This is a genomic window from Rothia sp. HMSC065D02, assembly GCF_001815285.1.
GTDB lineage: Bacteria > Actinomycetota > Actinomycetes > Actinomycetales > Micrococcaceae > Rothia > Rothia dentocariosa.
On the sequence record NZ_KV820082.1, the window covers coordinates 1 to 115,343 of the forward strand.

At 53.3% G+C, this 115,343-nt stretch carries 100 protein-coding genes, 2 tRNA genes and 1 riboswitch (1 of these 103 running past the window's edge); of the genes, 87 read left to right on the forward strand and 15 right to left on the reverse strand.

Annotated features, from left to right (window positions below; translation table 11 throughout):
* A partial coding sequence (locus HMPREF3016_RS03515) for a S9 family peptidase (protein ID WP_070740281.1) occupies positions 1 to 2,171 on the reverse strand: 2,171 nt, incomplete at its 3' end.
* Between the two features lie 279 nt (positions 2,172 to 2,450).
* Between HMPREF3016_RS03515 and HMPREF3016_RS10715 the strand changes: the two genes are divergently transcribed.
* Both HMPREF3016_RS10715 and HMPREF3016_RS03525 read left to right on the forward strand, forming a co-directional pair.
* On the forward strand, positions 2,451 to 3,347 hold the full coding sequence (locus tag HMPREF3016_RS10715) for an Abi family protein (RefSeq protein ID WP_246828447.1): 897 nt from the start codon (positions 2,451 to 2,453) through the stop codon (positions 3,345 to 3,347).
* Positions 3,348 to 3,701: 354 nt separating this feature from the next.
* The gene (locus tag HMPREF3016_RS03525; RefSeq protein ID WP_070740286.1) at positions 3,702 to 4,448 is read left to right on the forward strand and encodes an SDR family NAD(P)-dependent oxidoreductase; all 747 of its coding nucleotides are present in this window, start codon (positions 3,702 to 3,704) and stop codon (positions 4,446 to 4,448) included.
* Positions 4,449 to 4,553: 105 nt separating this feature from the next.
* On the opposite strand, the gene rsgA is transcribed toward HMPREF3016_RS03525, so the two are convergent.
* From rsgA to HMPREF3016_RS03545, 4 genes are all read right to left on the reverse strand, one after another.
* Positions 4,554 to 5,702, reverse strand: coding sequence for a ribosome small subunit-dependent GTPase A (rsgA, locus tag HMPREF3016_RS03530; RefSeq protein WP_231375383.1), 1,149 nt, complete (start codon positions 5,700 to 5,702; stop codon positions 4,554 to 4,556).
* A gap of 117 nt (positions 5,703 to 5,819) precedes the next feature.
* On the reverse strand, positions 5,820 to 6,614 hold the full coding sequence (locus HMPREF3016_RS03535) for an ABC transporter (RefSeq protein WP_070740289.1): 795 nt from the start codon (positions 6,612 to 6,614) through the stop codon (positions 5,820 to 5,822).
* 9 nt (positions 6,615 to 6,623) lie between these two features.
* A complete protein-coding gene (locus tag HMPREF3016_RS03540) occupies positions 6,624 to 7,394 on the reverse strand; it encodes a hypothetical protein (RefSeq protein ID WP_070740292.1) in 771 nt (256 codons plus the stop codon).
* Positions 7,391 to 8,392: an ABC transporter ATP-binding protein gene (locus HMPREF3016_RS03545; RefSeq protein ID WP_070740295.1), complete on the reverse strand. Its 1,002-nt coding sequence runs from the start codon at positions 8,390 to 8,392 to the stop codon at positions 7,391 to 7,393. Before HMPREF3016_RS03545 ends, HMPREF3016_RS03540 begins: the two co-directional genes overlap by 4 nt.
* A gap of 581 nt (positions 8,393 to 8,973) precedes the next feature.
* A riboswitch (SAM riboswitch) is annotated at positions 8,974 to 9,087 on the forward strand.
* A 109-nt stretch (positions 9,088 to 9,196) separates the two neighbouring features.
* Here HMPREF3016_RS03545 and HMPREF3016_RS03555 point away from each other — a divergent pair.
* Both HMPREF3016_RS03555 and HMPREF3016_RS03560 read left to right on the forward strand, forming a co-directional pair.
* Positions 9,197 to 10,543, forward strand: a complete 1,347-nt coding sequence (locus HMPREF3016_RS03555; RefSeq protein WP_070534879.1) for a bifunctional o-acetylhomoserine/o-acetylserine sulfhydrylase — start codon at positions 9,197 to 9,199, stop codon at positions 10,541 to 10,543.
* Between the two features lie 97 nt (positions 10,544 to 10,640).
* Complete coding sequence (locus HMPREF3016_RS03560; RefSeq protein WP_070740301.1) at positions 10,641 to 11,924, forward strand: homoserine O-acetyltransferase MetX; 1,284 nt, start codon at positions 10,641 to 10,643, stop codon at positions 11,922 to 11,924.
* Between the two features lie 124 nt (positions 11,925 to 12,048).
* Here the strand turns inward: HMPREF3016_RS03560 and HMPREF3016_RS03565 are convergent, their stop codons facing one another.
* Complete coding sequence (locus HMPREF3016_RS03565; RefSeq protein ID WP_070740304.1) at positions 12,049 to 12,864, reverse strand: MerR family transcriptional regulator; 816 nt, start codon at positions 12,862 to 12,864, stop codon at positions 12,049 to 12,051.
* 95 nt (positions 12,865 to 12,959) lie between these two features.
* Between HMPREF3016_RS03565 and HMPREF3016_RS03570 the strand changes: the two genes are divergently transcribed.
* Positions 12,960 to 13,724 (forward strand): alpha/beta hydrolase, encoded by a 765-nt coding sequence (locus HMPREF3016_RS03570; protein WP_070740306.1) that lies wholly within the window; start codon positions 12,960 to 12,962, stop codon positions 13,722 to 13,724.
* Between the two features lie 96 nt (positions 13,725 to 13,820).
* On the opposite strand, the gene HMPREF3016_RS03575 is transcribed toward HMPREF3016_RS03570, so the two are convergent.
* Complete coding sequence (locus tag HMPREF3016_RS03575; RefSeq protein ID WP_070740391.1) at positions 13,821 to 14,033, reverse strand: RNA-binding S4 domain-containing protein; 213 nt, start codon at positions 14,031 to 14,033, stop codon at positions 13,821 to 13,823.
* 243 nt (positions 14,034 to 14,276) lie between these two features.
* On the opposite strand from HMPREF3016_RS03575, the gene HMPREF3016_RS03580 reads away from it, so the two are divergent.
* From HMPREF3016_RS03580 to HMPREF3016_RS03635, 12 genes are all read left to right on the forward strand, one after another.
* A complete protein-coding gene (locus tag HMPREF3016_RS03580) occupies positions 14,277 to 15,656 on the forward strand; it encodes a glycine--tRNA ligase (protein ID WP_070740309.1) in 1,380 nt (459 codons plus the stop codon).
* 202 nt (positions 15,657 to 15,858) lie between these two features.
* On the forward strand, positions 15,859 to 16,839 hold the full coding sequence (locus tag HMPREF3016_RS03585) for a GNAT family N-acetyltransferase (protein ID WP_070740313.1): 981 nt from the start codon (positions 15,859 to 15,861) through the stop codon (positions 16,837 to 16,839).
* Between the two features lie 139 nt (positions 16,840 to 16,978).
* Positions 16,979 to 18,145 carry a tRNA dihydrouridine synthase DusB gene (gene dusB, locus HMPREF3016_RS03590; protein ID WP_048755108.1) on the forward strand — a complete coding sequence of 389 codons (1,167 nt, stop codon included), beginning with the start codon at positions 16,979 to 16,981 and terminating at the stop codon, positions 18,143 to 18,145.
* 110 nt (positions 18,146 to 18,255) lie between these two features.
* Positions 18,256 to 19,617, forward strand: a complete 1,362-nt coding sequence (locus HMPREF3016_RS03595; protein ID WP_070740316.1) for a deoxyguanosinetriphosphate triphosphohydrolase — start codon at positions 18,256 to 18,258, stop codon at positions 19,615 to 19,617.
* Positions 19,618 to 19,722: 105 nt separating this feature from the next.
* On the forward strand, positions 19,723 to 21,753 hold the full coding sequence (dnaG, locus tag HMPREF3016_RS03600; protein ID WP_070740318.1) for a DNA primase: 2,031 nt from the start codon (positions 19,723 to 19,725) through the stop codon (positions 21,751 to 21,753).
* An 89-nt stretch (positions 21,754 to 21,842) separates the two neighbouring features.
* Positions 21,843 to 21,915: transfer RNA gene (locus tag HMPREF3016_RS03605), tRNA-Asn, on the forward strand.
* Between the two features lie 545 nt (positions 21,916 to 22,460).
* Entirely contained in the window at positions 22,461 to 23,324 is an 864-nt protein-coding gene (locus HMPREF3016_RS03610) for a phage holin family protein (protein ID WP_070740321.1), read from the forward strand.
* 192 nt (positions 23,325 to 23,516) lie between these two features.
* Positions 23,517 to 24,728, forward strand: a complete 1,212-nt coding sequence (locus tag HMPREF3016_RS03615) for a glycosyltransferase (RefSeq protein WP_048753046.1) — start codon at positions 23,517 to 23,519, stop codon at positions 24,726 to 24,728.
* 72 nt (positions 24,729 to 24,800) lie between these two features.
* Positions 24,801 to 24,874 (forward strand) — tRNA-Ile (locus HMPREF3016_RS03620).
* Positions 24,875 to 25,092: 218 nt separating this feature from the next.
* Positions 25,093 to 26,448 (forward strand): hypothetical protein, encoded by a 1,356-nt coding sequence (locus HMPREF3016_RS03625; RefSeq protein ID WP_048755105.1) that lies wholly within the window; start codon positions 25,093 to 25,095, stop codon positions 26,446 to 26,448.
* Positions 26,449 to 26,695: 247 nt separating this feature from the next.
* Positions 26,696 to 27,694, forward strand: a complete 999-nt coding sequence (locus HMPREF3016_RS03630; protein WP_246825543.1) for a Yip1 family protein — start codon at positions 26,696 to 26,698, stop codon at positions 27,692 to 27,694.
* A 12-nt stretch (positions 27,695 to 27,706) separates the two neighbouring features.
* Positions 27,707 to 29,779: a hypothetical protein gene (locus HMPREF3016_RS03635; protein WP_070740325.1), complete on the forward strand. Its 2,073-nt coding sequence runs from the start codon at positions 27,707 to 27,709 to the stop codon at positions 29,777 to 29,779.
* A 101-nt stretch (positions 29,780 to 29,880) separates the two neighbouring features.
* Here the strand turns inward: HMPREF3016_RS03635 and HMPREF3016_RS03640 are convergent, their stop codons facing one another.
* Positions 29,881 to 30,357, reverse strand: coding sequence for a murein hydrolase activator EnvC family protein (locus HMPREF3016_RS03640; RefSeq protein ID WP_239661874.1), 477 nt, complete (start codon positions 30,355 to 30,357; stop codon positions 29,881 to 29,883).
* Between the two features lie 814 nt (positions 30,358 to 31,171).
* On the opposite strand from HMPREF3016_RS03640, the gene rpsB reads away from it, so the two are divergent.
* The 30 genes from rpsB to HMPREF3016_RS10920 all read left to right on the forward strand — a co-directional run bounded on the left by rpsB (position 31,172) and on the right by HMPREF3016_RS10920 (position 64,327).
* Positions 31,172 to 31,966, forward strand: a complete 795-nt coding sequence (rpsB, locus tag HMPREF3016_RS03645; protein WP_004006225.1) for a 30S ribosomal protein S2 — start codon at positions 31,172 to 31,174, stop codon at positions 31,964 to 31,966.
* A 131-nt stretch (positions 31,967 to 32,097) separates the two neighbouring features.
* On the forward strand, positions 32,098 to 32,928 hold the full coding sequence (gene tsf / locus HMPREF3016_RS03650) for a translation elongation factor Ts (RefSeq protein WP_004006226.1): 831 nt from the start codon (positions 32,098 to 32,100) through the stop codon (positions 32,926 to 32,928).
* Between the two features lie 377 nt (positions 32,929 to 33,305).
* A complete protein-coding gene (pyrH, locus tag HMPREF3016_RS03655; RefSeq protein ID WP_004006227.1) occupies positions 33,306 to 34,049 on the forward strand; it encodes a UMP kinase in 744 nt (247 codons plus the stop codon).
* A gap of 201 nt (positions 34,050 to 34,250) precedes the next feature.
* Positions 34,251 to 34,808, forward strand: coding sequence for a ribosome recycling factor (gene frr, locus HMPREF3016_RS03660; protein ID WP_070740328.1), 558 nt, complete (start codon positions 34,251 to 34,253; stop codon positions 34,806 to 34,808).
* 9 nt (positions 34,809 to 34,817) lie between these two features.
* A complete protein-coding gene (locus tag HMPREF3016_RS03665) occupies positions 34,818 to 35,696 on the forward strand; it encodes a phosphatidate cytidylyltransferase (RefSeq protein WP_048753052.1) in 879 nt (292 codons plus the stop codon).
* Between the two features lie 90 nt (positions 35,697 to 35,786).
* Positions 35,787 to 36,380 (forward strand): DivIVA domain-containing protein, encoded by a 594-nt coding sequence (locus tag HMPREF3016_RS03670; protein ID WP_004006230.1) that lies wholly within the window; start codon positions 35,787 to 35,789, stop codon positions 36,378 to 36,380.
* 62 nt (positions 36,381 to 36,442) lie between these two features.
* The gene (dxr, locus tag HMPREF3016_RS03675) at positions 36,443 to 37,771 is read left to right on the forward strand and encodes a 1-deoxy-D-xylulose-5-phosphate reductoisomerase (RefSeq protein WP_070740331.1); all 1,329 of its coding nucleotides are present in this window, start codon (positions 36,443 to 36,445) and stop codon (positions 37,769 to 37,771) included.
* A 136-nt stretch (positions 37,772 to 37,907) separates the two neighbouring features.
* Positions 37,908 to 39,341: a M50 family metallopeptidase gene (locus tag HMPREF3016_RS03680; RefSeq protein WP_070534896.1), complete on the forward strand. Its 1,434-nt coding sequence runs from the start codon at positions 37,908 to 37,910 to the stop codon at positions 39,339 to 39,341.
* A gap of 226 nt (positions 39,342 to 39,567) precedes the next feature.
* Positions 39,568 to 40,710 carry a flavodoxin-dependent (E)-4-hydroxy-3-methylbut-2-enyl-diphosphate synthase gene (ispG, locus tag HMPREF3016_RS03685; RefSeq protein ID WP_080972543.1) on the forward strand — a complete coding sequence of 381 codons (1,143 nt, stop codon included), beginning with the start codon at positions 39,568 to 39,570 and terminating at the stop codon, positions 40,708 to 40,710.
* Between the two features lie 143 nt (positions 40,711 to 40,853).
* Positions 40,854 to 41,840 carry a GNAT family N-acetyltransferase gene (locus HMPREF3016_RS03690; RefSeq protein ID WP_070740334.1) on the forward strand — a complete coding sequence of 329 codons (987 nt, stop codon included), beginning with the start codon at positions 40,854 to 40,856 and terminating at the stop codon, positions 41,838 to 41,840.
* Between the two features lie 163 nt (positions 41,841 to 42,003).
* Entirely contained in the window at positions 42,004 to 43,821 is a 1,818-nt protein-coding gene (locus HMPREF3016_RS03695; protein ID WP_070740337.1) for a proline--tRNA ligase, read from the forward strand.
* A gap of 65 nt (positions 43,822 to 43,886) precedes the next feature.
* Positions 43,887 to 44,552: a ribosome maturation factor RimP gene (gene rimP / locus HMPREF3016_RS03700; protein WP_048755098.1), complete on the forward strand. Its 666-nt coding sequence runs from the start codon at positions 43,887 to 43,889 to the stop codon at positions 44,550 to 44,552.
* A gap of 130 nt (positions 44,553 to 44,682) precedes the next feature.
* Complete coding sequence (gene nusA / locus HMPREF3016_RS03705; RefSeq protein ID WP_004006237.1) at positions 44,683 to 45,720, forward strand: transcription termination factor NusA; 1,038 nt, start codon at positions 44,683 to 44,685, stop codon at positions 45,718 to 45,720.
* A gap of 177 nt (positions 45,721 to 45,897) precedes the next feature.
* Positions 45,898 to 46,191: a YlxR family protein gene (locus HMPREF3016_RS03710; protein ID WP_080513871.1), complete on the forward strand. Its 294-nt coding sequence runs from the start codon at positions 45,898 to 45,900 to the stop codon at positions 46,189 to 46,191.
* A 230-nt stretch (positions 46,192 to 46,421) separates the two neighbouring features.
* Complete coding sequence (gene infB, locus HMPREF3016_RS03715; RefSeq protein WP_048755097.1) at positions 46,422 to 49,220, forward strand: translation initiation factor IF-2; 2,799 nt, start codon at positions 46,422 to 46,424, stop codon at positions 49,218 to 49,220.
* A 116-nt stretch (positions 49,221 to 49,336) separates the two neighbouring features.
* Positions 49,337 to 49,777 carry a 30S ribosome-binding factor RbfA gene (gene rbfA, locus HMPREF3016_RS03720; RefSeq protein ID WP_179291499.1) on the forward strand — a complete coding sequence of 147 codons (441 nt, stop codon included), beginning with the start codon at positions 49,337 to 49,339 and terminating at the stop codon, positions 49,775 to 49,777.
* Between the two features lie 4 nt (positions 49,778 to 49,781).
* On the forward strand, positions 49,782 to 50,864 hold the full coding sequence (gene truB, locus HMPREF3016_RS03725) for a tRNA pseudouridine(55) synthase TruB (protein ID WP_070740343.1): 1,083 nt from the start codon (positions 49,782 to 49,784) through the stop codon (positions 50,862 to 50,864).
* On the forward strand, positions 50,861 to 51,232 hold the full coding sequence (locus HMPREF3016_RS03730; RefSeq protein WP_070617137.1) for a hypothetical protein: 372 nt from the start codon (positions 50,861 to 50,863) through the stop codon (positions 51,230 to 51,232). The genes truB and HMPREF3016_RS03730 overlap by 4 nt, the downstream gene beginning before the upstream one ends.
* Positions 51,233 to 51,338: 106 nt before the next feature.
* Positions 51,339 to 51,824, forward strand: a complete 486-nt coding sequence (locus HMPREF3016_RS03735) for a hypothetical protein (protein WP_095343012.1) — start codon at positions 51,339 to 51,341, stop codon at positions 51,822 to 51,824.
* Between the two features lie 28 nt (positions 51,825 to 51,852).
* Entirely contained in the window at positions 51,853 to 52,548 is a 696-nt protein-coding gene (locus HMPREF3016_RS03740; protein WP_048778693.1) for a DUF4345 domain-containing protein, read from the forward strand.
* A gap of 105 nt (positions 52,549 to 52,653) precedes the next feature.
* On the forward strand, positions 52,654 to 53,619 hold the full coding sequence (locus HMPREF3016_RS03745; protein ID WP_070553659.1) for a bifunctional riboflavin kinase/FAD synthetase: 966 nt from the start codon (positions 52,654 to 52,656) through the stop codon (positions 53,617 to 53,619).
* 386 nt (positions 53,620 to 54,005) lie between these two features.
* Positions 54,006 to 54,947: a hypothetical protein gene (locus tag HMPREF3016_RS03750; RefSeq protein ID WP_246828448.1), complete on the forward strand. Its 942-nt coding sequence runs from the start codon at positions 54,006 to 54,008 to the stop codon at positions 54,945 to 54,947.
* Positions 54,948 to 55,185: 238 nt separating this feature from the next.
* The gene (locus HMPREF3016_RS03755; RefSeq protein ID WP_004006247.1) at positions 55,186 to 55,647 is read left to right on the forward strand and encodes an S-ribosylhomocysteine lyase; all 462 of its coding nucleotides are present in this window, start codon (positions 55,186 to 55,188) and stop codon (positions 55,645 to 55,647) included.
* Entirely contained in the window at positions 55,644 to 56,561 is a 918-nt protein-coding gene (gene mtnN / locus HMPREF3016_RS03760) for a 5'-methylthioadenosine/S-adenosylhomocysteine nucleosidase (protein ID WP_210399781.1), read from the forward strand. The genes HMPREF3016_RS03755 and mtnN overlap by 4 nt, the downstream gene beginning before the upstream one ends.
* Before the next feature lie 164 nt (positions 56,562 to 56,725).
* Complete coding sequence (locus tag HMPREF3016_RS03765) at positions 56,726 to 57,031, forward strand: hypothetical protein (protein ID WP_070740346.1); 306 nt, start codon at positions 56,726 to 56,728, stop codon at positions 57,029 to 57,031.
* A 228-nt stretch (positions 57,032 to 57,259) separates the two neighbouring features.
* Positions 57,260 to 58,702: an amino acid permease gene (locus HMPREF3016_RS03770; protein ID WP_070740350.1), complete on the forward strand. Its 1,443-nt coding sequence runs from the start codon at positions 57,260 to 57,262 to the stop codon at positions 58,700 to 58,702.
* 203 nt (positions 58,703 to 58,905) lie between these two features.
* A complete protein-coding gene (gene rpsO, locus HMPREF3016_RS03775) occupies positions 58,906 to 59,175 on the forward strand; it encodes a 30S ribosomal protein S15 (protein ID WP_004006251.1) in 270 nt (89 codons plus the stop codon).
* 280 nt (positions 59,176 to 59,455) lie between these two features.
* Positions 59,456 to 61,675, forward strand: coding sequence for a polyribonucleotide nucleotidyltransferase (locus tag HMPREF3016_RS03780; RefSeq protein ID WP_070523159.1), 2,220 nt, complete (start codon positions 59,456 to 59,458; stop codon positions 61,673 to 61,675).
* A 174-nt stretch (positions 61,676 to 61,849) separates the two neighbouring features.
* Positions 61,850 to 63,181, forward strand: a complete 1,332-nt coding sequence (locus tag HMPREF3016_RS03785) for a M16 family metallopeptidase (RefSeq protein ID WP_070740352.1) — start codon at positions 61,850 to 61,852, stop codon at positions 63,179 to 63,181.
* Positions 63,182 to 63,343: 162 nt separating this feature from the next.
* Entirely contained in the window at positions 63,344 to 64,327 is a 984-nt protein-coding gene (locus tag HMPREF3016_RS10920) for a hypothetical protein (RefSeq protein WP_141757698.1), read from the forward strand.
* A gap of 861 nt (positions 64,328 to 65,188) precedes the next feature.
* On the opposite strand, the gene HMPREF3016_RS03795 is transcribed toward HMPREF3016_RS10920, so the two are convergent.
* On the reverse strand, positions 65,189 to 67,132 hold the full coding sequence (locus tag HMPREF3016_RS03795; RefSeq protein WP_048753077.1) for an acyltransferase family protein: 1,944 nt from the start codon (positions 67,130 to 67,132) through the stop codon (positions 65,189 to 65,191).
* A gap of 284 nt (positions 67,133 to 67,416) precedes the next feature.
* Between HMPREF3016_RS03795 and dapB the strand changes: the two genes are divergently transcribed.
* From dapB to HMPREF3016_RS03855, 12 genes are all read left to right on the forward strand, one after another.
* Positions 67,417 to 68,184, forward strand: coding sequence for a 4-hydroxy-tetrahydrodipicolinate reductase (gene dapB / locus HMPREF3016_RS03800; RefSeq protein ID WP_048753079.1), 768 nt, complete (start codon positions 67,417 to 67,419; stop codon positions 68,182 to 68,184).
* Positions 68,185 to 68,205: 21 nt separating this feature from the next.
* Entirely contained in the window at positions 68,206 to 68,856 is a 651-nt protein-coding gene (locus tag HMPREF3016_RS03805) for a hypothetical protein (RefSeq protein WP_048753081.1), read from the forward strand.
* Positions 68,857 to 69,012: 156 nt separating this feature from the next.
* The gene (gene dapA, locus HMPREF3016_RS03810; RefSeq protein ID WP_080972546.1) at positions 69,013 to 69,948 is read left to right on the forward strand and encodes a 4-hydroxy-tetrahydrodipicolinate synthase; all 936 of its coding nucleotides are present in this window, start codon (positions 69,013 to 69,015) and stop codon (positions 69,946 to 69,948) included.
* 278 nt (positions 69,949 to 70,226) lie between these two features.
* Complete coding sequence (locus HMPREF3016_RS03815; protein ID WP_013398755.1) at positions 70,227 to 71,951, forward strand: ribonuclease J; 1,725 nt, start codon at positions 70,227 to 70,229, stop codon at positions 71,949 to 71,951.
* 231 nt (positions 71,952 to 72,182) lie between these two features.
* Positions 72,183 to 75,296, forward strand: a complete 3,114-nt coding sequence (locus HMPREF3016_RS03820; protein ID WP_048753083.1) for a DNA translocase FtsK — start codon at positions 72,183 to 72,185, stop codon at positions 75,294 to 75,296.
* A 246-nt stretch (positions 75,297 to 75,542) separates the two neighbouring features.
* Positions 75,543 to 76,169 (forward strand): CDP-diacylglycerol--glycerol-3-phosphate 3-phosphatidyltransferase, encoded by a 627-nt coding sequence (gene pgsA / locus HMPREF3016_RS03825; RefSeq protein WP_048753085.1) that lies wholly within the window; start codon positions 75,543 to 75,545, stop codon positions 76,167 to 76,169.
* Between the two features lie 76 nt (positions 76,170 to 76,245).
* Entirely contained in the window at positions 76,246 to 76,761 is a 516-nt protein-coding gene (locus HMPREF3016_RS03830; protein ID WP_048753086.1) for a CinA family protein, read from the forward strand.
* A gap of 234 nt (positions 76,762 to 76,995) precedes the next feature.
* Positions 76,996 to 77,403 (forward strand): helix-turn-helix domain-containing protein, encoded by a 408-nt coding sequence (locus tag HMPREF3016_RS03835; RefSeq protein WP_048753088.1) that lies wholly within the window; start codon positions 76,996 to 76,998, stop codon positions 77,401 to 77,403.
* A 161-nt stretch (positions 77,404 to 77,564) separates the two neighbouring features.
* Entirely contained in the window at positions 77,565 to 77,786 is a 222-nt protein-coding gene (locus HMPREF3016_RS03840; protein WP_004006267.1) for a DUF3046 domain-containing protein, read from the forward strand.
* 324 nt (positions 77,787 to 78,110) lie between these two features.
* The gene (gene recA / locus HMPREF3016_RS03845; RefSeq protein WP_048753090.1) at positions 78,111 to 79,223 is read left to right on the forward strand and encodes a recombinase RecA; all 1,113 of its coding nucleotides are present in this window, start codon (positions 78,111 to 78,113) and stop codon (positions 79,221 to 79,223) included.
* Positions 79,224 to 79,369: 146 nt separating this feature from the next.
* Positions 79,370 to 80,455: a regulatory protein RecX gene (locus HMPREF3016_RS11270; protein WP_246828449.1), complete on the forward strand. Its 1,086-nt coding sequence runs from the start codon at positions 79,370 to 79,372 to the stop codon at positions 80,453 to 80,455.
* Between the two features lie 55 nt (positions 80,456 to 80,510).
* The gene (locus HMPREF3016_RS03855; RefSeq protein ID WP_048755078.1) at positions 80,511 to 81,518 is read left to right on the forward strand and encodes a DNA glycosylase AlkZ-like family protein; all 1,008 of its coding nucleotides are present in this window, start codon (positions 80,511 to 80,513) and stop codon (positions 81,516 to 81,518) included.
* Between the two features lies 1 nt (position 81,519).
* Here the strand turns inward: HMPREF3016_RS03855 and HMPREF3016_RS03860 are convergent, their stop codons facing one another.
* Positions 81,520 to 82,842 (reverse strand): hypothetical protein, encoded by a 1,323-nt coding sequence (locus tag HMPREF3016_RS03860; RefSeq protein ID WP_246828450.1) that lies wholly within the window; start codon positions 82,840 to 82,842, stop codon positions 81,520 to 81,522.
* Between the two features lie 40 nt (positions 82,843 to 82,882).
* Between HMPREF3016_RS03860 and miaB the strand changes: the two genes are divergently transcribed.
* The 3 genes from miaB to dapF all read left to right on the forward strand — a co-directional run bounded on the left by miaB (position 82,883) and on the right by dapF (position 86,449).
* Entirely contained in the window at positions 82,883 to 84,400 is a 1,518-nt protein-coding gene (miaB, locus tag HMPREF3016_RS03865; protein WP_048755076.1) for a tRNA (N6-isopentenyl adenosine(37)-C2)-methylthiotransferase MiaB, read from the forward strand.
* A 60-nt stretch (positions 84,401 to 84,460) separates the two neighbouring features.
* Positions 84,461 to 85,435 carry a tRNA (adenosine(37)-N6)-dimethylallyltransferase MiaA gene (gene miaA / locus HMPREF3016_RS03870; RefSeq protein ID WP_070534931.1) on the forward strand — a complete coding sequence of 325 codons (975 nt, stop codon included), beginning with the start codon at positions 84,461 to 84,463 and terminating at the stop codon, positions 85,433 to 85,435.
* Between the two features lie 75 nt (positions 85,436 to 85,510).
* Positions 85,511 to 86,449, forward strand: a complete 939-nt coding sequence (gene dapF, locus HMPREF3016_RS03875) for a diaminopimelate epimerase (protein WP_070534933.1) — start codon at positions 85,511 to 85,513, stop codon at positions 86,447 to 86,449.
* A gap of 90 nt (positions 86,450 to 86,539) precedes the next feature.
* On the opposite strand, the gene HMPREF3016_RS03880 is transcribed toward dapF, so the two are convergent.
* Complete coding sequence (locus tag HMPREF3016_RS03880) at positions 86,540 to 87,169, reverse strand: class I SAM-dependent methyltransferase (protein ID WP_048753143.1); 630 nt, start codon at positions 87,167 to 87,169, stop codon at positions 86,540 to 86,542.
* A gap of 117 nt (positions 87,170 to 87,286) precedes the next feature.
* Between HMPREF3016_RS03880 and hflX the strand changes: the two genes are divergently transcribed.
* Together hflX and HMPREF3016_RS03890 are read left to right on the forward strand one after the other, a co-directional pair.
* On the forward strand, positions 87,287 to 88,936 hold the full coding sequence (gene hflX, locus HMPREF3016_RS03885; RefSeq protein ID WP_070740361.1) for a GTPase HflX: 1,650 nt from the start codon (positions 87,287 to 87,289) through the stop codon (positions 88,934 to 88,936).
* An 18-nt stretch (positions 88,937 to 88,954) separates the two neighbouring features.
* Entirely contained in the window at positions 88,955 to 90,970 is a 2,016-nt protein-coding gene (locus HMPREF3016_RS03890; protein ID WP_070740365.1) for an ATP-dependent DNA helicase, read from the forward strand.
* 162 nt (positions 90,971 to 91,132) lie between these two features.
* On the opposite strand, the gene HMPREF3016_RS03895 is transcribed toward HMPREF3016_RS03890, so the two are convergent.
* The 3 genes from HMPREF3016_RS03895 to HMPREF3016_RS11415 form a co-directional block, all read right to left on the reverse strand.
* Positions 91,133 to 91,501 (reverse strand): VOC family protein, encoded by a 369-nt coding sequence (locus HMPREF3016_RS03895; protein ID WP_070740368.1) that lies wholly within the window; start codon positions 91,499 to 91,501, stop codon positions 91,133 to 91,135.
* Between the two features lie 102 nt (positions 91,502 to 91,603).
* Positions 91,604 to 92,272, reverse strand: a complete 669-nt coding sequence (lexA, locus tag HMPREF3016_RS03900) for a transcriptional repressor LexA (RefSeq protein ID WP_048753103.1) — start codon at positions 92,270 to 92,272, stop codon at positions 91,604 to 91,606.
* A 505-nt stretch (positions 92,273 to 92,777) separates the two neighbouring features.
* Positions 92,778 to 92,906: a hypothetical protein gene (locus HMPREF3016_RS11415; RefSeq protein ID WP_256370652.1), complete on the reverse strand. Its 129-nt coding sequence runs from the start codon at positions 92,904 to 92,906 to the stop codon at positions 92,778 to 92,780.
* Between the two features lie 20 nt (positions 92,907 to 92,926).
* Here HMPREF3016_RS11415 and HMPREF3016_RS03905 point away from each other — a divergent pair, with 20 nt between their 5' ends.
* The 20 genes from HMPREF3016_RS03905 to HMPREF3016_RS04000 all read left to right on the forward strand — a co-directional run bounded on the left by HMPREF3016_RS03905 (position 92,927) and on the right by HMPREF3016_RS04000 (position 111,791).
* Positions 92,927 to 93,367 carry a LysM peptidoglycan-binding domain-containing protein gene (locus tag HMPREF3016_RS03905; protein WP_246828451.1) on the forward strand — a complete coding sequence of 147 codons (441 nt, stop codon included), beginning with the start codon at positions 92,927 to 92,929 and terminating at the stop codon, positions 93,365 to 93,367.
* Between the two features lie 292 nt (positions 93,368 to 93,659).
* Positions 93,660 to 94,322 carry an imidazole glycerol phosphate synthase subunit HisH gene (locus HMPREF3016_RS03910; RefSeq protein WP_048753107.1) on the forward strand — a complete coding sequence of 221 codons (663 nt, stop codon included), beginning with the start codon at positions 93,660 to 93,662 and terminating at the stop codon, positions 94,320 to 94,322.
* Between the two features lie 38 nt (positions 94,323 to 94,360).
* Entirely contained in the window at positions 94,361 to 94,540 is a 180-nt protein-coding gene (locus HMPREF3016_RS03915) for a hypothetical protein (RefSeq protein WP_048753109.1), read from the forward strand.
* 4 nt (positions 94,541 to 94,544) lie between these two features.
* Positions 94,545 to 95,297, forward strand: a complete 753-nt coding sequence (locus HMPREF3016_RS03920; protein ID WP_070697435.1) for a HisA/HisF-related TIM barrel protein — start codon at positions 94,545 to 94,547, stop codon at positions 95,295 to 95,297.
* A 187-nt stretch (positions 95,298 to 95,484) separates the two neighbouring features.
* A complete protein-coding gene (locus HMPREF3016_RS03925; RefSeq protein WP_239664774.1) occupies positions 95,485 to 96,195 on the forward strand; it encodes an SseB family protein in 711 nt (236 codons plus the stop codon).
* 71 nt (positions 96,196 to 96,266) lie between these two features.
* Positions 96,267 to 96,686 carry a DUF1844 domain-containing protein gene (locus HMPREF3016_RS03930; RefSeq protein WP_013398776.1) on the forward strand — a complete coding sequence of 140 codons (420 nt, stop codon included), beginning with the start codon at positions 96,267 to 96,269 and terminating at the stop codon, positions 96,684 to 96,686.
* 368 nt (positions 96,687 to 97,054) lie between these two features.
* Positions 97,055 to 97,756, forward strand: a complete 702-nt coding sequence (gene infC / locus HMPREF3016_RS03935; protein ID WP_013398777.1) for a translation initiation factor IF-3 — start codon at positions 97,055 to 97,057, stop codon at positions 97,754 to 97,756.
* A 168-nt stretch (positions 97,757 to 97,924) separates the two neighbouring features.
* Positions 97,925 to 98,119, forward strand: a complete 195-nt coding sequence (gene rpmI / locus HMPREF3016_RS03940; protein ID WP_004006287.1) for a 50S ribosomal protein L35 — start codon at positions 97,925 to 97,927, stop codon at positions 98,117 to 98,119.
* Between the two features lie 113 nt (positions 98,120 to 98,232).
* Complete coding sequence (gene rplT / locus HMPREF3016_RS03945; protein WP_004006288.1) at positions 98,233 to 98,613, forward strand: 50S ribosomal protein L20; 381 nt, start codon at positions 98,233 to 98,235, stop codon at positions 98,611 to 98,613.
* Between the two features lie 170 nt (positions 98,614 to 98,783).
* Positions 98,784 to 99,728 (forward strand): TrmH family RNA methyltransferase, encoded by a 945-nt coding sequence (locus HMPREF3016_RS03950; RefSeq protein ID WP_246828452.1) that lies wholly within the window; start codon positions 98,784 to 98,786, stop codon positions 99,726 to 99,728.
* Positions 99,729 to 99,792: 64 nt separating this feature from the next.
* Complete coding sequence (locus HMPREF3016_RS03955; protein WP_048753117.1) at positions 99,793 to 100,743, forward strand: cation diffusion facilitator family transporter; 951 nt, start codon at positions 99,793 to 99,795, stop codon at positions 100,741 to 100,743.
* Between the two features lie 66 nt (positions 100,744 to 100,809).
* The gene (locus HMPREF3016_RS03960) at positions 100,810 to 101,250 is read left to right on the forward strand and encodes a (deoxy)nucleoside triphosphate pyrophosphohydrolase (RefSeq protein WP_048753118.1); all 441 of its coding nucleotides are present in this window, start codon (positions 100,810 to 100,812) and stop codon (positions 101,248 to 101,250) included.
* 277 nt (positions 101,251 to 101,527) lie between these two features.
* Entirely contained in the window at positions 101,528 to 102,514 is a 987-nt protein-coding gene (efeU, locus tag HMPREF3016_RS03965) for an iron uptake transporter permease EfeU (RefSeq protein WP_004006292.1), read from the forward strand.
* 43 nt (positions 102,515 to 102,557) lie between these two features.
* The gene (gene efeO, locus HMPREF3016_RS03970) at positions 102,558 to 103,898 is read left to right on the forward strand and encodes an iron uptake system protein EfeO (protein WP_048755064.1); all 1,341 of its coding nucleotides are present in this window, start codon (positions 102,558 to 102,560) and stop codon (positions 103,896 to 103,898) included.
* Positions 103,899 to 104,105: 207 nt separating this feature from the next.
* The gene (gene efeB, locus HMPREF3016_RS03975) at positions 104,106 to 105,440 is read left to right on the forward strand and encodes an iron uptake transporter deferrochelatase/peroxidase subunit (RefSeq protein WP_048753121.1); all 1,335 of its coding nucleotides are present in this window, start codon (positions 104,106 to 104,108) and stop codon (positions 105,438 to 105,440) included.
* 151 nt (positions 105,441 to 105,591) lie between these two features.
* The gene (locus HMPREF3016_RS03980; RefSeq protein WP_239664773.1) at positions 105,592 to 106,113 is read left to right on the forward strand and encodes an ABC transporter ATPase; all 522 of its coding nucleotides are present in this window, start codon (positions 105,592 to 105,594) and stop codon (positions 106,111 to 106,113) included.
* Positions 106,114 to 106,391: 278 nt separating this feature from the next.
* Entirely contained in the window at positions 106,392 to 107,519 is a 1,128-nt protein-coding gene (gene pheS / locus HMPREF3016_RS03985; RefSeq protein WP_004006296.1) for a phenylalanine--tRNA ligase subunit alpha, read from the forward strand.
* A gap of 5 nt (positions 107,520 to 107,524) precedes the next feature.
* Positions 107,525 to 110,077, forward strand: coding sequence for a phenylalanine--tRNA ligase subunit beta (pheT, locus tag HMPREF3016_RS03990; RefSeq protein WP_070740381.1), 2,553 nt, complete (start codon positions 107,525 to 107,527; stop codon positions 110,075 to 110,077).
* Positions 110,078 to 110,288: 211 nt separating this feature from the next.
* Positions 110,289 to 111,050, forward strand: coding sequence for a hypothetical protein (locus tag HMPREF3016_RS03995; RefSeq protein ID WP_004006298.1), 762 nt, complete (start codon positions 110,289 to 110,291; stop codon positions 111,048 to 111,050).
* 258 nt (positions 111,051 to 111,308) lie between these two features.
* A complete protein-coding gene (locus HMPREF3016_RS04000) occupies positions 111,309 to 111,791 on the forward strand; it encodes an arginine repressor (RefSeq protein ID WP_048751575.1) in 483 nt (160 codons plus the stop codon).
* A gap of 112 nt (positions 111,792 to 111,903) precedes the next feature.
* Here the strand turns inward: HMPREF3016_RS04000 and HMPREF3016_RS04005 are convergent, their stop codons facing one another.
* Positions 111,904 to 112,341, reverse strand: a complete 438-nt coding sequence (locus HMPREF3016_RS04005) for an ankyrin repeat domain-containing protein (protein WP_048751576.1) — start codon at positions 112,339 to 112,341, stop codon at positions 111,904 to 111,906.
* Between the two features lie 256 nt (positions 112,342 to 112,597).
* Here HMPREF3016_RS04005 and HMPREF3016_RS04010 point away from each other — a divergent pair, with 256 nt between their 5' ends.
* From HMPREF3016_RS04010 to HMPREF3016_RS04020, 3 genes are all read left to right on the forward strand, one after another.
* Entirely contained in the window at positions 112,598 to 114,202 is a 1,605-nt protein-coding gene (locus tag HMPREF3016_RS04010) for an AMP-binding protein (RefSeq protein WP_070740383.1), read from the forward strand.
* Positions 114,203 to 114,299: 97 nt separating this feature from the next.
* The gene (locus HMPREF3016_RS04015; protein ID WP_004006302.1) at positions 114,300 to 114,845 is read left to right on the forward strand and encodes an adenine phosphoribosyltransferase; all 546 of its coding nucleotides are present in this window, start codon (positions 114,300 to 114,302) and stop codon (positions 114,843 to 114,845) included.
* Positions 114,846 to 114,971: 126 nt separating this feature from the next.
* Positions 114,972 to 115,343 carry the 5' portion of a HelD family protein gene (locus HMPREF3016_RS04020; RefSeq protein WP_070740386.1) on the forward strand. It continues 1,947 nt past the right edge of the window, so only the first 372 of its 2,319 coding nucleotides appear in the window; the start codon lies at positions 114,972 to 114,974; its stop codon lies off the right edge, out of view.

Consider the following 115,343-nt stretch of genomic DNA (forward strand, 5'->3'; position numbering starts at 1 on the left):
AAGGCGTAGTCCCACGCGATCTCACGCCAGCGGGTATACCGCCCGGAGCCGCCTCCATGTCCGCCGGTCATATCGATCTTCAGCAGCGGGGTGGGGGATGACGGGTCGATGGTTTCGCGCAGTTTTGCAATCCATTTGGCGGGTTCCACATAGAACACGCGCGTATCGTGCAGGCTGGTCACCGCCGCGATAGCGGGGTAGCGCTCGGTGCGGATGTTCTCGTAGGGGGTGTAGGACTTCATGTACTCGTACACTTCCTTATCTTCAATGGGGTTGCCCCATTCTTCCCATTCCAAAGCAGAAAGCGGCAGGTCAGGGTCAAGGATGGTGGTGAGCGCATCCACGAAGGGGACCTGGGCAATTGAGACTGCATATTTCTCAGGAGCCAGGTTCAGCACGGCACCCATGAGCAGTCCGCCCGCGGAACCACCGTAGCAGGCGATACGCGCGGGATCCGCCCACGGCTTGGTCGCCAGGTAATCGGTGACATCCACAAAATCAGTGAATGAGTTCTTCTTGTGAAGCTTCTTGCCGTTGAGGTACCAGGTACGCCCCATCTCGCCGCCACCGCGAATATGCGCAATCACGTACACCACTCCGCGGTCCAAAATTGACAGCGTGGGGATGGAGAACATGGGGTCCATCGAAATTTCGTAGGATCCGTAAGCGTACTGAAGCACCGGATGCGGCTGCGTCAGGTCAAGATCGGCACGGTGAATCACCGAGATAGGGATGAGGGTTCCATCGGCGGCGGGTGCCCAGTCACGGTAGGCACGATAATCCTCACGCTGATAACCGCCAAGCACCGGGGTCTCGCGGCGCAGAAGCAGGGTCTGCGACATGGGGAAGTAATCGTATACGCGGCGCGGAGTTAGGAATGAGGTGTAGGCGATACGGATAACCGGGGAATAGTTCTCGGCACGCAGCACACCAGCGGTGTACAGCTCTTCATCGAACCCGGCAGGCTCCATGAACGTGATGCCTGCGGGCTTCTTGCGGCGCCACTGCACGGGCAGCTGCTCCCGCGGGGCAAGGAACAGGCGTGTGGTCGTATCCGCGCGGGCGGTCACCACCAGGTGGGTCGCAGAGAGCGTGAACCCTTCGAGGCGAACATTTTCGCTGTGGCGAATCACCGGAACCCAACGCTTCGAATATTCCTCTAAAGATTCGCCTTCCTGCGGCATATCGGCGAGCACCAGCTCCGAGTTCAGCGCCTTATAGTCGTGCTGAATCAGCAGATGGGTTTCACCGGCAATCGTGATCGGCTCCGCCTGGTACTCAATGCGCGCATCCCGCGGAATAATCACGCGCGGCGTGCTCTTCGGCTCGGCAATAGGCACCAGGCTAACCTCGGTAAACTCGGAGTTGCCGCTGGAGAGTACGATGGATGAACGGTCGGCGCTCATTGCAGAGCCCAGCCACATGGTGGGGTCAGTTTCCTCATAGATTAGGTGGTCTTCGGTGCCCGCCCCAATATCGTGCACATACACGCGGTAGGGCCGCCACGAATCGTCCGGCACAGTGTACACGAGCTGCTGCGCGTGGTTAATGAAGAACGACCCGCCGCTAATATTCGGGATGGTATCGGGCAGGAACTCACCGGTTTCCAGGTTAAGGAAGCGCTGTTCGTAACGTTCGTCGCCCTTCTCGTCCACAGAAATGCTCAGGAGCTTACCGTTACGTGAAGGCTGGAACACGCCGAGTGCGAAGAACTCCATGTCTTTGGCGTACTCATTGCAGTCAAGCACCACCGATTCGCCCTCTAGCGGCTCGCCGGGCTTAATAACCGGGGGAGTGTAGCGCACCACCTCGTCGCCCTCATGCAGGGCAGGGTAACGGTAGAAAATCGGGTACTGCCCGCCGGGAACCATGCGGCTGTAATACCACCAATCGCCGATGCGGTTCGGAACCGTCAAATCTGTGAGCAGGGTACGGGACTTGATCTCCTCAAAGATGCGCTCGCGTAGCGGCTGCTGATCCGCTGTGACGGCGGCGGTGTAGTCTGCCTCCGCGTTCAGGTAGTCGAGGACTTCCTGATTTTCTTTATCGCGCATCCACTCGTAATGGTCGATAAAAGTGTCGCCGTGATACTCACGAATATGCTCAACTTTTTTAGGGATGGGAACGAGGGGCATTTCTTCTGTCTGCGTGGTGTTCGATGCGTCGCTCATGGGGCTCCTTGACTCGGGCTCGACTAGTTGGCGAATGCTTTGTTAGCTTGTTCTCTAGTGTAGCGACTTGAGAGGTAAATTACTGCCCTAGCACGGTTTTTGGGGTGATATTGGGATCAAGAACGTGTAGAATGGAGGCAATCGTTCAGCCCGCCTCGATTTACGTTGAGAGTGGGCTGGATCTCTTTTTATATATCAAAGGCGGATACATTGGGAACAATACCTCTAAAGCCACCAACAACGCTTGAGCAGCAGATTGAGCGGTTACGTAAGCGGGGGATGAGCATCGAAGATGATATAGCTCAGCAGTGGCTAAGTAATATCTCTTATTATCGCTTGTCAGCGTATTGGTATCCGAACCGAATTATAACTAAAAATTCTGATGGACAAATATGTAGAGGTGACCTGTTTATACCCAGAACCTCGTTTGAAGATGTTATAGCTCTTTATGAGGCTGATCGTAAGCTTCGTACGTTTATTCATGATGGTATCGAACGTATTGAAGTAGCTTTACGAGCTCGTATTGGTGAGTTGTTAGTTTCTGAAGGATCTCTAAGTTATCGTAATAAGATTATATTTCGGCCTAATTTTAAACATGAAGAATGGCTAGAAACTGCTGATAAACGCGTTTCTCGTGCTATGCGACGTAATGAATCTATTAAGCATTATGCAGATCAATATGGTGGTCAATACCCTTTTTGGGTTCTTGCTGATGTCCTTGATTTTTCTGATATTTCAAAGCTTTACGAAGGGTTGAAAACAACTGATCAATATAAATTGGCGGAAGATTTAGGCGTGAATATTGACCTAAATCTGCTGCCCGCAAATCTGCGGAGGAAAACACTTCGCAGTCATCCACTTGTACGCTGGTTTGAGCAACTATCCATTGTGAGGAATACATGTGCTCATCATGGAAGACTCTGGAATAAGTCTTTTACCCCTGCCTCTACCAATGCTTTGCGCACGGTAGATGGGCTTTCTACTTTACCTGACGGGCAAAGTGGACGGATCTATGGCACTCTTGTCCTTATGGCATTTTTGTTGCGAACTATATCCCCTAATTCATCGTGGCAAGGAAAAATTGTTAATCTTCTTGAGGATAAATTTATACCGAATCCAATAGTATCCATGAAAAGCATGGGTTTGCCGGATAGTTGGTCCGGATCCCTTTTATAGGCCTAATAAGAATTGTTATTCTTTTTAATAACTTGCCCTTCAGAGTTATTTGCAGTGCTAAAACTGTGCTATCAACTAGTTTGAGACAGATATATCCCGCAATAACGATGGTAAACCAGAAGGTTTTTACCGGGGGGGGGGTAAGTACATCGTCAAAGAATGCCGGATCCAGCAGGCGAGCCCCACGGAGCCAACGCCTGCGCTGGACATAGAAATCTGCAGCGGCGTATCTGTCGATGCCATATCTAGCTATAGGTGCAGTGCCCCTTGATAGACAGCTCAACTTCCATTTCACTATGCTGAAAGGTGATGCTGAACTTTCAGCGTCTTTCACAGCTCATACAAGGAGGAAAAATGGCACAGATTGCTCTCGTCACCGGCGCCAGCCGCGGTATTGGTAAGGCGACCGCAGTTCGGCTGGCGCAGCTGGGGTATCATGTGATTGCGCAGCACCGCGCGGGAAACCCGGACTTTAGCGAGGTAGAGGCTGCCGCATCCGAACACGGAGTAAAAGTAACACCTGTACAGGCTGATTTCTCAGACCCGCAGTCCGTTTCTGACTTCCTGACTCACGTGAAGGATACGCTAGGTGGGGATACCCTCGACGTTGCGGTGCTCAACGCAGGCGTTGGCACGCAGGGAACCTTCCAGGAGCTCAATGGAGAGGCTCTGCGTAATCTGCTGCAGATCAATACGGTTGCCCCCTACGAACTTGCCGCCGGGCTGGTGCCGCTCATGAGCGCACCGGGCGGGCGTTATATTTTCACCGGGTCGGTGCTGACTCGCTACGCATTCCCTGCCATGACGGGCTACGGCATGAGCAAGATTGCACTGGAGTACCTGGTGCGGAATATGGCGGTTGAGCTTGGACCTCAGGGGATTACTGTAAATCTTGTGGCGCCCGGCGTGGTCGATACCGATATTAACGCCGCCTGGCTGCGCGATAATGCGGAAGCGGCCGAATTCGTGAAATCTAGCAACGCGATGAAGAAGGTTACCCAGCCCGAGGATGTCGCAGAAGTAATTGGTTTGTTGACTCAGAACGCATCGCAAACAATTACCGGGCAGATTATTGACGTCTCGATGGGCGATAAGCTCTAAATCCTAACGTCCGCGAGCAGGTAGGATTTGGCCGACCAGGCCGAAAAATCCTACCTGCTCGGGACAAAAGACACCTGCTTGTGGATAGAGAGTAGGAAGAATCCTCTACCTGCTGCGTCCTTTGACACGCATGAGGGTGCGGCGGCCGCTCTTGTTTGCTTTGGTAAATCGACGGTTTTGCTCGCGGTACGCACGCTCATCTGCACGCAGGCGCTGATTTTCAGATTCGCGGCGCATCCGCTGGTAACGGTCGAAGCGCTCGGCATCCAAAAGTCCGGAACCGAGAGCCTCACGCACCGCGCATCCAGGTTCGCTGCGATGCGCACAATCCGTATAGCGGCATTTAGCGGCAAGAACCGAAATATCCGTAAAAGTCTCGTCGATGGCGTGAGGATCAGTTGTCGCTGCCAGTGCACGAACACCTGGCGTATCAATGACCACAGCATGTTTACCCACGAGCATGTGGCGAGAAGTTGTGGTGTGCCTGCCCTTGCCGTCGGAGGCACGAACGCCTGAGACAACCTGCGGGATCGTCCCAGGCGCACCGCTAAAATACGTGTCTCCGAGCATCGTATTCACAAGTGTAGATTTTCCTGCACCGCTACGCCCCAGTAAAACTGCCGTTTTGCCGGTTAGGGATGCGTAGAAATCCGCAATACTCGCCGGCGAATCCACACTGACCGCGTGAACTGCATCTACATCGCGGCCTAAGGAGCTGCGGTAGTCCTCAAATGCATCTGCGGAACATAAATCGGTTTTTGTTAGCACTAGAACCGCTTCACACATGCTGGAGCGTGCCAGTGCCACGTACCGTTCGATGCGTCCCACCGAAGGCTCGGGGAATACTGGCTCCACAATGCATAGCGCATCAACATTCGCTGCTACCGGCTGCGCAGTTGAGATGCGCGTAGCACTCGGGCGGTCCAGGTAAGTGCGGCGCGGCAGAATAGCGAGCAGGACGGTGTGGTCTGGGTGCGCGTCAAGCAAAACCCAGTCACCAACGACTGGAAGACTCTCGGTCTCGTCATCATGCGGGGCAGTGGAGAGTGTCACCGAAAACGTACGCAAAGGTACGGCAGAGTCCGGGGCATCCGGGAAAGGAGCACCTATGGCCTCGAACCGGGTGCGGTGGATCGTGCTGACTCGGGCGATCGCGAGTTCGTGAAGATCGAGATTATCAGCGTAGGCGGCGGCTACAGCTTGCCCGTGCCAGAGGGCATCGTAGCCCAAAGACATAAGAGTAAAAGTAGACATTAAAATCCTCAAAATCTTGAGTAGTTACTGCCTCGCGAACAGATAGGATCTGACTGAGCAGGTAGAAAAACCCTACCTGCTCGGGACAAAAACCACCTGCTCGCGAGAAGGGAAAGGTTATAGCAGATTCGTGCGTGCACCCGAGCGGATGCGTCGCGCAGCGGCATGTACTAGGACAAGCCCCGCGAGTGCCCAAAGTACACAGACTAACACCTCAGTCACGACTGTTGAATCCACCAACCCAGAGGAGCCACTCACCAAAGCAATCGTTCGTCCGCCGGGAACCAACGTACACAATGCCGCCAGCCACACAGGGTATGCATCTATCGGCACAATCACGCCCGCGCTGATAGGCAGAAGCGCTCCCAAGATAGTTCCTCCCAGGTATGGGTCCGAGAGATACAGCCCCAGCCCAGCGGCGAAAACACCCAGACATACGCCTGCCATGAGAGCCAGGGGTAAGAGCGTCACAGAACGCACAAGCATGGACAGGCTGCCTTCAAGGGAACCACCGAAACCGGCATAGGCAGCTGCAACACCCAGGTTCGTGATGCCAGTGATCAGAGCCAAAAGCACGGGCATTGCAGAGACTCCCAGCCAATAAGCCGCATCAAACCGTCGAACGGTGCACACCTGCTCGAACACTCCCAGCCAGCGGTCGGTCGCCGCGCGTGCCACAACACCGGCCGCCACACCGAGTACCACGCTTGCCAGGGCAGAGGCGCATGCGATCCGCACAGGATCAGGTGCGGAAAGATCGCGTCCTAGTAGAACGCTGAACAGCACGCTCAGCCCCGGTACGATCACGAGGGTGCTGAGTGCCGTACCAACTGTGGCGAAGGTGATAGATGAAGACCATCCAACTTTGGCGGTACTGTTCAGACGATAGAGAAAGTTCGTTCGTTTAAACATCGCAGCCTCCTAGATTGCGCCCAAAGTGCCATGCACCGTTGCCGCGCGCAGTGCTCGCCTACCCAACAGATATGCCGCGAGCATCCAGAAGGCTGTGACCGCACAGGTTTGCACTACCACGCCCAGAAAGTCACCGAATGAGTTCATAGGCATCTGCCCAAGCAGAACCTTCACGGGTGTCTGAATCGGAATCAACGTGCCGAGCGCATCAAGCCATGCAGGCGCGGAACTCTCGGTAAAAAGCACCCCTGAAGCCACGAAAACCGGCACGAGCAGCAGCTCCTCATAGGCGATAGCGTTCGGGGTCGCCACAAAGAACCCTGCAATCACAAAGGTCACCGCCAGACACGAGACCCACAGCAGCGGAAGACCCACCAGATAGCGTGCACCCACCTGAGTAAAATCCGTGAAATCCACCGAGAAGGTGCACAGCGCCCAGAAAACCCAGGCCAATGGCAGGGCAGCAAGCCCAAAAATGGAGGCAGTTGAGACCACCGCTGCGAGCGCACGCAGCGGGTTCACGGCACCATTGAGCAGATACACGAACGTTCCCCGGTAGCGCTCAAAGTTGAGGATCCCGGCGGCAACAATGCACATGTTCCAGGTACCGATAATGCCTGCGCGAGTCCAGGCGAGGGTCGCATCTACTGGCCAGGCACCGGCGGCGAGCGCCTGTAGGGACGTTGCTCCAAAGGTACTCAGCAGTAGCAGCTGCAGGAAGTAGGGAACCGTGAGAAATTGGCGCAGGGAAAAGGATACCAGATGAAGCTGCCGGTTCATCGTTTCAGTCCTTCCGCCATGGCCAGATATGCCTCTTCGAGGGTGGCTGGGCGAGTATACAGCGGTGTGAGCATCTGAACCTCACACTCAGCGAGAATACGGGTCAGCAGAGCCTCGGCGTGTTCGGTACTGAAGGGGTGCGGCTTTTCCGAAACAGAACGTTCATTCCAGTAAACGGTGATCTCCCACTCGCTGCCGCGCGGGGTCAGCAACAGTGTTCCTGCATCGCCCAAAGACCGGGCAAGTTCTTGAAGCACCGGCCCGGCATTCGCACCCACACGCCCCACGGTGGTAGCGGAGATCCCGGCATGCGCAGTAATATCCGCCACCGTGCCCGAAACCGCTACACGACCGGCCCCGATGACCGTGACCCGATGCGCTAACTCCTCAATCTCGCCCAGCAGATGGCTCGTGAGTAAAATAGCGGTGCCGTCATCAGCGAGGGAGCGAATCAACTGGCGTATTGTCAGTGAAATATCTGGGTCAAGCCCGTTCGTCGGCTCATCCAAAAGCAGCAGTTTTGGCTCGCCCAGCAGTGCCCGCGCGATGTGCAGACGTTGTTTCATACCGCGGGAAAACTCTTGTACCTTCTTCGCGGCGACATCTGCAAGATCGACCCGTTCCAAAGCGCTCGCCACCTGGGTACGGCGTTTGCGCGCGCTAACTCCGGCAAGGTCGGCAAAGAAGAGAAGATTATCGCGGGCGGATGCTCGCGGATAGAACCCGGTATCCCCGCCGAGTACAAGCCCTAGGGATGCGCGCGCACGCTGGGGGTGCGCAAGCGCATCCACCCCGTCGATGCGCACAGTTCCGCTCGTGGGAGTCAGCAGTGTTGCGCACATCTGCACAACCGTTGTTTTCCCCGCTCCATTGGGACCGAGCAGAGCATTAATTTCGCCGGAACTTATGCTGAGTGAAACATTATCGACAGCGGTGAAAGCGCGTTCACCCTTGCCAAAGGTGCGGCATAGCTGTGCCGCGTCAAGAATTGTAGACATTGTGATAAAACCTTGCGGTGCTTAGTCACCCGAAGCCTCTTGAGCATGGTGTTCGCACGCCTGCAATACGTGGGACGGGTGAGATGAATAGTCGTGAGAGAGGCACTTCTTAGTGCCTGAATAATCCCAAGCCACCGACTGCAGATGCGGAAGGTATAACAATAAAACCCTCAGAACTTTGGTGTCCCAAGCGCTCACTATGCGCTTCTGAAATGTATCGAACCAAAGCAGGGTTATTTCTAAAATTTTTAGAGCCCACCATCTGGGCGGGCATTCCGCGAGCCGGTGCGACTTTAGCGGGAGGTCATACCTCATCACTCCTAGATTCAAGGTTTCAATCAGTGTAGCATGGCTCACGATTGCCTACACTGATGGTAATTTAGCGACGGCTAACGGCAGATCACATGGCTTTAGCGGTTCGGGTACAACATAGGCACGGTCACAAGCGCATAAGTATTGGTGTTTCTCCCAAAACAATAGGCTGTCGTGAAAACAGTTCATAAAACGTCATCTTTGCAACAATGCGCCGAAAATACGCATCCCGCTTGACCATGTGCGCTTCCTATGAAACTCTAGATGCAGGTCATGAGAGCCAGTGATAAGCCCCAGCTAGCTGGCCGGCAACCCTCCTCCGCGGTGGGGTGCCCTGGGTGAGGACCAGGCGTTGAACACAAAGTACAACGCAAGCGCGGGACCGATGTGCCCGATTCTGGTACATCGTTTTTTCGTTTGCAGAGAAGAAAGCCTAAGAGCTCTGTACCGAAATCGGCATGCGGCCCCCTGAACTATTACAAGGAGCTTCGCATGAGCAACACTACAGTCCCGACTCCCGCCAACCCCGCCGGTTGGAAATTTGAAACCCGCCAGATTCACGCGGGGCAGGCACCGGATGCTGCAACGGGAGCTCGGGCGTTACCTATCTACCAGACCACCTCGTTCGTTTTCGAGAACGCAGAACAGGCCGCTAACCGTTTTGCTCTCACAGAGCTTGGGCCTATCTATACCCGTCTGAACAACCCCACCCAAGAGGTTATCGAAAACCGCATCGCATCCCTTGAAGGGGGAGTGGGCGCGCTTTTGCTGGCCTCAGGCCAAGCGGCTATTACCTATGCGATTCTCAACATTGCGGGCGCGGGCGACCATATCGTGGCTTCCCCATCGATTTATGGGGGAACCTACAACCTACTTAAATACACGCTTGCCGACCTCGGCGTTGAAACTACGTTTGTTGAAAACCCGGACGACCTGCAGCAATGGCGCGATGCGGTTCGCCCCAACACGAAACTCTTCTACGGAGAAACCGTACCTAACCCCCGGAATGATGTGCTCGACATCGAGCCTATCGCCCAGATCGCCCACGACAATGGCGTTCCCCTAATCGTTGATAACACTGTTCCCACCCCATATCTGGTGCGCCCCATCGAATTTGGTGCGGATGTTGTAATCCATTCCGCCACAAAATATCTGGGTGGGCACGGCACCTCAATCGGCGGCGTTATCGTGGACTCCGGGAATTTCGACTATGGAGCCAATCCCGAAAAGTTCCCCAAGTTCAACGAACCTGCCCCCGGTTACCACGGTCTAGTTTATGCCCGTGACTTGGGCAAAGACTCCGCTTTTGGTGCGAACCTTTCCTATATTCTCAAGGCGCGGGTTTCGCTTCTGCGCGACACCGGGGCGGCGATCTCTCCAACCAACGCCTTCAACATTGGTATCGGTCTGGAGACTCTTTCCCTGCGCATCGAACGCCATATCGAGAACGCGACCAAGGTCGCAAACTGGTTGGAGGAGCATCCGCTGGTCGATCAGGTGATCTGGGCCGGTCTGCCTTCCTCGCCCTGGTACGAGCGAGCCCAGAAGTACCTGCCGAAGGGGCCGGGCGCCGTCGTGGGATTCACCCTCAAAGACGCCGACCTGGAACAGACTCGCACCTTTGTGGATGCTCTGCAGCTGCATTCCAATGTGGCGAATATCGGCGATGTACGTTCGCTTGTTATTCATCCCGCATCCACCACCCACTCGCAGCTTTCCGAGGAAGAGCTAGAGGCAATTGGGGTGAGCAAAAACTTTGTGCGCCTCGCCGTAGGGATCGAGAATATTGACGATATTATCGCAGACCTAGAATTGGGTTTTGCGACTCTGAACGCCTAACCTGCACCGCCGCGACCGGGCTGCACAGTAAGTGCCCGGTCGCGGTATCGGTTTCTCGCCTGCCATTACCAAAACTACCGGTTACCCAGGAGAAAACATGACGGAAAATACCGTACACGCCACCTATCTGTCGCAGCTGCAGTATCCCAGCGCTCAGGGGTACCTGCGGCAGATGGCGATCGGTGATTTCACCCTCGAAAACGGTACCGTGCTTCCACAGGTGAACATTAGCTACGAGACGTGGGGGACTCTTAACGAAGCTGGGGACAACGCGATTCTTATTCTGCACGCCCTCACCGGCGACACCCATGTTTCGCGAGGGATTCCCACATCAGATATGCCTGCACCCAGTATCCGTGCGGTCGAAAGTGATGGTTGGTGGGAAGGTATTGTGGGGCCGGGTGCGGTGGTCGATACTACCAAGTATTTTGTGATAGCCCCCAATATCTTGGGTGGATGCTACGGCTCGACCGGTCCGGCAAGTATCGTACCCGAGGGGTACCCGGGTGCCGGGAAACCCTGGGGGTCACGCTTTCCTCACGTCACTATTCGCGACTCGGTACGAGCCGAAGCCGAACTTATCGCCCGGTTGGGGATTAAGAGTTTTCACCATGTAATCGGAGGATCGCTCGGCGGGGCACGCGCTATCGAATGGGCGGCAACCTTCCCCGAGCTGGTACGTGGATGCGCGGTCATCGCCGCCGGCCCCGCCGCCACTGCCGAACAGATTTCCTGGGCGCACACCCAGAACCTCGCCATCCGTGCTGATGCCAATTTTGCTTCCGGCGACTATTACGGGGGAGCGGCACCCACGGCCGGGCTCGCGCTGGCGAGGCGCATAGCCCACACTACCTACCGCAGCCCAGCCGAGTTGGAGCATCGCTTTGGGCGGCAGGCAAACCGCGGCGAATCCACCGACGGCGGGTCCATTGGTGAGAACCGCGGACGATATGCGGTCGAAAGCTACCTAGACCACCACGGCGATAAGCACGTTGAGCGTTTTGACGCCAATAGCTACCTTGCCGTGAATGAGGCGCTAATTTCACACGATGTTGCACGCGGGCGCGGCAGCCTCTCGCATGCGCTTGCGCTCAGCGATTGTAAGTGGACTATCGCCGCCGTAAGCACCGATCGTCTGTTTTTTCCGCACGAATCGTATCGTCTGGCGGAGGCGCTGCCGGTTTCCGTAAAGGTCGATATTATCGAGTCCGACCACGGACATGACGGTTTCTTAGTCGAATCCCGCCAGTTGGAGTCGATTCTCGCTAAGGCTCTCGGAGTCCCGGTTCCCGAGCGAGAGCGCGCTGTCGATGAAGAAAAATCTCTTCATGATATATCCGCTCTTTTTGGTTCGCACTTTGAAACACAAAAACAGAACTAGCTTTCGTTTTTATATATCCGAACACAGAAACCGTATATAAAAGCCTTGTGAAGACTATATTTCGGCGTGAAATAAGTCCCCACAAGGCTTTGTGTACGGTACCGATAATTGTGAATGGACGAGGTTAGCACCAGGTCACATTCTCGGGGTCAAGGCCGTGGACGCGGGCATTCTCGTAGATGATGTCCCGTAGCCAGACAGCCAGTCCCGCAGCGAGCTTCTCGTAGTGCTCGTTGAAACGGGCGTCCTCAACATAACCGCGTGCCAGAATTGCGTGCTTGGCGGGGGTTACCTCGAAGAAGAAAAGTGAGGCGCGGTGCCGCTCGGCAAGCGCATTCGCTTCCTCACTGCCCGGCTGCACGCCACGAGTGAAAGCCTCGACGAGGGCTTGTTCAACCGTGTCAAGCTCCTGCTTGCCCTTCACCCAGTCGGTGCGGCTCATGGCCGCAGTACGGCGTTGGTATTCAGCCCAATCGTCGGTGTGCCCGTAACGCTCCTGCGCTTCTTGCTCACGTGCGGGGCTGAACCCGTCGCCCATAATTTCTGCTTTTTCTGCAGCGGTGAGCTGTTCGTTCTTAGGTGCCATTGCATCCTCCAAAAGTTGATCTAGTGTTGTTAGCATGCGCTCATAGGCGGCCATTTTGCGCTGGAGCATATCTCGCTGGGCGAGTAGATGCTCGGTGCTGTTCGCTTCGTCCTGCAGTACGCTGCGAATGGCTTCAAGGCTCATGCCAATGGCGCGATACCCCATAATGACGGTGATGCGCTCAAGATCGGCATCGCTGTAGTAGCGGTATCCGTTGAGCTCATCGTGCGCGGGACTGATCAGACCCCGCTGTTCCCAGTGGTGAAGCGTGCGCACGGTCAGCCCGTGCAGGGATGCAGCCTCTCCTACGGTGTACTCGTGCTGCCCGCCATCTGGTGTAGTGTTCGCGTCCATGTTTTTACTGTAGATCCTGACGTTGGGTGAGGGTCAAGCCTTGAGCGGAAATCTATTTCGGTTGTTTATGGCAGGCTCCTCGGTAAGATGAAGATATGAGTGAAAATACGTACATTGTCGAATATTCCCGACCCGAGGAGGAACGCGCCGGAACCCACTTGGTGCTTCTGCTGCACGGGTACGGTTCGCATGAGAAGGACCTGCTGTCACTGGCTGAACATCTGCCGCAGGAGGGTATCACCTATGCTGGGATGCGCGCCCCGCAGCCGGTAGGCACCCAGTTTTCGGCGGACGCAACCGGTGCCCACATTCCCGCCGAGGCCATAGGTTACCAGTGGTACCCACTGGATCAACAGCTCAATGCGGATGTGCGGACCATAGAACAGGCCAGCGACTACGTGCTGGAGTGGGTCGAACAGCAAGAACCACACTACGCTTCAGTCTCGCTGGTGGGGTTCTCGCAAGGCATGGCGGTGGCAACTTCTATGGTGCGGCATCGCCCAGGAAAATTTGCCGCACTGGTGGGGCTCTCCGGATACGCGGTCGAATCGGACTCTCCTTATTTCAAGGATGACGAGCTCAAAGCCACCGGGCTGCCCGTTTTCTTCGGCAGGGACCAGGAAGACCCTATTATTCCGCAGCCCTTCGTGGATTACACCTACGAGTGGATTCGCGCATATACCGATGGCATCAAAGTTCTGTATGCGGGCGCCGGGCACGGGGTAAGCGCCCTAGAAATCCGCCATGTAGGCGAGTTCATCGACGTGAAGGTGCTGGGCAACGCGCCCCAAATCCGTGCCGAAAAAGTTGCGGATGCTGCGGGTAACGCTGGGGCGTCAGAGCAAGGGTCAGCCGACTAAAAGAACCTGAATAACGCATCTTGGGTTGTATAACGCACCATCTGGCGGTACGTTATACAACCCAAGATGCGTTTGTGGGAGGGGGGGATAGAAAACCTAGTCCTGAGCCACCTGCACACTTACCCCGTTGAAGCTCACCGTATCGCCCAGATGCAGCTGCTTGCCCCGCGCCTCCTCAATCTGCCCATTGACCTTTACCAGCCCATGCTGGATTACTTCGCGTGCCTGTGCACCGTCTTCGACCAGATTAGCCAGCTTCAAAAACTGTCCCAGACGAATCATTTCGTCACGAATATAGATTTTCTCCATGTCACCAGTGTATCGGCGGGAGGATGCCATGTGCGGCAGTCATACTAACCCGCCACGTGTTCCTCATCTACACGCTCTAACTAAACACTGTCTACCGTTGCCCAGAAACTACACGGCAAGACGGGTACGCAATGATACCCTAGTATCTTGTACTTGTGACCGTATATCCCGGCGCTTACCGCGCGCGGAAGAACACTGAACTCACGCACGCCACAGCCGGTGGCGGGGCATAAAGGAGTAAACATGGCAGAAAAGTCCACTCTCGATAACGTTATTGCGCTCGCTAAGCGCCGCGGCTTCGTCTTCCAGGCGGGTGAAATCTACGGTGGTTCGCGTTCCGCATGGGATTACGGTCCCCTGGGCGTGGAGCTCAAAGAGAATATTCGTCAGCAGTGGTGGCAGCGTTTCGTGCGTTCACGCGCGGATATGGTCGGGCTGGACTCTTCGGTAATTCTGCCTCGCCCGGTGTGGGAAGCATCCGGGCATGTGGCAACCTTTATGGACCCGCTGGTGGAATGCCTCTCGTGCCACAGGCGTCAGCGCCAAGATCACCTGATTGAGGCTTTCGAAGCTAAAAAGGGGCGCGCCCCCGAAAATATGGGTGAGGTTGTCTGCCCCCACTGTGGAACCCGTGGGGAATGGACCGAACCGCAGAACTTCTCGGGCCTGTTGAAAACCTACCTGGGTCCTGTCGATAACGAGGAAGGGCTGCACTTTCTGCGCCCCGAAACTGCGCAGGGTATCTTCGTAAACTTCAACAATGTGGTGACGGCGGCCCGTAAACGTCCGCCCTTCGGTATCGGGCAGATCGGTAAGGCGTTCCGTAACGAGATCACCCCCGGCAACTTCATCTTCCGCACCCGCGAATTCGAGCAGATGGAGATCGAATATTTCGTTCACCCCGACGAAGCAGATAAACACTTTGACGCATGGGTTGAAGACTGCTGGAACTGGTTTGTTGACTTGGGTATTAACCCCGAGAACATGCGCCGGTTCGATGTTCCTGAGGACGACCGCGCGCACTACTCGGCGGGCACCATCGATATTGAGTACCGTTTTGGTTTCCAAGGCGGCGAATGGGGCGAGCTCATGGGTGTGGCAAACCGCACCGACTACGACCTGGGCGTGCACAATGAGCACTCGAACGCGAAGCTCGAATACTTTGACCAGGCCAGCGGCGAACGTTACGTACCCTATGTCATTGAGCCTTCCTTTGGCCTGACACGCTCCATGATGGCCTTCCTGGTGGATGCCTACGTGGAGGATGAAGCCCCGAACACTAAGGGCGGCGTCGATAAGCGCGTGGTTCTTAAACTCGATCCGCGCCTGGCACCGGTCAAAGCCGCCGTGCTGCCGCTGTCGAAGAAGCCCGAGCTTTCTGAGCCCGCGCATCGACTGGCGGATGAGCTGCGCGGACTTTGGAATATTGACTACGATGAGGCCGGTGCCATTGGTCGCCGTTACCGCCGTCAGGATGAGATTGGAACCCCGTTCTGCATCACCGTAGACTTCGATACTTTGGAAGATCAGGCGGTGACCATCCGTGAACGCGACACCATGAATCAAGAGCGCGTAGCCTTGGATCAGGTGAAGCCATACCTGGCGGCACGCCTGGCGATCTAGAAAATCAGAGGCGCACACGCGCATAGTTTGTTCGGGCGGGGCTCTTCACGAGTGGAGAGCCCCGCCCGAATGCTGTGCCGCGCATCCTAGTATTTCGCCGTGGGTGTGTGTGCCTTGGTGCAGCGCCCACCCGATCCGTACAATAGTGAGAACTCTCAACCGCGTGGAAAAAACCCGTGCACCCTGTGGAAGAAAGGCACCCATGAATACCTACGAATTCCGTCCATGGCAGGAAGGCGACGACCTGGAGCTTCTGCAGGTGTGGGGAGATCCGCGCAGCGAGCAGGAGGCTCTGCAGCGCGCATCGTTCGGAGAGGCCTCGGATGCTCCTTTTAGTCGAACCCTCGTAGTCACCGATGCGGGCGTGCCAATCGCCGCCGGCGTCGTGACCGCATCGCTGCTGCACCCCCAGCGGCTGTGGGCGTATATCGAAGTGGCCGAAGGGCACCGCCGCGCCGGGTTAGGTACCGAGCTTTTAGACCGGCTGCGTGAGATCGCCGCCGAAAACGGGCAGGTTCCGAACGTCCGCGTGAAGCTTGCGCCATTTAGCACCGGCGAGGAATTTGCCCAGGCAAAGGGCATGAAAATGATTCAGCGCTCGCGCCTGATCCATATTGATGCGGGCGCGATTCCGCCAGTGCCCCTGCGTGAGGATGAGAACGGCAAACCCACCCAGGCGATTGAGGATTTGGCGACTGGCTCGGTTGAACTGACCTCAAAACTTTGGGAGTTCTACCGCGATTCGCATGATTGGGATGCTCCCGCCGAGGTCGGGTTAGGGACCGTAAACCGGTATTTCCTCTCAGATGAGGCACGCGCCTTCGGGGCGTTGGTACTGCGCGATAACATTCAGCAGGCTGAGAAAGAGGGGAAGAAAGGCGAGATCATTGCCTTTGCGGTGAGTTATCATCCTTTTGAGACTGACCCTGCCGCCGCGCTGGTCGATGAGAATACTGCGACTGAGGTTTTGCTCGGATATGACATGCAGAACGAAGGCGCGGTCGAGGCTATTATGCAGCTTCTTTCGCTGTTGACGGCGCAGTACCCGGTGATGGTTGAGGTAGACGATTCGATGACCGCTCTCGTGGAGGTAACCGATGTTCTTCTGCGTGCCGGAACCGCGAGCGTGGAAGGTAACCCAACCTATATTTACGCAAGCGATTATCCGGGTTCCGCTTCCTAAAGATTAGGGCACCGACTATGCCTCAGGAAGACCACACTATGAGAGCACGATAGTCGTATGGCACCCTGTCCGGTGCGCCTGTCGTGAACCGGGGTATGAGCATCCGTGCCGATTTGCGTGTGTATGCCACAATATAGAGGTGAATTCTGAAGCCTCCCACCTGAAATTACCGCCGCTGAAACTCGGTAAACTGACCGTTGAAACGCCTGTGGTGCTCGCCCCGATGGCGGGTGTGACGAATAAGGCGTTCCGTCGTCTGTGCCGCGAGTACGGCGGTGGATTATATGTGACCGAGATGGTGACGGCGCGTGCCCTCGTGGAACGCAAACCCGAGTCGATGCGCATTATCGAACACGACGCAGATGAGCAGATTCGCTCCATCCAGATCTACGGGGTAGACGCGGTTAACGTGGGTAAGGCTATTCGGCTGGTCGTAGAAGAAGATCGTGCGGATCATATCGACTTGAACTTTGGGTGCCCGGCGCCGAAAGTCACAAAACGCGGCGGCGGCGCGGCGCTTCCATGGAAAACCGATCTCTTTACTGCGATTGTGCATACGGCGGTCAAAGAAGCATCGCGCAACGATATTCCCCTGACCATCAAGATGCGTAAAGGCATCGATGATGACCACATCACGTTCCTTGAATCCGCTAAGATCGCCCGGGATGCGGGTGTCGCCGCCATAGCCCTGCATGGGCGCACCGCTGCCCAACACTATTCGGGAACAGCGGACTGGGACTCCATCGCGCAGCTTCGCGAGGCGATTCCAGACGTCCCCATCTTAGGCAACGGCGATATTTTTGCTGCCGAAGATGCCGTGCGCATGGTCGAACAGACCGGTGTGGACGGCGTGGTGATTGGGCGCGGCTGCCAAGGGCGCCCGTGGCTTTTTGGCGATCTGCAGAACGCTTTTGAGGGTAGTACCGAGCGTATCCGACCTACTCTGAGTGAGGTTGCCGCAATGATTTACCGACATGCCGAGCTGCTTGTTGAGACTTTTGCGGATGAGTACAAGGGTCTGCGTGAGATCCGTAAACATGTTGCCTGGTATTTCAAGGGCTACCCGGTGGGCGGCGAGCTGCGTGCCAAGATGGCGACCGTACCTGATTTAGCGACTTTCCGCGAACTGCTGGGGCAGCTTGATCACAGTATCGGGTATCCGGGGGCCGCGGTTGAAGGTTCGCGCGGCCGGGCCGGGAGCCCGAAGAAGCCGCATCTGCCGGATGGGTGGCTTAACTCCCGTATTTTAGGGGATGCTGAAAGGCTTGGACTCGTGGAGGCGGAACTCGATATCTCGGGCGGATAATCGGTCGGAGTTTATCGTAGTCTGATAAAAACATTGCGTCTAGGCGAAATAGTGCTTATATAAGTAGTAGACAAGGTGCCAGACGCACCGGGAGCAGGAACGGAGGAGCGATGACTCGCATTGCCGAAGAAGGGCAGGAACGTTGGGAATGGAACCTGCCCGCAGGGTACACCCCCGACGATTCGGAACGCTGGGTGCCCGAAATACATCCGTTCCGGGATCGCACCCCCTTTGAACGCGATCGTGCCCGTGTGCTTCACTCCTCTGCGCTGCGGCGTCTAGGCGCTAAAACCCAGGTCATGAACCCGGATACGGACGATTTCGTGCGTACCCGTCTCACTCATTCCCTTGAAGTCGCCCAGGTCGGGCGCGAAGTGGGCCGGATGCTCGGATGCGATCCAGACGTAGTTGATACTGCTTGCCTCTCTCATGACCTGGGGCATCCGCCCTTTGGACATAACGGTGAACGTGCTCTGAACAAGCTCGCCGCCCATATGGGCGGGTTCGAGGGCAACGCCCAAACCCTTAGGCTGCTCAGCCGCCTTGAACCGAAAGTGATCGCCGAACATGACGTATCTGCGGGTCTGAACCTGACACGAGCATCCCTGGACGCCACCTGCAAATACCCGTGGACGCGCACAGACGCACCACGCCGCGCAGACGGCACCCAAACCCACAAATTCGGTGTTTACGAGGATGACCTGCCGGTCTTCGAATGGTTCCGTGAGGGCGCACACGACGCCGGGGTAGAGTCCCAGCGCAAATGCCTGGAAGCGCAGGTTATGGACCTTGCCGACGATATTTCATACTCGGTGCACGACGTTGAAGATGCAGTCTTCGGCGGGCACGTGCAGTTAGAACAGCTGCGTGAGGCGAAGCACCGGCAGGCCGTCTTTAACATGACCCGCCAATGGTATCTTCCAGATGCCACCGACGAACAGCTGGACTCAGCGCTTTGCCGCCTAGAGACCCTGAACCGGTGGGTTCCGTGCATGACCGGTTCGCGCGCCTCCTTAGCACAGTTCAAGGGACTTACCAGTAAACTTATCGGTCGTTTCGCCTGGAGCGCCGTGGAAGCAACCCGCGAACGTTACGGGCGAAACGCCCCGCTAACCCGCTATAGCGCCGAACTGATCGTACCGGAAGATACCCGAGACGAAATCGCCGTCATGAAGGGGATCGCAACCGCATTCGTTATGACGGTGCGCGACGCCCAACCCCACTACGAACACCAGCACGAAATACTGGGTATCCTAGTCGAAGCACTATACGAAGATTCCCAGCGCGCAAACCCGCAGTACATCGACAGCATCTTCAGAACGGACTACGCGCAGCTGGGGACTCATGACGACGACGCACGCCTGCGCCTCGTCATTGATCAAGTGGCATCCCTAACCGACAGGTCGGCGGTTGCGCTTTACACCCGCATCAACGGAACCCCCTGGATGCTGGGGGAGAAGCCCTTGTGGTAGCGCAGCCTTCCACACGGCAAAGACAAGACAGAGACCCCGTGTATAGACGGGCATGAAATACCTTCTAAAACTGCTATTACAGCACGGTGCAGCAGAAATGAGACGATGGCTGGACTAATCCGCAAAGAAGACATTGATGAAGTACGCGCCCGTACCGATATCCGCGAAATCGTTGAGGGATACGTAACCCTCAAAGGTGCAGGTATCGGCGCGTACAAAGGGCTGTGCCCGTTCCACGACGAACGCACGCCCTCCTTCAATGTGCGCCCGCAAATGGGCACCTACCACTGCTTCGGATGCGGCGAATCCGGTGACGTCTACTCCTTCGTCATGGCGATGGAACACACCGGGTTTACCGAAACCGTTGAACGCTTAGCGGCGCGTATCGGCTACACCCTGCACTATGAAGGTGGGAACCCGCGAGACAGGTACGAAGCAAGCCTGCGCCGCCGACTTCTCGACGCCCACAAAATCGCCGCAGAATTCTTTGAACGCAGCCTCTACTCAGCGAACGCAGGGGAAGCACAACGCTTTCTTGGCGCTCGCGGGTTCGACCCAGCCGCCACCAAAACCTTCGGGGTCGGATACGCCCCCCGCGGCTGGGACAATCTACTCAAACATCTGCGTTCCCACGGATTTACCGACGAGGAACTGCGCGCTACCGGTATGTTCTCTGAGGGAAACCGCGGCCTCTACGACCGTTTTCGTGGGCGCATCATCTGGCCCATCCGCACCGTAGCGGGCGAAACCATCGGATTCGGGGCACGCCGTCTCTTTGACGACGACCAAGGACCCAAATACCTCAACACCCCCGAAACGCCGCTATACAAAAAATCGCAAGTGCTCTACGGCATCGACCTTGCCAAACGTGAGATGACCAAAACCAAACAGGTCGTCATCGTCGAAGGCTATACCGATGTTATGGCGGCACACCTAGCAGGCATCAAAACCGCCGTAGCAACCTGCGGCACCGCCTTCGGCGCGGGGCACATCAAAGTGGTACGCCGCATGATCACCGATGACGGCTCCGGCGGAGAAATTATCTTTACCTTCGATGGCGACGCCGCGGGGCAGAAAGCCGCGCTCGCAGCGTTTGAAGAGGATCAGCGTTTCGTGGCACAAACATACGTGGCGGTCGCCCAAGAAGGTATGGATCCGTGCGACCTTCGCCTGCACAGGGGCGATGCGGCGGTACGATCCCTTATCGCCTCTCGCCGTCCGCTCTTCGAATTCGTCATCGACACAACCCTCAAACGCTTCGACCTGACAACCCTAGAGGGGCGTGTGCTGGCGATGCGCGCCATCGCGCCCATTATCGCCGGAATCAGGGACCGCGACCTGCGCCCGGCCTATATGCGTAAAGTCTCCGGACAGCTCGGTATGGAACTTGAGGAAATACAGCGTGCGGTTGCCTACGCCCAGCGCCATCCGCAGCAGAAAAAGCGGTACGAACCGGTGGCTCAGCAGTCCCAAACGCCCCGGTACGAGCAGGTACCTGGATATGGTCAGCAGGATCTGCAGAACTACTCAGCTCAACCGTGGAACGCATCTGCCGGAAACCCTGCGCCTCAGACAGAAAGGCCCTCGAACCCCGGAAATACTATGCCAGACACTCACAGCGATACTAGCGTGGCAAATACCGGCGGGGGAGAGCCAATACTCGCCCCCGACCCTGCCGATCCCGTGGCGCGTTTGGAAAAGGCCGCACTTGAAATCGCCCTGCAGCATCCTCATTTGATGAGCGTATCCCAGTGGCAGGAATTCGCCCGCGTAGAATTCCGCTACCGTATGCACCGTGAAATTTCTCGAGGCATCATACACGCGGCCTCCACGGTAGCGCCTGCCGCCGGGGTTGAATGGCTCAACGTAGTGCGTTCTGGTACTATCGCCGAGGTACACCCCGCGATCGCCGAACTGAGTGTAGCGGCGCTGCCCATAGCCCACGAAGAACATCTCCCCAGGTTTATTGAGGGTACTCTCAACAGCCTCTTTATCCACCAGATCACCCGACAGAAATCCGACCTCATGATGCGTCTGGAGCAGCTCAGTTCGGCCTCTGACGGTGAAGAGTATGCGCACGTGCAACGAGAGCTTTTAGAGCTTGAAATGCGCCGCAGAACACTCACAAAAAACTAGTAAGGTACATCACTATACCCTAAGTTGCGGAGGCAACAAACAGCCGGTATAGTTATTACTCGTTGCGGATAAACGCCGTAACGGGATAATCCCCCGTAGCTCAATTGGCAGAGCATTCGACTGTTAATCGAAGGGTTACTGGTTCGAGTCCAGTCGGGGGAGCTTATTAAAGGGCCTCAGGTTACACCAGAGGTCCTTTCTCTATATGTTGACTGGAACCAGTAACCCACTTCGCCCTGCGAAAGCGCTGGGGCGCTTCCTATCGGGCTTCGTCTATTTCGAGTCCAGTCGGGGGAGCATTTAAAAGCCTCAGAGTAAAGCTCCGAGGCTTTTCTCATAGGGTGACTGGATTTTGCCAGTAACCCGCTCCATATTTTCTCAACGCTGGAGGGCTCTAAATACCTTCGCACAAGAACCCTCTCGCGCATCAAACATCTCTGTCTCGAACACTATATGAATGCATACGCATAAAAGTTTTCGAGAAATTACACAGCACACGGTAGAATGCGAAAGATACCCTACGCACCATAAAACCGTGTACTGCCGCCTTCTGAAGATTTGATGGGAGCAGAAAAACCATACGGTTTGGTTGGTGTGATCGCTGGGGCGGCTGTGTAACAACACACCTGCGGTAAGAATAGAGCTAGAATAATAACCGTGGGGTGCTAAACAGAAGCTCCACACAGAACAATCACGGAGAGGTGGGCATGACCACAAACACTAATCCCCAAGGCATACGAGCAGGCATTGCAGGGATTAAGTCAAGTATCGCGGGTCTCTTTGATGCCGCTAAGGTACTTAAAACCCTAGGTATTAACCAGGTCAAAGACGAAGTCCAGATTGCAAAGCACGAGCTTAAAACCAAAGGCGTCGCTCTTGGCAAAGGTGCAGCCTTCCTCGCCGTCGCAGCTGTTTTTGCGTGCTTCATGGTCATCGCTATTATCGGTCTGCTTATCTTCCTCCTTGGACAGCTTGTACCTTTATGGGCCTCGGCGCTGATTTGGGCAGGCGTCTTCCTCATTATTCTCGCCATTTTAGGGCTTATCGGATATAAAAAGGTTAAAGCCCAGCTGCCCTTTGCTCCCGAATCGGCAATCTTCGGCGTTCTCTTCGATCTCGGTGTGCTTCGTGAGGGCAGCGCAATGACAGCCTCCCGTTTGAAACAAGAGCAGGCTGAACGTGCAGCGCGCAAGCAGGCAGAGCGTGAGGCCGCTGCAGAGAAGGCACGCCAAGAAGCTGAGGAGCGTAAGGCACGCGGCGAAGAAGAACCCAAGCCGCTCACCATTGAGCAGATTCAGCAGCGCACTAAAGAACGTCGCGCACACCTTGCAGCTTTGCGCGATGATATGCAGAAGTACGCACAGAATGCTCAATCCTTCACCCAATCAACCGTAGACTCTGCAAAGACCAGTGTGCAGAACGCGCCCAGCAGCGCGGCTACCGTTGGGCGCAACATGGTCAGTAACGCATCCAAGCCTGAGGTTGTTAAGGCTCGGTGGAAGTCCTTCGCAGCTCTGGGCGCATCACTCTCTGCAGTCGTACTCTTCCTCCGAAAGATTGTGCGACGCTAACGCAAGTATCTGCACCACAAACTCCGTATTATTGGCCCGTCACCTTCGCGGTGGCGGGCCATTTTTTGAGGGTTTTTGGAGAGACTCTCAGAGAACTCCAAGGCCTCTCTATGCTGAGGAACGCGATAACACCCGATAAAATAATGAAGAACACCCCATACACCTGAGAAGTCAGACCAAGGAGAACAGGCGATGCAGCAGGCAAAGAAGATCCTGATCGGTGCTGAGACCTATCCCCCCGATGTGAACGGCGCGGCACAATTTGGGCACCGCCTAGCGACCTCTATGCTCAAGCGCGGGCACGAAGTACACGTGGTTGCCGCAAATCCCAGCCGTGGACCTAGCTACCGAACTGTCGTAGAGGGCGGCATCGTCGAACACCGTCTGCGTTCGCATTTGCCTCCCACTCATGAAACCAACCGCATCTGTATTCCCTGGGAAATCCACGCCGAGGTGGGTCGTATCCTTGACGAAGTTAAACCTGATGTTATTCATGTGCAGTGCCACTACATTATCGGGCGCGCATTACTGAAGCAGGCACATAAGCGTGGAATTCGAGTTATCGCCACCAACCACTTTATGCCCGCAAACTTGGACCCATTCCTGCCGTTCCCGGAACCAATCAAAAAGGTGTATGCGCACATTACTTGGGCGGATATGCGCCGTCTTTTCAAATATGCGGCGGTGGTGACAACTCCGACTCAGATCGGCGCCGATGCGATGCGAGATCTTGGAAGATTTACTCGCCCCGTTATGCCCGTTTCTAACGGCATTGAAATCAGCGACTACGAACTTGCTGAGGGCGCAGATTTGGGCAAAGCACCCGGCGAACTGCGTGTAACCTTCGTGGGTCGTCTTGCTGAAGAGAAGCACGTAGATGTGCTTATTGAGGCGCTCTCTCTTCTCCCCGAAGACCTTGACCACGTTCGCCTTGATATCGCTGGAGGCGGCGAGCTTCGTGAAACCCTCGAACAGAAGGTACGCGAATGCGGTGTTGAAAACCGAGTAACGTTCCGTGGGTTTGTTCCGGACGAAGAACTGCCGGGTGTTTACCAGAGGGCGGATATTTTCTGTCAGCCTGGGACCGCAGAGCTGCAGTCGCTTGTCTCCTTGGAGGCTATGAGCGCATCCACCCCCGTAGTCTTGGCAAACGCCCTAGCGCTTCCACATCTCGTGGAAGAAGGCGTTAACGGATACCTCTTTGAGCCTAATAATCCGCAGGATTTGGCGGATAAACTTACAGCAATTCTTCGTCTACCTGCCGCTGAACGCGAGCAGATGGGGCGTGAGAGCCGCCGTATTGTGGAATTCCATAGTGCGGAGAATACCTGGCGCATTTTTGAGGAATTATATGTATCGGATGCCCCCTATGAGCGTTTTCTTGCCCAACGTTCTGAAAAATAAGGTGTGTCTAAGATTCGCCAAAACTGTACCCCTCAGGTACTCTAGAGACGTGGCTTACGCGCTAAGCCTCTAGGGGAGTTAGCTCAGCCGGTTAGAGCAGAGGACTCATAATCCTTTGGTCGTGGGTTCAAGTCCCACACTCCCTACAGACCCCGCTCGGTATGACTCATTTATTACATGTCGCCGAGCGGGGTCTTTTCGCTTTATATCGGGGTTCGAGTTACGCGAGTTAGAACAGAGAGCATAAACACGCTACATTAGATACGAACATTTGAGAGATAAAGTGTTTGCCAGCTACTTTTTAAAAGCACCATTTTCTCTCGGAACCCCTGCTAGAGACTCCGGCTCACTCAAAAGAGGAATAATGACCACCGATAAATCCTGCATGAGAGCGCTACACGGTTTATATGAGCGCCGCTTTCTGCGTTTTGCCACCGCGTTTACCCTCGCCTCTGTTCTTGGCGTGGCGGCACCCGTTCTTGCGCCGGGGCCTACATACGATCACGGCTCGGCCTTCCTGACAGCGGCTAGCGCAGATCAGCAGGATGTTCCTTCGCCTCATGTTCGCAATCTTATTTTTGTGCTTCAGCTCAAGGAAGACGGTACCTTTGAGGGGCACTTGCTTCTCGGAGATTTTAAAGGTGAGATTGGGCAAAGCGAGCTTCAAGACCTAGATACCTATCTGGAGGCCGTCAAAGTTGATAACCAAAAGGTAGAGTCCGATATTCATTCGTATCAGCCGTATTTTGTGGGTAAAGATGCTCTTATCCCGAAAGAAGCGCAGGGTCGGCACGTAACATTTACTGCGAATAGCATCGACCAGGTTAATAGAGACCTCGAACAGCTTCTCGGAACCAAGAATAATTCCATCTCTTTCAGCGAGTCCACAGGAGAAAATCAAGAGCTTTTATCAACCGCAAATGTGCATATTGATTGTGCCGGTATTTGTGATGCGAGCATGTCATCCCCGCCATTGGGGCTTGTGGCGGCGCCCGCATCCTGGGGTAAGAGCGGCGACGAAGCTCTGTACAGCGTCAACGAGGCAGCAAAATACGATTCTGGTACATCTTCGGTTGTTAGCTATACGATGAGCCGCCGAGTGGTTCCTGAGAAATTTTCAAGCACTTTCTACATCAGCTCCGAGTCTTCTTTGAGTGCGAGCTTCCAATATACCTTTAGCCCGCTCGACGCAATGCTTTTTAGCCGGAGTATTAATGAGATCTTTGGTGCCTCCAATACAAAGACCGGTGAACATAATATGGAGCGTAATGAGCAGGGTATAGGGCGTACCTTTACTACCCGGATCAGCAATATCAAAGTTCAAGATTTCCAACGTTTGCTCAACAACTATATGCCCGGCAGCGAGGTAAGTCTTGAGAAGGGTGAGAACGATCAGCTGACGTTGCGTGCCAAGCTCGTTGCGGATGCTAAAGTCACCGATAGATTCAGTGGCGACAGTGAATATATTGTGGTGGCGCCGGACGGTATGGCAGTTGTAAATCCTCCTGCTAATACTGTTGTAGATCAGTCCGATGGGGCAATTCATGTGCGCGCCAAGGGTATTAACACCGCCACAATGGAAATTCATATGCAGAAGGCCCCCCGCAACTATAGGCCAATTATGATTGCTGGGATTGTCGTAGCATCCCTGCTCATCGTAGTGCTGATCTCTATCCCCATCGTGGTGACTCGTCGCGTGAAGAAATTAGAAGAAGAATAAATACCTTATTTTCTGAAGATATGACGAATTATCGTGAGTAAAGGCGAGATTTAAGGTAGGGTAAAAAGTAACCTCGCATGCACACGCGAGACATCGCCGATAAACACACGGAGTACTGTTGCTCCAGCGCCTTCTTCCTGGAATAAGGCTTAGCCACGAGATCTTCAGACTTATCTGGTTTCTTGAAGCAACGTCCCGAGTGTATATCGGCTTGTTGCATAGGAAAATCCGAGATAAGGATCAGATGATGAGTGAGAATATTCCGCAGTCCGGTCAAGGTCAGCCACAACATCCTCAAGGCTATGGCAATGACGGGTACCAGAATCCCAACCCCGCTCAACCGTATGGGAACCCTAATATGCACCAGTCTGTACCTCCCCAGGAGCAGGGCGGACAATACCAGCAGGATCCTAATCAGTTTGGAAACCCGGTTCCGGGTGCTCCGAACCAGCAGATTCCCCAGCCGAACGGGTTTAACCCGCAAAACCCTGCACAGCCTCAGGGAGACCCACATGCTGGTTTCGCCCAGCCAGCAGCACCGGCAGTGCCAAACCCTTTCGCTGAAGCTCTCAAGAATGTTTGGGGCAGCTTCCTTGATGTCTTTAAGAGCCAGCCGGGCGACGCACATAAAAGACTGCAGGACAGCCAACCTTGGGGATGGATTATCGCTGTAGCAGCACAGTCCTTCGCAGGCTCTTTGGTCATTACGCAGCTGGTCAGCGGTCTTCTTGGGCTTTTCTACATGTTCCGCGGATCATTCTACGGCAGCCGGGGGAGCTCCTCTCAGGGAGGAAACTTTGGGCAGACCGTCATGATTTTTCTGATTTTCTTTGTCGCAATTTTTGCGATTCACGTTCTGCGCGGCTTGCAGCTCATGCTGACCGCTCGTATCGGAAAAGTTCAGTCGAGTTTCAACGACTGCATGAGCGCGGCAGGTGTTGCGGCTCTTCCCTTGGTTGGCTCCTATCTTCTGCTCTACCTCTTTGTTCTTCTCACGATGGGTACAAATGGGAAGAACTTTGCAGAGAACCCCACCCTGACGATATATCTTCTGGTAGCAATCTTTGCGTTCTCGATTGTGATCGGTGAGTCTCTTATCTACCTGGGGCTGAATCGCCTGGGTCGTTTTGAGAAATCTCCTGTGTTAATGCACGCTCTTCTTACAACTGCATGGGTTCTTGTGGCCCTCATTGTATACAACATTGCGTTCCAGATGATGCCTAACCCCCTGGCATCAAGCCTCTAGGAGCATTGTAAGATGAGCCAGCTACTACAGCAGCGCTCGTCAAGACGGCAAGGAAGACTTGGGTTCCTTGCCGTCTTTCTGGCGGTTCTAGCGCTCATTATGTCTGCCTGTGGTGCAAAAGTTGAGACAAATCTTGGGCTTGAAAATTCAGAGAAGGGCTCCCGCACCATTACAGTGTCTTTCAGCTTGAAAGATAATAAAGATTACCTCAAGGGTGACGTTAACGCTCTTGATGCTTCGATTAAGAAACACAAACCTCAAGAACTTGATTACGAGGGCATTCGAACCGAAGGTGATAACGCTCAGGCCACCTTCAAAGTGAATTTTAATAGCGTAGATGAGTACCGCACTAAAGTCTCCGCTATTTTGAGAGCTTCGAGTTTTGACAAAGAACCTCAGATTCTGATTAGCAACAGCAAAGACGGCTTGGTTCAGGGCGTTGAAGTTTCCGAAAACTTCACCTCGCAGGACCTTATCAAGTGGCTCCCCGAAGCACTTGTAACAGACGGCTTGGTCGAAGCAAAACGCAAAGACAACGTCCTGCAGTCCAGCGGGAAAAACAGCGTTACCTTTGAAGGTCGCGAAATTAAAACAACAGAGTCCTCCAACGAGGTTCAAGCTAAAGACCTCAAAGATAATGGGTTTGATGAAGTTGTGATTGCGGTCGATAAGAAGGACGGTAAATATAACGCCAAGATTGTCTTTCTCGCAAAAGAGATCATGGTACCTGACCGGGTAAGTGCTGTAGACGCTTATCTTAACTCGGTGAAACCTGAGGGAGCTGAGCTTACTAAAGGTATTGACGAAGAAATCGCCAAAAAGTCTTACCGGAGCCTACCGTCCACGCAATCTGGTAAAGATGAAAGCGGTCGCAACCTAAAATTTACTGCCGATTCTTTCGAGGATCTCAATGCTAAACTTCAGAAAATTCTGGGTACTCAAGAGACCGCGTTAGAAAGTTCCCAAGAAGTTAAAACTGATTCTTCTGGGGCGAAGATCATTGAGCATGTAACAGGTTCAGTTGATTGCAGCCGTGTGTGTTCACCGGGAACCAACTACGGGGTGAAGTTTAGCTTCTCTGACGACGGTAAAAATTTTGACCAGGACTACGGTTCGTCGAATAGCTCAAGCTCAAGCGCATCCGCGTCGGATAGGGTAATAAAAGTCAACCTAAAGAATTCGCGCACGATTCAGCCTGAAAGCCTAAACGTGACTTCTGCGCTGGGTATGGACGGTTCTGTTGAAGCGAAGTTTGAACTTGCCTTTAAGAGTTCTGATGTCGCGCAGGCTGGGGATGCCCTTAAGTCTTTCGTTCAAGGGTCTGATGAGGCTCAAGCGACATTTGAGGAACGTACTGACGGCGATAATACGATATATTCAGCAAAGATACGAGGCAAAGATTCTGCGGAATTCAATACCCGTATTGGTGCTTACCTACCCGGTTCTGAAATGACGATTCATCATCCTGGCGGGGTTAATCTCTTCGGAGCAGACTATACGGTTTCGCCCAAGTTTAACCTGCAGGAGCGTTTTGGCCAGCTACAGCCCAAAAACTACGATTTCAAGTTTGAACTCCCCATCATGAGCTCGGTTAAAACCGATGCTCTGCAGGGAAGCAACTCTATGTTTGGTCGCCAAGATTCACATCTCTCTGGCGACGGGCGTAACGTTACGGTTAATAGCTCGGAGGGTTATGTCAATACCTCATCCCTCACCATTCCAGCGCATGGGTTTACCATGACGGACTTTGTGGTGGATGCTATTTTGCTCGGTCTGCTTCTGCTGATTCTGTTGGTGCTCTTCATCTTCCGCAAGCGCATTCGTCGCGCAAGCCAGAAGGCACGCGAACGCCGAGCTGCACAGCAAGCGGTGCAGCCGACAGCAGCCTACACAGCTTCAGACTCGGATGTTCTCAATTACGGCGACGATTCGCCGACCGTTGCGTTCTCGTCCGGAAGCTCCTATGCGGCTGAAACGGACGGTACTATTCCGCTGCCCGCCCAACAGGCTCCTATCCCGAAGCACGCTGCAAAGTCACAGCAGAAACCCGTTTCGGGTGATAGTGATCAGGACTTTTTGCAGTAGTGCCGTGCCATAACGTATAGCAAAGCAGAGACCGGTTGGTCAGGCACACAGTGAGCCCCGCATCGTACACGATGCGGGGCTCACGACATATAGGTAATATTTCAGGCTTTGAAACTCTCGTCAACGGGAAGTAGTATAGTCGGTTCTGCTGGTCCCAACAGAAGCATAGGGTTAATATATTCTGCGTTTTTGCCGCTTCCGTTCTTGTGGTCGCCGCCGCGCCGAACGCTCCAGTAAAGGCATGTGGTAGAGCACCGAGGTTTTGCGGGATGCGCATCCACCCGAGCGATAACCTGCCCCGCCTGAACGTGAGTACCGACTGGCAGAGGATCGGTGACAGGCTCGAAACTCGACCTATACCCGTTCGGATGCTCAATGACTACTACCTGTCGATCGACGACAGTTCCCGAGAAAACTATGGTTCCAGGCGCCGGAGCGCGTACTTGGTCCTGTTCTGTTGCCTCAAGATCGACTCCGCGATGCCCTGCCGACCACCGCTGACTGGGCTTGATAAAGGCATGAATGACATGAGGTTTTCCAGATATAGGTGAAATCCATGAACGCGCAGAAGTGTGCATGATCTGGAGGGGACCGTGTCGGTACTTTATACCGCTGACGTGTGGCCCGAAGCCTAAAGATAATGCCACGGTAAGGACTATGATCTGGATCGTTAAAACCCGCAAGAATATTGGAGAAGGCACCCAGACTTTTATAGGATGCCCTGAGCGCCAGCATGCTAGAAGAAACAGGGGAGTACGCCACAGTGCAGATACAAAGTGTCGTCTGGACATCGTAAAAATACGTGCCTGTGCCGCCAGACCCGCGCGGTGCATCCACGCCCCCAACCAATCACATATCATTCTTCGAGCACACCACAGTCGAAGACGCATAAAGATATGTACAAGGCTGTACTGTGGAAAACTTACCCTTTCGGGACATTTTTATTCGATATCCACAGACGGTATTTAGCGTTTTCGTGAAAAACAGGTGAGACGGTTCAGCGTTTTTCATAAACCTCCAAAATATGAAGACTCGTGATTCTACGGGGTCAAGTGAGGTGGTAGCAACAATTTTTACAAAAACCACGTTTATACGGACGAAAAGCTCATGGTACTAAAGACTTAAGACCCAAATATCAGGTACAATTTTCTATTGCAGTGTGCCTAGCCTGGTAACGGAAAGGCTCGCTGACGACGCGTGGTGTGAGCACCTGGAACCTAAGTACCAGGTGATAAAAGACCTTCGGTCCGCTTAGAACAAGCGGTCAGGGCTTGAGACACGGGGCAACCCGAATGTCTAATCGCCACTAGGATAAACCGATAACTACTATGCGCGCGTGTGGCTAGCCCGAGATGGGAGGTCAGCGCGGCACCCTGATATAAAGGAGACGACATGCCCGTCGTAACTATGCGTGAGATGCTGGATTCCGGCGTTCACTTCGGTCACCAGACCCGCCGTTGGAACCCCAAGATGAAGCGTTTCATCCTCACCGAACGCAACGGCATTTACATCATCGACCTGCAGCAGTCCCTCGAATTCATCGATAAGGCTTTTGAGGCTGTTAAATCCACCGTTGCACACGGCGGCAACATTCTGTTTGTGGGTACCAAGAAGCAGGCACAGGAAGTTATTGCTGAGCAGGCTACCCGCGTGAATATGCCTTACGTTAACCACCGCTGGCTCGGTGGTATGCTTACCAACTTCTCCACCATCGCTAAGAGCATTGAGCGTATGAAGGAACTTGAGCAGATCGACTTTGACGATGTCGCAGGTTCTCGTTACACCAAGAAGGAACTGCTCTTGATGCGCCGCGAGTTTGAGAAGCTCGAAAAGACCCTGGGCGGTATCCGTAACCTGAGCAAGGTTCCCTCCCTCGTCTGGGTTGTTGATACCAAGAAGGAGCACCTGGCGGTTAACGAGGCTCAGAAGCTGGGCATCCCCGTGGTAGCTATTCTTGACACCAACTGTGACCCTGACGAAGTCGCATTCCCCATCCCTGGTAACGACGATGCGATCCGTTCCGTCAACCTGCTCACCCGTGTGGTGGCAGACGCTGTCGCTGCAGGTCTCATTGAGCGTAATGCTAAGAAGACCGGTAAGGCAGAGGCTGCTGAAGAGCCTATGGCTGCGTGGGAGCGCGAACTGCTAGAGCAGCACGAGGCAGCTCAGGCGGCTGAAGCTAAGTAGGCTTTAGCTTTCCCACGATGGGAAAAGCAGTACGGACGGTACCTACCCTGTGGCGGGTAAGGTGCCGTCCGCTCATAGCTCATGGGCGTTATCACGCCTACATCTTAAATTAAGGAAAAAGAGGAGTTCACATGGCGAACTACACTGCAGCAGACATCAAGGCACTGCGTGAGAAGACCGGCGCAGGTATGCTCGACGTCAAGAAGGCTCTCGATGAGGCTAACGGCGACCAGCAGAAAGCAATGGAGATTATCCGTGTGAAGGGTCTGAAGGGCGTCACCAAGCGTGAAGGTCGTGCAACCGCTGAAGGTCTGGTTGCCGCTCGCGTAGAAAACGGCGTTGGCTACATGGTTGAGGTCAACTCTGAAACCGACTTCGTGGCTAAGTCCGAACCCTTCATTACCTTCGGGCGTAACGTGTTGGAGGCTGCTATCGCGGCTAACGCATCCACTCTGGAAGAGCTACAGGCTGCATCCTTCGAGGGTAAGACCGTTGAAGAGCTCACCACCGATGCTGCCGCCCTGCTGGGTGAGAAGGTCGTGGTGCGCCGCGTAGCACGCGTTGAAGGCGAGAATGTGGCAGTTTACCTGCACAAGACCTCTAAGGACCTGCCCGCACAGGTTGGTGTTCTGCTTGCTGTTTCCGGCAATAACGTTGATGAAATTGCGCACGACGTAGCAGTCCACATCGCAGCGATGAGCCCCAAGTACCTGGACTCTGAGTCTATCCCGGCTGACCAGGTTGAAGCTGAGAAGCGTGTTGCACGTGAGACCGCAATCGCTGAGGGCAAGCCCGAGAAGATTCTGGATAAGATCGTTGAGGGTCGTCTCAAGGGCTTCTTCAAAGAGAACACCCTGCTTGACCAGGACTTCGCAAAAGACACCAAGAAGTCTGTGGCACAGGCTCTCTCTGAGGCTGGCGCAACTGCTACCGGTTTCGCACGTTTCCGCGTTGGTGCCTAGTTTCTAGGAGCTTTCCTCAAGCAGACAGCCTTTATCTGAGGCTATATGCTAAAGTCGGATGCTTGCCCTGTGAAGGGTGAGCATCCGACTTTTTTGTATAAATATTGTGCAGGTTGCGCACCTAGCGCAAAGAAAGTTCCAGAACCTATTTTCTGTATAGATTATCTTGCAGATACAGTGTTGACCTGAGGTTTTATAGGGTTTTATATGCCCGGAGCATTTAGTGTCTCAATCTCTACGCCTTCTGGTATGTCGAATGAGAGAGAAAAATATCGAAGGGTGTACCACAAGACAGTGTTTCCGTAGCGTATCCTTGATAAGGACTATTGAGTGTTCACCCCGTTATCAGCATAAGTTTTATCCGTTGGAGGGTATTTATGACCGACTCGCACACGCACCCAATCCATCGAGACGACACCGGTCGTCGCCGTGTTCTACTCAAGCTCTCAGGCGAAGTTTTCGGCGGGGGAGAAGTTGGTATTTCGACCGGGGTTGTGCGTAATATTGCACAGCAGATTGCAGCAACTGTGGGTAAGGTAGAGACCTCCATCGTGATTGGCGGCGGTAACTTCTTCCGTGGCGCCGAGCTTTCACAGGCAGGTATGGATCGTTCCCGCGCAGACTATATGGGCATGCTCGGTACCGTGATGAACTCTCTGGCTCTTCAGGATTTCTTGGAGCAAGAAGGTATTGATACCCGCGTACAGTCTGCTATTACTATGCCGCAGGTTGCAGAAACCTACATTCCTCGCCGCGCTATTCGCCATATGCAGAAAGACCGTGTGGTTATTTTCGGCGCCGGTGCCGGTCTGCCCTATTTTTCGACCGATACCGTAGCTGCCCAGCGAGCCTTGGAAATTCACGCTGACGAAGTTCTGGTAGCAAAAAATGGTGTGGACGGCATCTACACTGCCGATCCGAATAAAGACCCTCAGGCTGAGCGCCTGTATAACCTCACCTATGATGAAGCTATGCAACGCAACATTCGTGTGTTGGATCAGACCGCATTCTCCCTATGTCGCGATAATAACGTGACGATGCGCGTCTTCGGCATGCAGGGCGAAGGTAACGTAACCCGCGCTATTCTGGGGGAGAAGATGGGTACTCTTGTAACCCGCTAAAGAAACGTTATGCCGTTATACTCCTTGCATTAGAAGCCGTTCAACGGCTTAGCCATAAGGAAAAAACGGTGAGAAGTCGCCCGAGATAGTCTCGGGCGACTAAACTATAACTAGGTCGCGGTTTGCACCGTTTGGTGTTTCCCGTAGCCGTAGCTACCAAAATCGGCATGAGCCGACTTCCCCTATAAAGGAGATTCCGTCGTGATCGAAGAAACCCTTGCCGAAGCCGGCGAGAAGATGGATAAGACCATTGAAGCTATCAAAACAGAATTTGCCAAGGTCCGCACCGGACGTGTGAATCCCGCGATTTTTAGCTCTATTACCGCAGACTACTACGGCGCGTCGACTCCATTGCAGCAGCTGGTGTCGTTCAACGTTGAAGATGCCCGTACGGTTAAGATTGTTCCATTTGATGTGAGCGCTTTAGCTGCTATCGAAAAAGCAGTGCGTGACTCTGACTTGGGTGTAAACCCCAGCAACGACGGTGCCGCTATCCGCGTGGTTATGCCCGAGATGACCTCTGAGCGTCGTAAAGAATACATAAAATTGGTCAACCACAAAGCCGAGGAAGCTCGCGTTTCGGTACGTAATGTGCGCCGCCATGCTAAAACCGTCATTGATAAGCTTGTGAAAGACGGCGAGACCGGTGAGGACGACGGTGCCCGTGCCGAAAAAGAGCTTGATGCCCTCACTAAGAAACATGTAGATACTATCGATGAGCTCTACAAGCACAAGGAATCTGAGCTGCTTGAGGTTTAAGGCTCAGAGATGAACACACGAGAAGATACGGGGGATAAGAAGAGCGAAACAGCCCCCGCCCCAGGGAAAACAGCATCCCGAGCGGGGCGCAACTTACCTGCCGCAATCGGCGTAGGCGTAGCATTCGGCGCGGTGCTGACTACAGGGCTTTTCTTTCCTCCGTTTCTTGTGCTTCTCTGCGCGATCTCTACCGGGCTGGGAAGCTGGGAGCTTGCCTCCGCACTCAACAAAAAACGCGACTACAATTTACCCCTGACCCTGGTGACGGTGCTGGCTCCGATCCCCACAGTCTCAGCGTATATTTGGGGATTCACTGGTTTGGGGATCTCCTGCGTTGCTGTCGCCCTAGTACTTGCTTGTGTCACCTTGGTGGTACCCAGGAAACGCACAGCCTCACGGTATAAAGTTTTGAGGGGTCTCATTCTAATTTTGGGATGGGTACCCTTGACCCTCGGAATTTCGATGGTGTACTTTAGCACCGAGCGCGGTTGGGCAGGCATCCTGATGATCCTTCTTATGGCCGTCAGCAACGATACTTTCGGGTATATTGCCGGTGTTATATGGGGTAAACATCCTATAGCACCTACCATTTCGCCAAAGAAGAGCTGGGAGGGCTTTGCCGGTTCCTATCTTGGGTCTGCCGTGGTAGCCTGTATTGCTCTAAGTATTTTGGGGCAGAAATGGTACTGGGGAATACCACTCGCTGCAGTCATGGTCATCGCCTCTACGGCGGGTGATCTTGTAGAATCTGTTTTTAAACGTCGAATAGGCATCAAGGATATGTCAAATATCCTGCCTGGGCACGGCGGCATGATGGATCGTCTGGACTCGGTACTTTTTGCGGCCGCAGTTGGGTGTTTGATTTTTACCTTTGTGCTTCCTCTCTAGAGTGGAACACAAGATAGCGAAAACTTTATGCGTAGGGTACGCACACGAGCTGCTCACGTCGTGTGCCCTGCCTGATGATAAGGAGAATCCTTGGCAACGAATACTAGTCGTACAGATAACGGCTTCGGCCGTGCGGCAGAACTCGAACCTGGTTATAAACGAACCGAGGTCGATCGTCTCTTTGCTCGACTAGCCGAGGATTACGAACAGCTAAGCGGCGCTGTACAGCAGCACGCTAATATTTACACGTCGCGGCTTATTCGCCAGGTTGTTTTTCGTACCGAGCCCGGCGGCTATGCGGTAGGGGATGTCGATCGCGCTCTAGAGCGTATAGAAGAACGTTTTGCCAAGCTGGAACGCAGCCGTTATATCGAACAGTACGGTTTAAGCAATTGGGAGCTGTCCCTCGTAGACGCGGGTGAGCTTCTGGCACAGCGACTAGAGCGGCCGGATGGTGAACGCTTCCGCCGCCCTTCTAAACGCAAGCACGCCGGGTATTTTGTGGGTGATGTTGATAAGGTATGCCATCATATCTATGCTCAACTCAATAGCGAAGAACCGCTTGATACATCCGTTATTCGTAACGCTGTCTTTAGGTCTGCGACCGGCTCGGTGAGCTATGAAGAAACCCAGGTTGATGCCTTTATGGATCGCTGTATCGAGCTTATCCAAGATCTGACCTAAGACGTTGCTGGCAGCCGCAGAGCTTTCTGAGACCGTACCGACAGCATGCGATACTAGTAAACATGAAGTTTGGTTCCTCTACCCGGGTTGGGGGCTTCCGCGAAACCCTCACCGAAGCTCTTAAACACGGACTTTGTGATGCTCGAAGGGTTACTTTACTCGGTTCCACCGGGTCTATTGGCACCCAAGCAGTACAGGTTATAGAGCATCTTGCGCGTCTTGCGGGCACCACCGTCGATGCTGAGGATGCACCGCTGAAGGTTGCAGCTCTTAGCGCCGGTTCACGCTCCCTCGAATTATTAGCACAGCAGGCGGTTCGGGTACGTGCCGAGCTTGTTGCCACCAGCGGCACGGCGCAGGATGCACAACGGTTGCAAGAATACCTTGATGCGGCCGCCCGCAGTGTGGGCATTAGCGGGTACAGCCCGCGCATCGTCTGGGGAGAACGTGCCAGCGTTGAGGCGGCGGCGCATCCGGCGGATGTGGTGCTCAATGGCATTACCGGATCTATCGGTTTAGAACCCACACTGACCGCCCTCAAAGCGGGGCACCGGGTTGCCCTTGCAAATAAAGAATCTCTGATCGCGGGTGGACCGCTTGTGCGTGCCGCCGTTGATGCCTCACCGTTAGAAACCCCGATGGTTCCCGTGGATTCGGAACATTCGGCTCTTGCCCAAGCATTAGCCAGTGGCACCGACGCCGAGATAGAGCGGCTGATTCTCACGGCCTCAGGTGGACCTTTTCGAGGATATACCCGTGACATGCTTCACGACGTTACCCCACGGCAGGCGCTGGCGCATCCTACCTGGGATATGGGGCTGGTGGTCACAACCAATTCGGCAACGATGGTGAATAAGGCCCTTGAGGTATTAGAGGCACACCATCTTTTTGGGGTTGATCTTGACCGCATTGATGTTGCGGTACACCCGCAGTCGATTGTGCATTCGATGGTTCAGTTCGTAGACGGCGCGACTATCGCCCAGGCGTCCCCGCCGACCATGCTTCTGCCCATTGCTTTGGGACTGACGTGGCCGCATCGCATTCCGCAGGTAGCGGCTCCCTGTGATTGGACTCAGGCGCAAACATGGACTTTTGAACCGCTTGATGCGACGGCTTTCCCTGCTGTGCAGATGATTAAAGAGGCGGGCAAGCGGGGCGGAACTTTTCCCACCGTTTTTAACGCCGCTAATGAGGAAGCGGTTAGTGCTTTCCACGCCGGTAAAATTCGGTTTACCGATATTGTGGATTCCGTGGCGCGTGTTTTGGAGGCGCACGCCGCCAGTAGCGAGGTTACGGCAGAAGCCGACATGAGCTTAGATGCTGTTCTGAACGCCGAAGCTTGGGCACGCGCATACGCTCGTGAGCTCTGCGCCACGAAGATGCCGTCATAACCATCACGAAGGTTTTCCCTACGCGGCGCATAACCTGAGCGCCACGTACCCTATAATTTCACAGCTTAGGGGAGTACCCTAGAAACTTCGCGGGAAACCGCTTGAGAACCCGTACCTTTTGTTGCGAAGGAGAAACGTGGAGATTCTGCTCTACGCCGCAGGCGTCATCATTATGGCGATAGCTATTGCGCTGTCTATTGCTCTGCATGAGGTGGGACACCTGGTACCTGCGAAACTCTTTAAGGTGCGTGTACCGCAATATATGATTGGTTTCGGCAAAACTATTTTTTCGTTCCGCCGCGGTGAAACTGAGTACGGGTTTAAAGCTATTCCTTTAGGCGGATATATTTCTATGATTGGCATGTATCCGCCTGCGCCCGAACACGAGGAGCGTGCGAAACGGGCAATGGAGCATCCCACAGAGGGGAACGCCGAGGGTACCACTGGCGTGGAGGAAGAACACGAACCCGAGATCGAAACTCTTCGCGCCGGAACTACCAGCCCTTTTGGGTCTTTGGCGAATGCGGCCCGTGAGGCTGACTTAGAGCGCCTGAAACCCGGAGATGAAAATCGTCTGTTTTATAAACTTCCCGTGTATAAACGCATGATTATCATGCTGGGCGGGCCTAGCATGAACTTGCTCATCGGGATCGTATGCACCGCCATTCTCATCTGCGGTTTTGGAACCCTGTCTGCAACTAATAAAGTGGCATCGGTTTCCGATTGCGTGCCAAAAGCAACGATCACCGAAGACCGTATCTCATATTCCGAATGTACTGACTCTTCGGCACCATCTCCCGCGAAAGCGGCAGGACTGCGTAAAGATGACCGTATAGTTGCTATCAACGGCAACCGCACGAGCACCTGGGAACAGGTTTCTTCTAACATTCGTCAGGCAGGGAATAATACCGTAACCGTCACCATTGAACGCGATGGTTCTGAGCAGCAGCTCACCATGACCCCGGCGCTTTTGGAGCGTCCGGTCGTGGATGAAAAGACCCGAGAATATGTGCGTAACGACGATGGGTCGTTCAAGATGATGACCGGCGGCTTTATCGGTATCTCACCAACTTCGGAGATGGTTCCAGGCTCGTTGGGCGATGTAATGCCCAATGTGGGCGACACGCTGGGACGTATTGCACATTCCATGTGGTCGCTGCCACAGCGCGTATGGGAGCTGGGGGTAAATCTCTTCTCGAATCAGGAACGCGATGAGAACTCCCCAGTATCCGTAGTGGGGGTAAGCCGGATTGCCGGTGAAGTGGCCTCGACAGACCGTATCGATCTGAAAGCAAAAACTGCGACCTTAGTCTCGCTGGTAGCCGGAATGAACCTGATGCTTTTCGCCTTTAACCTACTTCCGCTTCTTCCCCTAGACGGAGGGCATGTTTTTGGTGCCCTGTGGGAGGCAATTCGACGTGGTTTCGCCAAGCTTACCCGCCGTGCCGATCCCGGTCCGTTTGACCCGGTCAAACTTCTGCCGCTTACCTATGTTGTAGCGGGTGCTTTCATTCTGATGTCCATTGTGATTATTGCCGCCGACTTTATTAAACCCCTGCGGCTGTTCTAAATGGTGGAGCAAGCTATGCACCGCATAGCGTCTAGTGAGGATCGTGTACGCAAACGAATTGTGAGCGGGACTACCGTTTTTTCATCTCATCGTGATATTGCTCGCGGTTAGGGTATCCGTATTAGTGGTTCTGCACGCGACGGTGGCACAATAGGAAGCTGAGCGGCGCATCCCGCGCCCCAATTTTTATGACATTTGGAGGATTGCCTTGTCGGTTAGCCTTGGTATGCCGAAGCCTGCACCTGCGGTTCTTGCACCCCGCCGCAAGACCCGTCAATTCAAGGTAGGTACAGTGGGCATCGGTTCCGAATCTCCCATTTCGGTACAGTCTATGACGACCACCAAGACCCACGATATCGGTTCAACTTTGCAGCAAATTGCTGAGCTAACCGCCGCCGGGTGCGATATTGTGCGTGTGGCATGCCCGACCGATAAAGATGCTGAGGCACTACCCATCATCGCAAAGCAGTCTAATATTCCGGTGATCGCGGATATTCACTTTCAGCCCAAGTACGTGTATGCGGCTATTAAAGCCGGATGCGGCGCAGTGCGTGTGAATCCCGGTAACATTCGTAAATTCGATGACCAGGTAAAAGAGATCGCCGAGATGGCTTCCGAGCATGGTACCTCTATCCGCATCGGTGTGAATGCTGGTTCGCTCGATAAACGTCTGCTCGAAAAATATGGCCACGCTACTCCAGAGGCGCTGGTTGAGTCCGCTGTGTGGGAAGCCTCTCTCTTTGAGGAGCATGGGTTCCGCGATTTCAAGATTTCCGTTAAACACAACGACCCGGTGGTTATGGTTGAGGCATACCGGCAGCTTGCCGCCCGCGGCGATTGGCCTTTGCACTTAGGCGTGACTGAAGCAGGCCCCGCATTCCAGGGAACCATCAAGAGTTCGGTAGCATTCGGCACCCTCCTCTCTCAAGGGATTGGCGATACGATCCGTGTTTCGCTTTCGGCCCCTCCGGTGGAAGAAGTCAAGGTAGGAACCAAGATTCTGGAATCCCTTAACCTGCGCCCGCGCAAGCTCGACATTGTTTCGTGCCCCTCATGCGGTCGCGCCCAGGTGAATGTGTGGGAGCTCGCCGAAAACGTGACCAAGGGCTTGGAGCATATGAAGGTTCCGCTTCGCGTCGCCGTGATGGGATGCGTGGTGAACGGTCCCGGCGAGGCACGTGAAGCAGACTTAGGAGTGGCATCCGGTAACGGTAAGGGACAGATCTTTGTGAAAGGGGAAGTTATTAAAACCGTTCCCGAAGATCAGATCGTGGAAACCCTTCTTGAAGAGGCAACCCGTATTGCCGCCGAGATGGAAGCCTCGGGGGAGTACGTGCCCGAAGGCGCCCCCGCTGTTACCGTCAAATAGTACGGCTGTACCTCGTCCGTAGCGTTGAATATAAACGCGACGAGTCTGAAATCTCTAAGCGCCTCGCCTTCAACGGACGCGGGGCGCTTTGCTGTGACACATTCAAAACCGCGATAGCTCTCTCGTTAGATAGAATCGAAAGCGTGCTCAAAAAGTTTTTCTCCTCATCCGCCCCCCAGGCGGTGGCTCTCGATCGGCGCGATGCAGATGCCCTCGAAGAGCTTCTCTATGCGGATACGCTGGGGAACCTCTACGCTATTGAGCATTACGATATTTACGGGCTGCCGCCAGCATCGGCATCCGGAGCACGCTTGATGGGGAATAAGCTACCAGCACAGTATCGCGGATTCGTGGGGATTTACGAAGATGGCATCTTGCTGAGCGCGCTGTTACTGGGCAGCAATACCGTTCCCATCTGGTTACCCGACGACGATCGAATGCGCTCACATGCCGAGGTTCTTGCTCACCTCATTTACCATTCTCGGGGCAGCATTGAGTCTCTTTTTGGACCCAGTGAATGTGTGCTTCCAATCTGGGAGTACTTGAGGAAACGCCTCGCGAGTCCTTTCTCTGTTCGGACGGTACAGCCGCTACTGTACCTGCCCCCAGAAAAAAATCTATTCTCACTCTATTCGGCCTCTCTGCCTGAACTGCCCGGCTATCTACCCTCGTTACAGTCGGTTCCAGAGAACCCTGGAGGATATGTGCGCTGTACTGTTCTGTCAGATTACGATGATGTTCTGCCTGCCGCAGCCGCTATGTTCCATGAGGAAGTCGGTATTGAACCCATCGCACGGTACGGCAGCAACTACAGAAACCGTGTACGGTCGATGGTATCCGAAGGCAAAAACGTGATTGTCACTAACGATCTCGGCGTGGTGGTCTTCAAAGCTGATCTGGGTATATCGCATCTGGACGCTGCGCAGATACAGGGCGTTTGGGTGCACCCCGACTATCGCGGTCTGGGGCTTGCGGCTCCGTTTCTTGCTGCGGCCTGTGAGCTTTTCCGAGAGAGGCACCCGCATCTGAGCCTCTACGTTAATAACTACAACGATCGGGCACTTTCTCTCTATCAGCGCACCGGATGGGAAGATATTGGGCAATATTCGACCATTATCCTTACTCGTTAGCGTCTGAAAATATACACGTTGGTTTTTTATACCAACTATGCTTCGCCTGTGAGCGCGGAAACCTATAGACTTGTTATATTATTCATCGACGTTCGCCGCCGCTTTCGGGTTAAGGAATGTGGGATGCGGTGAAGGTCTAGCATCAAATCCAAGGAGAACACACATGGTACTTCGCTTGTCCAACCTCTTCGTGCGGACCCTGCGTGAAGATCCTGTAGACGCTGAGGTAGCAAGCCATAAGCTTTTAGTGCGCGCAGGTTATATTCGTCGTGCCGCTCCTGGCGTGTATACCTGGCTGCCCTTGGGTTTGAAAGTTCTGCGCAAGGTAGAAAATATCGTGCGTGAAGAAATGAACGCAATTGGAGCCCAAGAAGTTCTCTTCCCGGCATTGTTGCCGCGAGAACCCTATGAGGCAACTAACCGGTGGGAAGAATACGGTGATAATCTCTTCCGCCTTCAGGACCGCAAGGGCGCCGATATGCTGCTGGCGCCCACCCATGAGGAAATGTTCACCCTGTTGGTGAAAGACCTTTATTCCTCCTACAAGGATCTGCCGCTGTATATTTACCAGATCCAGAATAAGTACCGTGACGAGGCTCGACCCCGCGCTGGTTTGTTGCGTGGGCGCGAATTTGTCATGAAGGATTCCTACTCTTTTACTGTGGACGACGAAGGCTTGAATGAAGCTTACGAGGCCCACCGCGCCGCTTACCAGCGTATTTTTAACCGCTTGGGATTAGACACCGTCATAGTGACCGCGCAATCGGGTGCTATGGGTGGTTCACGCAGTGAAGAATTCCTGCATCCGACCCCTGTAGGTGAAGACACCTTTGTGCGTTCCGCCGGTGGCTACGCCGCAAATGTGGAGGCAGTCACCACCGTTGTGCCTGCAGATATTGATTTCACGGATACACCCGCAGCTATCGTGCTCGATACCCCCGAATCTCCCACGATTGAAACTCTTGTAACCCAGATGAACGACCTGCACCCGCAGGTGACCGGCGGTGAACTCACCGCTGAACAGACGCTTAAATGTTTTGTGGGCGCAGCCATTACCCCCGCCGGGGAGCGTAAACTCTTTGCCGTGGGTGTACCTGGTGATCGCGAAGTCGATCTGGGACGCGTCGAGGTTAACATTGGTGCGCTCATGGGTATCGGTGGCGAGATCGAGGTTGAGGCTGCTTCTGAGGAGGATCTAAAGAAATTCCCGCAGCTCGTCAAGGGCTATATTGGCCCGGGTCTTACTCTCGATCAGCCCATGTTGGGTGAGAATACCGAAGAGCGTCAAACTGCTACCGGTATTCCGTTTTTCGTTGATCCGCGCGTGGTTCGCGGAACCTCATGGGTGACCGGCGCTAATGAGCACGGCAAACACGTGGCAAATCTCGTTTACGGGCGGGACTTTAGCGCAGACGGTACTTTGGAAGCGTGTGAAGTACGCGAAGGCGACCCAGCACCGGATGGTTCCGGACCGCTTATTGCCGCACGCGGCATTGAGATGGGACATATCTTCCAGCTTGGTCGTAAATACGCCGAGGCACTGGGCCTGAAAGTACTCGATCAGAACGGTAAACTCCAGACCGTGACGATGGGATCTTACGGCATTGGCGTAACCCGCGCGCTTGCCGCAATTGCTGAGGGCAATCATGACGAGAAGGGTCTGATCTGGCCGCGTAACTTGGCACCCGCCGATGTGCACATCGTCATCACGAATAAAGACACTCAATCCCACGAGTACGCAGAAACCTTGAGCGCGGAGCTTGAAGGCACCGGGGTGCAGGTGCTTTTGGACGATCGTCTGAAAACCAGCCCGGGCGTTAAATTCGGCGATGCAGAGCTTCTGGGCGTACCCACCATATTAGTGATTGGCCGCGGGTTCAAAGACGGTACTTTGGAGCTCAAAGACCGGCGAAACGGAGAGGCACGCGATATTGCTGTATCGGATGCGGTGCGCGAAATCCTCGCCGAAATCCGGTCTTAGGTCCTATTCCCAGGCATAGACGCGTTCATCATCCTCGACAAGATTATCGAGAAGAGAAGGAAGATATGGCGTATAAACCTAAACGGTCCGGTAAGAAAGACGGCGCCCCCAATGCTCGCTCTCGGCGTGCCGCATCACGAACCGTCAGGGGTGTGACTCGTCCCTTCGAATCCGCAGGGGCAGAAAAATCGGCACCGGCAAAAATTGGGACACGCTCTCTACATGAGGACGAGGTAAACGAAGCTATCAAACCTGTGCTCAGCGAGTTTTCGTTAGTGCTTGAAAGGATTAAGATCAGTGGTCCGGCAGCTAACCGAACGGTAGAAATTACCGTGGACTATACGGAAGATCGGACAGATTCCCTTTCTCTGGACAGCCTTGCGGAAATCTCGGGGGCTATCTCACAGGCTCTGGATAAAGCTGATGAGCACGATGAGTTCTTCCCCTACATGTTGGAGGTTTCCTCTCCTGGAGCTACCCGAGAACTCACCGAGCGCCGTCATTGGAAACGTGCTCGCACCCGACTTGTGGCGGTGACACAGACAGACGGCACGGAATACGTGGCTCGTCTTGACGAGATTACGGACGAGGGTCCTGTGCTTCGGCGTAAGAAACAGACTAAGAAAGGGCAGAAGCAGACGTACCATGACGCTGTGATTGTGCCCTGGGAAAATATTGGGCACGCTAATGTTGAAATTGATTTCAATTCTACTCAAGAGACTGTAGAATAGGTACAAAATAGGCTTTCTGTTTGTTTTTTCACACTCAACAAACATAAAGCAAACCGTTCGGGAGCCGGGGCGCAGAAAAAGCGTCCCGGCGCCGTGCTACAGGGAAAGGCTGAAGAGCGTGGACAACAATATGACGATCGACTTAGGCGTTCTGCATGCACTTGCAAAGCAACGAGGTCTCGTTTTGGAGGAACTGTTCTCGCTGGTTGAAAATGCTCTGGTGCTTGCCTATATGAAGCAGCCCGGCGCCATTAAAGGCTCCCGAGCCGTCATCGACCGAACTACCGGCGACTTCGCTATTCTTGCGCCGGAACTTGACGATGACAACCAGAAAATCGATGAGTTCGATGATACGCCCAATAACTTTGGGCGCATTGCTGCGGCAACGGTGCGTCAGGTTTTATCGCAGCGTCTGCGCGATGCCGAAGATGCATCCGTGCTTGGTGAATTTAAAGACCGAGAAGGAACCTTAGCATCCGGCGTTATTCAGCAGGGGAATAACCCCCGTATGGTTCAAGTCGATTTGGGAACTATTGAGGCCGTACTCCCCGCGAACGAGCAGGTTCCCGGAGAACAATATCCCCACGGAACCCGTATTCGTGCATATCTCTTAGAGGCGCGCCGCGGGCAGAAAGGGCCCTCGATTGTGCTCTCGCGGTCGCATCCGAACTTGGTGCTTCGCCTATTTGAGCATGAGGTTCCAGAGATCGCCGACGGATCGGTCAAGATTAACTCCATTGCTCGCGAGGCAGGACATCGCTCGAAGATAGCGGTAAGCGCAACGAACCCCAGTATCAACGCTAAGGGGGCCTGCATCGGTGATATGGGCGCTCGCGTACGTGCTGTTGCCGCTGAACTTAACGACGAGAAGATCGACATTGTTGATTACTCGACGGATCCTGCGGAGTTTATTACGGCTGCGCTCTCGCCCGCTAAGGTGACCGAAGTTATTATTGCGGACCCCCGCGAATATTCTGCTCGTGCGATTGTCCCCGATGAGCAGCTTTCGCTGGCAATCGGGCGGGAAGGCCAGAACGCGCGCCTTGCAGCGAAACTAACCGGCTGGCGTATTGATATTTTGGCGGAATCAAAATATGCTCAGATTCGTGCCGAAGAAGAGGTGGCTGAGCGAGTAGCCCGCAGCCTTGATTTAGACGAAAACGAGTAGTAACCGGTATTCTAGTAGGAGTACCCTGTAGCCCCTAGAGGGTCTTTCTGCATTCACGAAACCGAATACGGACGTGACCCAGATGAGGGGCTACACTTAAGATGTGCGTTTGGTGCGTGCACCCCAGCGGCGTGCCTAAACGGCTGTGACAGTTTTGATGGGGAAGAGGGGAGAGCAATGAGTGAACCTCTCCGTACCTGTATTGGCTGTCGCCTCCGCGATAATCCGCGGAATATGCTCCGTATCGTCCGTTTCGGCGGCGACGGAGAACGGATGCGCATCCTTCCGGATGTGCACCGCACCTTGCCCGGTCGCGGTGCGTGGCTGCATATGCGTGAATCCTGCCAGCAACAGGCTTTTCGTAAAAATGCTTTCGCCCGCGCCTTTAAAGTTTCAATTGCTCGCGCAGACCTTATGGTTTTGACCGAATACTTCGCTCAGCGCAAGCCCGAAACTACGGGCTATGAGTGAAACTCACATCCCTATAAGTCAACGAGTTTGACGACTTCTTGCAGATTACGAAAGCGAGTCAGAAAACTGATGGATATCTAATGAGTGCCGCGACATGAGTACCCATCTGTGCTCACACCCCGGCAAATTTATGCCCACGCGTGTGTTAGGCGTAACCGAGAGCCTAGTGCGCGCATACACACATCACTAGTGTTCGCACCGTCCTGGTGCGAGCCAGGACAGGAGAAAATTTGGCTAAGCCTCGCGTACACGAGATTGCTAAAGAACTTGGTGTAACGTCAAAAGAAGTTATTGCAAAACTAGCCGAACAAGGCGAATTCGTAAAGGGCGCATCCTCGACCCTTAACCCGCTCGTGGTTAAGAAACTGCGTGAAGCGTTCCCCGCCCCCGCTCAGGCACCTGAAAAAGCTGAAAAACCAACTAAAGCGTCAGGGAAGTCTGCAGCTTCCACAGCTAAAACTGCTAGTGCTAAGCCCGCCGCTCCAAAGAAGCCGGCGGACGCGAAATCTGCTGCTAAACCTGCGGCACCGAAACCTGCCCCTAAACCGGGTGCAAAACCTGCAGCTAAATCTGCGGCTCCTAAGCCCGGTGCCAAGGGCGCCGCTAAATCTTCTTCGGGTCCTCGTCCTGGCAACAACCCCTTCTCCTCACAGCAGGGAATGGCTCGTCCAGAGGCTCCGAAGCCTGCTGCTCCAAAGCCCGCACCGAAACCTGGTGCATCGGCTCCAAAACCGGGCCCGAAGCCTGGTCCTCGTCCGGGTAACAACCCCTTCTCCTCGCAGCAGGGAATGAAACGACCCGAACGCGGCGAACAACGTTCTGGCGGTCCTCGTCCACCCCGCGGTCAACGTTCAGGCAATAATGCCCCTCGTCCCGGCGGTGGGGGCAACGGTCCCCGTTCCGCATCGGGGTCGCGCTCGCACGCGCCTCGTTCCGGCGGCGGCAACCGTCCTAGCCCGTCCATTATGCCGTCCAAGGTTTCGAACGTCGGTTCCGGCCCCGGTGCACCCAGTGGCGGTGGCGGAGGCGGTAACCGTCGTGGCGGAGGCGGCTATAACCGCGGTCCTTCGCGTCCGGGTCCCGGTGGCCGTGGAAATGCACAGGGTGCTTTCGGCCGTGGCGGTTCCAAGCGTAAGAACCGTAAGTCGAAGGCAGCCCGCCGCAATGAAGTCGAGCAGATGAACGCGCCCGCACCCGGTGGTGTGGTAGTACCTCGCGGAGACGGCTCGACTGAGGTCCGCCTGCGTCGCGGCGCATCCATTATGGATTTTGCCGAAAAGATTGGCGCTAACCCGGCTTCGCTAATTACCGTTCTCTTCCACTTGGGCGAAATGGCCACTCAGACCCAGTCGCTCGATGAAGAAACCTTCGAGCTATTGGGTGCCGAGTTGGGGTACGTCGTAAAGATTGTGTCTCCCGAGGACGAAGAACGCGAGCTCTTGGAATCCTTTGACATCGACCTTGAAGCCGAAGCAGAGGCGGAAGGCGATGACGTTCTTGAAGTGCGTCCTCCGGTTGTGACTGTGATGGGTCACGTTGACCATGGTAAAACTCGACTGCTGGACGCTATTCGGAATACCAACGTCATTGAGGGTGAAGCTGGCGGCATTACCCAGCACATCGGTGCGTATCAGGTACACACCACCGTCGAAGGTGAAGACCGTGCGATTACCTTTATCGATACCCCCGGTCACGAGGCGTTTACCGCTATGCGTGCCCGCGGCGCGAAGGTTACCGACGTTGCCATTCTGGTGGTCGCTGCGGATGACGGCGTGATGCCGCAGACCGTTGAGGCCCTGAACCACGCTCAGGCGGCTGATGTGCCGATCGTCGTGGCTATCAACAAGATCGATAAGGAAGGCGCATCGCCCGATAAGGTCAAGGGCCAGCTGACCGAGTACGGTCTGGTACCTGAAGATTACGGTGGAGACACCATGTTCGTGAACGTTTCGGCTCGGAATGGCACGAACATTACCGAACTGCTTGAAGCCGTAACCTTGACTGCCGACGTTCTGGAACTGCGCGCTAACCCGAATAAGGAAGCTCGCGGCGTTGCCATTGAAGCGAACCTAGATAAGGGTCGCGGTGCGGTCTCCACCGTCTTGGTGCAGTCCGGTACTCTGCATGTGGGCGATGCGATTGTCGCCGGTGTGGCCCACGGTCGCGTGCGCGCAATGTTCGACGAGAACGGTCATGCAGTGAAAGAAGCCGGTCCGTCCCGTCCCGTTCAGGTTCTGGGTCTTTCGACCGTGCCCCGTGCGGGAGATACCTTCCTCTCGACCGAAGAAGAACGCACCGCACGCCAGATTGCTGAGAAGCGTGAGGCCGCAGACCGTAACGCACAGCTCGCGAAGCGTCGTAAGCGCGTAACCCTTGAATCCTTCGATGCCGCTGTGGCTGAGGGCAAGATGGATACCCTCAACCTGATTATTAAGGGTGACGTCTCCGGTGCTGTTGAAGCTCTGGAAGAGTCGCTCATGAAGATTGATGTGGGCGGCGACGAAGTTCAGCTGCGCGTAATCCACCGCGGTGTAGGTGCTATTACTCAGAACGATGTAAACCTGGCAACCGTGGACAACGCGGTGATCATTGGCTTCAACGTTCGTCCTGCAGAGCGTGTCTCTGAGCTTGCAGACCGCGAGGGCGTCGAGATGAAGTTCTACTCGGTCATCTACCGCGCGATTGAGGAAATTGAGCAGGCTGTCAAGGGCATGCTCAAACCCGAATACGAAGAGGTCGAACTCGGCTCGGCGGAGATCCGCGAAGTGTTCCGTTCCTCCAAGTGGGGTAACATCGCAGGTTCGATGGTCAAGAACGGCATTATCAAGCGTAATTCCAAGGCACGCCTGGTACGTGACGGTGTTGTGGTGTCAGAAGACCTCACCATCGAGTCGTTGCGTCGTTTCAAGGACGATGCTACCGAAGTACGCGAAGGCTTCGAGTGCGGTATTGGACTCGGTTCCTTCAACGACATCAAGGAAGGCGACGTCATCGAAACCTGGGAGATGCGCGAGAAGCCGCGCGTCTAAGACCCGCAGAAACGCGCCCGCTCCCCGTATCTCGCTTCGTTCCGGTTTTGTACCGGAAGATGCGGGATGCCGGGCGGGCGCTTCCACTATCTGTACTTGACCACAAGGAGAAAACTATGGCTGATGCAGCACGTGCAGCCCGTCTCGCCGACCGTATTAAGGTGATTGTGGCGCAGGCGCTTGAACGCCGAGTCAAAGACCCCCGCCTCGGTTTTGTGACGATTACCGATGCCCGGGTCACGAATGACCTGCAGCACGCAACCTTGTACTACACCGTATACGGTTCTGAAGAAGAACAAGAAAACACAAAAAAGGCGTTGGAATCCGCTAAAGGCATTTTGCGCTCTGAGGTGGGAAAAAATATTACCGCACGTCTAACGCCAACCCTCACCTTCGTACCAGACGAAGTACCGGTTAACGCTTACCACCTCGAAGACCTCTTAAAGAAAACCCGTGAACGCGATGCTGAACTTGCTGCCGCATCCGCAGGGGCCCAGTACGCGGGCGAGGCAGACCCGTACAAGAAACCTGAACAGACCGAAGCAGCGGAAGACTAACACAGTGGCGAAAGCTCGGGGGCGCGGACCGTCAGGTCTACTGGTGGTGGATAAACCCGCTGGCATGACGAGCCATGATGTAGTCTCGAAGATCCGCTGGATTGCCGGTACGCGGCGTGTTGGTCATGCAGGTACTCTTGATCCGGCGGCGACAGGTGTGTTGGTCTTGGGCTTGAACAAAGCGACAAAGCTTTTGACGTATTTAGTTGGTCAGGATAAAACTTATGAGGCTCGCCTGGTGTTAGGGGCCACAACTCTGACAGAGGACGCTGAGGGAGAGCTCACCGGGATTGCTCGCGCGGAGGCTGTGAGGGCTCTGACTCGGGAGAAGATTGAAAACGCCGTACGATCTTTGACGGGCGATATTATGCAGGTTCCCTCCGCCGTTTCGGCGATTAAGGTTAAGGGCGTGCGTTCTTATGCTCGGGTTCGTGACGGCGAGGATATTGAACTTCCCGCCCGAAAGGTCACGATTCATGAGGTCGCTATTCATGAGGTGCGCGATAGCGAACTTGATACTCGACTATATACTGTTGCCGAGGGGCTTGATGCTCCCGCGTGTGTACCAGTTGTTGAGGTAGATATTACGGTTTCCTGCTCTTCTGGAACCTATATTCGTGCTTTTGCTCGTGATGTGGGTAAAGCCCTGGGCGTTGGGGGCCATCTGAGTGCTTTGAACCGTATACGTGTAGGGAATGTGTATCAGCGTGAGGCGTTTGATTTAGCTGAACTCATGAAGGAACACGAGAACGCTGATGGGCCGCTAGACTTACCTGTACTTTCTCTTGAGGAGGCGGCACGTCGTCTGTTCAACGTTCGGCAGCTTACGACGCAAGAGGCGACCGATATTTCATTTGGTCGGCGCATTACAGTCAGTGAGGAAGGCTCAGATGCTCTTGTCTTAGGCACACAAAGCCCGGAATCTCAGCATGCCAATACCGAGGGGATAACTGCCGCATTTGCGCCGGACGGAACACTAGTGGCTCTTATAGAGAATGTGAAGTTTCGGGGAACCCGATGCGCGGCACCCGTGCTCGTATTTGAAGCAGGAATTGACTTCTCGCGGGAAGCGGGGGAGCGGCTATGATCGCTGGTTTGGACTGGTGGTTCTGGATTACTGTGGTACTCGGTACGTTATCGTGTCTGGCTTCTTTGGTACAGTATTTCCGTGGTTATGAACCCGATGACTATTCACAAGGTCCGATGCTTGTTCTTGAAGCGTTTTTAGTGGTGTACCTGGTAGGGTCGATCATCATGCAGGCTGTGGGACCGGGACCTCGTGGTGACTGGCTGGAGTATTACGGGTACCTCGTGACTGCCATGCTTATTCCCGCCGGCGCGTTCTTCTATTCTCTCAGCGAGCGTACGCGATGGGCGACTCTGCTACTGGCGGTTCCAGGGCCCGTGCTTATCGTGATGGTTTACCGAATGAATATGCTGTGGTATTACTATTAGACACAGGTTTTACTCCACATAGCTGGGGCACAGAGCCTGAATTATAGAGCAAGTACGCAAGCATCTAGAGACACCTTCTGCGCACACACCTTGGGAAGGACACGATGTGCATAATACTTTGAACCCTTGGGGTTCCCGCACCACAAAAGGCAATTCTAAATCCGATGCTGTTTCCTCAGCTGGCCATGCCTCCGGTCCGGGTAAAGTTATCGCTGTGGTGTACGGGATTTTTACATTGTCGGCGGGCGCTCGCGCGTGTTATCAGCTGATTCGTAAATTTGATGAGGCGCCTTTGGCGATTCTGCTTTCGCTTCTTTCCGCAATTATTTATGCTATTGCTGCTGTTTCTTTAGCAAAGCGTGGAGAACGTGCTAGGCAGCTTGCGGTTATCACCATCGTAGTGGAGCTTCTTGGCGTCCTTGGCATAGGAGTTTTCTCGTATGCCGCTCCGCAGTTTTTCCCTTTAGCATCCGTGTGGTCGCATTTCGGGCAGGGATATGGGTATATCCCCTTGGTACTGCCGGTGGTGGGGTTGTGGTGGCTGTACCGGGCAGCGCATCGCACTACGAACAGGTCGCAGAATTCTCGGTGAGGATAGCGAAAACTAAAAGGAGAGAACTATGACTCGTGATAAGAACTCGCAGAAGGCCGAGAAAAAACCACTTTCAACCTCTGAACCGGTAACTCAGCCGCAGCCGGTGATTTCAGCGCAGTCGGAGTATCCGCAGAAAGCGCGCACTGCGTCGGCTCAACAGCCTGCACAGAAAATCGGATCTGAATCCAGTGCTCAGAAATCTGCTCGCGGATCAAAAAATACTGCCCCTGCAGCATCGCAGAAAACGACGGCCGTGCGTACGGTGGAGGACGTCGCCAAGCCTCAGAACCAAGGGGTTTTTCGCGCTGTGACCGCACTTTATGGTGCTTTGGTTATGCTCTATGCGGGGTGGCAGATCTTCTCTGGCGCCCGTGCTGTGCCAGAGAATGATGCTCTGGCGGCAAATGCTTCTCTGGAATCAAATTATGCGTTTTTCGCCGCAATATACTTCGGTTTGGGGCTCTCATTCCTCGTTATCGCAGTGAAGTTCAAGTGGGTCAATATGCTGGTGATATCCTGTTTGGTGGTTTTCTTAGGCGGCGTGGGACGTATTATATCGTGGGCTACCCACGGTACCCCGCATTGGTCGCTGATCGTGCTGATGGTAACTGAGTTAGTCATTCCTCCATGCCTGTTGATTTGGTACGCCTGGATTAATAAGTCCAATAAGATTCGGCAGGATATGCTTCAGGCTTCGCAACAGGGTAAATCCTCTCGTTAACGTCGGATCTCGAAAATCCTTCAGGTTTATCGGGGTGGTAATTCTACATACGTCTTCAGACTGGTTTAGGATGTATAGGTACATTATTTCTTACCAGGAGAGCCCGTGACCCTCTATACCGAGTTGAGCGATATTCCGGCGGATTTCGGTCCGTCCGTAGTGACTATCGGCAATTTTGATGGCGTGCATATTGGTCACGCTCGCGTTATTTCACGTGTTGTCGAGGTAGCGAATGAGCACGGGCTTGTTTCGGTTGCTGTTTCGTTTGATCCGCACCCTATGCAGGTGCATCATCCTGAACTGAAGCATCAGGAAATTATGGGTCAGGGGTCAAGACGTTATTTCATGTGCCAGCTTGGCCTGCAGAACTACCTACTGCTGCATTACGACCTAGAGTTTGCGAAGCAGAGCCCCGAGGAATTTGTGAAGTCCGTCTTTGTTGATGCCCTGCGTGCACGTTATGTTGTGATCGGCGATGATGTGCGTTTTGGGCACAAGAATTCGGGCGATTTAAACACAATGCGCGAACTGGGGAAGAAATACGGGTTTGAGGTCATCGTGGTTGATGATTTGATGGCCGATGAAAAAACCCGATGCTCTTCAACCCGCATTCGCGAATATTTGAACGCGGGGGACATGGAAGGTGCGGCTCGGCTGCTTGGTCGTCCGCACCTGATGTACGGGGAAGTCGTGCACGGCTTGGCGCGTGGGCGTGAATTGGGGTTCCCTACAGCAAATTTGGAGCTGGAGGCGCGCGGCTTTATCCCGGTTGATGGTGTGTATGCCGGATGGTTGACCGATGAGTCTGGTGAAAAGCATCCGGCGGCTATATCCGTGGGTACAAACCCAACCTTCGACGGCATTGAAAACCGTCAGGTTGAGGCGCATGTTATTAACCGTCCTCAAGAACGTGTTGAGGACTTTGACCTTTATGGGCAGCATGTGGTTGTGGAATTTGTGAAGCACCTGCGCCCTATGGTTGCGTACCATGGCATTGATGCTTTGATCGAACAGATTAATCAGGATGTTGCGCAGGCGCGCGATGTGCTTGCCGAAGGGTCTTACGCTTAGGTAATAAGACTCTGGCGTTTTCTGTCGTCTGTAATCTTATGAAGACCAAAATAAAACATAACTGATTCTGCAACTTTCATGTTTATCGTGAAGGTTTAAAATATTTTTTATATTAATTGTATAAATGTATAGATAAACCGCACCTTGAGAATTTAATTGTAATATTTTTGTTTACTTCGAGAAAAATATGTAATTTTCTCTCTTATTGATGTGTGCATGAGATACACTAAAAATTGCAAATTCCCGATAGCTTATTGATGCATGCAATATATCTTGGGTCTTTGGTGACATAAGATATATTAGAGAGTAATCTACCTGGAGAATATATCCCTGACTTATTGCGTAAATCAGGGATGACAATCACCTACTCAACACAAAGGAATATTGTGAATACCTCGAAAACACTGTCCCGGCGTACCTTGGCAAAAGGCACCGCCTGGGCTGCCCCTGTTGTATTAGCCTCCTCCGCTATACCCGCATATGCGTCCAGCGTGCCGGATTGTTCATGGCTTGCGACTCAGAATGTTGTGGAGACGAGCGTTTCTAACGAATTCTCGGACAATGGTAATCCGAATATTACCGTCGCGGACTGGGGGAACCAAGGGGGTGCTGGTGTATCTTATAAGTTTGCCGATACATATGACAATGGTCGTAACCCTTATGCTGTTAATACACCCATTGAGAGAAACCCTTACCATGATTTCACCTTTACCTACCGCATCACAGAAGATTTGCGGAGCTTTAAGGCGAATCCTTGGGTTAATCAGGCAACTCCAGTGGGTGAACAAAATGCAAAAAATAATGCTGTACTCGATACCCAATTTAACGGTGTTGGGTATAAAGTTACTGGTGCCCAACCTATCAAGCAGGGAACCTTTGGGTGGGGGAGCTTCAACTACAGAAATATTGATGGTATGCCCTCAAAAACTACGGGGTCTTACGGTTGTTATGAGGACCGCAAGTTCTATCCGTTCTCCCGTTCTCAGGCGCGTTCTGTAGTTGAGGGCAGCCGCTGGCGCGGACAGCTCTATCTTGACTTCGGACCGGTAAGTGCAGGAACGATTATTAAAGTAACTATTCGTGTTTACTCGCTTCAAGAAATGTCCGCCTCGTACATTAATCAGCGCTACTACAACAACAACTGCAATCCAACCTATAATGGTGGTCCCAAACGTTGGGCTGGAGATAACGACCAGGTTGGTGTGGTGGGCGAGTACTCTTACGCACTCAAAGATCCCCGTGTTGCAGAGTGCAGCAGTTCTGCCAATAAGCATGCGGTACCGGTCAGCGGATACTGGGCTTTCGGCGGTAACTGGACCCGAGAGTAATATCCTCCAGCAAAGCTATGCACCATCAAGCTGTTTGGCACTTATATAAAGAGGGCTAGTGCAGCAGTGCATGCTGTACATGGAATACGGCGGTATTGCAATAACGCGATGCCGCCGTATTCTTGCGTCATGAGATCGAGCTCAGCGGCATTTATGCAATGAGAATGCAGGAACTCTCTTAGGGAGAGTATCTTATGAAGGGTTCCGACGAAGCGGGTGCTTAAGAGAGAATATAAGCATGAAAAAAATGAACGTCGAGTCTTTCAACCTTGATCATCGTGCCGTTGTGGCCCCCTATGTGCGGATTGCAGACCGCAAGGAATTGCCCGGTGGAGATACCCTTATCAAATACGATGTCCGCTTCACTCAGCCTAACAAGGGCCATCTTGAAATGCCCGTCGTACATTCGATCGAGCATATGAGCGCCGAGCACATGCGCAACCACACAGATAAGCTCATCGATTTTTCACCAATGGGATGCCAAACTGGGTTTTACGCCCTCACCCTGGGGCTAGAGCTGCAGGAGTTCTTGCCCATCCTGGAAGCGACTCTACGAGATATTCTCACGGCTACCGAGGTGCCCGCCGCGAATGAAATACAGTGCGGTTGGGGCGCTAACCACACCCTTGAAGGGGCGCAGAATGCTGCACGTGAATTCCTCGCCGCACGTGCTGACTGGGAGCAGGTGATGGCGGCGTGAGCGAACAGCATCACTCTGGCGAACAGGGGCACTCCGAAGAAGCTGCGCAGATGTTCCCCACAGACTTTACCTCGGCGGATATTTTTAACGAAATGTATGCCGACTTGGAGAACCTGAACGACCTCATGATGAGCTTCTCAAACGCGATCGTCATTCAGGTTGCGATGGATGAAGAGCTAGCCCCGTTCCTCGCAGCGACCGAGCAAGCACAGCCCTCCTTCACTGAAGGCGTAGCAAAATTCTACCCACGTTATCTTATGCTTGAAGAAGATCAGGTTCCCCTTCTGCTGGTTCGCTCCAAAATTGGGTTAGTCAATGCCGCATCCGCCGTCACGGAAGCTATCAACTACGCGACTAACTGTTTGGGGGTTATCAGTGCAGGAACCGCCGGTGGTCTTGCGCAGCACATCAACGTTGGAGATATAGTACTGGGGTCAAATTACCTGTACACTGATGCCGACGCAACCATTTTTGGATACGAACGCGGGCAGATTCCTGGGATGCCCGTATCCTATGGCGATCGTGACTCGGACTGGGAAGAGGCGATTGAAGCGGCGCTTTCAGCTCTTAAATCGGCACAGGAGGAAAGTTCCTGGGCGGTGCACCAAGGGCGGATGCTTGCGGGTAACTCATTCGTGACTGAGTACAACGTGAAGGACACCCGAGAGGCCTTCGATACGGCACTCAGCACCGATATGGAGACCACAGCGATCGCGCAGATCTGCAGTAACTATGATGTGTCTTTTATGGCGGTACGCTGCATCTCTGATTTATGCGGCCCAGCAGCAGATCAGGAATTTCATCTTTCGATCGATGTGGTGGCTCCCCGCTCGGCACGATATGCGCTGCAGATTGCCGCTGAGCTCTGGACACAGCAGGAATTACCCGCTCTTGAGTTGAACCTTGAAGACTAAGTGGACGGATCTGCTTAAGAAGACCATGATGCTTCAGGCCCCAAGTGCTCAGACGGTTGCACAGAAACACTCATTACAAGAAAAATTCCGAGAGAATTCACATTTAAGCCGTCATAGCGTATGGTTAACACAGCAATAACGTACTCGTGACTCAGGAGAGCACCATGAAAATCTGCCCGACCTTAGCCTCTGCGGCTGGTCTTCTTGGCGGTTACAAGGTCGCATCTACAACCGGCAAACGGCCTCTTGGTGGTGCCGTGCTGGGTCTTGCGGGTTTTATTGCTTTCAAGAACTGGAAGCGTAAAGCTGGAGTTGGGCGTGCTACGTTCCTCACCGGCGTTTACCTTTCTGCCTTCGGTTACTCCCATCCACTCGCCAAGAAAATTGGCGCGTGGCCGGCAGTCTATACCGTGACTGGCGTAACCGCTCTGTTGTCGCTCATCGTAGGACGTAAGCGTAAACAGAAATAGTCTTCAACAAGACGGCGGGTTGGCTATCGTTGCCAAACCCGCCGTCTTTTTGCGTTACGGTTCACTGCAACTAAGAAATCGCAAGGATGCACGGGGAGTACGCTGGGCGCATCCCACAACCTCGATGGGGGAGGTGCACGGCATACGGCAACAAAAGCCACACCGCAGAATCAACCAGAACACAAGATTTTCAAGAGGTTACACCGCTAACCCGCGAGGTGAGGAAAAATGAAGAATAACGCTAACTCTGCGGCAACTACCGCAAATGGCGCTATCTCCACCGAGGATGCGCCCCAGCTATCGCGCGGACTCTCCCTGCGTCACATCATGTTCATTGCGCTTGGCTCGGCAATCGGCACCGGACTCTTTTACGGCTCCGCCTCCGCTATTCAACTGGCGGGCCCCGCTGTACTACTCGCCTATGTGATTGGCGGAGCTGCCGTTTTCATGGTGATGCGCGCTATGGGGGAGCTTGCACTGGCACACCCCGTATCTGGCGCATTCTCGGAATACGCAACCCGGTATCTGGGATCTTGGGCTGGGTTCGTCACCGGCTGGAGCTATGCTCTGGAAATGGCGCTCGTTGCCATCGCGGATGTGACAGCATTTGCAGTATATATGAAATTCTGGTTCCCCCAGTCGCCCTCGTGGATCTGGATCGTATCGGTGCTGCTCATTTTGCTCGCCATTAACCTTGCCAAGGTGAAAGCCTTTGGCGAGACAGAATTTTGGTTCACTATTGTCAAGGTAAGCGCTATTATCGCCATGATTGTGGGCGGAATTATTCTGCTTTTCGTTGGTGTGCAGGCACACACCTCGGTGAAGCCGTCCGTCACAAACTTGTGGGCGCTTGATGGTGGTTTTATGCCCGAAGGGTTTACTGGTTTCCTGGCATGTTTTACCGTGGTGATGTTTGCCTTTGGCGGTATTGAGAATATCGGTATTGCGGCGGGGGAGGCGGAAAACCCACGCACGTCGATTCCTAAGGCTATTCGTACTGTGCCGTTCCGCATTCTGATCTTCTATGTGCTGACTCTCTCCGTCATTATGTCGCTCTACCCTTGGTACTCTGTCACTAAAGAGAACTCGCCTTTTGTGCAGATCTTCGAGAACCTGGGAATTCCGGCGGCAGGATCAATCCTCAACGTGGTTATTATTACCGCTGCCGTGTCTGCGATGAATGCCGATGTTTACGGTGCTGGGCGTATGATGTACGGGCTGGCAAAGCAGGGGCTGGCCCCGAAATCATTCGGCAAGGTTGCAAAAAACGGTGCGCCCTGGATGACGACTCTTCTGATGATCGTGGTTATGGCGGTGGGCGTGATCGTGAATATCGCGTTCGAGAATGCTTTTGAAGTAGTCGCTTCGCTGGCAACATTCGCGACCGTTTTCGTGTGGGTTATGATTCTGCTGGCGCACATCGCCTATAAACGTGGGGGATACGAAGACGAAGTGCAGCCCGTGCGGCTTCCTCTTGTCGTCAGCTATATAACGCTTGCGTTTATGGCGTTCATCGTCGTGCTCTTCGGATTCTTCGATGACACTCGTTTGGCTCTTGTTGTTGGCGCTATATGGTGTGTTTTCCTTCTCGCGTACTATCGCCTAGCGGTAGCGCCACGGTTGGCAAAGAACGCAAAACTGGCGATCGCATCTGATGTTCAGGATGGATAAATGCGGTATTGCAGGTGGAAATGCTAGGCCTAAATACGGAATGTGCTGCGGCGGTAATCTTTCAAAATCCGTAAAAGTAGCGTAGAATGTGTTAAACGCGTGTCTGCGGTCCGCGGCAGAAGACGTGAGGGGCATACGCCCAAAACCCCGGCGACATACGGTCGTGCGGGCAGCTACGCGGCACTAACTCTAGGAGTTATACAGTGGCATTGGATCCCGCTATCAAGCAGGAAATCATCAAGGAATACGCAACTCACGAGGGTGACACTGGTTCTCCCGAGGTGCAGATTGCAGTTCTGTCTCGTCGAATCTCCGACCTGACTGAGCACTTGAAGTTCCACAAGCACGATCACCACTCCCGTCGTGGTCTGATGATCCTCGTGGGTCGTCGTCGCAATATGCTAGGCTACCTCAAGGATATTGATATTGAACGCTACCGTTCGCTCATTGAGCGTCTTGGTCTGCGTCGCTAAGGTTTTCGTACCTTGCAGGTAACGCTAAGCGGGCGCATCCTCCGTCGCACGGCGGGGGATGCGCCCGCGTTATCATGTACGGAAACCCGTCCATTTTTCAGATAAACAGTTTATAAAAAGTGCTCGTTCCAGGCACGCCCCGGTGCGGTCCTCGGTAGCGAATTACGGAATACTCCTGTGTACAACAGAGGTTCAGGGTACGACGTCCGTGGTTTCCTATCGAAGGCCGATAGATTGGGTGGAAATGGCGACGGGCATACGAACACAGAAAGAAGGAATCGTGGAAGGTCCCGAAATCCAATTCTCTGAAGTAGAAATTGACAATGGTATTCATGGCAAACGCCATGTACGTTTTGAAACTGGCCGTCTCGCCAAGCAAGCGGCAGGATCCGTACTCGTCACGATTGATGACGAAACAACGCTGCTTTCAGCAACCGCAATTGGTAAATCTCCCCGCGAGGGCTTTGACTTCTTCCCGCTGACCGTAGACGTTGAAGAGCGCATGTACGCCGCCGGTAAAATTCCCGGTTCGTTCTTCCGCCGCGAGGGGCGACCCCCGACCGAGGCGATTCTTGCGGCACGTCTAATCGACCGTCCGCTGCGCCCCGCTTTTACCAAGGGTATTCGTAACGAAGTGCAGGTTGTCGTCACCGTTCTGACCATCGAGCCAGACGAAATTTACAATACCTTTGCGATTAACGCAGCATCCGCATCAACCGCGTTATCAGGTGCGCCCTTTAGCGGGCCTATCGGTGGTGTGCGTATGGCCCTTATTGATGGGCAGTGGGTGTGCTTCCCCAAATACTCTCAGCTGGAAAACGCCGTATTCGATATGGCTGTGGCCGGTCGCATCGTGACTAAGGCCGATGGCAGCGAAGACGTTGCGATCATGATGGTAGAGGCAGAGGCAACCGATAATTCTTGGAAGCTTATTAAGGAAGACGGACACGCTGCCCCCACCGAAGAGATCGTAGCCGAAGGTTTGGAGGCTGCGAAGCCCTTTATTGCTGCTCTGTGCAAGGCGCAGGCTGATCTTGTTGAGCGTGCCGGTAAACCCGATCTGGAGCTTCCCTACTTCGGCGGGCATGGTGAAGACGTTGACGCCGCCGTGAAGGACTTCGCGGGCGAGCGCCTCGTGGAAGTTTACTCCATCGCGGGTAAACAGGACCGTGAAGCCGCTGCCGCAGAGCTTGAAGCCGAGCTGATGGAAGCCCTCACCGGGGAAGGTAAAGAGTTTGAGGAGCGCGCTAATGAAGTTTCAGTGGCGTTTGCGGCTCTTACCAAGCACACCGTGCGCCAGCGCATCCTCACCGAACAGGTGCGCATTGATGGTCGCGGACTCACCGATATTCGCCAGCTGACCGCCGAGGTTGAAGTACTGCCGCGCGTGCACGGTTCGGCAATTTTTGAGCGTGGCGAAACCCAGATTATGGGCGTGACCACCTTGAATATGCTCAAGCTGGAACAGCAGCTCGATTCGCTGTACCCGGTCACGTCCAAGCGTTACATTCACCACTACAACTTCCCGCCGTACTCTACCGGCGAGACCGGCCGTGTTGGCTCGCCCAAGCGCCGCGAAATCGGCCACGGTGCACTTGCGGAACGTGCGCTTACCCCAGTGCTGCCCTCACGCGAGGAATTCCCCTACGCGATCCGCCAGGTCTCTGAGGCTCTGGGCTCGAACGGCTCCACGTCGATGGGGTCGGTCTGCGCTTCGACCCTGTCGCTGCTCAATGCCGGTGTGCCTCTGCGCGCGCCCGTTGCAGGTATCGCAATGGGTCTTGTCTCTGATGAGGTTGATGGCGAAACTCGTTACGCCGCACTGACCGATATTCTAGGCGCCGAAGATGCCCTAGGCGATATGGACTTCAAGGTTGCCGGTACCAGCGAGTTCGTGACTGCTATTCAGCTGGACACCAAGCTCGACGGCATTCCTGCATCTGTGCTGGCAGGCGCACTGACCCAGGCACGTGAGGCTCGTCTGCACATTCTGGATGTGATCACCGCAGCTATTGATGCCCCCGATGAGATGAGCGAATTTGCGCCGCGCATCATCTCGGTGAAGGTTCCGGTCGCTAAGATTGGCGAGGTTATCGGCCCGAAGGGCAAGATGATTAACCAGATTCAGGAAGATACCGGTGCCGATATTTCGATTGAAGACGATGGTACTGTCTTTATCGGTGCAACCGACGGTCCTTCGGCTGAGGCTGCACGCACCGCTATCAACGCGATCGCGAACCCGCAGGTTCCCGAGGTCGGCGAGCGCTACCTGGGTACCGTTGTGAAGGTGACCGATTTCGGTGCGTTCATTTCGCTTACCCCCGGTAAGGACGGTCTGCTTCATATTTCTGAGATGCGCAAGCTCAACGGTGGTAAGCGTGTGGTGGATGCCGAAGACGTCGTTTCGGTGGGGCAGAAGGTGCAGGTTGAGATCACTAAGATTGACGATCGCGGCAAGCTTTCGCTCTCCCCGGTGATTGATGCTGAGGATGCCGAGTAGAAACTCTCCCCGATATAAACCGCACCTTGACTAAGGAACTTGCTGGTTTTTCTGTCGGATAAGCAGCGCCAGCTCGTCCTGAGACTCCTGAAGGTTGTTCTCATGATGGGCTGGCGTTTACTCTGACTTATACGGCTCGCTATATATATTTGGTTTGCTAAGGACTATTCACTAATGCCTATTTCTCTTCCCGTTGCGCGCGATGAGATTACCGCTGAGCTCGACTATGAACGCGGTCGCCTGGTTTACGAGGGCGTAAATGGTAATGAAGTTCGCCGATCGATTTTGCCCGGTGGTGTTCGGGTGATAACGGAGCGGATGCCTGGCACCCGCGGCGTTTCCCTCGGATCCTGGGTGGGGGTCGGCTCCCGGGATGAAGCACCCGGTATGTTGGGGTCTACCCACTTTTTGGAGCATCTGCTCTTTAAAGGAACTCCGTCTCGAACTGCTTTTGATATTGCCCAGGCATTCGATGCGGTGGGAGGCGAATCAAACGCCCTCACCGCGAAGGAACATACCTGCTATTATGCGCGTGTACTTGACGATGATGCCCCGATGGCGGTTGATGTCCTGGCTGATATGGTGAGTAACGCTTTGCTCGATCCAGAGCATCTGGAGCAGGAGCGCGGGGTAATTCTGGAAGAGATTGCCATGGACCAGGATGATCCTACGGACGTTGCCTTCGAGAATTTTGTAGAACAGCTTATGGGCCAGAACCCGCTGGGTCGCCCGATCGGTGGTACTCCGCAGGAGATTATGCAGGTCCCGCGGGATGCTGTGTGGGAACATTACAAGCAGTATTACACGCCGGATCGCCTCGTCATCTCGGCGGCTGGATCGCTGGAGCACTCGCACATCGTAAACCTTGTGTTGGATGCGCTCACCCGCTACGGCTGGAACCTTCTTGAGGGTGTGGCTCCGGTACCGCGCCGTGTGCGCACGGAGAGCAGTATTGTCCCGTTTTCCGAGCTGCACGAGGTGCAGAAGGGCTTTGAACAGACCAATATTGTGATGGGGTGCCCGAGTATTATTGCTGGGGATGAGCGCCGCTACGCGATGAGTGTGCTGTCGAGTGCTTTTGGGTCGGGCATGTCTTCGCGGCTTTTCCAGGAGATTCGCGAAAAACGCGGGCTGGCGTACAGTACGTTTGCGTTCTCGGGTGCCTACTCCGATGCGGGATATTTCGGCATGTACGCAGGGTGCTTGCCTGCTAAAACCGAGCAGGTGTGTGAACTCTTGCAGTATGAGTTTGATAAGTTGGTGTCCGCAGGAATTACTGAGGAAGAACTCAGTAAAGTACGCGGGCAGCTGGCCGGTTCAACTGTTTTGGGCAGTGAGGACTCGGGTTCTCGGATGTCCCGACTGGGGCGTGCCGAGCTGGACTCAGGGAAATTCACGAGCACCGATGAGCTATTGGAAAAAATTCGTGCGGTTACCCTTGACGATGTACACGACCTTGCCAGGTATCTGGGGCAACAGCAGATGATCACTACGATTGTGCGCTAACGTCCTTTATTATTCTCGCAAACCCCGCAGTGCGTAGATGTTCTCGTGTCTGATGACGAAAACGTCTATGTCCCTGCGGGATTTGTTCTATGAGTCCCTACATGTGGAAATATGTTATCGTAGAGTTAATAATCTATATTTTAAGGAGCTTGAGATTCTATTATGATTGAATATGATCCTACGCGTGAAGAGTACTTTGGTTTACGTAAAATTAAAAATATTATAGACGCTCGAGGTGGTAAACAGCTGATAAGGAAGAATTTTAAAAATTCAGATAGCACAAATTCTAAGATAGGTAGGTCTTCTAAATTAGGTTTTAGTGGTAAAACTCCCGACGTTCCCTTTTTACCACGTGGTGAATTTAGTTATGAAAGAAGTTTCTCTTGGAATGAAGCATTAAAATCAACTCCCAATCTTGGAGATGTTAAAATTAGAGGTATGGATGAATTACAAAAACTTATTGATGAGGCGAATAACAATTTTAACCCACGAAATAACATTAGTGAGCATAATACTTATGGTATATCAGGAAATATGATGCATTCCTTTAAAAAACATGATGATTTTAGGCATGTTCCACTATCTGAAGCTCCGACTATTGTGGTGTGGGTATACCAGTTTGAGCATGCGCCACAGGAGCATACATGGGTTGTTTTATCAGGTACACCTCAAGAGCAACATCGTGATTTTCGGGAAGATAAGAAGACGGTTGTGGTTCGTTCTGGATCTGGAACAGAAAATATATTTGAAGAATTTTATGCTACAGCACTTTCAACATATCTAACTGGGCCTGAGGAAACCTTGGAAAATAATTTTGATATGCATAAAAATATTATTGGTTATCAGATTAAAGATAAAGATAAAATTACGCCAGGACAAGCTGGTTCAGTATTTAGGCCCAGACATCGTGAAGCAGTATTTCAGGTTTTGCGTGTTGAAGATAAACCAGAATCAGATACTAAGCCATATAAATCCTTGATGGAGAATCCTGATAATTGTGAAGACTCTCGGGTTACGCGCATTATATATGGCACTCCATATCTTGTTCAGTATTCTGCCGAAGGTATAAAAGGGGGAAATCAGGAAGGTACAGTTAGCTCCGATAGTCAAAAGAGAGGTCTTGTTAAACGATTTTTTGGGGTCTGAACGATATCAGTAATCCTCCACGCGAATATGCGGAACGGTTTTTCAATGTTGTCAGGTTTACACATCCTGAGCGCGGCGGGCACTTTGCGGCTCTGGAGGAGCCGGAGCTTTTCGTTCAAGACCTCCTGGAATTTCTGGCAGCCTAACCATCAAGGAGTTCTATTTTGAGTGGGAGGGGCTGCAGATTTTCGGAGCGATTGATATCACGGATGTCCCGAAAGAGCTGGAAATACGGTTCACGTCACCGCATCCGGCTGGAGAGGTAGCTTTACGATTAAATGCCTATGGCTGTAAGTTTACCCATCCAGACGGAAAGCTATCGGAGAGAATCAGGTTGGTTCATGGTGATGTGAACCCGACACAGGGCGACGAGAATTACGCCCGAATACCTATTCACGGTGCCACTCAAGAATCATCAATCCTTGTGTACAACGAGTATTTAGCTGGTCCTCGGGGACTTACGGATGTAAAGCAACTAGAGTCTTTCACCGGTGATAGCGGAATGCTAGTTGAGCGCTGTGAAAACAGCATTTTGTTTCGCTGCAATTCGTGGAAACCTGCCGATAGGAAGGCTTTTGCTGATATGCAGGGGAGTATTACTTTGTTGTACTAATGTACTAAGCAAGCAAAGCTGGATCCCAAAGACGTCTTGACGATGTGGAATAGATTTAGCAGGTCATGCAGACGTACACATGATGCTACTCCAGGTACGTGAAGTTCTTGAAAGGTTCAATTACTTTCAAAACTCCTTCCTCCAACCTGCCAGTATCAAAACGGTTTGATTCTCTTGACCTGTGGTTTGGGGCATGTGGATTCAAAAGGTTTAAAAACGAACCAATACACTATACATACGATTCCCTCCTAACTTTGTGCCCGAGCAACCGCCTCCGTCAGAATACGGGCGTAGAGCATCTGCCCCTTAACCTCCGGATGCACGCCGTCCGAAGTCATCAGACCAGGATCGCTCCGCACCGCCTGCGTTATTGCACCGTTCCAGTCTGCAATATAGACGCGGGAAGAATTTTTCTGCGCAAACTCACGAATCAGATTATTTGAAGAATCAATCCAGGTGAGGGTTCGCGGACCGTACCCCGTTGCGAGCACCAACTTCGTGTCTGCCGGAAGCGCCCGCAAAACCTCTTCAAGCTGACCGGGCATCAGCGTCGAGTTAGCGGTTACCGAGAGTACTAAAACTTTCCCAATTTTTCCCTGCGATGACCAGGATTTGACCATGGGCAACGCCTGAACAATGGTGCGTCCCTCTGCCGCGTCGATCGTGGCGTCCGGCATCGCATCATAAATATCGGGCTCTGCAGAAAGCACTACAGAATCGCCGATCACGGTTACATCAGCAGAATTCACCTGCGGATATTCATCCGGCACCGCCGGGGCTGCAGAGCTAGGGGTCGCTGCTGCCGCACTTGCTGTTGGCGAGGCGCTCGCATGTGCTCGTTGTTCCTCACGCGCTTTTAAACGTTCCTGGGCGCGCTTTTTGCCTTCTTCAACGGCGCGTTGTGCACTAGTTTGATCAGGAGCAGTTCGTACCGCGACGGCAGTCGCTGAGCCTGCGCCCATCACAAGGACTAAAGCAATAACGGGTAGAGCACGATACCTGCCGTAACGAATGCTTCCAAAAAATTGTGCGAACGAGCTACGGAAACCATATCGCCGTACTGGAGTTTCAAGGTAACGATAAGAAAGCTCAGCAATAATGACGGTAACCAGCAGAACGACAACGTTCCACAGCGGTGAACGATCCACACCCAGAAGATAATGCGCCATAACGGCAAGCGGCCAGTGCCAGAGGTAAAGTCCGTAGGATCTCTGCCCAATCCAGGTGAGGGGACCGAAAGATAACACCGAACGTAATAGAGACGATGCCCCGGCGAGCATATCCGGCAGGATTCCTTGAATAACTCCAAGAGTCAGCAGCGAAGCGCCGAGGAGCCCCCAGGGGATAGTGCCCGGCGCCTTCTCAGGCATAAGAAGAGCAAGCGAAATGAGAGCAACCAAGCAGAGCCAGCTGAGAATTACACGCAGGAAAGTCACCGCTCCAAAGGGTTGCGCCACTCGATATATAACGTGTTTATCACGAGGTGGATAGAGCGACCACGGGATCGAAAAAGCTAGTAAAACACCTAGAAGCAGACCGTAAACATGGGTATCGGTACCGTAATAAATACGGCTGATGGGCGCTCCAAACGCCAACATAACCGTGCCGCTTGTTAAGGATGCAATGATAGCTATAAAGATAATGAGGCTGAATCGTCTCCACCGTCTGCCGAGGATAACACCCGCCGCCACCAGGAGAAGAGGCCAGAACAGGTAGAACTGCTCTTCAACGGCAAGCGACCAAAAGTTCGTGAAAAGTTCGGGAGAAGTCTGAGCAAAATAGTCGTTACCGCTGAAAATAGAGAGCCAGTTAGATGAGAATGTGCCTGCGCCAGTAAGTTGTCTGCCCAGATTGACCTGTATATCGCCGCCTACTGCTAGTGCGATGGGTCCGGTTACTAAAATGAGTAGTGCGATCGCAGGAAGGAGCCTGCGAGCGCGGCGCTTCCAGAAAAGGAACAGGTTAATGCGCCCGGTTATCGCCCCTTCACGGAGTAAGAGAGCGGTAATCAAATATCCCGAGATGACGAAGAAAATATCGACCCCGATCATACCGCCCGGCACCGCAGTAGGCCAGAGATGGTACACAATTACCAGGAGTACGGCGATAGCTCGCAGGCCGTCAAGCCCGGGCAACATAAAAGAGCGGTTAGCCTCATGGGGACTGACCGCAGACGGAAAAAGTTGCTTCATGATGTGTTGTTACTCCGGGGTGATGAAAGAGTGAAGAAAAATACTGTTTACTAGTATAAAAGTTTATTTGTTAGATAGAGACGTTTGGAGTCAGCGGGAAGTTTTGTGAAATTTAAGAAAAGCGGTTACCAGATATTTTGGTATCTATAAGGGTGTTGTGCTGGTGCTTGAGCGTTGATGGGGCGTAGTACATAAGCAACATAGTGTCTCGATTCGTGCTGTACGCCACATGCGATAATAGGGTAGAGATAACTGAGCTATTCGTAATTTTTGGAGGCAACAGAATGGTAGAAGCAACGCAGACTAAAATACGGCGGGTGGCGGTTCTCGGAGCATCGGGGCGTATGGGATCGGAAGCGGTCAAAGCTATTACCGATGCCCCCGATCTTGAATTAGTTGCCGCTTTAGGACGTGAAGACTCTCTCGAAAAGCTCGTTGAAACCAATGCTGAGATTATGGTTGATTTGACCGTGCCGACCGCTACCGAGACGAACGTCCGTTTTGCCGTAGAGCATGGAGTGCATGCTGTTGTGGGTACTACCGGCTGGACTGAAGAACGTGTGGAATCCTTGCGTGAGCTTCTTGATGAGTACCCGCAGATGGGTGTGCTGATTGCACCGAATTTTGCGTTGGGATCCATTTTGGCGACGGAATTTGCGGCTAAGGCGGCACCGTATTTTGAATCGGTTGAGATTATCGAGATTCACCACCCCAATAAGGTCGATGCCCCCTCGGGAACAGCCGCTCACACAGCACGCCGGGTTGCGGCTGCGCGAGAGGAAGCTGGGCTTGGAACCAGTCCGGATGCTACCGAGAGCGATCCTCTGGGGTCTCGCGGCGGTAAAGTTGAGGGTATTAATGTGCATGCGGTGCGGCTTCGCGGCATGGTTGCGCATCAGGAAATTCTGCTGGGCGACCCCGGACAGCTTTTGACAATCCGCCACGATTCTTTCGACCGCGCATCCTTCATGCCCGGAGTGCTTTTGGGCGTTCGGCGGGTCGCGGCTCATCCGGGGCTGAGCGTTGGACTCGATAAGTATATGGATCTGTAGATCGTGCGGATACCGACTCCAATGACCTCTGAACAAGAAACGGTAAAACCCGTGCGGGGCGCCTCATGGCTGACATCGCTGAGATTATGGGTTGCGATTGCCTGTCTCTTATTAGTCTGTACCGTGCTTCTGCTGCCTCTGTCGCTGGGTATTCGTGCGTCAATACTGGGCGTGCTGATTTTTAGCGGAGTATTTATGCTGGTGGATGCGGGCGGTAAAGGTAAAATCTTTGCGGCGCTCACAGTGGCGCTCTTGGGGCTGTACCTGCTGTTTACGGCACAGCGTGGGGTCGTGCTCATTGCGTCGGGGAATATCGCAGGTATTCTGCTCGGGGCAGGACTATTGCTTTTGCCCGCAGTGGGTGCATGGGCGCTTGTGCGCGAGGTGATATTTGGTGCGTGTATACAGCGAATGGCTCAGGAGCTTGATGCCCAGGGTAAACTTCCCGAAGATACGCTGCCACGAAGTCCTTCCGGAAGGGTTGATCGTGAGGCCGCTTCAGTAGAACTTGAAAAATTTGCCGATGTTCTCGAAGCACATCCGGACAGCTGGGAAGCCTGGTTTAATCTCTCGTGCATGTACGATGTCTGCGGTGAACGTAAACGTGCCCGCGCCGCTATGCGAAATGCGATTTCTCTACGCCGCGGTCGTGGTGTGACCGACCTGAAATAGCGTGGCTGTTAGGGTAGTCCATGCGTGTTCATGAGGAGTGCTTGAAGTTGCGTTTTGAGCTCAAGAACGCAGAATTCCATAAAAAGTGAAAATTTTTCGGGACAGAAGCAAAATTAATGTAGCGTAAGAATAGCTTAAGATAGTACTCTGGGGTGTATGGCTGAGAACGTGATGAACCCCGGTACTTTTGTAAACCCGCCCTTTGGGCGTCTGCTCACGGCGATGGTAACGCCCTTCGCTCAAGACGGATCTGTGGATGAAAAACAGGTTGCACACCTGGCGGAATACCTCATTAACAATGGTCATGACGGGTTGATTGTCTGTGGCACCACAGGAGAATACTCGACCATGACCGATGATGAGAACGAGCGAGTTTTCGCCATCGTCAAAGAAGCTGTAGGAGACCGTGCCTCTATTGTTGCTGGCGTGGGCTCGAACGACACCGCGCATACCATTGAGCTTGCCCGTCGCGCCGAAAAGGTTGGTGTTGACGGTTTGCTTGTAGTGACTCCCTACTATAACAAGCCCACTCAGCATGGCGTTTACGCGCATTTTAGCACCGTAGCAAAAGCCACCAGTACACCCATCATGCTCTACGATATTCCGGGGCGTGCCAGCATCCCGATTGCCCCCGACACCTACCGTCGGCTGGCAGAACTTGATAATATTGTTGCTGTTAAGGATGCGAAGGCTGACTTTGGCGCCGCAACCGACGTTATGGCAACCACAGATTTGCATTACTACAGTGGTGATGATGGTTTGACTCTGCCTTGGATGGCAGTAGGAGCCGTAGGCTTAGTTTCAGTTACCGCGCATGTGGCACCCATGCTCTTCCGTGAGTTTATCGATGCCGTTGTAGCGCAGGATCTTGTGAGTGCGCAGCGCATTAACCTGCAGCTCGTGCCCATTGTGAACGCCACCATGGGACGAGCCCCCGGAGCCGTTGCTGCCAAAGAAATCCTGGCTTGGCAAGGCGTTCTTGGCACACCTGTTGTACGCCTGCCTCATGTACTTTCCGAACCCGAGGTGGCGGAGGCTATCCGAGCGGATCTGCTTTCCTCCACTATCGCGCAGACTCTTAAAAACGCATAAGACTTTCTGCGGCTAGTTTCGGGCGGACCCAGCGTGACTCGTATGTAGCGAGAAGATCACGCGGGTCCGCTTTCCGTGCAGAAGCGGAACGTGAAGGCGTGGACCCCTCCTCTAGAGGCGAGATGCGTCCATGACCTTTGGCGAACGGACTCTCAGCCTCTCAAGCCGCATGAGCAGCACCCGCGAAGCAGCCCGATACGCTTCGGAGTTTGATACTCACAGCGGGTGCGCCCTTAGACGACACGAAAAATAGAATCATAGAAAATAAGGAGATACGCATGAGCGTTTTTGAAAATGATCTGCCGGCGCCTCCCAAACTGCAGAAAGACACCCTGCGCGTGGTGCCTCTCGGTGGTCTGGGTGAAGTCGGTCGAAATATGACCGTCTACGAAATCAACGGCAAACTGCTGATTGTAGACTGCGGTGTGCTCTTCCCTGAAGAGTCCCAGCCCGGTGTAGACCTAATCCTGCCCGACTTCAGCTATGTGGTCGATCGCCTGGATGATGTAGTCGCCATGGTTCTCACTCACGGGCACGAAGACCACATTGGGGCGGTACCTTATCTGCTTAAGAAACGTCCCGATATTCCCCTCATCGGTTCCGAACTCACTCTCGCGCTGGTAGAAGCGAAGCTTGCCGAGCATCGCATCAAGCCTTATACGCTCACCGTAAAGGAACACCAGATCGAAAAATTTGGTCCTTTTGAATGCGAGTTCATCGCGGTTAACCACTCTATTCCGGATGCACTCGCCGTATTTATCCGAACCGCTGCAGGAACTGTGCTACACACCGGCGACTTTAAGATGGATCAGCTTCCACTGGATGGGCGCATCACCGACCTGCGTCACTTCTCGCGTCTGGGCGACGAAGGTGTGGATCTATTCCTGCCTGACTCCACAAACGCAGAGGTTCCCGGGTTTACACCCACCGAAAAAAATATCGGACCTGTTATATCGAGCGTATTCCGCGATGCGCCCGGTCGTATTATCGTGGCCTCGTTCTCCTCACACGTTCACCGCGTGCAGCAGGTGCTCGATGCCGCAGTCGAGCGCGGGCGCAAAGTTGTGCTGGTCGGACGCTCCATGGTGCGCAATATGACCATCGCTGAGAAACTGGGTTACCTCAAGGTACCTGAGGGCGTTCTTGTAGATTTGAAGAAGGTCGATGAATACCGCCCCGATGAGCTTGTACTCATGTGTACCGGTTCGCAGGGCGAGCCGATGGCAGCTTTGTCGCGTATGGCTAATGGCGATCACAAGGTTCAGCTTGAACCGGGCGACACCGTCGTGTTGGCTTCTTCGCTAATTCCGGGTAACGAAACCAGCGTGTACCGCATTATTAACGCCCTGATGAAACTTGGCGTGACTGTTGTGCATAAGGGTAACGCAAAGGTTCACGTTTCCGGTCACGCGGCGGCGGGAGAGCTGCTGTACTGCTACAACATTCTGGAACCGAAGAACGTGATGCCTGTTCACGGCGAGGTTCGTCACCTGATTGCTAACGGGGAACTGGCGAAAGAGACAGGTGTTCCCGAAGAAGGCGTGCTCCTGTGCGAATCCGGTACCGTTGTGGATCTCAAAGATGGCGTAGCGAAGATCGTTGGCGAAGTTCCCTGCGAATACCTGTACGTGGATGGACGTTCTGTCGGTTCGGTGACTGAGGACGATCTTAAGGCACGCCGCGTTCTGGGCGAAGAAGGATTCGTCTCTATCGTGACGGTGATCGATCGTGCTACCAAACGTGTGGTAACCGGGCCAGATATTCATGCCCGCGGTATCGCCGAAGACGATTCGGTCTTCGACGAGATCACCCCCAAAATTACCGCCGCCCTTGAGGATGCGCTTCACCGCGCGCCCGAGAAGGTGCATACGGTACAGCAGCTTCAGCAGATTGTGCGCCGTACCATTGGTGCATGGATCTCCCGCCGCCTGCGCCGTAAGCCCATGATCGTCCCGGTGGTCGTTGAGACTAAAACGGATGAGGAGCCTAAGCCGACGGTGTAGCGAGCGCATAGCCCACGGCGAAAGGCGGTGCGGGCACGCTCTGTGCGAACGCACCCCGCACAATACACGACAAACGGGGCCGATAGCTGCTTGAGCGGTCGGCTCCGTTCCCGTGTACGGTAGCATATGAATACTATGGATGCGTATCACGTTCTTGCCCCGATTGCATCGGTCGCGAGAGAATGACGGCATCTAGCCCCAAGCACATGGAAGGTTGCTAACCTAGTAAATATGGCTTCACGGAGTAATCAAGGGCGTAAAAGCAAAACCGGATCAGCCAAGAAAACCTCGGCACGCGGCTCCCGAGGCACGTCTAAGCGCGCGAACACCCCCGAAACCAACCCCGTAGCAAATGCTATTGCGAAAGTGTGGTTAGGCATCGCCCACACGGTGGGCGGCGCTGTGCGTGCTCTTGGGGTGCATCGCACAGATTTAGATCCACAGGCACGCCGCGATGGTGGAGCGCTCTTCATTCTGCTTTTCGGCATTATTACGGCTGGGGTCGAATGGTATAGCTGGCGCGTCATGTCTGCACCGGTCATTATCCATGCCCCAATCTCGGCATGGCACACCATGCTGGGCGGCGTTTTCGGTCAGGGTGCTATTTTGGTACCGATTCTGAGCTTTATCTTGGCATGGTGCGTTTTCCGTACGCCGGATGATGTTCGCCGCACCAATCGAGTCTCGCTCGGCCTGCTGCTCATCCTTATTGCAGCGTCGCTTTTCTTCGCGATGAACGCCGGATACCCCAGTTTTTCGGGCGGTTTTGAGGCCGTATGGGCCGGGGGTGGCGCCATTGGTGCACTTCTTGGACCTCTCATGCAACGCATAGTATTTGTGCAGTGGCTCGTTATTCTGGCTCTCTTCGTCATGGGGCTCATGGTATTGACGGCTACTCCGGTGCGTCAGGTTATTCCGCGACTTACACATCTCGTTCGTATGGCCTTGGGCGAAAAGCCGGTTGCCTCCACCGATGACGACCCAACCATCGCATACCCGCAGGACGGCTATGATGCGGATTCCACGGCAGCGACTCAGACAGTCGATTTGAGTGCCTCGGAACATGATCGTAGCTATCTTTACGGTGATGAGGAAGAACGCCGTACGCCTCGCGGCGGTATCTTCGGGTCAATTAAGCGGTGGTTCGGATTCGGCCGTTCCCAACAGGCCGATCAGGGATTGGATGAATACGTTGGCGATGAGGCATTCGCCAGCCCCGTGGTTAATACTCATGAAGAGTTTTCCGCAACCTCTGCGGATGCCCCAGCGCCGCATTCTTCGGCATCGTCTCAGGGTAGGTTGAGCCGCCTGCCCAAACGCCGCACCGAGAACACCGTGTTCGATCATGAGGCTTCGGACGCGCCCTCGGCACGCCTGGCTCAGGCTCAGCGTGCCGCCGTTGAACACGGTCGTGTGGCACCAGATGCACTCTTTGATGTAGAGGCTTTTGATGACACATCGGTTCAGTCGGTTGTGCCCGCCGCATCCGAGCAGAGCGTTGCGACAAAGCAGATAGCAAGCCCTCAGACGCAGCCTCCTCAACAGTCACAGCCGGAAGCAGTGCAGCAGCAAGGTACATCGGCTAAACCGCAGCAAAGTAGTGGTGCATCCCGCATGCCGCAGACGAAGCCGCAAGCTACGGTCAGCGGAACAGCGGCTGCCGGTACGGGGGCGTCACGACCCCTGCAAAACAACACGCGCACCGCGCATACCGAGCAGGCCCGCCCCGAACAATCCGTCGAGTCTTCGCAGGGCACTTATAACCTGCCCGCAGAACAGATGCTGGTGGCGGGTCCCCCTGCTAAGGAATCATCCGAAGTGAACGAACACGTGGTCGAAGCACTGACCAACGTTTTAGAGCAGTTTAAGGTTGATGCGGTTGTCACCGGATTCTCGCGCGGTCCGACCGTGACCCGCTACGAGATCGAGCTGGGTGCCGGGACGAAGGTTGAACGTGTGACCGCGCTGAGTAAGAATATCGCCTATGCAGTCGCCAGCCCGGATGTGCGTATACTATCGCCTATTCCCGGTAAATCGGCGATCGGTATTGAGATTCCAAATACTGACCGCGAGACGGTATCTCTGGGCGATGTCTTACGGTCCCCGCAGGCTCACTCGAACCCGCATCCGATGGTTATGGGCGTGGGCAAAGATGTCGAGGGAGGTTTTGTGCTTGCGAACCTGGCGAAAATGCCGCATATGCTGGTTGCGGGTGCAACCGGCGCCGGTAAGTCTTCGTTCGTGAACTCGATGATCACCTCGATTCTTATGCGTTCTACACCTGATCAGGTGCGTTTAGTGATGGTGGACCCCAAACGCGTGGAGCTTACCGCCTATGAGGGAATTCCACACCTGATTACGCCTATTATTACTAACCCGAAGAAGGCAGCGGAGGCGCTTCAATGGGTAGTACGTGAAATGGATGCACGCTATGACGACCTGGCGCATTACGGGTTTAAGCATGTGGACGATTTCAACAAGGCCGTACGCGAGGGTAAGATTCAGCCTGAGCCGGGGAGTAAACGAAAAATTCACGAGTACCCGTACCTGTTGGTTATCGTGGACGAGCTTGCCGATTTGATGATGGTTGCCCCGCGTGACGTTGAAGAGGCGATTGTTCGTATTACGCAGTTGGCGCGTGCAGCTGGTATTCACCTGGTGCTTGCAACTCAGCGTCCTTCGGTTGACGTGGTAACCGGTCTGATTAAGGCGAACGTTCCTTCGCGTATGGCGTTTGCGACATCATCGGTCACGGATTCGCGTGTGGTGCTGGATCAACCAGGCGCTGAAAAACTGATCGGTCAGGGCGATGCGCTCTTCCTGCCAATGGGTGCCTCGAAGCCGATGCGTGTGCAGGGTGCGTGGGTCTCTGAATCCGAGATTCATGCGGTTGTTGAGCACGTGAAGCAGCAGGCTCCGACAATTTACCGTGAAGATGTTATGGTCTCAGCCGCGAAGAAGCAGATTGATGAGGAAATCGGCGATGACCTTGATGACCTGCTCCAAGCGGCTGAAATCGTGATTACCACGCAGTTTGGTTCTACCTCAATGCTTCAGCGTAAACTCCGCATGGGCTTTGCGAAGGCGGGGCGCATTATGGATCTGCTGGAGTCTCAAGGCATAGTTGGTCCTTCTGAGGGGTCGAAGGCGCGCGATGTGTTGGTGCGCCCAGACGATCTGCAGAATACCTTGGCACGCATCCGGGGTGAAGAGGTGCCCGAACCCGTTGAGGAAACTTTTGAAGACCCGTATGCGCAAGCGGTGAACCCCGCAGAGCCTGCCGAATATGCGGTGGAAGAGAGCGATGAGGGCTCGGAGGACGCCTGGCAGCTCACGGGGCGATAACCCAAACAGTCGTATTCAAAGTAGTTCTCACACCCTAGAGAGATTCCCGCTTCTGCTGGCATATCGTGCTACGGAAGCGGGAATTTTTCTATTACTGCGAGCCCGAACAAGGATTTATCGGAATGCCATTCTTATAGGAACGATACCTCGTATACTGGAAAGATATGAGGCGAGGGCTACGCTCTGGGAGCTCCTTGCAGCCAACAACGAGTCGTTGGTACCAGACTGTAGAGACGAAGGGTAACAGTGAGTCAGGAATCAGCATCGGCGGTATCGCAGACCGAGCGTCATGTATCTAACTGGAATTTGCCGAATATTCTGACGGTTGTGCGTATTATTGCAGTTCCTTTTTTCGTTGTAGTGCTCCTTGCGGGCGGAACATTCGGAGCTGAAGATGTAGCGCAGCGGTGGCTTGCTTTTGCCCTCTTTATCGCCGCGATGATTACCGACTGGGCGGACGGTTACCTGGCTCGAAGCCGTAACCTCATCACGAGCTTTGGGAAGATCGCTGATCCTATTGCTGATAAGCTCCTCACCGGTGCGGCGTTTATTACCCTTTCTTGGTTGGGCGAGCTGTGGTGGTGGGTGACCGCTGTAATTCTCCTTCGGGAGTGGGGAATCACCATCATGCGTTTTTTCGTTATCAAATACGGGGTTATGGCGGCAAATAAGGGCGGAAAGATCAAAACCGTTTTACAAACCATTGCTCTCGTGGTGATGCTCTTACCCTTAGGACTCCTCGGCGAGCCTTGGTTGGTTCCCGGATGGGTTCTTATGGCGGCGGTAACCGCTATTACCGTCTGGACAGGAGTAGTTTACGTGCGTGATGCTCACCAGCTTCGCCAGATATGGCTGGCGCAGCATCCCGCATAGGCATGAGGCTGGGACATTCTAGATGGATTGTCCCGGTGTTTTATACGATGGATATATCTCGTTGGGAGGAGCACTTATGGGCGTACTCAAAACGGTACCGCATAGTGCGAAGGAAGCCGCTCAGATACTTCACGATGCGTTGGTCGGTACAGGTCTGACAATCGCCACGGCGGAATCCCTCACCGGAGGAGACGTCGGGGGTACTATCTGCACCGTTGCAGGAGCCTCGGAATACTACCGCGGCGGGGTTATCTCATATGCGAGCGCGGTCAAGGCATCCGTTTTAGGCGTAAACGAGGAGCTTTTAGCTAAGAATGGTTCCGTTGATCCGGAAGTTGCCCGGCAGATGGCGCAGGGAACCGCACGAATCTGTGGAGCTGACTACGGGGTTTCGACCACTGGAGTTGCAGGGCCAGAGTCGCACGATGGTAAGCCCGTTGGTACCGTATTTTTGGGTGTGCACACTCCAGAGGCAACCTATGCCGTACAGCGGCACTATGAGGGGGATAGGGTACAGATTCGCGCCTCGGCAACGGCGGATGCAATTCTCCTGCTGACCCAGGCTGTGCATGGTACTAAGGACGCATCGTAGCCTTATCTAGAGGTCAGCTGAAGTATCTTTTCACGGGATACTTTAATCAAGTTTCCAGGAATTTCCCAGGTACATGGGAATAAAACTATAGCTTGGTAAGTTTGAATATATACTAGCCAGGCTCATATAGACGGTACAGTCACCGAGGCTAGCCGAGAACTAAAAAATGAGTTAGGCTTAATAACTGTAAGAACCGAACACTGGTTGACCTACGTACGAGGAGAAACAACGCATATGACCAAGAAGCGTGTATCTATTAATGGTATTACCCGGTGGAAAGAAATTAACCCAGCTCCGCAACAGGTAGCTCCCGCTGTGGAAGAGGCAAAGACTGTACCTCTGCGCCAGGCTATTGGCGAGGTTCTTCGTGACGTTCGTCAGCGTCAGGGTCGTACTCTACGCGAGGTTTCACAGAGTGCACGTGTTTCCTTGGGTTATCTCAGCGAAGTTGAGCGTGGGCAGAAGGAAGCTTCTTCGGAGCTTCTGGCATGGATTTGCCAGGCGCTTGATATCCCGATGTACCAGATGCTCCGTGAAGTCGCCGACCGCATGGCAATTCTAGAGGGCGTACACGTTCCGGATACCGTTCCCGCCGAGCTTGCTGAGCAGTACCGTAACGATTACATGATGGCTTCGCTCTAAGAGACCTATGTGAGCGAACCGCGCATCCGTTATGATGCGCGGTTCGCTTTTTTTATGCACTGACAACGGTAGAGGTCTACCTTCATAGGGGACTCTGATTGAAGCATTCTCGTAATTTTTTCTCGGACGTGCCCTGAAACAGGAGAGCGTAAGGAGGTACGATGAAACTCAGCGAGTTTTGGACAAATATGGACTACGAATTCGGTGCTGGATATGCCCGAGTTTTGGCGGGCGATTTGGTGCTTGGGTCGCTTGGGAATATGACGGCTTTAGAGGCACTTGAAGCTGGGGTTGCGCCGAAGGATGTTTGGCTTGCGGTCTGCGAGACACAGGATATTCCGGAGGTTCGCCGTTTGGGACCCGACCGTGAACCGCGCAGGTAGCCGGAATCCATGAATTGCTGCGGAATAAGTCCGGTTTTAGGGGCTGTTGAGATACCACATGGGGAGACTCTGAGATGGGCACGGCGAGCATAAATTCGAAAAAATTTGCCGAAAATTTGTGCGATTTATAGGATTTTTGTTCGAGTCATGCTAATCTATCCACAGAGTAAAAATATCTGTACTTTCTGGGGGATTTTTCCACATTCTTCCGCCGCCGGTCTTAAAGTGTCAGGCGGACTTCGTAGAGTAGTGTGCAGAGGGTGGCGAGAAGCACCTCCCGAAGAATCATTGAGACCTTCTATTGATAGAACGAGGTAACTAATCGTGGCAAAGAACAGCAAGGCACAGGGCGTCGCTCGTGTTCCTGAAGAAGGCCGTGCTAAGGCACTTGAAGCCGTAATGGCTAAAATCGACAAGGATTATGGTAAAGGCGCGATTATGCGTCTAGGCGATAAAGAGACCGTGAAAACGGAGGTTATTTCAACCGGCGCTATCGCTTTGGATGCTGCTCTCGGTATTGGTGGACTGCCTCGCGGCCGTGTGATCGAAATTTATGGTCCTGAATCTTCCGGTAAGACCACTGTCGCTCTGCACGCTGTAGCGAATGTGCAGAAAGCGGGCGGTATTGCGGCGTTTATTGATGCTGAACATGCGCTCGACCCGGTCTATGCTGCTAAACTCGGCGTTGACACCGATGCCCTCTTGGTATCGCAGCCCGATACTGGGGAACAGGCACTTGAAATTATGGATATGCTGGTTGGCTCCGGCGCTGTAGATATCGTTGTGGTCGACTCTGTAGCGGCTCTCGTTCCCCGCGCCGAGATTGACGGCGATATGGGTGATTCTCATGTGGGTCTGCAGGCTCGTTTGATGAGCCAGGCTCTCCGTAAAATTACAGGTCGCCTGGCATCCACCGGCACTACAGCAATCTTCATTAACCAGCTTCGTGAGAAGATCGGCGTGTTCTTTGGTTCTCCCGAAACCACGACCGGCGGTAAGGCTCTGAAGTTCTACGCCTCGGTGCGTATCGATATTCGACGTATTGAGACCCTAAAGGACGGGGCGAACCCCATTGGCAATAAAACCCGTGCCAAGATCGTGAAGAATAAGATGGCTCCGCCCTTCAAACAGGCCGAGTTCGACATTCTGTATGGTGAGGGTATCTCTGTCGAAGGCGGTATTCTTGACCTCGCGGTAGAGCATGACATCGTCAAGAAATCTGGCGCCTGGTTTACCTATGATGGTGAACAGCTGGGGCAGGGGCGCGAGAACGTGCGTAAACTGCTCAAGGATAACCCGGAACTAACTGAAGAACTACAGTATAAGGTCCTCGTAAAACTCGGAATTATTGATCCTGAAGGTGAGCAATCTTCGGAAGAGGCTGAAGCCACATCGGTTGAAGCCGATCCTCTCGACGAGCTCGCAGAAGAATTCTAAATAAGATGGCGTGTGCCGCGCATCCACGATAGATAGCCTAGCTTTGAGGATACGCGGCACACGCTCTAGCATATCTGCGAACACTACAAACCTTTGAGGCGTTGTACCTACAGGATTACAGCATCGAACCAGCACAGGAAGGCGGCATGGGTAACGATTGGTTGGCGGATGCCTGGGGTGATAACCCGTTGAGTGATCCTGCGATTTCTGACGCTGAAAAAACTTCTGATACTGCAGAGGACAAAGCCACAGGATTTTCTGATTGGCATCCCGCCGCACACGGATATGTGGAAGACAAACCCGACCCCGATTCTGCACCCTATCGTTCTTCCCCATCGCGCTCGTTCCCACGCACACGAGGGGGAGGGGCGGCAGCTCAACATGATGCAGAAACCCGTACACAAAACGCTTCGTCAAAACCCTCAGTAGGGCGTACATCGGGCGCCCGTAAGAAGCGTCGAAACCCGGACTGGAAAAAAGGATTCCGGCGCCCCAAGAACACCGAAAAATCCCCTTTCGCCCCGGCTATTGGGGCTCATCGTGCAGAGGAAGAACATCCAGAAAAAGTACGAAAGAAGAAAAGGTCATCAGGCCCATTATTTCGTGAGGGGAGTGCCCTCAACGAACCTTTGAGCACCGAAGAAGAAGCTCTTATTCGAGGTATCGCTGCCGAAGAAAAGACGAATGTTCCGGGCACCAATCGCTCAGGACGTTGGAAACAGCGCGAAGAGCCAGATCCGTACACGCGAGCAAAGACTCTGGTTTACAATCAGCTGGCGTATTCCGCTAAATCCCGCGCGCAGTTGCAGAAAAAACTTGTCGATAAAGGGTTTGAGGAAAGCCTGATAGAGTCACTGCTCGATAAATTTGAGGCTGCTCACCTGATTGACGATGCCGAGTATGCGCGTTCCTTTGTGGAACAGCGGGGAAAACATAAGAAGCTTTCCCGAACCGCTCTGCGCCGTGAACTCAAAGAACGAGGAATTACCGGAGAACTTGCTGAAGATGCGCTCGCTGCACGCACGGACGAAGATGAACGTCAGGACGCGGCGGAGCTCGTGCGCAAAAAACTGCGTCCTTCCATGAACTTCTCAGATCGTACCGAGAAGGAGAAAATCATGCGTCGGCTAGTAGGGATGCTGGCACGTCGGGGATATTCTTCATCTGTAGCGTTTTCGGTGGTAAAAGAAGAAATCGAGAGGTACCGCAGCGAGCAAGAAGAAGACTGTTGAATATTCTTCATCAGAAGAGTATCCAGCGGATCCAGCAACAGATAAGAGGTAATCTATGCAGCCGTTACAAGAACTTCGTGCCAGGCGTATGATCGCTCAGCTCCTCGCTCCAAGTGCAGCGCATCGTGGTATAGGTGTAGACGCTGACACTCTGTACCAAGAGACAAGCGCCCCGATACATGTGTTAAATCATCTCTACGCTGTTCAGGGGCAAAACTATAACGCCGGTGTGCGCGCCATTGCGCTACGAGCTGGGTGCAGTACTGACACAGTTCTTGAAGGCATTCACGACTACAGCATTGTGCGTTCGTGGCCCATGCGCGGGACACTCCACTTTTTGACTCTCAATAGTGCAGATTCGCTGTATGCTGCTGTCGCCGGCCGAGGCGCGAAGCCTCAGCCCGCCTATATGCGTCAATGTAACTTTACGCTCAAAGACTTCGAACGTTGGCGTAAACATCTTCATGAAGCTTTACAAACTCGCGGTTATCTTGAGCCGCTCACCCGTACTGACCTCTACGCCATTTTGGATGAATGCGGCTATAGCGGACCAAGTTCGCGACGTAGTCACCTCATTCGGCTCTACGGCGGTGAGGGTACGGTTCTTCAAGGGCCGCTTCAGGGGAAAGAGGAAAGCTTCGTGCACCGCGACTCCATACCTGTGCCCCGCACAAAATACGAGCGACAACAGGCGCTGGCTGAGCTGGGTACACGTTATATATGCGGTCACGGGCCGGTGACCGCGGAGGATCTGCGCTGGTGGGCTGGGATTACAATAACTGATGCCCGGTATGCATTTGAACATGCTCGCCGTACCCAGACTATTGTGCTGGGTGGGCAAGAATATGCGGTAGGTTCCTGGCAAGAAGGCGTTACCCGTTCGGAGCTCAGAGATGCACTCAACCGAGAGCTTAGCCTCCCGGCCTTCGACGAGTACCTGCTGGGGTACGCCGATAAGAGTTTTGCATTGCGTGAGGAACTGCGTCCGCAGGTTCTCACCTGGAACGGAATGAGCTGGGATTTTACGCTTGCCGCCGGTGAGGCAACTGGACGTGCCGTCTAATCTACTTTTCGAGGTTCTTACCGTAATCGCCAAGGCGCTGGATGAGATCGTAAAGCGCGGGGTCTTGAGTGTTCCCAAGAGTAAGCAGGATGCGCATCAGCTCAACACCCTGGCGGCAAATGCGGGGAAGAACCCGCGCCCGAGCTCCGTCAGCGTAAAGTTCCAAAAGCGTACACACCGTAATAGCTGCGCACACCGCGATGTCTTCTGCAAGCCTGGCATCTAAAGGTATTTCACCGAAGAGGACCGTATAAAATTTAGGAAGCTCCTGTTCCCTATCTACCCGGTAAAGCGGGTACTGGGGCGACGAGGGAAACCCGAGCATCGCCTCCACAAAAGGGAATCCGCGATGGTGAATACAGGTTCCCTCCGTATCAAAGGCGCGGGTGCCTATACCACGAGAAGGTGCCATATCGGCAGGGGAGTACAGCACGTTATGCGGTGAAAAATCTCCCGACGAGAGCATATAGACCTGCCCGCGGCTACGTTTAAACTGCTCGGGTACTGGCGGGCGTTTGAGGAAAAATGGCTGAGTGATGCGATGGAACCGGAAGATTAGTTCTTGGAGATCGTTTGTAGGTTCTTCGGCATCTTCGCTCCGTTCTGCTGGGAGATCGGGATATAGGCGTTGAAGCCCCTTCTCGGCAAGTTTCGGGGAGGGCATTGCCCCCGGGAACTGTGCCCTGCGGTCCGCCTTCGCAAGCGATGCGCGATACTGATCGACGGTGTCGTCAAAAATTCCCTGCCGGGCGAATTCGCCCCACACTGCCGCGTAAGCTGCAAAAGCGCGTGCCGTATTGTTCTGGTTGAAAAGCTGCGTGGAGGTATCAGCTATGAGGGAGTTTGCAACGGGTACCGACCCTTCAAAAACCACGTCTTCGAGTGCTAAGCAGCGTAGATCATCATCAACACCGTAGAGGGCAGGGTAGATATCTGGAACCATCTCATCGAGGGCAACCGCACCGTATTTTTCCCGAAGATATCCAAAACCGCCTGCGTTAGTCGCCGAATCTCCGCGGCGATAACGCTTTAAGATGACAGATTCGGGCTGCCAGGGTGTATGCGGGTTAGAGCCATAGCGTACTCGCAGCACTACCGAGCGCATTCCGGTTGATAGGATCGTCAGCGAGAGCGGAATCCGATCTCCGATAGCCGGTAGGGTTGCCGCCCACGAAAGCATCTTGAGAACACTGACCCGGAACGCCTCAGAATCGGCGGGGGAGTGCGTGGGCGCGGGATGGTATTCCGTAATGGCGCGCTCAAGAATAGTCGCGAGGGGATCCTCAGGATACTGGCCGGAAGAATTACTAAGGGATACCTGCATAGAGCCATTATCCACCATCCGCTACCCTAATGGCGTGAGCATGACCCTAAATGATTTTTCTGCTGAATCCGCAACGTCCGCCGAAACTCCCCGAACCTATGAAGTTCGCACCTTTGGCTGTCAAATGAACGTTCACGATTCTGAACGTATGTCTGGTTTGCTAGAAGCGAACGGGTATGTACGCGCCGCCGAGGGAGAAGAACCCGACCTCGTGGTGTTTAACACATGCGCGGTGCGCGAGAACGCATCAAATCGTCTCTATGGACATTTGGGACAGTTGGCCTCCGTGAAGCGACGCCACGAAGGCATGCAAATTGCTGTAGGCGGATGCCTGGCTCAAAAAGACCAGAACACTATTATCGAAAAAGCCCCTTGGGTAGATGTCGTGTTCGGCACCCACAATATTGGCTCGCTCCCCACACTCCTTGAACGCGCTCGCCACAATCACGAAGCGCAGGCGGAGCTGCTCGAATCGCTTGAGGTGTTCCCCTCGACTCTGCCCACTAAACGCGATCATGTGTACTCGGGCTGGGTTTCAATCTCCGTAGGATGCAACAACACTTGTACCTTCTGCATTGTGCCGTCGCTGCGCGGTAAAGAGAAAGACCGCCGACCCGGCGATATTCTTGCCGAAGTTCAGGCGCTCGTCGATGACGGCGCGATCGAAGTAACTCTGCTTGGGCAGAACGTGAACTCCTACGGCGTGGAATTTGGGGACCGTCAGGCATTCTCTAAACTATTGCGCGCCTGCGGTGATATTGAGGGGCTGGAACGAGTACGGTTCACCTCACCGCATCCGGCTATGTTCACCGACGATGTAATAGAAGCGATGGCAGAAACCCCGAACGTCATGCCTGTTCTGCATATGCCGCTTCAATCAGGATCGGATAAGGTGCTCAAAGACATGCGCCGCTCGTACCGATCCAAGAAATTCTTGGGCATTTTAGAGAAGGTGCGCGAGCGCATTCCGCACGCTGTCATTACCACCGATATTATCGTGGGATTCCCCGGTGAGAGCGAAGAGGACTTCCAGGATACGCTGCGTGTGGTGGAGCAGGCGCGGTTTTCGTCAGCGTTTACCTTCCAGTACTCAATTCGTCCCGGCACCCCGGCGGCGACTATGGAAAACCAGATTCCAAAAGATGTTGTGCAAGAGCGCTACGAACGCCTAGTGGCTCTGCAGGACCGTATTGCGGGCGAAGAGAACCGTAAACAGCTGGGGAAGACCGTTGAGCTGATGGTTGTCGCCGAGTCTGGGCGCAAAGCGCAGCAGACGCATCGTCTGGCGGGTCGCGGACCGGATCAGCGCCTCGTACATTTTTCGGTGCCCGCTGGATGCGAAGAGCCTCGCCCTGGAGACATGGTGACCGTTCCTATCACTGAGGCAGGGTCATTCCATCTGATTTCAGATCCCACCGCTGAGCAGTATCAGCTTCGCCGCACCCGAGCCGGGGATGCCTGGGACCGTTCACAGGCTGAATCCTGCGGTGCCGGAACTACTCAGGCTTCGGGCGGTCCTGTGGGACTTGGCATGCCTACTATTGGGCCTAAGTCTTAGATAGATACTGCGGGGCGTGCGTGTGGTCTTATATTATCTGTAGACCCGTACAATAGACCCATGACGTACCCCTTAGAGCCTCCTATTATCGCTATTGTCGGTGCCACTGGTACCGGTAAGAGCGCGCTCGCAACTGCTCTTGCCCGGCATCTTGGCGGTGAATGCGTAAACGCGGATTCCATGCAGTTCTATCGCGGTATGAATATCGGAACTGCCAAGATTACCGCTGAGGAAATGCAGGGGGTTCCTCACCATCTGCTCGATATTTTGGATATCACGCAGGAAGCCTCGGTAGCGGAATTTCAGCATCAGGCTCGGCAGCTCTTTGCAGATATTAGAGCGCGCGGTAAGTACCCTATTCTGGTGGGCGGATCCGGTCTCTATGTTCGGGCAGCTCTTGATAAACTCGAATTTCCCGGTACGGATTCGGCAGTACGGGCTCGGTTGGAGCAGGAAGCCACCCAGCAGGGGATCGGTGTTTTGCGCACACGCCTGGCTCAGGTCGATCCTGACTCTGCGGCGCGTGTTCACGACGGGCGGCGCGTTATCCGTGCCCTCGAAGTTTTTGAGGTGACGGGGCGTCCCTTTTCTGCCTTCATGCCAGTACGCGAATATGTCTCACCCGCCATACAGATTGGGCTGGATATGAATCGTAAGCGTCTGCACGAACGCCTGTACCGGCGGGTGGTGAACATGGCGGAATCAGGGCTTTTAGACGAAGTACGAACGCTGGAACAGCATGGTCTACGCGAGGGAAAGACCGCCTCACGTGCCATCGGGTACGCCCAGTTTTTGAAGGTTTTGGATGCGCAGACTACCGCCCCCGCCCCCGCGTTGAGCGCGACGTATACTCTGCACGATGCGATCGAAGACACCGCGACGGCAACCCGACAATTTGCGCGCCGTCAGATAACCTGGTTTCGCGGGGACGACCGCGTACACTGGTTTGACGCCGAATCGAAGAACCTGCTCAGCCAAGCGCTTGAGGTCGTGCACCAGGCGAGCCAAGGCTGTAAAGGACCGAAACCCGCTTAAGCAGCGCATCCTCTGCGGTAAACCGGTAGAATTTACAGAGATTTAGTCACGAAGAACGAAGGGTAGAGAACGAGCATGACCGATGGCGTATCCACGTGGGGAGAACTAGCCGGGCGTACTCTGACAAAGGGGCATGGAACGGGTAATGACTTTATATTTCTGACCGACCCAGCCTCTGAGATCCCGCTCGATGCTGACCTCATCGCGCGTGTCTGCGATCGTCATTTTGGAATCGGTGCCGACGGCTTTATCCGTGCAGCGTATACCGAAAATTTCAGGACCGGGCAGAATATGCTGGAAGAGCATCCAGACGCTATCTGGTTTATGGATTACCGCAATGGTGATGGCTCGATCGCCGAAATGTGCGGGAATGGTGTGCGTGCCTTCGTCGATTACTTGCGTACTGAGGGAATGATTGACCTTGAAGTGGGTGAGACCGTCAAGATTGCTACGCGAGGCGGCGTCAAAATCGTGGCGCGCACTGAAGAAGGATATGCCATTGATATGGGTCCGTGGAGTTTTATCCACGGAGACACAGCACGCGAAAGTGGTGAAGATTCGCATGTTTCGGCGCGTGGGCTGATGACTCCACGAGCCGGTCTGTCGATTTCGATGGGTAACCCCCACACCGTGGTAATGCTGGGTCAGGAAGGAAAACTGGACGGGCTCGATCTGAACAGCCAACCACAGGTAAATCCAGCACCCGAAAAAGGGACTAACGTTGAGTTTGTGGTTCCGGTTGATCTAGAAACATCCGACGAGAATAAAAATGTTGGAGCCATCAGGATGCGCGTATACGAACGCGGCGTGGGTGAGACTCTATCCTGCGGGACTGGTGCATGCGCGGCCGCTGCGGCAACCCGTTTTTGGGGCGGCGAAGAGGCGCCCGATGAATGGCTGGTTCATGTTCCCGGCGGCACGCTCGCAGTAACCTTCGTTCTAGGCCCCGACGACCTCGAACACGTCGTTCTAGCAGGGCCAGCTCAGACGGTTGCCAAGATTGAGCTCCTCTAACCCAGGATTTTTGAGAACTTATGCCCGTCAATCTTCTTCTGAAGCGAAGAAGCTGGCGGGCATTATCGAGTGAGCATCCACCTGAAGCCTTTAAGAACCTTTGGAAGAACGCACAACCTCCAAGATACGGAAGCCCTTCGACATGGCATATCGAGATACCGAAAACTCGGGTCCAAAACGTTCGGTGAGCTGCGCATCCAGCCATTTTTGCAGGGAATCAGAACCCAAATTCTTTTGAACGACCAGATAAGCCGCGCCGCCGGGGGCTAGCCGCGGAAGCCACGTGAGCAGAATATTGTGCAAAACCTCTTTACCCACGCGAATCGGAGGATTGGACCAGATAGTATCGAAACGTAACGTGGGATCTATCTCATCGGGGGTGCTCACCGAGACGTTATGCAGCCCCAAAGCGCGGGCATTCTGTTCCGTGAGCGAAAGCGACCGGGAATTGACGTCAATCCCATAAACCTCAGATTGCGGAGCAAGCATAGCTAAAGATAACGCGATGGGTCCCCAGCCGCATCCAATATCGAGCATATATTTTCCGTGCGGCTCAGGTACCTGCGCGAAAAGAACTGCAGTTCCCTTGTCTATTCCCGAAGGACTAAAAATACCGTTCGCGGTCGTCACGGAAACCTGACGACCCGCCAACTCAACCTGAACCCTTCGAGGTTTGAACTCGGCTTCGGGAGACGAGGAAAAATAATGCTGTTCGCTCATGAATCCAGTGTACCCGGATGCGCTCCGCATCATCGCTGCTACGCTGATGCGCCCACAGCGAGAGATAACCGAAAACCGCGACAACTGTGGCATGCGACCGCTAAAATAGAGGAACATATGAAATTAACAGATACCTCTTTTTCCAGCGAAAAGTTGCCCAGTGATGAGCAGCTACGCCGAACCGTAGAACGAGTCCTGGGTCGTGCAGACGCCGCGGTACAGACCACTATCTACCCCGAAAGCACCGGTAGCACCGCACAACGCCGCGTGCTCGATACCCGTGCCCGAGAAATTTCCGATAATCAGCGGGAACACTCAGAATTTGACGGCGAGCAGGAAGACCTCGCCGAACGCCGCGCATTACGCCGAGTCGCCGGACTCTCCACCGAACTCGATGATGTGACCGAAGTCGAATACCGTCAGCTGCGCCTAGAACGCGTGGTTCTCGCCGGGCTATGGACCGAAGGGACCGTCGAAGATGCCGAGAACTCCCTGCGAGAACTCGCTGCACTCGCCGAAACCGCAGGATCTGAAGTGCTGGACGGGCTAGTTCAGCGCCGCCTCAAACCTGACCCCGGAACTTTTCTTGGCTCAGGAAAAGCCCTCGAACTCAAAGACATTGTTGAGGCAACCGGTGCTGATACCGTGATCGTCGATTCTGAATTAGCACCCTCACAACGACGAGCCCTCGAAGATATCGTCAAAGTCAAAGTGATCGATCGTACCGCCCTGATTCTAGACATCTTTGCTCAACACGCGAAATCTCGTGAAGGCAAAGCACAGGTCGAACTTGCCCAACTCGAATACATGCTTCCGCGTCTGCGCGGCTGGGGCGCATCCCTGTCACGCCAGGCAGGCGGGCGTGCAGCATCCGGTGAAGGCATTGGTTCACGCGGACCTGGTGAAACCAAAATTGAGATGGATCGCCGCCGTCTACGTGCCCGCATGGCAAAACTCAAGCGCGAAATAGCTGCTATGGCGCCCGCACGTGAGACAAAACGCCTAAGCCGTAAACGCAACAGGGTACCCTCGGTCGCTATCGCGGGGTATACGAACGCAGGTAAGTCGTCGTTGCTGAATCGTCTGACCGATGCCGGTGTTCTGGTGGAGAACGCTCTCTTCGCAACCCTGGATCCGACCGTGCGCAAAGCACAGACTCCGGACGGCATCGGCTATACGCTTTCGGACACTGTAGGATTCGTGCGTTCGTTGCCCACCCAGCTCGTGGAAGCATTCCGTTCCACACTCGAAGAGGTAGCCGATGCAGACGTGATTCTGCATGTGGTAGACGCATCTCACCCAGACCCTGAGGGGCAGATTCGCGCCGTACGTGAGGTTATCGCAGATTTAGATGCTCGCCGTATACCCGAGATTATTGTGCTCAATAAAGCGGATGCGGCTGATCCCTTTATCCTCGAACGCATGCGACAGCGCGAACCGAACCACGTCATCGTCTCGGCGCGCACAGGGGAGGGCATTGACGAACTCAAGCAGAAGATTGCGGATACAATTCCGCGGCCATCGCTTGAAGTTAAATTACTGATCCCCTATAACCACGGTGAAGTTATTTCCCGTCTTCATGCTTGGGACGCTGAGATTAAAAGTACTGCGTTTGTCTCAGATGGAACCTTTGTCACCGCTTTGGTGCGTGAGGATGTTGCCGCAGAACTCTCTGACTATGTGATCGACGGCGAGCTCCTTGAAGTGCTTGAATTGGAGCTTCAAGACTCTGCCTCTGAACCCGAAAACGTCTGTGAACTCGCGTGATGAGAGCGTGAGCACCCCATGACCGATAATATTACTGCGCCCACCGGGATGGAGCTTGAAACTCTGCCCGGTGCAAAACCCGTGTTAGATTTGCTCGATCATGTGATTGAAAAAACGGGCGGGCAAAAACGCTTCGGACAACGTAGAATGGCAGCCCATGTTGCGCAGGCTTTCGACCTTGAGCGGCATCTCCTCGTGCAGGCAGGCACCGGAACCGGTAAATCCCTCGGGTATTTGGTGCCAGCCCTGCATCATGCGGGTGTAAGCACAAAACCCATTGTTGTGGCGACCGCAACCCTGGCCCTCCAGGCGCAGATCGTAAAACGAGACCTTCCAAAACTTATGGAGGCACTCTCTTCTGAGCCCGAATCTGAAAATCAGGTCGCAATCCTCAAGGGCAGGAACAACTATCTATGCCTGCACAAACTCGACGGCGGATACCCCGAAGAGGAACCCGATACCCTCTTCGACATGCCTCAGCATAGTACGTCTCGCATCGGTGAAGAGGTGCTGCGGCTCAGGTCATGGGCGGAAAAAACCGAAACCGGTGACCGCGACGAACTTAAACCCGGTGTATCGGATCGTGCCTGGGCGCAGGTATCTGTGAGCGCCTCAGAGTGTTTGGGAAAACGCTGCCCCCTCGTTGAGGAGTGCTTTAGTGAGCGGGCGCGCCAAGAAGCATATGAAGCCGATCTCGTGATTACTAATCATGCGCTGCTTGCCATCAACGCTTTTGAAGGTTTAGGTGTACTTCCCGAACACGATATCGCTATTATTGACGAGGCGCATGAGCTTGCAGACCGCGTGACCGGTGCGGTGACGGATTCCCTTTCTGCTTCCTTAATCAGGCGTGCCGCTCGCGATATCCGCAAGAGCTCCAAAGCAGACTCCAGCGCGCTCGAACAAGCCGCCGGTTCTTTAGAAACCGCATGTGAAGGTGTTTCTGAGGGCTTGATAGAAAGGCTCGAAGGGCGACTTCTGAACGCACTCGCGGCTGTAGCCGATGCCGCACGGGCGGCGCTTTCCGACTCTAAGAGCGACAATAAAGAGGCGGATGCCGGGCTTCAGATGGCTCGTTCACGTGTCTCTGAGGTACACGATGCCGCAACGCGTATGCTGGAGTCTGCCGAACATCGCGAAGTGCTGTGGTTATCACGCCAGGGTGGTTGGGAAAACGGACGATATACCGCAGCTTCCGATCAGGATCCCGCCACACTCCACGTTGCTCCTTTGAACATTGGAAGCCGTTTGCGTGAGGGGCTTTTTGAGGACCGTACCGTTATTCTTACGAGTGCAACCCTTACCGTGGGTGAATCCTTCGATGCGGTAGCAGGTGCCCTAGGGTTAGCGGGGCCGCAGGCTCCGCGCTGGGAAGGTCTTGATGTGGGCTCTCCTTTTGATTATCCACGGCAGGGAATTCTGTACGTGGCTTCCGACTTGCCCAAACCGAGCTTTGGCGTGAATCCTCAGCAGCTCGAACGATTACGCGAATTATGTGAAGCTTCTGGTGGTGGGGCTCTGGGGTTATTCTCGTCGAAGCGAGGTGCCGAGCAGGCGGCTGAATATGTACGTCAGCACACGGATTTGAATATTCTCTTGCAGGGAGAGTCCTCATTGCGGGCTCTTGTCGAGGAGTTTACTGAAGATATAAATGCTTGTCTTTTCGGCACCATGAGCCTTTGGCAGGGAGTGGATGTTCCCGGAGACTCCTGTCGTCTGGTACTGATGGACCGTATACCGTTCCCGCGCCCAGACGATCCTCTCGCTCAAGCGCGTACCCGTGCCGTGGCAGAAAAAGGCGGGAATGGGTTTATGGCTGTTTCGGCATATCATGCGGCAATCCGCATGTCTCAGGGAGCAGGGCGATTGATACGTTCCGTCCACGATCGCGGGGTAGTGGCGATCCTTGACTCTAGGCTGGCGACTCAGCGATACGGTGGGTACCTGATGCGGGCGATGCCTAACCTTTGGACCACCCAGGATAAGAATGTTGTTTTGGGTGCTTTAGAACGGCTCTATCAGAGTATTGACTAAAAGCAATAAGATACGCGGGTTTAATACACGTTGTATTCCGGTACTGGTACCGAGACATAAACGTAGCGAAGCGTCCATAGATGTAATGTGGGAAAGGGAGGGTACCGTTCGACGGTACCCTCCCTGATGTATTGTGCGTTTATGGCTGCCTATAGTAATTAGTTAGTCTATCGGGGCAACTCGGATATGGTTCCCATCTAGATCACTTGCTACGAAAGTCATCCCAAATACATCACGATGGGGCTCTTCCAATATGACAACCCCTTGTTCCACCCAGGCTTGGTACTGCGTGAGGATTTCTGCATCGGAGCCCTTGAGATTTATACATACCTCAGACGTACGTGTTGAAGTTTCATGAAGAGTATTGCTTGCTCCGGTCCACAACGCTAGCGAGACTCCCGGCGCTAAATCCATGGTGACATAGCGTGGCGAGGTAAAACTGACCTCAAGATTTAGAATGCTCGTATAGAAGGACACTGAGGCCTCGATATCCGATACATAGACAATAAAAACGATCTCACGGTCAATCATTGTGCTGTTGTTCCTTCTGGACATGAGACGGTTGAATACGCAGGAACGGAACCTCTAGCGCGTGTCTTTTGAGAAAAACGCGCGCAGTTCAGAAGGTCCCTGTTAGATGCTTCGCAGAACAGAAACTACTTTACCCATCACCGTGGCGCGGTCGCCGAGTATGGGCTCATATTGGGAATTTCGGGGGAGCAGCCAAGTATGACCATCTACTTGGCGGAATACTTTGACGGTCGCTTCGTCGTCAAGAAGAGCCGCAACAATGTCTCCATTATCAGCGGTGTGTTGTTCACGCACAACAACCCAGTCACCGTCGCATATGGCGGCGTCAATCATAGAATCCCCTTTGACGCGAAGCATGAAGAGCTTCCCGCTGCCCACGAGCTGGCGGGGGAGAGAGAGAACATCCTCAACGGATTGCTCAGCCGTAATAGGACCACCAGCAGCAATGCGACCTACGAGGGGCACGGGAACCATATCCTCATCGCTCACCTCAAATGTAGGCAGCTCCGGAAAATGGGCTGAAGCGCCCTCAGACTCTATATCGTCAAGAATCTCGATGGCACGCGGTAGTTTTGGATCGCGGCGAATATATCCCATCTTCTCAAGACGACCGAGCTGATGAGTCACCGAAGAAAGTGAAGCCAATCCAACGATATCGCCAATCTGACGCATCGAAGGGGGATATCCCTTCTGCTCGATTTCTGTACGAATCGCATCCAAAATTTTCTGCTGACGTGGAGTCAGCGGAGGGCGCTGAGCTTCGGGTGTCATGCGGAGCCTTCTTTCTAACTATTTGCGCACGCTATGGTTCCTAGAACATTGACTGGATCCAGGTAGGCATAACGATGAACCGTCTCGTTCTCAGTCTAAAGCATCAGAGGGAAAACTTCAAACAAATATTCTATGAACCTTGAATATAATCGAAGAAATATTTAGTAACTTTCTACTAGACTATCGAAACTAGATTCGATATAGTTGGTGTCTACGGAAGACATATTCGATAAAAGTTGAGGTTTTTCGGTGGGGTGTTCTAGTTCAAGCTCTTGCTATGCAGGGATTATCGGTCTTCGAAGTACTTCGGTATTTCTAGAGCATCTTGAGAGAATCCGAAAGCAAAATATGTGCTTTCTGCAAGAATATGAACTCATGCCAACCGCATTATGAGCGCTGAGAATGGTGTGTAACGGCGAGGATATGAACTGGTCACACACCAGCGGAAAGGAAAATACTATGGCAGCGGCTACTTCTTCCTCCCGAATTCCGGCGGGGTTAACCGTTATTCACCCAGCTCGTGTTCGACAGGACTCTTATCAAACACGTTCACACTATGCTTCATCACGCCGTTCCCGTATGTCGCATCCTCGGCTAACTTCTTCCCAATCACGTGCTGTATACGAGACTTCATTCTCAGCTACACCACAGAAAGTGAACGTCACATCTTCCTCTCAGACTCAGCAGAGCGTAAACGGTAAAACATCAAGCGGACAGCGGCGGGTTCCAGAAAAACTTAAAGGGGTGTCGGTGGTTAATAAGCGCAATCCCTCATTTTTCACACGTGCTATGCATCGCTCTAGGGCTCTGAAAAATTGGGTTTTTGGCATTCCGCTGATAACGCTGGCGGCCCTTGTCGTTCTTGGGGCGTTCATTCTTATATCGCCGCATACAGCAAACGCTGGAAATAATTCTCAAGGTGCAGGAACCCGGTACGTGACCGTTCAATCTGGAGATACGCTCTGGGATATTGCGCAAGAGGTAGACCCGAAGACTGATCCACGCGACACCATGGTGCAGATCAGTAAACTTAATGATCTGCAGGGTTCAACTGTCAAAGTCGGGCAGCGTCTAGAAGTCCCAAATGTGCGATAGCAGTCATAGTTGCTATCTAGAAAACGTGACTGGATGTGCGCTTATCATAACTATCTGCATTCTTTGTTCTCATGACTAATTTGAGACTGGTGGCTTTGAAGGGACCTGTATCGCGTAGGGCCCTTTTATGGACATATGGTGCTCAATACAGGCGATGTAACATGCGGTATGCAATGATAGCGTGAGATTAGGGGCAGAAACCTTGGAGTTTGTACCCTAGAGATACATGACATTTGTATGCTCGCCCGGTTACTCGTCTGGAATCCGGTGGGAGCGGAACTAAGGAGTCTCTATGCCCACACGTCCCACCGTAGCTATACTTGGCGAATTTGGTACATATGGCGAGCTCCAGCAAGCGTGCGAGCGCGTCGGTGCCCAAGCGTTCGTTACCACAGATCTCAATTCTCTACGAGACGCTGATGGTATGGTGATTGCTGGCCATAAGAAATCTCTCGAAACATACGAGGCTGTGCGGAAATTCCACGGTGATCGGGTGCTTGGCAGGCGCGTTGCAGGCGGTCGTCCTGTCCTCGTTGCCGGGGCTGGTTTTGGGATGCTGTTTGAAGTTATCCGAACCGTGAACCCAGATCTTGGAGACCTTGATATTTCTGCACTGGGAGAGTGGCCGGGTGCTGCACAAGATCTGGCTACCGCTGGGGCTCATCGAGGACACTATAGGGTTGAGGCTGCTGCGTCCAGTAAATTTTTACAGGATCTTCCTGAACCCTTGAACTTCAAGGCAGAGGATGGCGTGTTTACTTGGGATTTTGACCAGAGTATAGACTATATGGAGCCGCCTGCTGTCAGTTGGACTGATGCAGATCCGCGTTATATTGCAGCTGTCGAGAATGGTCCTCTCACAGCAATTCAATTTTGTCCGGTAGCTTCGGGTGCTGCAGGTGAAGAATTTCTTCGCCGCTGGGTTGCGCATCTTCCCGTCATGAACCGTTTGTAGCATCATAAATTTTACGAAAAACTGCGAAGGAGCATCATATGTCACCTCTATACTCCGGACTTATTCTTATGACTGTTGGGGCATTCTTTGCCGGTGGGGGTATATCTTTCCGTAAACAGGGCATATCTTTTGGCGCGCAGATTGTGCTGTGGATTATTGCTTTAGCCCTCTTCGGCTACGGAGCATATGTAACTTTCGTATACGGGTCACAGGGATAAGAATATGGGTACTCTAGAACTTCTTCCCGCAGTCGATATTGCTCAGGGGCGTGCAGTGCGTCCCGTAGGCGGTCGCCTCTCCCAACAGAGTGAGGGTACAGATCCAGTGGAAGCGGCTCTATCGTGGTGTCGTGCGGGGGCACGATGGATTCACCTTGTTGATCTGGATATGGCGTTTGGTCGTGGTAACAACACCTGCATCCTTCGAGAGGTTATTGATCGAGTTCGTGCGACAGCTCAGAATCCTATCAAAATACAGGTCAGTGGCGGTGTTAAAGATGAACGTTCTTTGGAATTCGCCTTGAGTCTTGAACCCGATCGCATCAATGTGACGTCGGCGGCGCTGCAGTATCCGGCATGGTTAGAGAAAACACTAGGACACTATGGTGAGCGGATAGCTCTGGGTTTGGACGCTCGCAATGGAACCGTTGTAGCACGTGGGACCGAATGGTGTGGCGATTCCGTGCATAACACGGTGCGGTGGCTGCAAACTGCGGAAGCATGCCGATATATTGTGACAGATGTAAGCCGAGATGGTGCTCTCTCAGGGCCTGGGCTACAGCTGCTTCGTGAAGTTCTCAGTCTCACTGAGCATCCCGTTGTGGCTTCGGGAGGTGTTGCTTCCCTGGAAGATATTCGCACTCTTCGTGCGCTGACGAATCAGGGCTTGGAAGGTCTTGTCCTAGGGAAGGCACTGTACGTCGGCAATTTTACTTTTGAGGAGGCTCGTAAGGCGGCTAATGATGATGCCTCATAACCCACAAGAACAACGGAATCTGTCTGAACCCCAAAAGCGTGCAGCTGCACGGCGCGCGTTGCCAGAGCATATTGCGGCTCAATTGCGCAGCGCTGGGAGGCAAACTGATACTGGCGGACAGCCCTGGAAAGGGAGGAACCTAGGAGAGGGAACGTCACAAACCCATCAATACTATGGAGACGATGGCTTGACGAACCCAGATTTAGCCCGGGTTCTGACCTCTTTTGAAGCTGATGAAGTTGATGAGGCAGCAGTTGTTGAAGCGTTGAGTGAAGTGCGAATATTTGCTCCGATTGTTGCTCAGCTTTCACAAGCTCATATAACCCATGATGGTCTGGTATCTGATAAAGAAGCTGATATGGCATTAGTTAGCTTGCAGGCTCCAGATGGTCGAAAAGCTCTTCCTGTTTTTACGAGTGTTGATGCTTTGACGCAGTGGCATCCGCAAGCTCGCCCGGTTGCAGCCTCTATGCGTAAAACGGCATTGAGTGCTGTGGAAGATGATAACCAACTCATCGTTGTGAATCCTGGTCAGAACCTCACCTTTGTGGTACGTCGCCCCGCTGTTTGGTCTTTGGCGCAGGGGAAACCGTGGATCCCTTCGTATCTCAACGACGAGGTACTAAATGAACTAAAGCGCCTTATCTCTACACAACCCGCTTTGGTGGATGTTCAATGCGATGTTGGTGACGGCGTACAGGCACGCACAGGCACGGGGAAGATCCTAAGGGGCGGAGGTGCCGGTCCTGAACTTGCGATTAAACTTGCTGTTCTTCCCGGACTTACCCGCGAACAGCTCAATATGGTAATTCAGGATTTTCAGCGGAGTCTGGCGAGCAGCGACCTTATGTCACAGGCGGTTGATTCTGTGCAAATTAAGCTTCTTTCTGCTTCATAGATTTATGTAGTCTCAGTTGATGATGTCTTGGTGAACTTTAGAGAGTGTGAGATTCTAGAACCATGAGTAATATGACGAATAGTTTTCAATTTGGCGCATCATCAAACGAATCTGTACCTGTACACGGCGGTACAGAGCTAACTGATGAACAAATGCATGCCGTTAGTGAACAGATGCGGGATATTGCCGATGTGCCAGCCGTTGAGATTATCGGTGCTGCGGCTGTCCATCTCATGAGCGCTGCAGCTGTCAAATGCGGTCTGGCTGCCGAAGATAATGCTGCGGAGTTACAGGACTTGGATGAGGCACGCAAACTTATTACTGCATTGGCGGGGTTTGTGACGGCGGCGGCTCCAGAAATTGGTTCGCAGCATGCTGCTCCGCTGCGTGATGGGCTGCGGACGTTACAGCTGGCGTTCCGGGAAGCATCGTCAATCCCAGATGAGCCGGGGCAGGGACCTGGCGAGAAATTTACCGGTCCTGTGTACTAATTCTGCGTGCTGAAGCACCTTGAACGATCCGTGAATGTAAATCTTCAGATGTTCGCTGCAGGTTTTCAGATAAGATTTTGCCCTGTATGGGTAGCGTAATGCACATAGTCGTAGCTACCCTTCATGGCAGGTTTACTGGGCTGACTGACCGGCTTTACAGGGATAAAACGGGAATATGACGAAGAAGGTTATCCTTCTTGGCATTTTCTTGTGAATTAGCTATAAACCCGGTAGACTAATGTACTGTTTGCAAGTGGAGTCTACTCCCACCCGCATCCGCCCGCATATGGTGTGAGGCAGACGGGTTAGATAACCGAATTTTCGGTATTCGATGTGTGCCTTCGCTTGTAAACGGCGAGGGCTTTTTAGTGCTCGCTACGGATAATATTCACGGGGAAACCCACAGAGCACAGGAGCTACTCATTAGCGAACCACGCATAAACGATCGTATCCGCGTTCCAGAGGTCCGACTTGTTGGTCCCGGTGGCGAGCAGGTAGGCGTTGTTCCTCTTAAAGATGCCTTGCGTCTTGCTGAGGATGCCGAACTCGACCTTGTCGAGGTTGCCCCGAACGCGAAACCGCCCGTTTGTAAGCTCATGGACTACGGTAAGTACAAGTACGAAGCTGCGGTCAAGGCTCGTGAATCCCGCAAGAAACAGGTTAACGCCGTTCTGAAGGAAATCCGTTTCCGTCTGAAGATTGATACCCATGACTATGAAACCAAGGTTGGGCACGCTCGTCGTTTCTTGACCGGTGGAGATAAAGTCAAGGCCATGATTCAGTTCCGAGGTCGTGAACAGCAGCGCCCCGAGATGGGTGTGCGTCTGCTTGAGCGTTTGGCAGAAGAACTGGCTGAGGTGAGCACTATTGAGTCTCGTCCTCGTCAGGATGGACGCAACATGGTGATGGTTCTGGCACCGCTTCGCGGTAAAGCAGAAGTGCGCCGTGGACAAAACTCAGGCAACCGCAAGGGTCGCGAGCGTCTCGACACGACTACGGCGAAGCCCGTTAGTAACTCATTGGCAGATGCTATGCCTGCCGAGTTGAAAGCTCAGGCTTCAGCCGAGTAATAGAGCCGAAACACAGCTTGGGGGCGCCCCTCGTGGAGGTGGCGTCCTTGAACTTTGGGTTCGGTGCGGCGGGTTAATCCCCGATCGTAATTCGTCCTTGGGGGAGGGCACTCTTCCCCCTCAAGCTACTCCGCTCGCGCGGGGATGAATGTAAGGAGAACGGCAGCTATGCCGAAGCAGAAGACCCACTCTGGTGCTAAGAAGCGCTTCAAGCTCACCGGTAGCGGCAAGGTTAAGCGCCAGCAGGCGAACCGCCGCCACTACCTGGAGCATAAGTCCTCTCGTCTGACCCGTCGTCTGGCATCTGACCAGATTGTTACCGGTGGCCAGGCAAAGGTTGTTAAGAAGATGCTGGGTAAGTAAGCTACGCTTACAATTCGCCTAGAGAAGCGGGAAAACCCGCATCACAGACCAAGACTCGCTCCTGCACGGTATAACATGATGGCCGTTCAGGACATAAGACGAAGGAGACACACGTGGCACGTGTGAAGCGCGCGGTTAACGCGCACAAGAAGCGCCGTACTATTCTCGATCGTGCATCCGGTTACCGCGGTCAGCGTTCGCGCCTGTACCGTAAGGCTAAGGAACAGGTCACCCACTCGCTCGTATACAGTTACGATCACCGTCGTAAGAAGAAGGGCGATTTCCGTCGCCTCTGGATTCAGCGTATTAACGCTGCATCCCGTGCGCAGGGATTGACCTACAACCGTTTCATTCAGGGCCTTAAGGCTGCCGGTGTTGAGGTTGATCGCCGTATGCTGGCTGAGCTCGCTGTGAACGAGCCAGCAGCTTTCAACGCTCTGGTTGAGATAGCTAAGAAAAACCTACCTGAGGATACCTCGGCTCCTAAAGCATAACTGAGAGCCAGGTAGTACCTGCAGCAGTGCGGGTATCAAAGCGTAAACGGTCGCCGTGTCTCATGACGGCGACCGTTTTCTTACTGATATAGAAAATCCCGTAAATGCAGCCCCACTTCAGCGTGTGCGGGGGAGCGCATCGGTTACCTTTTTGCCTGTACCCTTAAAGGGTGAATTTTCTAGAACGCATAAGTTCCCCAACCGTGATGTCGAATCCGTATGCTGATCGTGTACGTGACATCGCCAAACTGAGCACTCGTCGTGGTCGTACCAAGAAAAAACAGTTCATGGTCGAAGGACCCCAAGCTGTGCGTGAGGCACTGAAAGCGCATCTGCAATCACCGGTGTTAGACGCCGTATACGTTACGGAAAGCGCCTATGAGCGTCACCCCGATATTGCTGAACTTCTGGAACAAGCGCACGGTACCCCTACACCTGAGGAAGGCCGCCGTGTCTTTATGCGTGTCGTGACCGATGAAGTCTTGGCGGCTATGGCGGATTCCGTAACCCCGCAAGGTATTATTGCCATTTCGTTCATGGTGGATACTTCGTTCTCTATCTTATGGGGTAAAAACGCTCTCAACCCTAAACTTATCGCTGTACTATCCAGGATTCAGGACCCTGGGAATGCGGGTACTATTCTGCGTGTGGCGGATGCGGCAGGGGCCGATCTCGTTATCACCACGAAGGGGTCGGTTGATCTTTATAACCCCAAGACAGTACGTTCAACGGCAGGTTCTCTCTTTCACGTTCCCATTATTCAAGGTGTTGAGCTGGAAGAATTTGCCGAGAATGTAAAATCTCAGGGAACCGTTGTGCTTGCCGCCGATGGGTACGGTACTGTAAATCTTCAAGATCTTATTGACCACGCGGCAGTTCTTCGCGCAGGTTTTAGCGATGAGACCCCGGCGGGGGTAAAAGGTGCTTTTGACCTTTCTCGTCCTACTATGTGGCTTTTTGGAAATGAAGCTCAAGGGCTTAGTGCTGAGGAGAAATCTGCGGCGACGATGCGCATTGCAGTTCCAGTGTACGGCGCGGCTGAATCGCTGAATGTGGGTACTGCTGCAGCGATATGCCTCTATGCTTCGGCAATGGCACAACACCAGACTCGATAGCTTCCAGACCTATTGGCTCACTAAAATAAGAACTTTTGAAACACAGACATGTATTGGAGAAAGAATGTCCGCTCATTCTGGTCACACCGGATCAGGCGCAATTTTTGCGGCTTTAGGCGCAAACCTAGGCATTGCGGTTCTTAAGTTTATTGCCTACCTTCTGACCCGTTCATCTTCAATGTTGGCCGAGGCTATTCACTCGGTGGCAGACTCGGGTAACCAGTTACTTCTGCTGGTAGGCGGCAAAGTAGCGCAAAAAGAAGCAGACGAAGAGCACCCTTTTGGTTACGGGCGTAACCGCTATATCTATGCCTTCATCGTATCTATTATTATCTTCGCGCTTGGTGGACTCTTCGCGCTCTACGAGGGGTACGAGAAATGGCATGACCCGCACGGAATTACGGAATGGCAGTGGGTACCGGTTGCGGTGCTTGTAGGTTCTATTCTCCTGGAAGGTAACTCATTCCGTGTTGCTATTAAAGAATCACGCGAGATGAAAGGACAGCAGAGCTGGCTTCGTTTCTTGCGTACCTCAAAGAATCCGGAGCTTCCGGTACTTCTGCTGGAGGATGCGGGCGCACTTTTTGGCTTGGTCTTGGCTCTTTTCGGTGTGTCGATGACTTTGCTGACTGGCAACGGTCTGTGGGATGCCGCCGGAACTTTGGCTATCGGTATACTTCTGGTTTTTATTGCTATATTCCTTGCTTCTGAGATGAAGTCTTTGATTCTGGGGGAGGCTGCTTCCCCGGAGGATCTCGCGAAAATTCGTGCTGCAATCGAAAACGGGGATCAGGGTCGTGTTATTCATATTAAGACTGTGCATCTGGGACCTGAAGAGATTTTAGTTGCGGCTAAGATCCGCATTCATGATGCTGATACGGGAATTACCGTTGCGAATGAGATCGACAAAACTGAAGAACGTATTCGTAAGGCGGTACCGGCGGCACGCGTTATATATCTGGAGCCGGATGTTTACCGTCCCAAAGCGCAGGACTCCACGAGCGTATCCCATTAGCCGGTAGAAAGCCCGGACTTATAGATCTTCTTGGTCTGCTGGAATGCTTATTCTCGAAAGGAACAGATGTCGGAATATTCCGTCCAAGTGGTGGGTGCTGCTATTGTAGACAGCCTTGAATCACCCTCTTGGATGCTTGTTGCGCAGCGGTCTGCACCCGAATCCCTTGCGGGTTTATGGGAGTTTCCGGGTGGCAAGGTTGAGCCGGGGGAATCTTGCGAGCAGGCGCTGGAACGTGAACTGATGGAAGAACTTGGTGTGAGCGTACATCTTGGTTCTGAGGTACAGGGAGATCATCCGCAAGGCTGGGTCTTAAACGAGAAGGCTGCTATGCGGGTGTTCCTTGCCGAGATTAGCATGGGTGAGCCTTTACCACTCCAAGATCATCGTGAACTTCGATGGGTTTCAGTGAAGAAGCAGAGCGGTCAAGATATTCTTGATTTACCCTGGATTCCTGCCGACTTGCCTATAGTGCGGGAGCTGCTGAGCATACTCCATCAGAGCTGAAATATAACGGTGCGTCTTGTGAGGCATTTCCAGAGTGTAAAGGCATAAGTATCCGTTATTTCTGGAAAAAATGAAAGGTTAACGGATATTTCTTTCTGAACAAGCGTTGGGTCCCTTGTTATTATGCAGACATTCTGTAGGTAAACTATGCCTATCCCAACACTACACTTATGGTGTGCTAAGTCTCACACGATCCTGATGGGGTCTGTAACCCGGGGAACCTTTAGAGTTAAATTAAAGAAAAGAAATTTTGTCTAATCTAACGTGGTGACGAATTATGGGTCTTGATGCACAATCATGGGGAATATTCATTGGTAACTTCCTCATCGGTTTACGGGAAGGGCTAGAAGCCGCGCTTGTCGTGGGTATCCTTATTGCCTATGTGCACAAGACCAAGCGTAATCACCTTCTCCCACCTATTTGGATTGGCGTTGCAGCCGCCATCGCTGTTTCGCTCATCTTCGGAGCAATTCTGACTTTTGGGCCTGAAACGCTGACCTTTGAAGCCCAAGAAGCCATCGGCGGTTCCCTCTCGATTATTGCGGTTGGATTTGTCACCTGGATGGTGTTCTGGATGGCGGAAAACGCTCGCGCCCTCTCTGCGGAACTTCACGGAAAACTTGATGCGGTTCAAACTAGCTCATGGGCCGTGATAGTTCTCGCGACTCTCTCAGTAGGGCGTGAAGGTCTTGAAACCACGCTCTTTATCTGGTCTGCCACTCGCGCCGCTACTCAAGGCACTGAGATAGGCACGGTGCTTCCTGTCATTGGTGCCATTGTCGGTATTTTGACGGCAGTACTCATTGCGTGGGCTATGATGCGCGGCGTTATGAAGATCAACCTTGCGAAGTTCTTCACCTGGACCGGTGCTTTCCTTATTATTATTGCTGCTGGTGTGCTCTCCTATGGTATTCACGATCTACAGGAAGCACGAATACTGCCGGGACTGAACAATATAGCATTCGCTTCTCAAGACTTTATCGAACCGGGCGGTTTCCTTGCCACGATCCTGAAAGCAGTCTTTAACCTTTCAACCACTACCACGTGGGTCGAAGCTATAGCGTGGGTGCTGTACGTGGGTATCGTTATGCCCCTCTTCTTCTGGAAACAAAAGCGAGGTCATACCCCTTCGCGTAAAGCTGCTGATGCGTCTCAAGCATCTGGCATGGTGCACGTATCGAAGGTGGCTAATAAAATCACTGGTGAAACTGCTTCTTCCTCCAACTCTGCAGGTATTAAGACCCCTACTTCCGATGCCGGATAACTGATTTTTCATATTTCTCTGTCCCCGAACAAAGGAAAACACAATGCGAAAGTCCCTATACTCCGCAGGTGCCCTGCTGTCAGTCGGCGCTATTGCGCTGACCGGGTGCACGCCCAATAGCGCGAATAACGCCTCAGGTGGTTCTGGCGGAACCGCTGACGGTTCCATCTCGGTTACTTCAACCGATACCGAGTGCAAGCTTTCTGCCACTGAAGTTAAAGCTGGTAAAGTCACCTTCAAGGTAAAGAACGAAGGCTCGAAAGTGACCGAGTTCTACGTCCTAGGCTCCGACGGACTGCGCATTATTTCTGAGGTCGAAAACATTGGTCCCAACCTTTCTCGTGATCTCACTGTTGAACTTCCTGAAGGCTCGTATAAGACAGCCTGCAAGCCCGGTATGGTTGGCGACGGCATCAAGGGTGATCTTAAAGTTGTCAAGAACGAGAGCGCTCAGCCCATCTCTGCTGATGAGCAGGCTATGCGCGATACCGCAGTTACGCAATACTCTTCATACGTGAAAGACCAGGTCGAGGCGCTTAAAACCGATACTGACGAGTTCGCCAAGCTCTACCAAGAAGGCAAGAACGACGAGGCAAAAGCTAAGTACGCGGCGGCCCGTATACATTACGAGCGCATCGAGCCCATTGCGGAAAGCTACGGTGAGACCCTAGACCTCAAGCTGGATGCGCGTGAAACCGATCTCGAAGAAGGTAAGATTCAGGAGTGGACCGGTTGGCACAAGATCGAGAAAGACCTGTGGCAGCCTAAGGCAGATGCCAACGACGGAAAAGAATACAAGCCGCTCACCACTGAAGAACGTAAACAAGTCAGCGAAACGCTCGTGAAGGACACCCAAGAGCTGTACGATTACGTGCATTCGGATAAGTTTAAGCTTGATGCATTCCAGATCTCTAATGGTGCGAAAGAGCTCTTGGACGAGGTTGTCAACACCAAACTGACCGGTGAGGAAGAGAACTGGTCACACACTGACCTCTCCGATTTCCAGGGTAACGTAGACGGTGCGAAGGTGGACTACGAAAACCTTCTGCCGATTCTGCAGAAGAAGAACCCTGAACTTGCCAAGACTCTGCAAGAGAAATTCGACGCCGTGCAGAAGATCCTGGATAAGTACAAGCAGGGCGACGGTTTCAAGCCCTATAACGAGCTGAGCAAAGAAGAAGTCCGTGAGCTCTCCGATGCCGTGACTGCGCTCGCAGAGCCTGTCTCACAGATGACTGAGACCGTGGCAGGCGGTGAGTCCGCAGAGGGCAAGAGCGGTGATACTTCTTCGTCGAAGCCAGCTGCGTCATCTGAGTCCTCCGCTGGAGCTTCGCAGGATGCTTCCGAGCCAGCGGCAGGTACCTCATCGGCAACAGCTAAGTAACGTATCAGCATTTCAACGTACAGATCCTGATCACACAGGGGATTGATGGCGTTGAGAGATGCTGCCTAGACGCTGAGCCGTCCGTGAGCGTTTCTACATTCGCGAGATAACTGCGGATACAGAGACGCTTGCGGGCGGTCGGTTCTCAAATACTCAACTGATACACAGTTGTCATATAATCTCCAAAATATTTAGGGAGAATATCTCATGCGTGAAGAAAAGACACCCACGACACAGATTCAGCAACCCCACACTGCTGACCAGTCAGACATATCTCGTGGTACCAGTCGACGGACTCTGATGACGGGCGCAGGTATAGCGGCTGCCTCTGTGGCAACTGTAGGCGCTCTTGCCGGATGTTCCGCAGAAGACCAAAAAAATACTGAGGCCTCGGGTAAGTCTGCTGTTAAAGACTCATATTCTTTCTTTGGTGAGCATCAGAGTGGTATCTCGACAGATGCCCAAGACCGCATGTATTTCGCGGCTCTCACTCTTAAAACCACATCGAAGGATGAGATCAAGAAGCTTTTTAAAGAATGGTCAGAAGCATCGCGTAAGCTCATGGCGGGAGAAATCGTGGGGGAGGACTCCTCCTATGAAGCACCTCCAAAAGATACCGGCGAAGCTATGGACCTTTCTGCTGGGCATCTAACTATCACCTTTGGCTTGGGGCGATCGTTTTTCGTGGATTCAGAAGGCAAAGATACGTACGGGTTTAAAGATAAACTTCCGCCCGCCTTGGTAGACATTCCCAAGATGGCGGGGGATGTCATAGAACCCGAGCGAAGCGGCGGCGATCTGTGTATTCAAGCCTGTGCTGATGATCCCCAGGTGGCTTTTCACGCTATCCGAAACCTAGTGCGTATTGCGGCGGGTCGTGCCGTTGTAGCGTGGAGCCAGCTCGGATTTGGGCGTACCGCATCCACGTCAAGTACGCAGGATACCCCGCGCAACCTCTTCGGGTTCAAAGACGGTACCAACAATATTAAGGTTCAGAATCCAGAGTTGTTGGAAAAGCATGTCTGGGCTTCAAAATCTAATTCGGAGGGGCACCCCGATTGGATGGACGGCGGCACCTACCTTGCAGCACGCCGCATCCGCATGATTATCGAGACATGGGACCGCTCCCGGCTACGGGAACAAGAAGAAATCGTGGGGCGCACCAAAGTAACAGGCGCGCCGCTGTCAGGCGGTGAAGAATTTACCGCTCCGGATTTTAATATGAAGGGCAAATACGGTCCCATTATTCCCGATGATTCGCATATGCGCCTGATGCATCCAGACCAAAACAACGGGGTGCAGATGCTTCGTCGTGGGTATAACTACACGGATGGTTCTGACGGGCTGGGGCACCTGGATGCCGGTCTCTTCTTTATCGCTTTTATCTGTGACCCTCGCACGCATTTTATTCCTTTGCTCAGTACCATGACGGCATCGGACGCTATGAGTGAGTATCTGCGGCATACCGGGAGCGCGGTCTTCGCTATTCCGGCAGGAGTTAAAGACGAGAACGATTTTATAGCATCAAAACTTTTTAACTAAGCTCCGTATTCAACCTTTAGCGGCTGGTCTACGTTCATATAGCGGACGTTGGCCAGCCGCTATGCGTCATATTGTGGAAATTTAATTTGTTTCCGTAAGCCCTCAGGGTACTATTGAGCTAGAAATCACATATACATCGTGGGAGACAATGATGACTACTCCAGCACCTCAGTACGATCCGAACACTTTTAGACGTGATTCAGCCCCGTCGGATACTCAAGCGATTTACATCCAAGAAGGCGGCGAATCGCACGACAGCCTATTTAATTTACCATCGAAACACCCTAAAATTTTCCGTCTTCAAGAAATTATGATTGTATCGGCGCTTTTGTGCTTTCTTCATGGTGTTATCTCAGCTTTTGCGCCAAACAACTTTAAACCGCTTGAAGGCCTTCCGGAATTTGGGGTTTGGGGCGGTCTTGTGCTTCTAGCCGTGGCAGCGGTCGTTTATCTATGGGTTTATTTCACCATTCAGAAAGGTAAACGCATCGGTCTTACTTTTGGACTGATATTTGCGATTTTGGGCGCTTTTATCGCTATTATGTCGATGATCGGCAATATTCTTAACTCCCAGCATTACGGTCTTGTTCCCATCTATGCTGGCTGGTTTATCACGAACGTCCTATGGATTCGTTCCGCTTTTGACCCCGCTGTTAAAGAGCTCCTCGTCTAAATACATAAATGACGACATAATTCCTGGCTGCATTCACAGAGGTGATGCGGCCAGGATCTATTTAAATTTAACGCTGGTTGCGCTGAGATTTTGTGGAAGGCTTTCGGCTACTCTGATCGGGAGAATGTTCTGTAGTTTTTCATGCCTAGGGCCTATAGACACAAGCTATCGTGAAAGAAGACTCCAACTGCACTAAACTAGAAAGATAGCGCGTGTCTGCGTGCCCTGCGGCGCGCCCGCCTGGTGAGAACAATGCACAAATGCAGAGAAGAGTAGTTATGACCGATTCCGTGCAGGAACATGAGAACGCGCCCGAATCAGCGCACATTCTTGCCCGTATTGCACAGGTTTTAAAAGAGAACCCTGAGAACGGTTTAGAAACCGTTCGAGAAGCCTTCGAGGCAGAACGTGAACGCGCGCAGAAAGCTCTGCGTGAGCACGCGCAAGACTTTGACTCGCTCAAGGAAGTACGTCTTGGGTTCTTTGGCGATAAAGGCAGCTTAAGCCTTGCCAACCGGCAGATGCGTGACCTTGAAAACCAGCATAAGGGGCCGGTCGGTAAACTTTTAGGACAGGCGCGTGCGGTACTCACCGAGGCTATTGAGGCCCGTACCGCAGAACTTGAAGCAGAGCGCGAGGCGCGCATCCTTGCGGAAGAAGCGGTAGATGTAACCGCTGCCACAGCACGCCATTCATTGGGTGGGCGTCACCCTGTTGCGTTGATGCAGGAAAAACTTACCGATATTTTCGTGGGTATGGGCTGGGAAGTTGCCGATGGACCGGAACTAGAGTCCGAGTGGTACAACTTTGATGCCCTGAATATTAAGCCAGATCATCCGGCACGCGAGATGCAGGATACTTTCTATGTAGAGCCTAAAGAAACGCATCTTCTTTTACGTACCCATACCTCCCCGGTACAGATGCGTTCCATGCTTACCCGTGAGCTGCCACTGTACATTGTGTGCCCTGGTCAGGTTTATCGCACAGATGAGCTTGACGCTACGCATACCCCGGTATTCCATCAGATTGAAGGCTTGGCAGTCGATAAGGGACTGACCATGGCTGATCTGAAGGGAACTCTCGAATATATGGCGCGTGCAATGTTCGGTGAAGAAGCGAAGATTCGTCTGCGTCCGAACTTCTTCCCCTTCACGGAACCTTCTGCAGAGCTCGACCTATGGCACCCCCACGCGAAAGGCGGGCCCCAGTGGATTGAGTGGGGCGGTTGCGGCATGGTGCATCCCAATGTTTTACGTGCCGCAGGCATTGACCCCAATGTATATTCGGGTTTTGCGTTCGGCATGGGTATTGAGCGTACCCTCATGTTCCGTAATAATGTCCTTGATATGCACGACATGATTGAGGGCGATATCCGTTTCTCTGAACAGTTCGGGATGGAGATTTAGACACTATGCGTATACCCCTATCATGGCTGCGCGAATTTGCGCCTGTCCCCGAGGATGCTTCGGCTGAGGACGTTCTTGCAACTCTCGTGAAGGTAGGTCTAGAGGAAGAGGATGTGCATCGTCCTACCGATGAGATTTCCGGTCCCATCGTGGTCGGTCAGGTGCTTTCACTGGAGCCCGAAACTCACTCCAACGGCAAGACCGTGAATTGGTGCCAGGTGCGCGTAGTTCCCGAAGGACAAACACAGACTCTCACCGGCAAAGGCATTGAAGAATCCGGCGTGCAGGGTATTATCTGCGGTGCCCACAACTTCAAGGTCGGCGACAAAGTCGTAGTAACTCTTCCCGGCGCCGTACTGCCCGGAAACTTCGCCATTACCGCCCGCAAAACCTATGGACATAAGTCTGCCGGTATGATTGCTTCTACCCGAGAGCTGGGGATTGGTGAAGATCACGGTGGTATTTTGGTGCTCTCTACGCTGGGTCTTGACCCGGAACTTGGTTCCGATGCATTGGAACTTTTGGGTCTGCATGACGAAGCAGCAGAGGTTAATGTGACCCCCGATCGCGGATATGCGTTTTCGATTCGCGGTATTGCCCGTGAATATGCGCATGCGACCGGAACCTCTTTTAACGACTTCGTTCTGGAATACGACGCTCGCGCCCCCAAGGCTAACTCTGAAGGCATCTCGGTACGTCTAGAGGATTCCACGCCAATTCACGATAACCCGGCAACTGTACGCTTCACCATGCGCCAGGTTAATGGTGTGGATGCAACCGCGCCAGTACCCACGTGGATGGCTTCACGCTTGCGCTTAGCGGGTGTGCGTTCTATCTCGCTGCCGGTTGATATTTCCAATTACGTGATGCTTGAGACTGGTCAGCCGCTGCACTTCTATGATGCCGATAAGGTACAGGGAGAAATCGTGGTGCGCCGAGCAGTCGCAGGGGAGAAGCTGACGACTTTGGACGGCGTTGAACGCGACTTGCATCCAGAGGACATTGTGATTACCGATGATTCTGGCGTTATCGGCCTTGCTGGTGTCATGGGTGGTGCTTCTACCGAGGTCACGACCGAGACAAAGAATATTCTGATTGAGGCGGCACGCTTTGATGAAGTTTCCATTGCGCGTACCGCGCGCCGTCATAAGCTTATCTCTGAAGCGTCTAAGCGTTTTGAACGCGGGGTAGATACGAAACTTCAGCCAGCGGCTGCCCAGCGTGCAGTTGAGCTGCTTGTCGAGCTCGCAGCAGGAGTTGCAGATGCGGGGGTGACCGATGTCGTGATTTCTCGCGAGCCGGTGGTCATCGACCTTCCCCGGGATTACGTGGCGAACCGTATCGGGGTGGAGTACTCACCCGAACAGATCGTCAATACTCTCACAGAAATAGGATGTGAGGTTGAGGCGACCGCGACGGGATACACCGTAAAAGCTCCTTCGTGGCGTAATGATTTGCTGGCTCCGGAAGATCTAGCGGAAGAAATTGCTCGTTTGGATGGATACGAGAATATTCCATACACTCTACCTGTCGCTCCCGCAGGTCACGGATATACCCCAGAACAAGCCGCCCGTCGGCGAGCTGCTAATGCGCTCGCGGCAGCTGGGTTGACCGAGGTTTTCGCTTATCCCTTCGTCTCGGAGGAAGCGAATAATCTTTGGTCTTCGCCAACCGCCGGCGAAAAAGTGAACTCGGTACGGTTAGCGAACCCAATTTCTTCTGCTGAGGGATGGCTGCGTCGCTCGCTCCTGCCCGGTTTAACAGAGGTTTTGCAGCGGAATCTCTCGCGCGGTTTCAAAAACTTGAAGATTTTTGAAGCTGGCCGCATTTTTATTCCTGGTGAACGACAGGGCTCCGCTAGTATCCCTCCTTTGGGTGAACGGCCCAGTGATGAGGTTCTTGCGGATTTGAATGCGGGTATCCCCGAGCAGCCTGTGTATTTTAGTGGACTGTTTGCTGGTGCTGAGCACGAGCCAATGCCTGGCACTCAGGCTCGTGCCTATGACTGGCGCGATGCGCTGGATGCGGCGCGCCTCATAGCGGATGTTTTAGGTGTTGAGATTGTGATTGCCCAAGGAACCCATCAGGCATTCCATCCTGGACGAACCGCGCAGCTCCGCACACAGGACGGACAAACTATCGGTTATGCTGGCGAGCTGCATCCGAAGCTCCTGCAGACTGAGAATCTCCCTGAACGTACCTGTGCTTTTGAGGTGAACTTTACTGCACTGTTTGCTTCCCGCTCGGGTGTGCCTCAGGCATCGCCTATTTACGGTTATCCGGCAGCTACTCAGGATGTTGCTCTTGTGGTCGATGAGAATATTCCTGCTTCTGAGGTAGCTCAGGCTCTTCGTGATGGCGCTGGGGAATTGCTCGAAGATTTGCGAGTCTTCGATGATTATCGTGGTCAGGGTGTCGAGAGTGGTAAAAAATCATTGGCGTTTGCTATGCGCTTCCGGGCACCTGATCGCACGCTCACTGCTGAAGAAGCAAGCGCTTCGCGTGAGGCAGCGGTTGCTGTTGCCGTGGAACGCTTTGGGGCTGTGGCGCGTGTGTAGACACACTATGGTATAGTTCATCACTAGCGCCCCTTCGCCCGTTACGTGGATCAGAAGGGGCGTTAGCTATGTGTTCATACGAATCATGTACTTGCCAAGTTGTAGGTGAGCGTTAGAAAATCGTCACTCTGTGAAGGTTCTATCACGTCTTAACTTTCCGTAAGGCTAAGGCACCGGTACCCTAGTACAGGAAACACGATAAGGAGAGCGCATGACACAGCGTGATGACGAATACGAAGACGTCGATTACGAGGGTACTGAAGAATCCAGGGATGATTTTTTCGGCATGAGCGATGCCGACGATGAATACTACGAAGAACGACCCCACATCAACTGGGTATCGGTATTTAGCGTACTTCTGGCTATCGTGGTTGCAATCGTTCTGTGCGTTGTGGGTGTTCGTGCGCTTTTCTCCGCGAATCAGGACGCGGAATACGAGGGCAAAAGCTGGGTTATTGAAGGCAGTTATGTTGATTTGACCCCCGATTTAGAAACAGACTCGAATGTAGCGCAATATAAGGGTAATCTGCCGAAGGATAACCGCATCGACGGCATGAAATATCGCTCAAACCTGAAGGACACCTATGAGGTCCATGCGGGTGAAAATATCGATTTCCGTGGTACGCAGACTGGAACCTATGCGCAGGATTTCCCCCGTGAGGTAAGTGCTTTAGTCGCAGAGACCTCTGACCACCAGATTGAGGTTGTGCGTACCGGTGAAAAAGGAAGCGTTAAAGCGATTGAGCAGGGCAGTGTAGGTCAGCAGTATCTCGTTGGCTGGGGTAGTTTTGCGCTAGCTCTTGTTGTGTTGATCGGTGGATGCGCCTTCGGTATATGGTCTAATCGCCGCTCTCGTGTTGATTATGTAGATGTCGACGGATTCGAGGAATCTGACGACTATGAAGAGGACGATGAGGGCTACATCGTTGAGGAAGAATCTTCACAGGACGATGTAGAGTCGCGGCAAAAGTAGCACAGTAGTAGGCTGAACCTGACCTTGTAGAATATGCGAGGTCAGGTTCCGCTTTTGTATGCGGGAATAGAGGATATAAAGTCCACAAAGTATGCTAGGAACGTAAAAGTTTTCAAATAAAGTTGCGCATAATCGATATTTAGGTCGCATAATTATGTGTATATGTATTATCTTTGAGTATTGAGAGCGGTGCGGTACCTCGTGGGGTCCGTGACTAGACTCAACCTGTGGTTGGAACCGAAGGAAGTAGAAGACAAAATGCCTTTCCCCTCGACAAAAATCGCGCGTCAGGCACGTATCGTGGAATTGTTGCAGACCCGCCGTGTACGTTCTCAGGCTGAGCTGGCGCAATATCTTACCGATGACGGTATGAAAGTTACTCAGGCTACGCTCTCACGTGATCTTGTAGAAATTGGTGCTGAACGTATTCGTGATGAGGGTGCTGGTCTCATATATGCTGTTCCAAACTATCCTGCGCGTCGTGGGGGAGGGGCAGCTCCCGATGCACGCATGATTTCGCTCTTTAAAGAGCTGCTTATCACGGCGGAAGGCTCGGGCAATATTACGGTTTTGCGTACCCCACCCGGTGCCGCGCAATTCCTAGCGTCCTCTATCGATCAGAGCGGCTTAGAGGCAATTCTTGGCACAATAGCTGGAGACGATACCGTAATGGTAATATCCCGCGATCCTGCTGGTGGACAGGAACTTGCAGCTAGTTTCTTGGCATGGTCTACAAACTAATAAAAGACTTTATTGAATATTCAGATACGGTGAATGCCGTGTAAAGCTATGGTTTGCATGAGGCGGTGGGCGCAAAATTGAGACGTGATGGTTTGTTCCCACTGCCTCTGTGCTATTCAGCGGTTGATGTTGCCGCAGCGAGAAGTTCTTGCATACGCGGTAGGTCGAAGAACCGAGCAACATCCGCAGGGGTTTGTGTACCTAAAGACGCATTGGCGCCAGCATCAAGAAGCAACTGAGAGATCGTGAGGTTATCGCGGAATACCGCGCAGACTAACGCCGTTTGCCCACGGTCATTGAGACGATCTGGGTCTGCACCCGCTTTGAGAAGAACGCGCACGATTTCTTCATGCTCATGGTAAGCGGCAAGGATGAGGAGAGTGTCTCCGTGGGAGTTTGTGAGATTTACCGGTATGCCTTGATCGAGGAGCGACTGGAGCGCAATAGGCTTATTATTGCGGGCAAGGTCAAAGATCGAATTGAGGAATTCGAGCTCTTGGTCTTTTAGCTCGGGGGAGACCTGAGATGATGGTGAAAAGTTATCGGTCATGGAGGCTTCCTGCATGAGAGATTATCGTTTATTTTGATTTATTCGTAAATACTATTATGAATTCATCAGAATACAAATTTGTTGAATAAATGTGACAGGTAAAAAGCTCGGTTTATAGGTATGCTGTAAACTTTGCCTGAGATTGACGGGTTTAGAATGGAGAAGGCTAAACAAGCGCCATATTGTGCTGTTAGCGCTACCCCGAGTTAGAGCTTTTTCATGCTACGCAAGAACATGCAATAGGAATAAAGAAACGATGCCCGTTACTGTTGAGAATGCCTCCGCCCCTGAACCGGCAACATCGCACAATATTGCACGTCTGCTCGCAAGCCGCATACACGAGAACACTCCAGCGCTAGTATTTTCAGCCTCCTCGAATATCGCTACGGTGACATATCGCAAACTGGGGCAGGCGGCGGCTCGGGTACAGGCACATCTGCGAAAATGTGGTGTGAAGGAAGGCGATCGAGTAGCGCTCTCTTTGCCTAATGTTCCCCTGATGCCCGCTCTATACTATGGCATTCTGGCAAGCGGTGCTCTCTGTGTTCCGTTAAACCCTCTGCTGAGTGGTGCCGAGCTTGAACATCATCTGCAGGATAGCGGCGCTACCATGCTCTTTGCCTGGGAAGGAACCCGCCTAGCAGCTGAAGCACACCAAGTGCCCCTCGTGTGTGACGGAACCGTGCATCTTGAGATATTAGGCGGCACGAGTGCAGACCCTCAATCTTCATTAGCTCCCTTTGGAACAGACCATACGTCTGAACCAGAACTCAAATTATGCCCCGTAAGCCCGGCGGACCCGGCGCTTATTCTCTATACCTCGGGAACCACAGGAAAGCCCAAGGGCGCGACCCTAACGCACGCTAATATTCTGAGTAATGCCCAAAGCTGTGCTCAAGTGTTCGGATTTACCGCTGAAGATATTATTTTTGGTGGCTTACCTCTTTTTCATGCATTTGGGCAAACAGTCACCCTCAACGCGGCATGCGCTGCTGGCTCATCCATCGCTCTTTTGCCAAGGTTCACCCCCGAAGAGGCAATCAAACTCATCGACCAAGCCGATGTGACGGTTCTTGCAGCAGTACCCAGCATGTATGCTGCGCTTATAGCCGAACTCGAAGAAAACCCGTCTAACGCTCGCCAGCTGAAAGGACGCATCCGATTTGGTATTTCTGGCGGCTCACCCCTGTCCGCATCTGCACACAGTGCATTTGATGCGTTAATCTCCTGTCCTATATATGAAGGGTATGGGCTGAGCGAAACCTCACCAGTTGTCAGTTTTAATCAGGCCCAGTTTGGGCACGTAACTGGCTCCGTCGGACGCGTGCTTCCGGGAATACAGGTGCAGATACGTGACGATGAAGGTCGGTCTTTACCTGCAGGAACTCATGGGCAGCTTTGGGTTTCGGGCGAAAATATCATGGCGGGATACTGGAATAACCCTCAGGCTACGGACGAGGTTTTCGACGGTACATGGTTTGCCACCGGAGATATAGCTCGTCTGGATAACAACGGCAATATTTATATTGTGGACCGCATTAAAGACATGGTGCTGCGTAATGGGTATTCCGTTTATCCTCGTGAAATAGAGGATGTTCTTCAGACACATCCGCAGGTTCGAGCCGTTGCCGTTATTGGTCTTGATGATGCGCTTGTTGGCGAGGAGATTACAGCTGTTGTCGTCTCTCGCGGGCAGAAGGATGATGAATCGCTGATTCAAGAATTAGATACTCTCGCGCGTGAGAAACTCGCTGCCTATAAGTATCCGCGCCATTATCGAATTGTAGATTCCATGCCGTTGGGGCCCACTGGAAAAATCCTTAAACATGAACTACGTGCCATGTTTATCGAAAAAAGGTAGAATTCTTGAGGCTGTCAAAGCCACCGTGCCGCATTAATTCTGCGGCGAACATACATCGACTGATCCCAAAACCCGCTGACCTCCGAAAGAGAGAGTAATGAACGTTTCTGCGCTCGCATCCATGCAAGAGCTTATTCCGGCGGCATGCGCAACCATTCAGGATTACCCACATCAGGGAATCCTGTTCTACGACGTCACCACTCTCTTTGCAAACGCTGAGGTTTTTAAAGCATCTATTGACGAGATAGCACGGCTTTTTGAAGGTACTTATGACGTTGTCGCTGGTGTAGAAGCCCGTGGTTTTCTTATGGCTTCAGCGCTTGCTTATGCCTCCGGCAAAGGCATTATGACGGTACGTAAGGCCGGTAAGCTGCCCCGTGAAACATACCGCGAAGAATATGAGCTTGAGTATGGTACTGCAGCTATCGAGATTCACAGTCATGATTTCGCACCGGGAACCCGCGTACTTCTACTCGACGATATCTTGGCAACCGGTGGCACGCTGGTGGCTGCCGCGAAGCTTATTGAACGTGCGGAGCTGAAAGTAGCAGGAATTGGCACTCTCTTGGAACTCAAAGGCTTGGGCGGGCGTGAAGCTCTGGCGCAATACCGAGTAGAAACTTTAAGTGTAGTTTCTGAGTAACGTCCTGCCTCAAAGCACATAGACATAGCTTTTGAGCGTGCATATAACCCTGTAAAATAGATACTCTGTTTTCGGCATCGCCGTAAATCGTGAGTTAATCGGCGTCATGCCGTTAAAGGAGTTTTTATGCCCGCAGAAACATCTAAGAATGTTTCCGAGAATGTTGCTACACGTGTCTTTGCGCAGCAGCTTGCCCAAGAACGCGAACATGTTGCAAAAATCTATGCACGACTAGATGATTTACGGGAAGAAACCTCACAAAAACTCGCGGATGTTCGCAAGAATCAGGCAGTTGGTGGGCATCAAAACCGTTCCGAACGGGACTCTTTTGCCACCCATTACGAAGATCGCCTGGCCCAGCTTAACGCAGTGGATGCGCGGCTTGTTTTTGGCCGTCTTGACCTTACAAAAGACGGAGCCGATGAGGTTCGGTATATCGGCCGTTTAGGAATTATGGATAGCGACCAGAAGCGGCTTTTGATGGATTGGCGTGCCCCC

Bases quoted from the DNA above. Each gene is read 5' to 3' on its own strand.
- efeU (WP_004006292.1), top strand. From the start codon at position 101,528: ATGGGTCTTGATGCACAATCATGGGGAATATTCATTGGTAACTTCCTC.
- HMPREF3016_RS03580 (WP_070740309.1), top strand. From the start codon at position 14,277: ATGGCAGAAAAGTCCACTCTCGATAACGTTATTGCGCTCGCTAAGCGC.
- HMPREF3016_RS03915 (WP_048753109.1), top strand. From the start codon at position 94,361: ATGTCACCTCTATACTCCGGACTTATTCTTATGACTGTTGGGGCATTC.
- HMPREF3016_RS03880 (WP_048753143.1), bottom strand. From the start codon at position 87,169: ATGAGCGAACAGCATTATTTTTCCTCGTCTCCCGAAGCCGAGTTCAAA.
- HMPREF3016_RS03855 (WP_048755078.1), top strand. From the start codon at position 80,511: ATGCAGCCGTTACAAGAACTTCGTGCCAGGCGTATGATCGCTCAGCTC.
- HMPREF3016_RS03615 (WP_048753046.1), top strand. From the start codon at position 23,517: ATGCAGCAGGCAAAGAAGATCCTGATCGGTGCTGAGACCTATCCCCCC.
- HMPREF3016_RS03640 (WP_239661874.1), bottom strand. From the start codon at position 30,357: ATGCACACTTCTGCGCGTTCATGGATTTCACCTATATCTGGAAAACCT.
- rbfA (WP_179291499.1), top strand. From the start codon at position 49,337: ATGGCTGATGCAGCACGTGCAGCCCGTCTCGCCGACCGTATTAAGGTG.
- HMPREF3016_RS03560 (WP_070740301.1), top strand. From the start codon at position 10,641: ATGACGGAAAATACCGTACACGCCACCTATCTGTCGCAGCTGCAGTAT.
- tsf (WP_004006226.1), top strand. From the start codon at position 32,098: ATGGCGAACTACACTGCAGCAGACATCAAGGCACTGCGTGAGAAGACC.
- HMPREF3016_RS03525 (WP_070740286.1), top strand. From the start codon at position 3,702: ATGGCACAGATTGCTCTCGTCACCGGCGCCAGCCGCGGTATTGGTAAG.
- HMPREF3016_RS03895 (WP_070740368.1), bottom strand. From the start codon at position 91,501: ATGATTGACCGTGAGATCGTTTTTATTGTCTATGTATCGGATATCGAG.
- HMPREF3016_RS03570 (WP_070740306.1), top strand. From the start codon at position 12,960: ATGAGTGAAAATACGTACATTGTCGAATATTCCCGACCCGAGGAGGAA.
- miaB (WP_048755076.1), top strand. From the start codon at position 82,883: ATGACCCTAAATGATTTTTCTGCTGAATCCGCAACGTCCGCCGAAACT.
- HMPREF3016_RS03840 (WP_004006267.1), top strand. From the start codon at position 77,565: ATGAAACTCAGCGAGTTTTGGACAAATATGGACTACGAATTCGGTGCT.
- HMPREF3016_RS03565 (WP_070740304.1), bottom strand. From the start codon at position 12,864: ATGGACGCGAACACTACACCAGATGGCGGGCAGCACGAGTACACCGTA.
- HMPREF3016_RS11415 (WP_256370652.1), bottom strand. From the start codon at position 92,906: ATGAAGTCTCGTATACAGCACGTGATTGGGAAGAAGTTAGCCGAGGAT.
- HMPREF3016_RS03770 (WP_070740350.1), top strand. From the start codon at position 57,260: ATGAAGAATAACGCTAACTCTGCGGCAACTACCGCAAATGGCGCTATC.
- pyrH (WP_004006227.1), top strand. From the start codon at position 33,306: ATGACCGACTCGCACACGCACCCAATCCATCGAGACGACACCGGTCGT.
- HMPREF3016_RS03785 (WP_070740352.1), top strand. From the start codon at position 61,850: ATGCCTATTTCTCTTCCCGTTGCGCGCGATGAGATTACCGCTGAGCTC.
- HMPREF3016_RS03830 (WP_048753086.1), top strand. From the start codon at position 76,246: ATGGGCGTACTCAAAACGGTACCGCATAGTGCGAAGGAAGCCGCTCAG.
- HMPREF3016_RS03835 (WP_048753088.1), top strand. From the start codon at position 76,996: ATGACCAAGAAGCGTGTATCTATTAATGGTATTACCCGGTGGAAAGAA.
- rimP (WP_048755098.1), top strand. From the start codon at position 43,887: ATGGCGTATAAACCTAAACGGTCCGGTAAGAAAGACGGCGCCCCCAAT.
- rsgA (WP_231375383.1), bottom strand. From the start codon at position 5,702: ATGTCTACTTTTACTCTTATGTCTTTGGGCTACGATGCCCTCTGGCAC.
- HMPREF3016_RS03630 (WP_246825543.1), top strand. From the start codon at position 26,696: ATGAGTGAGAATATTCCGCAGTCCGGTCAAGGTCAGCCACAACATCCT.
- HMPREF3016_RS03635 (WP_070740325.1), top strand. From the start codon at position 27,707: ATGAGCCAGCTACTACAGCAGCGCTCGTCAAGACGGCAAGGAAGACTT.
- HMPREF3016_RS03765 (WP_070740346.1), top strand. From the start codon at position 56,726: ATGAAAATCTGCCCGACCTTAGCCTCTGCGGCTGGTCTTCTTGGCGGT.
- dapB (WP_048753079.1), top strand. From the start codon at position 67,417: ATGGTAGAAGCAACGCAGACTAAAATACGGCGGGTGGCGGTTCTCGGA.
- HMPREF3016_RS03710 (WP_080513871.1), top strand. From the start codon at position 45,898: ATGAGTGAACCTCTCCGTACCTGTATTGGCTGTCGCCTCCGCGATAAT.
- rpsB (WP_004006225.1), top strand. From the start codon at position 31,172: ATGCCCGTCGTAACTATGCGTGAGATGCTGGATTCCGGCGTTCACTTC.
- HMPREF3016_RS03695 (WP_070740337.1), top strand. From the start codon at position 42,004: ATGGTACTTCGCTTGTCCAACCTCTTCGTGCGGACCCTGCGTGAAGAT.
- HMPREF3016_RS03575 (WP_070740391.1), bottom strand. From the start codon at position 14,033: ATGGAGAAAATCTATATTCGTGACGAAATGATTCGTCTGGGACAGTTT.
- dapF (WP_070534933.1), top strand. From the start codon at position 85,511: ATGACCGATGGCGTATCCACGTGGGGAGAACTAGCCGGGCGTACTCTG.
- HMPREF3016_RS03960 (WP_048753118.1), top strand. From the start codon at position 100,810: ATGTCGGAATATTCCGTCCAAGTGGTGGGTGCTGCTATTGTAGACAGC.
- HMPREF3016_RS03795 (WP_048753077.1), bottom strand. From the start codon at position 67,132: ATGAAGCAACTTTTTCCGTCTGCGGTCAGTCCCCATGAGGCTAACCGC.
- HMPREF3016_RS10715 (WP_246828447.1), top strand. From the start codon at position 2,451: ATGAGCATCGAAGATGATATAGCTCAGCAGTGGCTAAGTAATATCTCT.
- HMPREF3016_RS04005 (WP_048751576.1), bottom strand. From the start codon at position 112,341: ATGACCGATAACTTTTCACCATCATCTCAGGTCTCCCCCGAGCTAAAA.
- HMPREF3016_RS03595 (WP_070740316.1), top strand. From the start codon at position 18,256: ATGACTCGCATTGCCGAAGAAGGGCAGGAACGTTGGGAATGGAACCTG.
- HMPREF3016_RS03585 (WP_070740313.1), top strand. From the start codon at position 15,859: ATGAATACCTACGAATTCCGTCCATGGCAGGAAGGCGACGACCTGGAG.
- HMPREF3016_RS03910 (WP_048753107.1), top strand. From the start codon at position 93,660: ATGCCCACACGTCCCACCGTAGCTATACTTGGCGAATTTGGTACATAT.
- HMPREF3016_RS03545 (WP_070740295.1), bottom strand. From the start codon at position 8,392: ATGTCTACAATTCTTGACGCGGCACAGCTATGCCGCACCTTTGGCAAG.
- rpmI (WP_004006287.1), top strand. From the start codon at position 97,925: ATGCCGAAGCAGAAGACCCACTCTGGTGCTAAGAAGCGCTTCAAGCTC.
- HMPREF3016_RS03955 (WP_048753117.1), top strand. From the start codon at position 99,793: ATGTCCGCTCATTCTGGTCACACCGGATCAGGCGCAATTTTTGCGGCT.
- lexA (WP_048753103.1), bottom strand. From the start codon at position 92,272: ATGACACCCGAAGCTCAGCGCCCTCCGCTGACTCCACGTCAGCAGAAA.
- HMPREF3016_RS03535 (WP_070740289.1), bottom strand. From the start codon at position 6,614: ATGTTTAAACGAACGAACTTTCTCTATCGTCTGAACAGTACCGCCAAA.
- efeO (WP_048755064.1), top strand. From the start codon at position 102,558: ATGCGAAAGTCCCTATACTCCGCAGGTGCCCTGCTGTCAGTCGGCGCT.
- miaA (WP_070534931.1), top strand. From the start codon at position 84,461: ATGACGTACCCCTTAGAGCCTCCTATTATCGCTATTGTCGGTGCCACT.
- HMPREF3016_RS04015 (WP_004006302.1), top strand. From the start codon at position 114,300: ATGAACGTTTCTGCGCTCGCATCCATGCAAGAGCTTATTCCGGCGGCA.
- nusA (WP_004006237.1), top strand. From the start codon at position 44,683: ATGACGATCGACTTAGGCGTTCTGCATGCACTTGCAAAGCAACGAGGT.
- HMPREF3016_RS10920 (WP_141757698.1), top strand. From the start codon at position 63,344: ATGATTGAATATGATCCTACGCGTGAAGAGTACTTTGGTTTACGTAAA.
- HMPREF3016_RS03995 (WP_004006298.1), top strand. From the start codon at position 110,289: ATGACACAGCGTGATGACGAATACGAAGACGTCGATTACGAGGGTACT.
- HMPREF3016_RS11270 (WP_246828449.1), top strand. From the start codon at position 79,370: ATGGGTAACGATTGGTTGGCGGATGCCTGGGGTGATAACCCGTTGAGT.
- HMPREF3016_RS04010 (WP_070740383.1), top strand. From the start codon at position 112,598: ATGCCCGTTACTGTTGAGAATGCCTCCGCCCCTGAACCGGCAACATCG.
- HMPREF3016_RS04000 (WP_048751575.1), top strand. From the start codon at position 111,309: ATGCCTTTCCCCTCGACAAAAATCGCGCGTCAGGCACGTATCGTGGAA.
- HMPREF3016_RS03930 (WP_013398776.1), top strand. From the start codon at position 96,267: ATGACGAATAGTTTTCAATTTGGCGCATCATCAAACGAATCTGTACCT.
- HMPREF3016_RS03625 (WP_048755105.1), top strand. From the start codon at position 25,093: ATGACCACCGATAAATCCTGCATGAGAGCGCTACACGGTTTATATGAG.
- HMPREF3016_RS03980 (WP_239664773.1), top strand. From the start codon at position 105,592: ATGACTACTCCAGCACCTCAGTACGATCCGAACACTTTTAGACGTGAT.
- HMPREF3016_RS03740 (WP_048778693.1), top strand. From the start codon at position 51,853: ATGACTCGTGATAAGAACTCGCAGAAGGCCGAGAAAAAACCACTTTCA.
- HMPREF3016_RS03820 (WP_048753083.1), top strand. From the start codon at position 72,183: ATGGCTTCACGGAGTAATCAAGGGCGTAAAAGCAAAACCGGATCAGCC.
- dnaG (WP_070740318.1), top strand. From the start codon at position 19,723: ATGGCTGGACTAATCCGCAAAGAAGACATTGATGAAGTACGCGCCCGT.
- ispG (WP_080972543.1), top strand. From the start codon at position 39,568: ATGCCGAAGCCTGCACCTGCGGTTCTTGCACCCCGCCGCAAGACCCGT.
- pheS (WP_004006296.1), top strand. From the start codon at position 106,392: ATGACCGATTCCGTGCAGGAACATGAGAACGCGCCCGAATCAGCGCAC.
- dxr (WP_070740331.1), top strand. From the start codon at position 36,443: ATGAAGTTTGGTTCCTCTACCCGGGTTGGGGGCTTCCGCGAAACCCTC.
- HMPREF3016_RS03555 (WP_070534879.1), top strand. From the start codon at position 9,197: ATGAGCAACACTACAGTCCCGACTCCCGCCAACCCCGCCGGTTGGAAA.
- HMPREF3016_RS03805 (WP_048753081.1), top strand. From the start codon at position 68,206: ATGACCTCTGAACAAGAAACGGTAAAACCCGTGCGGGGCGCCTCATGG.
- HMPREF3016_RS03730 (WP_070617137.1), top strand. From the start codon at position 50,861: ATGATCGCTGGTTTGGACTGGTGGTTCTGGATTACTGTGGTACTCGGT.
- HMPREF3016_RS03755 (WP_004006247.1), top strand. From the start codon at position 55,186: ATGAAAAAAATGAACGTCGAGTCTTTCAACCTTGATCATCGTGCCGTT.
- HMPREF3016_RS03665 (WP_048753052.1), top strand. From the start codon at position 34,818: ATGAACACACGAGAAGATACGGGGGATAAGAAGAGCGAAACAGCCCCC.
- HMPREF3016_RS03610 (WP_070740321.1), top strand. From the start codon at position 22,461: ATGACCACAAACACTAATCCCCAAGGCATACGAGCAGGCATTGCAGGG.
- pheT (WP_070740381.1), top strand. From the start codon at position 107,525: ATGCGTATACCCCTATCATGGCTGCGCGAATTTGCGCCTGTCCCCGAG.
- dapA (WP_080972546.1), top strand. From the start codon at position 69,013: ATGGCTGAGAACGTGATGAACCCCGGTACTTTTGTAAACCCGCCCTTT.
- efeB (WP_048753121.1), top strand. From the start codon at position 104,106: ATGCGTGAAGAAAAGACACCCACGACACAGATTCAGCAACCCCACACT.
- HMPREF3016_RS03815 (WP_013398755.1), top strand. From the start codon at position 70,227: ATGAGCGTTTTTGAAAATGATCTGCCGGCGCCTCCCAAACTGCAGAAA.
- HMPREF3016_RS03540 (WP_070740292.1), bottom strand. From the start codon at position 7,394: ATGAACCGGCAGCTTCATCTGGTATCCTTTTCCCTGCGCCAATTTCTC.
- HMPREF3016_RS03890 (WP_070740365.1), top strand. From the start codon at position 88,955: ATGACCGATAATATTACTGCGCCCACCGGGATGGAGCTTGAAACTCTG.
- HMPREF3016_RS03860 (WP_246828450.1), bottom strand. From the start codon at position 82,842: ATGCAGGTATCCCTTAGTAATTCTTCCGGCCAGTATCCTGAGGATCCC.
- HMPREF3016_RS03920 (WP_070697435.1), top strand. From the start codon at position 94,545: ATGGGTACTCTAGAACTTCTTCCCGCAGTCGATATTGCTCAGGGGCGT.
- hflX (WP_070740361.1), top strand. From the start codon at position 87,287: ATGAAATTAACAGATACCTCTTTTTCCAGCGAAAAGTTGCCCAGTGAT.